Source organism: Luteimonas sp. MC1828 (assembly GCF_016461615.1).
Lineage (GTDB): Bacteria > Pseudomonadota > Gammaproteobacteria > Xanthomonadales > Xanthomonadaceae > Luteimonas.
The window spans coordinates 55,260-167,093 of sequence record NZ_JAEMNY010000002.1 but is presented as its reverse complement, the minus strand read 5'-3'; the positions used below and the strand labels follow the sequence as shown (position 1 = coordinate 167,093).

General features: G+C 71.5%; 105 protein-coding genes, 1 tRNA gene, 1 pseudogene and 1 riboswitch. Of the genes and pseudogenes, 50 read left to right on the top strand and 57 right to left on the bottom strand.

The window, feature by feature from the left end; all coding sequences use genetic code 11:
* Window positions 1–4: 4 nt before the first annotated feature.
* From JHB91_RS10625 to JHB91_RS10605, 5 genes are all read right to left on the bottom strand, one after another.
* Window positions 5–646, bottom strand: coding sequence for a hypothetical protein (locus tag JHB91_RS10625; protein WP_199472843.1), 642 nt, complete (start codon window positions 644–646; stop codon window positions 5–7).
* Window positions 647–712: 66 nt separating this feature from the next.
* Window positions 713–1,084: a hypothetical protein gene (locus JHB91_RS10620; RefSeq protein WP_199373977.1), complete on the bottom strand. Its 372-nt coding sequence runs from the start codon at window positions 1,082–1,084 to the stop codon at window positions 713–715.
* 64 nt (window positions 1,085–1,148) lie between these two features.
* A complete protein-coding gene (locus tag JHB91_RS10615; RefSeq protein WP_199373979.1) occupies window positions 1,149–1,739 on the bottom strand; it encodes a hypothetical protein in 591 nt (196 codons plus the stop codon).
* Window positions 1,740–1,862: 123 nt separating this feature from the next.
* Window positions 1,863–2,162 (bottom strand): hypothetical protein, encoded by a 300-nt coding sequence (locus tag JHB91_RS10610; RefSeq protein ID WP_199472842.1) that lies wholly within the window; start codon window positions 2,160–2,162, stop codon window positions 1,863–1,865.
* A gap of 3 nt (window positions 2,163–2,165) precedes the next feature.
* Window positions 2,166–2,384 (bottom strand): hypothetical protein, encoded by a 219-nt coding sequence (locus JHB91_RS10605; RefSeq protein ID WP_199373983.1) that lies wholly within the window; start codon window positions 2,382–2,384, stop codon window positions 2,166–2,168.
* A 158-nt stretch (window positions 2,385–2,542) separates the two neighbouring features.
* Between JHB91_RS10605 and JHB91_RS10600 the strand changes: the two genes are divergently transcribed.
* Entirely contained in the window at window positions 2,543–3,103 is a 561-nt protein-coding gene (locus JHB91_RS10600) for a GNAT family N-acetyltransferase (protein ID WP_199373985.1), read from the top strand.
* A 42-nt stretch (window positions 3,104–3,145) separates the two neighbouring features.
* Here JHB91_RS10600 and JHB91_RS10595 read toward each other — a convergent pair whose 3' ends face one another.
* The 13 genes from JHB91_RS10595 to JHB91_RS10535 all read right to left on the bottom strand — a co-directional run bounded on the left by JHB91_RS10595 (window position 3,146) and on the right by JHB91_RS10535 (window position 15,418).
* The gene (locus JHB91_RS10595) at window positions 3,146–4,087 is read right to left on the bottom strand and encodes a hypothetical protein (RefSeq protein WP_199373987.1); all 942 of its coding nucleotides are present in this window, start codon (window positions 4,085–4,087) and stop codon (window positions 3,146–3,148) included.
* A 210-nt stretch (window positions 4,088–4,297) separates the two neighbouring features.
* The gene (locus tag JHB91_RS10590; protein WP_199472841.1) at window positions 4,298–5,782 is read right to left on the bottom strand and encodes a M23 family metallopeptidase; all 1,485 of its coding nucleotides are present in this window, start codon (window positions 5,780–5,782) and stop codon (window positions 4,298–4,300) included.
* A gap of 133 nt (window positions 5,783–5,915) precedes the next feature.
* Window positions 5,916–6,584 (bottom strand): hypothetical protein, encoded by a 669-nt coding sequence (locus tag JHB91_RS10585; RefSeq protein WP_199472840.1) that lies wholly within the window; start codon window positions 6,582–6,584, stop codon window positions 5,916–5,918.
* An 18-nt stretch (window positions 6,585–6,602) separates the two neighbouring features.
* Window positions 6,603–7,085 carry a hypothetical protein gene (locus JHB91_RS10580; RefSeq protein ID WP_199373993.1) on the bottom strand — a complete coding sequence of 161 codons (483 nt, stop codon included), beginning with the start codon at window positions 7,083–7,085 and terminating at the stop codon, window positions 6,603–6,605.
* The gene (locus tag JHB91_RS10575; RefSeq protein ID WP_199472839.1) at window positions 7,082–8,446 is read right to left on the bottom strand and encodes a FliI/YscN family ATPase; all 1,365 of its coding nucleotides are present in this window, start codon (window positions 8,444–8,446) and stop codon (window positions 7,082–7,084) included. Before JHB91_RS10575 ends, JHB91_RS10580 begins: the two co-directional genes overlap by 4 nt.
* On the bottom strand, window positions 8,443–9,156 hold the full coding sequence (locus tag JHB91_RS10570; RefSeq protein ID WP_199472838.1) for a FliH/SctL family protein: 714 nt from the start codon (window positions 9,154–9,156) through the stop codon (window positions 8,443–8,445). Before JHB91_RS10570 ends, JHB91_RS10575 begins: the two co-directional genes overlap by 4 nt.
* A 21-nt stretch (window positions 9,157–9,177) precedes the next feature.
* Window positions 9,178–9,804, bottom strand: a complete 627-nt coding sequence (locus tag JHB91_RS10565) for a hypothetical protein (RefSeq protein ID WP_199472837.1) — start codon at window positions 9,802–9,804, stop codon at window positions 9,178–9,180.
* A gap of 3 nt (window positions 9,805–9,807) precedes the next feature.
* Window positions 9,808–10,581, bottom strand: a complete 774-nt coding sequence (locus tag JHB91_RS10560; RefSeq protein WP_199374000.1) for a hypothetical protein — start codon at window positions 10,579–10,581, stop codon at window positions 9,808–9,810.
* 15 nt (window positions 10,582–10,596) lie between these two features.
* Window positions 10,597–11,019 carry a hypothetical protein gene (locus JHB91_RS10555; RefSeq protein WP_199374002.1) on the bottom strand — a complete coding sequence of 141 codons (423 nt, stop codon included), beginning with the start codon at window positions 11,017–11,019 and terminating at the stop codon, window positions 10,597–10,599.
* Between the two features lie 80 nt (window positions 11,020–11,099).
* Complete coding sequence (locus JHB91_RS10550; RefSeq protein ID WP_199374003.1) at window positions 11,100–11,429, bottom strand: hypothetical protein; 330 nt, start codon at window positions 11,427–11,429, stop codon at window positions 11,100–11,102.
* A gap of 82 nt (window positions 11,430–11,511) precedes the next feature.
* Window positions 11,512–12,699: an FHA domain-containing protein gene (locus JHB91_RS10545; protein ID WP_199472836.1), complete on the bottom strand. Its 1,188-nt coding sequence runs from the start codon at window positions 12,697–12,699 to the stop codon at window positions 11,512–11,514.
* 61 nt (window positions 12,700–12,760) lie between these two features.
* Window positions 12,761–14,809 (bottom strand): type III secretion system export apparatus subunit SctV, encoded by a 2,049-nt coding sequence (gene sctV, locus JHB91_RS10540; protein WP_199472835.1) that lies wholly within the window; start codon window positions 14,807–14,809, stop codon window positions 12,761–12,763.
* A 264-nt stretch (window positions 14,810–15,073) separates the two neighbouring features.
* A complete protein-coding gene (locus JHB91_RS10535) occupies window positions 15,074–15,418 on the bottom strand; it encodes a flagellar biosynthetic protein FliO (protein WP_199472834.1) in 345 nt (114 codons plus the stop codon).
* A 153-nt stretch (window positions 15,419–15,571) separates the two neighbouring features.
* Between JHB91_RS10535 and JHB91_RS10530 the strand changes: the two genes are divergently transcribed.
* The 7 genes and pseudogenes from JHB91_RS10530 to sctT all read left to right on the top strand — a co-directional run bounded on the left by JHB91_RS10530 (window position 15,572) and on the right by sctT (window position 20,550).
* A complete protein-coding gene (locus tag JHB91_RS10530) occupies window positions 15,572–16,687 on the top strand; it encodes an ATP-binding protein (protein WP_199472833.1) in 1,116 nt (371 codons plus the stop codon).
* Between the two features lie 2 nt (window positions 16,688–16,689).
* Window positions 16,690–17,298 carry a response regulator gene (locus JHB91_RS10525; RefSeq protein WP_199472832.1) on the top strand — a complete coding sequence of 203 codons (609 nt, stop codon included), beginning with the start codon at window positions 16,690–16,692 and terminating at the stop codon, window positions 17,296–17,298.
* Window positions 17,285–18,424 carry a type III secretion system cytoplasmic ring protein SctQ gene (gene sctQ, locus JHB91_RS10520; protein WP_199472831.1) on the top strand — a complete coding sequence of 380 codons (1,140 nt, stop codon included), beginning with the start codon at window positions 17,285–17,287 and terminating at the stop codon, window positions 18,422–18,424. The genes JHB91_RS10525 and sctQ overlap by 14 nt, the downstream gene beginning before the upstream one ends.
* Before the next feature lie 6 nt (window positions 18,425–18,430).
* Window positions 18,431–18,676 (top strand): annotated as a pseudogene (locus tag JHB91_RS10515) (hypothetical protein); the annotation flags it as partial.
* Window positions 18,677–19,498: an EscR/YscR/HrcR family type III secretion system export apparatus protein gene (locus JHB91_RS14130; RefSeq protein ID WP_343225106.1), complete on the top strand. Its 822-nt coding sequence runs from the start codon at window positions 18,677–18,679 to the stop codon at window positions 19,496–19,498. It begins immediately after the preceding pseudogene.
* Window positions 19,498–19,764, top strand: coding sequence for a type III secretion system export apparatus subunit SctS (gene sctS / locus JHB91_RS10505; protein ID WP_199374031.1), 267 nt, complete (start codon window positions 19,498–19,500; stop codon window positions 19,762–19,764). The genes JHB91_RS14130 and sctS overlap by 1 nt, the downstream gene beginning before the upstream one ends.
* Before the next feature lie 3 nt (window positions 19,765–19,767).
* A complete protein-coding gene (gene sctT, locus JHB91_RS10500) occupies window positions 19,768–20,550 on the top strand; it encodes a type III secretion system export apparatus subunit SctT (protein ID WP_199374033.1) in 783 nt (260 codons plus the stop codon).
* 20 nt (window positions 20,551–20,570) lie between these two features.
* Here sctT and sctU read toward each other — a convergent pair whose 3' ends face one another.
* The gene (gene sctU, locus JHB91_RS10495; RefSeq protein ID WP_199472830.1) at window positions 20,571–21,629 is read right to left on the bottom strand and encodes a type III secretion system export apparatus subunit SctU; all 1,059 of its coding nucleotides are present in this window, start codon (window positions 21,627–21,629) and stop codon (window positions 20,571–20,573) included.
* Between the two features lie 202 nt (window positions 21,630–21,831).
* Here sctU and JHB91_RS10490 point away from each other — a divergent pair, with 202 nt between their 5' ends.
* From JHB91_RS10490 to JHB91_RS10470, 5 genes are all read left to right on the top strand, one after another.
* On the top strand, window positions 21,832–22,149 hold the full coding sequence (locus JHB91_RS10490; protein WP_199472829.1) for a hypothetical protein: 318 nt from the start codon (window positions 21,832–21,834) through the stop codon (window positions 22,147–22,149).
* Window positions 22,150–22,208: 59 nt separating this feature from the next.
* On the top strand, window positions 22,209–22,889 hold the full coding sequence (locus JHB91_RS10485; protein ID WP_199472828.1) for a hypothetical protein: 681 nt from the start codon (window positions 22,209–22,211) through the stop codon (window positions 22,887–22,889).
* Window positions 22,890–22,958: 69 nt separating this feature from the next.
* Complete coding sequence (locus tag JHB91_RS10480; protein WP_199472827.1) at window positions 22,959–23,903, top strand: hypothetical protein; 945 nt, start codon at window positions 22,959–22,961, stop codon at window positions 23,901–23,903.
* A gap of 47 nt (window positions 23,904–23,950) precedes the next feature.
* Window positions 23,951–26,713, top strand: coding sequence for a glycerol-3-phosphate 1-O-acyltransferase PlsB (plsB, locus tag JHB91_RS10475; RefSeq protein WP_199472826.1), 2,763 nt, complete (start codon window positions 23,951–23,953; stop codon window positions 26,711–26,713).
* A 151-nt stretch (window positions 26,714–26,864) separates the two neighbouring features.
* Window positions 26,865–27,431, top strand: coding sequence for a hypothetical protein (locus JHB91_RS10470; protein WP_199472825.1), 567 nt, complete (start codon window positions 26,865–26,867; stop codon window positions 27,429–27,431).
* A 40-nt stretch (window positions 27,432–27,471) separates the two neighbouring features.
* Here the strand turns inward: JHB91_RS10470 and JHB91_RS10465 are convergent, their stop codons facing one another.
* Window positions 27,472–29,637, bottom strand: a complete 2,166-nt coding sequence (locus tag JHB91_RS10465) for an Ig-like domain-containing protein (RefSeq protein ID WP_199472824.1) — start codon at window positions 29,635–29,637, stop codon at window positions 27,472–27,474.
* A 239-nt stretch (window positions 29,638–29,876) separates the two neighbouring features.
* On the opposite strand from JHB91_RS10465, the gene JHB91_RS10460 reads away from it, so the two are divergent.
* Window positions 29,877–31,796 (top strand): tetratricopeptide repeat protein, encoded by a 1,920-nt coding sequence (locus JHB91_RS10460; protein WP_199472823.1) that lies wholly within the window; start codon window positions 29,877–29,879, stop codon window positions 31,794–31,796.
* A 10-nt stretch (window positions 31,797–31,806) separates the two neighbouring features.
* Here the strand turns inward: JHB91_RS10460 and JHB91_RS10455 are convergent, their stop codons facing one another.
* Both JHB91_RS10455 and JHB91_RS10450 read right to left on the bottom strand, forming a co-directional pair.
* Window positions 31,807–32,022, bottom strand: a complete 216-nt coding sequence (locus tag JHB91_RS10455; RefSeq protein WP_199374047.1) for a YdcH family protein — start codon at window positions 32,020–32,022, stop codon at window positions 31,807–31,809.
* A gap of 84 nt (window positions 32,023–32,106) precedes the next feature.
* Complete coding sequence (locus JHB91_RS10450) at window positions 32,107–34,188, bottom strand: Ig-like domain-containing protein (RefSeq protein ID WP_199472822.1); 2,082 nt, start codon at window positions 34,186–34,188, stop codon at window positions 32,107–32,109.
* Between the two features lie 104 nt (window positions 34,189–34,292).
* Between JHB91_RS10450 and ttcA the strand changes: the two genes are divergently transcribed.
* From ttcA to JHB91_RS10435, 3 genes are all read left to right on the top strand, one after another.
* Entirely contained in the window at window positions 34,293–35,147 is an 855-nt protein-coding gene (ttcA, locus tag JHB91_RS10445) for a tRNA 2-thiocytidine(32) synthetase TtcA (protein ID WP_199472821.1), read from the top strand.
* Window positions 35,148–35,231: 84 nt separating this feature from the next.
* On the top strand, window positions 35,232–36,137 hold the full coding sequence (locus JHB91_RS10440; protein ID WP_199374055.1) for a recombination-associated protein RdgC: 906 nt from the start codon (window positions 35,232–35,234) through the stop codon (window positions 36,135–36,137).
* 80 nt (window positions 36,138–36,217) lie between these two features.
* Window positions 36,218–37,030: a SprT family zinc-dependent metalloprotease gene (locus JHB91_RS10435; protein ID WP_199374057.1), complete on the top strand. Its 813-nt coding sequence runs from the start codon at window positions 36,218–36,220 to the stop codon at window positions 37,028–37,030.
* A 21-nt stretch (window positions 37,031–37,051) separates the two neighbouring features.
* Here JHB91_RS10435 and JHB91_RS10430 read toward each other — a convergent pair whose 3' ends face one another.
* Window positions 37,052–37,894 carry an alpha/beta hydrolase gene (locus JHB91_RS10430; protein WP_199472820.1) on the bottom strand — a complete coding sequence of 281 codons (843 nt, stop codon included), beginning with the start codon at window positions 37,892–37,894 and terminating at the stop codon, window positions 37,052–37,054.
* Window positions 37,894–38,865 (bottom strand): ferrochelatase, encoded by a 972-nt coding sequence (hemH, locus tag JHB91_RS10425; protein ID WP_199472819.1) that lies wholly within the window; start codon window positions 38,863–38,865, stop codon window positions 37,894–37,896. Before hemH ends, JHB91_RS10430 begins: the two co-directional genes overlap by 1 nt.
* A 214-nt stretch (window positions 38,866–39,079) precedes the next feature.
* On the opposite strand from hemH, the gene JHB91_RS10420 reads away from it, so the two are divergent.
* From JHB91_RS10420 to JHB91_RS10400, 5 genes are all read left to right on the top strand, one after another.
* Window positions 39,080–39,958, top strand: coding sequence for a lipid-binding SYLF domain-containing protein (locus tag JHB91_RS10420; protein WP_199374379.1), 879 nt, complete (start codon window positions 39,080–39,082; stop codon window positions 39,956–39,958).
* Window positions 39,959–40,038: 80 nt separating this feature from the next.
* Window positions 40,039–40,281: a Sec-independent protein translocase subunit TatA gene (gene tatA, locus JHB91_RS10415; RefSeq protein WP_199472818.1), complete on the top strand. Its 243-nt coding sequence runs from the start codon at window positions 40,039–40,041 to the stop codon at window positions 40,279–40,281.
* Between the two features lie 31 nt (window positions 40,282–40,312).
* Entirely contained in the window at window positions 40,313–40,753 is a 441-nt protein-coding gene (tatB, locus tag JHB91_RS10410; RefSeq protein ID WP_199472817.1) for a Sec-independent protein translocase protein TatB, read from the top strand.
* Complete coding sequence (gene tatC / locus JHB91_RS10405) at window positions 40,734–41,489, top strand: twin-arginine translocase subunit TatC (protein ID WP_199374067.1); 756 nt, start codon at window positions 40,734–40,736, stop codon at window positions 41,487–41,489. Before tatB ends, tatC begins: the two co-directional genes overlap by 20 nt.
* Window positions 41,489–42,178 carry an RDD family protein gene (locus JHB91_RS10400; protein ID WP_199472816.1) on the top strand — a complete coding sequence of 230 codons (690 nt, stop codon included), beginning with the start codon at window positions 41,489–41,491 and terminating at the stop codon, window positions 42,176–42,178. Before tatC ends, JHB91_RS10400 begins: the two co-directional genes overlap by 1 nt.
* An 8-nt stretch (window positions 42,179–42,186) precedes the next feature.
* Here the strand turns inward: JHB91_RS10400 and JHB91_RS10395 are convergent, their stop codons facing one another.
* The 3 genes from JHB91_RS10395 to JHB91_RS10385 all read right to left on the bottom strand — a co-directional run bounded on the left by JHB91_RS10395 (window position 42,187) and on the right by JHB91_RS10385 (window position 45,744).
* Entirely contained in the window at window positions 42,187–43,101 is a 915-nt protein-coding gene (locus JHB91_RS10395) for a hypothetical protein (protein WP_199374071.1), read from the bottom strand.
* 66 nt (window positions 43,102–43,167) lie between these two features.
* Window positions 43,168–43,905, bottom strand: a complete 738-nt coding sequence (locus JHB91_RS10390; protein ID WP_199472815.1) for a glutamine amidotransferase — start codon at window positions 43,903–43,905, stop codon at window positions 43,168–43,170.
* A 24-nt stretch (window positions 43,906–43,929) separates the two neighbouring features.
* Window positions 43,930–45,744, bottom strand: a complete 1,815-nt coding sequence (locus JHB91_RS10385) for a GspE/PulE family protein (RefSeq protein WP_199472814.1) — start codon at window positions 45,742–45,744, stop codon at window positions 43,930–43,932.
* An 87-nt stretch (window positions 45,745–45,831) separates the two neighbouring features.
* On the opposite strand from JHB91_RS10385, the gene glyQ reads away from it, so the two are divergent.
* From glyQ to JHB91_RS10365, 4 genes are all read left to right on the top strand, one after another.
* A complete protein-coding gene (gene glyQ, locus JHB91_RS10380) occupies window positions 45,832–46,743 on the top strand; it encodes a glycine--tRNA ligase subunit alpha (protein ID WP_199374077.1) in 912 nt (303 codons plus the stop codon).
* Window positions 46,744–46,760: 17 nt separating this feature from the next.
* A complete protein-coding gene (gene glyS, locus JHB91_RS10375; protein ID WP_199472813.1) occupies window positions 46,761–48,947 on the top strand; it encodes a glycine--tRNA ligase subunit beta in 2,187 nt (728 codons plus the stop codon).
* A 90-nt stretch (window positions 48,948–49,037) separates the two neighbouring features.
* Window positions 49,038–50,933, top strand: coding sequence for an autotransporter assembly complex family protein (locus JHB91_RS10370; RefSeq protein WP_199472812.1), 1,896 nt, complete (start codon window positions 49,038–49,040; stop codon window positions 50,931–50,933).
* Window positions 50,933–54,856 carry a translocation/assembly module TamB domain-containing protein gene (locus JHB91_RS10365; RefSeq protein ID WP_199472811.1) on the top strand — a complete coding sequence of 1,308 codons (3,924 nt, stop codon included), beginning with the start codon at window positions 50,933–50,935 and terminating at the stop codon, window positions 54,854–54,856. The genes JHB91_RS10370 and JHB91_RS10365 overlap by 1 nt, the downstream gene beginning before the upstream one ends.
* 33 nt (window positions 54,857–54,889) lie before the next feature.
* Here the strand turns inward: JHB91_RS10365 and JHB91_RS10360 are convergent, their stop codons facing one another.
* Window positions 54,890–56,221, bottom strand: a complete 1,332-nt coding sequence (locus JHB91_RS10360) for an exo-alpha-sialidase (protein WP_199472810.1) — start codon at window positions 56,219–56,221, stop codon at window positions 54,890–54,892.
* Between the two features lie 26 nt (window positions 56,222–56,247).
* Between JHB91_RS10360 and JHB91_RS10355 the strand changes: the two genes are divergently transcribed.
* The 4 genes from JHB91_RS10355 (at window position 56,248) to JHB91_RS10340 (ending at window position 60,783) form a co-directional block, all read left to right on the top strand.
* On the top strand, window positions 56,248–56,655 hold the full coding sequence (locus tag JHB91_RS10355) for a DUF2007 domain-containing protein (protein WP_199374086.1): 408 nt from the start codon (window positions 56,248–56,250) through the stop codon (window positions 56,653–56,655).
* Window positions 56,656–56,757: 102 nt separating this feature from the next.
* Entirely contained in the window at window positions 56,758–59,130 is a 2,373-nt protein-coding gene (locus tag JHB91_RS10350) for a Tex family protein (protein WP_199473236.1), read from the top strand.
* Window positions 59,131–59,261: 131 nt separating this feature from the next.
* The gene (locus JHB91_RS10345; RefSeq protein ID WP_199472809.1) at window positions 59,262–59,444 is read left to right on the top strand and encodes an oxidoreductase-like domain-containing protein; all 183 of its coding nucleotides are present in this window, start codon (window positions 59,262–59,264) and stop codon (window positions 59,442–59,444) included.
* Window positions 59,445–59,610: 166 nt separating this feature from the next.
* Window positions 59,611–60,783 (top strand): porin, encoded by a 1,173-nt coding sequence (locus JHB91_RS10340; protein WP_199472808.1) that lies wholly within the window; start codon window positions 59,611–59,613, stop codon window positions 60,781–60,783.
* Window positions 60,784–60,867: 84 nt separating this feature from the next.
* On the opposite strand, the gene JHB91_RS10335 is transcribed toward JHB91_RS10340, so the two are convergent.
* From JHB91_RS10335 to JHB91_RS10325, 3 genes are all read right to left on the bottom strand, one after another.
* Window positions 60,868–61,353: an Hsp20/alpha crystallin family protein gene (locus JHB91_RS10335; RefSeq protein WP_199374092.1), complete on the bottom strand. Its 486-nt coding sequence runs from the start codon at window positions 61,351–61,353 to the stop codon at window positions 60,868–60,870.
* Between the two features lie 117 nt (window positions 61,354–61,470).
* Complete coding sequence (gene mnmG / locus JHB91_RS10330) at window positions 61,471–63,354, bottom strand: tRNA uridine-5-carboxymethylaminomethyl(34) synthesis enzyme MnmG (protein ID WP_199472807.1); 1,884 nt, start codon at window positions 63,352–63,354, stop codon at window positions 61,471–61,473.
* A gap of 407 nt (window positions 63,355–63,761) precedes the next feature.
* Window positions 63,762–64,577 (bottom strand): hypothetical protein, encoded by an 816-nt coding sequence (locus JHB91_RS10325; protein ID WP_199472806.1) that lies wholly within the window; start codon window positions 64,575–64,577, stop codon window positions 63,762–63,764.
* A gap of 122 nt (window positions 64,578–64,699) precedes the next feature.
* On the opposite strand from JHB91_RS10325, the gene JHB91_RS10320 reads away from it, so the two are divergent.
* Together JHB91_RS10320 and JHB91_RS10315 are read left to right on the top strand one after the other, a co-directional pair.
* Window positions 64,700–65,656, top strand: a complete 957-nt coding sequence (locus JHB91_RS10320) for a pyridoxal-phosphate dependent enzyme (RefSeq protein ID WP_199472805.1) — start codon at window positions 64,700–64,702, stop codon at window positions 65,654–65,656.
* Entirely contained in the window at window positions 65,653–66,276 is a 624-nt protein-coding gene (locus JHB91_RS10315; protein WP_199472804.1) for a YdcF family protein, read from the top strand. Before JHB91_RS10320 ends, JHB91_RS10315 begins: the two co-directional genes overlap by 4 nt.
* 17 nt (window positions 66,277–66,293) lie before the next feature.
* Here the strand turns inward: JHB91_RS10315 and JHB91_RS10310 are convergent, their stop codons facing one another.
* From JHB91_RS10310 to bioB, 6 genes are read right to left on the bottom strand one after another with little or no spacing between them, the layout of a single operon-like run.
* Window positions 66,294–66,983, bottom strand: a complete 690-nt coding sequence (locus tag JHB91_RS10310; RefSeq protein WP_199472803.1) for a hypothetical protein — start codon at window positions 66,981–66,983, stop codon at window positions 66,294–66,296.
* Window positions 66,984–67,029: 46 nt separating this feature from the next.
* Window positions 67,030–67,923: a malonyl-ACP O-methyltransferase BioC gene (bioC, locus tag JHB91_RS10305; RefSeq protein ID WP_199472802.1), complete on the bottom strand. Its 894-nt coding sequence runs from the start codon at window positions 67,921–67,923 to the stop codon at window positions 67,030–67,032.
* A complete protein-coding gene (bioH, locus tag JHB91_RS10300) occupies window positions 67,920–68,708 on the bottom strand; it encodes a pimeloyl-ACP methyl ester esterase BioH (RefSeq protein ID WP_199473235.1) in 789 nt (262 codons plus the stop codon). Before bioH ends, bioC begins: the two co-directional genes overlap by 4 nt.
* A gap of 8 nt (window positions 68,709–68,716) precedes the next feature.
* Window positions 68,717–69,721 carry a multidrug resistance efflux transporter family protein gene (locus JHB91_RS10295; RefSeq protein ID WP_199472801.1) on the bottom strand — a complete coding sequence of 335 codons (1,005 nt, stop codon included), beginning with the start codon at window positions 69,719–69,721 and terminating at the stop codon, window positions 68,717–68,719.
* 5 nt (window positions 69,722–69,726) lie between these two features.
* A complete protein-coding gene (gene bioF, locus JHB91_RS10290) occupies window positions 69,727–70,926 on the bottom strand; it encodes an 8-amino-7-oxononanoate synthase (RefSeq protein ID WP_233398688.1) in 1,200 nt (399 codons plus the stop codon).
* Window positions 70,919–71,986, bottom strand: a complete 1,068-nt coding sequence (bioB, locus tag JHB91_RS10285; RefSeq protein WP_199472799.1) for a biotin synthase BioB — start codon at window positions 71,984–71,986, stop codon at window positions 70,919–70,921. The genes bioF and bioB overlap by 8 nt, the downstream gene beginning before the upstream one ends.
* Before the next feature lie 49 nt (window positions 71,987–72,035).
* Here bioB and JHB91_RS10280 point away from each other — a divergent pair, with 49 nt between their 5' ends.
* Entirely contained in the window at window positions 72,036–72,764 is a 729-nt protein-coding gene (locus JHB91_RS10280; RefSeq protein WP_233398687.1) for a ComF family protein, read from the top strand.
* On the opposite strand, the gene JHB91_RS10275 is transcribed toward JHB91_RS10280, so the two are convergent.
* The gene (locus tag JHB91_RS10275) at window positions 72,761–74,446 is read right to left on the bottom strand and encodes an MFS transporter (protein WP_199472798.1); all 1,686 of its coding nucleotides are present in this window, start codon (window positions 74,444–74,446) and stop codon (window positions 72,761–72,763) included. The two genes, JHB91_RS10280 and JHB91_RS10275, sit on opposite strands and share 4 nt — an antisense overlap.
* Window positions 74,447–74,461: 15 nt before the next feature.
* On the bottom strand, window positions 74,462–75,373 hold the full coding sequence (ubiA, locus tag JHB91_RS10270) for a 4-hydroxybenzoate octaprenyltransferase (protein ID WP_233398686.1): 912 nt from the start codon (window positions 75,371–75,373) through the stop codon (window positions 74,462–74,464).
* A gap of 113 nt (window positions 75,374–75,486) precedes the next feature.
* On the opposite strand from ubiA, the gene JHB91_RS10265 reads away from it, so the two are divergent.
* Together JHB91_RS10265 and JHB91_RS10260 are read left to right on the top strand one after the other, a co-directional pair.
* Window positions 75,487–75,563, top strand: a tRNA-Arg gene (locus tag JHB91_RS10265).
* Between the two features lie 119 nt (window positions 75,564–75,682).
* Window positions 75,683–75,883 (top strand): carboxymuconolactone decarboxylase family protein, encoded by a 201-nt coding sequence (locus JHB91_RS10260; RefSeq protein WP_343225091.1) that lies wholly within the window; start codon window positions 75,683–75,685, stop codon window positions 75,881–75,883.
* Window positions 75,884–75,926: 43 nt separating this feature from the next.
* Here the strand turns inward: JHB91_RS10260 and JHB91_RS10255 are convergent, their stop codons facing one another.
* From JHB91_RS10255 to JHB91_RS10180, 16 genes are all read right to left on the bottom strand, one after another.
* Window positions 75,927–77,462, bottom strand: a complete 1,536-nt coding sequence (locus JHB91_RS10255; protein ID WP_199472795.1) for an alginate export family protein — start codon at window positions 77,460–77,462, stop codon at window positions 75,927–75,929.
* 122 nt (window positions 77,463–77,584) lie between these two features.
* Window positions 77,585–78,664, bottom strand: coding sequence for a 4-hydroxy-2-oxovalerate aldolase (gene dmpG / locus JHB91_RS10250; protein WP_199472794.1), 1,080 nt, complete (start codon window positions 78,662–78,664; stop codon window positions 77,585–77,587).
* Window positions 78,661–79,623 (bottom strand): acetaldehyde dehydrogenase (acetylating), encoded by a 963-nt coding sequence (locus tag JHB91_RS10245; RefSeq protein WP_199472793.1) that lies wholly within the window; start codon window positions 79,621–79,623, stop codon window positions 78,661–78,663. The genes dmpG and JHB91_RS10245 overlap by 4 nt, the downstream gene beginning before the upstream one ends.
* A 10-nt stretch (window positions 79,624–79,633) precedes the next feature.
* Window positions 79,634–80,425: a fumarylacetoacetate hydrolase family protein gene (locus JHB91_RS10240; protein ID WP_199472792.1), complete on the bottom strand. Its 792-nt coding sequence runs from the start codon at window positions 80,423–80,425 to the stop codon at window positions 79,634–79,636.
* Entirely contained in the window at window positions 80,422–81,291 is an 870-nt protein-coding gene (locus tag JHB91_RS10235; RefSeq protein ID WP_199472791.1) for an alpha/beta fold hydrolase, read from the bottom strand. The genes JHB91_RS10240 and JHB91_RS10235 overlap by 4 nt, the downstream gene beginning before the upstream one ends.
* A gap of 103 nt (window positions 81,292–81,394) precedes the next feature.
* Complete coding sequence (locus JHB91_RS10230; protein WP_199472790.1) at window positions 81,395–82,066, bottom strand: TetR/AcrR family transcriptional regulator; 672 nt, start codon at window positions 82,064–82,066, stop codon at window positions 81,395–81,397.
* A gap of 114 nt (window positions 82,067–82,180) precedes the next feature.
* Window positions 82,181–82,912 carry a class II aldolase/adducin family protein gene (locus JHB91_RS10225; protein WP_199472789.1) on the bottom strand — a complete coding sequence of 244 codons (732 nt, stop codon included), beginning with the start codon at window positions 82,910–82,912 and terminating at the stop codon, window positions 82,181–82,183.
* Complete coding sequence (locus JHB91_RS10220; protein ID WP_199472788.1) at window positions 82,909–83,286, bottom strand: non-heme iron oxygenase ferredoxin subunit; 378 nt, start codon at window positions 83,284–83,286, stop codon at window positions 82,909–82,911. The genes JHB91_RS10225 and JHB91_RS10220 overlap by 4 nt, the downstream gene beginning before the upstream one ends.
* Before the next feature lie 10 nt (window positions 83,287–83,296).
* Window positions 83,297–84,073: an SDR family oxidoreductase gene (locus JHB91_RS10215; protein ID WP_233398706.1), complete on the bottom strand. Its 777-nt coding sequence runs from the start codon at window positions 84,071–84,073 to the stop codon at window positions 83,297–83,299.
* Window positions 84,074–84,078: 5 nt separating this feature from the next.
* Complete coding sequence (locus JHB91_RS10210; RefSeq protein WP_199472786.1) at window positions 84,079–85,026, bottom strand: VOC family protein; 948 nt, start codon at window positions 85,024–85,026, stop codon at window positions 84,079–84,081.
* Window positions 85,027–85,053: 27 nt separating this feature from the next.
* Window positions 85,054–85,569 carry an aromatic-ring-hydroxylating dioxygenase subunit beta gene (locus JHB91_RS10205; RefSeq protein ID WP_199472785.1) on the bottom strand — a complete coding sequence of 172 codons (516 nt, stop codon included), beginning with the start codon at window positions 85,567–85,569 and terminating at the stop codon, window positions 85,054–85,056.
* An 11-nt stretch (window positions 85,570–85,580) separates the two neighbouring features.
* The gene (locus JHB91_RS10200) at window positions 85,581–86,897 is read right to left on the bottom strand and encodes an aromatic ring-hydroxylating dioxygenase subunit alpha (protein ID WP_199472784.1); all 1,317 of its coding nucleotides are present in this window, start codon (window positions 86,895–86,897) and stop codon (window positions 85,581–85,583) included.
* A gap of 28 nt (window positions 86,898–86,925) precedes the next feature.
* Window positions 86,926–88,131 carry an FAD-dependent oxidoreductase gene (locus JHB91_RS10195; RefSeq protein WP_233398705.1) on the bottom strand — a complete coding sequence of 402 codons (1,206 nt, stop codon included), beginning with the start codon at window positions 88,129–88,131 and terminating at the stop codon, window positions 86,926–86,928.
* Between the two features lie 96 nt (window positions 88,132–88,227).
* Window positions 88,228–89,928: an FAD-dependent monooxygenase gene (locus JHB91_RS10190; protein WP_199472782.1), complete on the bottom strand. Its 1,701-nt coding sequence runs from the start codon at window positions 89,926–89,928 to the stop codon at window positions 88,228–88,230.
* Entirely contained in the window at window positions 89,925–91,151 is a 1,227-nt protein-coding gene (locus JHB91_RS10185) for an FAD-dependent monooxygenase (protein WP_199472781.1), read from the bottom strand. Before JHB91_RS10185 ends, JHB91_RS10190 begins: the two co-directional genes overlap by 4 nt.
* A gap of 82 nt (window positions 91,152–91,233) precedes the next feature.
* Window positions 91,234–92,607 (bottom strand): MFS transporter, encoded by a 1,374-nt coding sequence (locus JHB91_RS10180; RefSeq protein ID WP_199374164.1) that lies wholly within the window; start codon window positions 92,605–92,607, stop codon window positions 91,234–91,236.
* A 317-nt stretch (window positions 92,608–92,924) separates the two neighbouring features.
* Here JHB91_RS10180 and JHB91_RS10175 point away from each other — a divergent pair, with 317 nt between their 5' ends.
* The 14 genes from JHB91_RS10175 (at window position 92,925) to JHB91_RS10110 (ending at window position 107,863) form a co-directional block, all read left to right on the top strand.
* Complete coding sequence (locus tag JHB91_RS10175) at window positions 92,925–93,893, top strand: AEC family transporter (protein WP_199472780.1); 969 nt, start codon at window positions 92,925–92,927, stop codon at window positions 93,891–93,893.
* Between the two features lie 86 nt (window positions 93,894–93,979).
* Complete coding sequence (locus JHB91_RS10170; protein ID WP_199374168.1) at window positions 93,980–94,495, top strand: c-type cytochrome; 516 nt, start codon at window positions 93,980–93,982, stop codon at window positions 94,493–94,495.
* Between the two features lie 90 nt (window positions 94,496–94,585).
* On the top strand, window positions 94,586–96,019 hold the full coding sequence (locus tag JHB91_RS10165) for an ExeM/NucH family extracellular endonuclease (protein WP_199472779.1): 1,434 nt from the start codon (window positions 94,586–94,588) through the stop codon (window positions 96,017–96,019).
* A 23-nt stretch (window positions 96,020–96,042) separates the two neighbouring features.
* Window positions 96,043–96,720 (top strand): alpha/beta fold hydrolase, encoded by a 678-nt coding sequence (locus tag JHB91_RS10160; RefSeq protein ID WP_199472778.1) that lies wholly within the window; start codon window positions 96,043–96,045, stop codon window positions 96,718–96,720.
* 13 nt (window positions 96,721–96,733) lie between these two features.
* Window positions 96,734–97,849 (top strand): cell division protein ZapE, encoded by a 1,116-nt coding sequence (gene zapE / locus JHB91_RS10155; RefSeq protein WP_199473233.1) that lies wholly within the window; start codon window positions 96,734–96,736, stop codon window positions 97,847–97,849.
* Window positions 97,850–97,885: 36 nt separating this feature from the next.
* Window positions 97,886–98,122, top strand: a riboswitch (cobalamin riboswitch).
* A gap of 185 nt (window positions 98,123–98,307) precedes the next feature.
* Window positions 98,308–100,752, top strand: a complete 2,445-nt coding sequence (locus JHB91_RS10150) for a ribonucleoside-diphosphate reductase subunit alpha (RefSeq protein ID WP_199472777.1) — start codon at window positions 98,308–98,310, stop codon at window positions 100,750–100,752.
* A gap of 51 nt (window positions 100,753–100,803) precedes the next feature.
* Entirely contained in the window at window positions 100,804–101,823 is a 1,020-nt protein-coding gene (locus tag JHB91_RS10145; protein WP_199472776.1) for a ribonucleotide-diphosphate reductase subunit beta, read from the top strand.
* A 51-nt stretch (window positions 101,824–101,874) separates the two neighbouring features.
* On the top strand, window positions 101,875–103,209 hold the full coding sequence (locus JHB91_RS10140) for an amidohydrolase (RefSeq protein ID WP_199472775.1): 1,335 nt from the start codon (window positions 101,875–101,877) through the stop codon (window positions 103,207–103,209).
* A gap of 22 nt (window positions 103,210–103,231) precedes the next feature.
* On the top strand, window positions 103,232–104,047 hold the full coding sequence (gene queF / locus JHB91_RS10135) for an NADPH-dependent 7-cyano-7-deazaguanine reductase QueF (RefSeq protein WP_199472774.1): 816 nt from the start codon (window positions 103,232–103,234) through the stop codon (window positions 104,045–104,047).
* 110 nt (window positions 104,048–104,157) lie between these two features.
* The gene (locus JHB91_RS10130; RefSeq protein WP_199472773.1) at window positions 104,158–104,535 is read left to right on the top strand and encodes a LysM peptidoglycan-binding domain-containing protein; all 378 of its coding nucleotides are present in this window, start codon (window positions 104,158–104,160) and stop codon (window positions 104,533–104,535) included.
* A 47-nt stretch (window positions 104,536–104,582) separates the two neighbouring features.
* Window positions 104,583–105,071 (top strand): hypothetical protein, encoded by a 489-nt coding sequence (locus JHB91_RS10125; RefSeq protein ID WP_199472772.1) that lies wholly within the window; start codon window positions 104,583–104,585, stop codon window positions 105,069–105,071.
* 145 nt (window positions 105,072–105,216) lie between these two features.
* Window positions 105,217–106,074: a class I SAM-dependent methyltransferase gene (locus JHB91_RS10120; protein WP_199472771.1), complete on the top strand. Its 858-nt coding sequence runs from the start codon at window positions 105,217–105,219 to the stop codon at window positions 106,072–106,074.
* Window positions 106,074–106,631: a pseudouridine synthase gene (locus JHB91_RS10115; RefSeq protein ID WP_199472770.1), complete on the top strand. Its 558-nt coding sequence runs from the start codon at window positions 106,074–106,076 to the stop codon at window positions 106,629–106,631. Before JHB91_RS10120 ends, JHB91_RS10115 begins: the two co-directional genes overlap by 1 nt.
* Window positions 106,632–106,762: 131 nt before the next feature.
* Window positions 106,763–107,863: a hybrid sensor histidine kinase/response regulator gene (locus JHB91_RS10110; protein WP_199472769.1), complete on the top strand. Its 1,101-nt coding sequence runs from the start codon at window positions 106,763–106,765 to the stop codon at window positions 107,861–107,863.
* Window positions 107,864–107,878: 15 nt separating this feature from the next.
* Here JHB91_RS10110 and JHB91_RS10105 read toward each other — a convergent pair whose 3' ends face one another.
* Entirely contained in the window at window positions 107,879–108,256 is a 378-nt protein-coding gene (locus JHB91_RS10105) for a hypothetical protein (protein ID WP_199374193.1), read from the bottom strand.
* A 106-nt stretch (window positions 108,257–108,362) separates the two neighbouring features.
* The gene (gene hrpB / locus JHB91_RS10100; protein WP_199472768.1) at window positions 108,363–110,918 is read right to left on the bottom strand and encodes an ATP-dependent helicase HrpB; all 2,556 of its coding nucleotides are present in this window, start codon (window positions 110,916–110,918) and stop codon (window positions 108,363–108,365) included.
* A gap of 30 nt (window positions 110,919–110,948) precedes the next feature.
* Between hrpB and JHB91_RS10095 the strand changes: the two genes are divergently transcribed.
* Window positions 110,949–111,746 (top strand): TatD family hydrolase, encoded by a 798-nt coding sequence (locus JHB91_RS10095; protein WP_199472767.1) that lies wholly within the window; start codon window positions 110,949–110,951, stop codon window positions 111,744–111,746.
* The last annotated feature ends 88 nt before the right edge of the window (window positions 111,747–111,834 follow it).

Sequence of the window (111,834 nt, the reverse complement as noted above, 5' to 3'; positions counted from 1 at the left end):
GCGCTCAATCCAGGCAGTGCGGGACCTGGGTCATCACCATGCCGCCGCCGGGCGCGGCGACGTTGCGCGTCTTCCAGACACGGCGCTTGCACGCGCCCTTGCCTTCGTCCCGCCGGCCCTCGGGAACCGCGACCGCGCGCCCGCTGGCGACGGGCCGCGAGGCGGCAGCCTGTGCGAGCCGGTACTCGAACACGATCCGCTCACCCGGCGGCGCGAGCTGGCGGGTTTCGACCGTGAGATGCATGCGGCCGGCGTCGACCTGGCCGGCGAAGCTGATCCGGTGCCCCTTTTCGATGCCGCCGCCGCTGATGCGGCCATCGCCATCGACCGTCAGGTCGAGCGGCCCGCCGCGGCCTTGCCACACGTCGCCCCTGGCGCGACCGTTCACGACAAAGCCCGAGTCACCCTGGCGGCGGATATTGGCCTTGACCTCGAGCCGTTCCCCCTTGGCAGTGGGAACGAATACCGCGCTGGCGCTACCGGATTCCGGCGCGGGCGCATGGGCGGTGCCTGGTGCATGGATCCGGGCGCTGACGGTACCGGTGTAGGCACCGTGGAGCTTTACCGGCTCCCGTTCGGCCGAGTTGCCGCAGCCGGCGACGCAGGCCAGGGCCAGGGCGAATGCGGTGCGCATCAACATGTCCATTCGACTCTCCGCGAAAAGACGAACGCCCCCGGCAATGCCGGGGGCGTGCGCTCAGCCTGCGAAGCCTTACTGCTTGCGGGCGAGATCCTTGTTGCCTTCACCGATGGTCTTCACGATGGTGGAGAGCATCTGCAGCATCTGGCCGAGCTGCTGGCCGAGCACCTGCAGCTGGGCATTGAGCTCGGTCAGGCCGTCGCCGCTTTCCGCGTCCACGGCCTTCGGGTCGTCCGCCTGCTTGGCCTGCAGGGTGTCGATCTTCTCGGCCAGGGTGAGCATGCGCTCGCCCATCGAGTCCGCGATCTTGCCGATGGTCAGGGCGATGGCGAGCAGCCATCCGCCACCGTTGCTGCCGCCGGCGCGGGCGCTCTGTGCCTCCGAGGCGCGATCGTTCTGGGCAGTGGCGTTGAAAGAAAAGTTGAAATTGCCTTCGATGCTCATGGTGTTCTCCGTGGATTGATCGGGTGGAAGGTCAAGCCGGCCGAGGGGCCGTCACGCCTTCCGCCTACGGAGGACCACGGAGCCGCCGCGATCGCGAATTCACGACATCGCCGCGGAGGATGGGCGACACGGTCGCGAGCGGCGGAGCGGACGCGGGGGCGGACTCACCGTCCTCGGCCCGGCTCTTTGCGGTCTCGGTGCGGAACCAGGCCAGCGCCTTCTCTTCACCCTCGGTGCTCAGCCGGCGGCTGAACTCGAGCGCGAGGCGCGTGTCGCGACGCTGCAGCGGCTGCAACGCCTGGTTGACCTGGCGGATGAGCTCGTCGACTTCGTCGGTGGCGACCGCCCCGCTGGCCTGGAGCGCCTGGAGCGCATCCATCCACATGGCCCGGTCCGGAATCTCGACCGCCGTGTCGCTGCCGTGCTTCATGTCACGCATGGCCTGCGTGAACTGGTCGCGCAGCATGGTGCGGGTGGCGAGATCCATCGACGGATCGTTTTCCAGCTCGTGCAGCGCCTCCTCGAACTGGCGCAGCAGCTCCTCCATCCCCGGGTCCAGCGCGGCCGCCGGTGCGGGCGACGATTCCAGCGCGACGCCGGCGACAAACGCCGCTGGCTGCTGGAAGGTCGGACGCTGGGGCGGACGTTGGGCCATCGGGTCGTCTCGGAGTGAGTGGGTGACGGTGCTGCTTGTGGTGTCGGGATCGAGTGTAGGTACTTCCAACAGCGCAACAATCTGGGGCCAACCCTAAGGGGGTGGGACGCTCCCGCGCGCCGCTCAGCCGGTAACGACGCGCAACTGGTCGGTGATCACGCGGGTGGCTTCACCGTGCCGGCGACCCAGGTCCTGTGCCGCTTCGCGCAGCCAGGCGTTGGCAGGGTCGAGCCCGTCCTCGCGGACGCGCCGGTTGTATTCCGGCTCGAGCCGCGCCTTTTCCTCGTTCACGTCGCGCAGCATCTCGTCGTAGTGCCGCAGGAGGCGCTCTTCCTCCGCGGTATCGACGATGCCCTGCTGGCGAAGATCGCCGAGACGTTCGACGAGTTCCTCGCGCGTCCTGGGTGCGCCGTCGTCCTGCATCGCTCAGCCGCCGCCCGCGCCGAAGCCGAAGTCGAAGCCGCCCGAATAGGCGTTGCCGAACATCGAGCCGAAGTCGAGGCCACCGCCTTCACCGCCGCCACTCTCGCCACCGATCATGCCGCCGAGCCAGGAGCCGAGCTGCTGGCCGATGGCCGCGCCTGCGGGACCACCAAAGAACGTGCCGACGAGACCGCCGACGAGGGAACCGATTTGACTGCCCATGTCATGTCCTCACTAGGTTGGGAAATGCCCGGCAAACGCCCTTCCGGACAGCTGGCAGATTTCCGCATCACCCGGCGCGCGCCAAGCTAGTGCGCACCCCACCTAGGGCGCGCCCTTGCAGCGCTCACGCTCCCGCAGGCGCGGGGCATACTCGGTGCATGTCGACCAACGACCATCCGGGCGAGCCATTCCTGCAGACGCGGCGGATGGCGCTGCGCGGGCTGCGCCATGGCGACGTGTTCGACCTGCAGCGCCTTGGCCGCGACGCGCGGGTCACGCACGCATTGCTCGATGCGCCGGTGGACGACATCGCCAGCGCCTGCGCCCTGGTCGACACCGCCAACCGCATCTACCGCGAGCGCCCGGGGCTCGGCATCTGGCGTGCCGACGACGCACGCGGCTTCCTTGGCTTCTTCTCGCTGATGGCGGAGCTCGCACCGGGCGAAGTCGAGATCGGCACCCGGCTGCTGCCGCGTGCCTGGGGACGCGGCTACGCGCTGGAAGGCGGCGCCGCGCTGTGCGAACACGCGTTCGCCACGCTTGGCCTGCCGGCGCTCGTCGGCCTCTGCGATCCCGCCAACCGCTCGGTGCCACCGCTGCTGATGCGCCTGGGTTTCATGCCGGCCGGCGAAGTGGAGCAGCGCGGGCGACGGGCACTGCGGCTGCGCCTGGCGCGCGAGGACTGGCGCGGCGTGCGCCGACGCATCGAGGTGGCCTGAGCGCGTGCGGCGCGCGTGTGCGGCGGCATCCGCACGCCGTGATCAGGGCGTATGCAACCGCCGCAGCTCGCCGTCACTGAACTCCCAGCGCTGCGGCGCCTGGCCGGCATGCACTCCGCTCGCAGGTGCACCGGGCAGCGTGACCAGCAGCGCCGCGCCGCGCGCTTCCAGCTCCGGGTCGGCACCGCCGCAGTAGTCGATCGCCGTGGAGCGCACAGGCGCGCCGCCCCGCCGCAGCCCCAGGATCCACAGCGGTCCACCGCTGCAGGCGTTGCCGTACATGTGCTGCTGGAACACCAGCACCTCGTCGAATGGCGCCAGGGCGCCGAAGCGGGCGAGCAGGCGTGGCAACGGGAAGTCGGCGAATGCCCCGCCGGCGCCTGTGCGCAGCAGTTCGCGACCATCGAGCCGCACCACGTGCGCATCGCCTGGCGTTGTGCCTTCGACCGGCGCGATTTCGAGCCGCCCCGCCACCGTCTGCACGTCCATCGGGCCACCTCCTGTCGGCGCGGCAAAGCGCGCGGCCGCGAGCGTCGGACCGCCGCCGGCATTCGCCCCGGTCCGGGGCTGCTCCGGAAACACATACGCCCCGCCCTGGTAGGTGGCCCGCACGTCGCCGCCGTCGCGGTGGAGCACCACGTCGCGGAAGCCGTTGGCGCGCGTCGCCTGCAGTTCGAGTACGCGTGCCCGGCCCGCGGCCAGCAGCAGCCGGCGCTGCGAGCCGTCGTCGGCGTAAAGCCACCAGTCCGCGGCACCGTCGGTCGCCAGACAGCGATGGCGGCCCTGGACCACCCAGTCATCGCGGCCGTCGTCATCGAGATCGACGCGCCGCGCGATGACCCAATCGGGCGCGAACCTCGACGCGCCCTGGTAGGTGCCCTCCTGGCAATCGAGGACGCGCGCGTCGCTCGAAAGTGCCCGCACGATGTCTGCAGGAAGGACGGCGCCGGCGTGCGTATCGGTGGCCTCGAAGCGCGCCGGCACGTTCGCATTCGCGGGATTCGCCGGCGCGATGCGAGCTGCCGGGGGGGGCGGGCTGTCAGTCGCTGCGCGGTCGCAGCCGGCCGAAAGCGCCATCGCGCACGCCACGACAAGCGCGGCGGCCTGCAGACGCCGGCGCGGCGGACATGTGCGCAACCCGATCATGTCACCAGCATCGCACGTGGTCGCGGTGCTGCGCGGCGCCGCCCGCCGCTACTGGCGACGACCGTCGAAGCGCCCGTCGAGGAGGTCGTTGACCCAGCGGTCGATCGTCGCGCTGGACGCTTCGATGTGCACGTGCGGGCCGGTCGAGTTGCCGGTGGCCCCCTGGTTGCCGAGGTCCTGCCCGTAAGCGACCTGTTGCCCGGCGCGCACGTCGACGCTCGACATGTGGAAGATGTAGACCAGCTGCCCCTCGTCGCCGCGCACCACCACGGCATTGCCGGCGTTGCCCATCGGGCCGGCCGACACCACGGTGCCGGCGATCGGCGACGGGATGGCCTGCTGCGTCTGCGACTGGCCGTTGCGGTGCAGCACCAGGTCGCGCACTTCCAGCGTCTGGCCGCCGCGCTGCGCGGTCTGGTAGTCGTGGTGCGGCTGCATCTGGCCGGGACCCTGTACCGCGATCGCCGGCGCGTTTCCGGTGCTGTACACGGTGTAGGGCGCGTAGGTCGGCACGTTGCCGGCAGGCGGCGCCTGCGGGGTCGGGGCGTCCGCGCCACCGCCCGGGGCCGACGCTCCGCCGCCGGGGATGCGCACAAGCTGCCCGGGATGGATCAGGTCGGGGTTGCGGATCTGCGGGTTGGCGGCGAGCACCGCGTCCAGCGACACGCCGTTGCGCGCGGCGATCCCGGACAGCGTGTCGCCGCTGCGCACGGTGACCTCACTGCCGCTTCCCCCGCCGCCCGGCAGGTGCACGGTCTGGCCGGGATAGATCAGTCCGGGGTTGCGAATTTGCGGGTTGGCGGCGATCACGGCATCCAGCGATACACCGTTGCGCGCTGCGATCCCCGACAGGGTGTCGCCGCTGCGCACCGTGACACTCCCGCCCGGACCAGACGGCGAAGGCGCCGGTGCGGGCGCCTCGCCGCCGGGTGCGGGGGCTGGGCCGGTGTCGCGCGGCGGAGGCGTGTCGCCGTCGATGCGTGCGCGCACGAACGAGGTCGCCTCGCCGGCGGTGATGCGGCCGTCGCGATTGGTGTCCAGCGGGGAGTTCATGCGGTAGGCCGCGGTGCCCTCGCTGAAGAGCGTCGCGCCGGGATCCGGACGCGGGCTGCCGTACAGCACCGTGGTGTAGACCCCCTCGAGGGTGTTGAGCTCACCGGGGTCGGAGCGGTTGTTGAAGTAGCGCTCCACGTACTGCAGCTGCTCGGTGGCGCTCATCCGCGCCAGCGCGTCGGTGGATGTGCCCAGTTCGCGCGCGGTGTTGGGCATGAACTGGATCAGGCCGGTGGCACCGCTGCCCGCGCCGTTGCGCACGCCCGGGCTGAAGCTGCCCCCGGTCTCGAAGCTCATCACCGCCATCAGGTATTCCGGCTGCGTGCCAAGGCGCTGCGCCATCGCCTCGACCTGGCCGATGAACTCCGGCGTGACGTGGCGGTTGCCTTCGACGCCGCTGATGCGGTTGTAGTCGAAGCCGCCGGGGCTGGTGCGATCGCCGACGACGTTCTGGGTGTTCGCGGATACCGGGCCGACCATGCGGGTGCTCCTGTCTTCCGGGGCGCGTTGCCGCGCATGCGGTGATTACAGGCGCCGGCGGTCGTGCATGCCAGCTAGGTCGGACCCTATGACCGGCCGCACGCGGCATCTGCTGCGTGACAGGCCACACGGATCAGCCCTGGTAGTGCGACTCCACGTGCAGCGTGCCCAGGTTGCGTTCGGCAAAGCGCCGCGCGAGCTCGGGGCCGGCCTCGCGGATCGCGTCGTAACTGGCGCGCGAGCGCACGTCGGCGCGCAGCACCCAGCCATCGTTGACGCGGGTCAGCAGCAGGTCGGTGCCGGGCAGCGTGGCGTCGGACATGCGCAGCAGGACCTGGCCATCGCCCGCCGCGTCGCGCGTGCCGTCGCCGATCGCAAGCTGGCGCACGTGGCGCTCGATCATGTCCATCACCGCGTTGCTGGCGCCCACCGGCGCCGGCATCGCCTGCGGCGCGTCACCGCGCAGCGCATTCTGCGCCTGCCACAGCAACGCGGGGTCGAGGATGGTGGTGTCGGCCTGGTCGCCGCGGCCGGTGTCCTGGCGCTGCTCGTGGCCATGGCCTTCGCGACCGCCGATGCGCAGGCCTTCGTCGACGCGTGCACCTTCTTCGGCGGATTCCGCGGTGGCGGTCGCCTCGGACTGCCCGCCCTTGCCGTTGTCGCGCACCTGGTCGAGGGCGTGGCGGAAGCGCTCGATGTGCTCCGGCTGCGCCGGCGGGCGCACGTCGCGGGTGGCCTCGCTGCCTTCGCGGCTGCGTGCGGCATCCGAAGCCGAGGTCGAGCTGCTGCGTTCAATCGTCATGCCGTTCTCCTGTTCGCCTCAGGCGCCCGCCAGATGGCGTGCCTGCAGCAGGTCCTCGGTGGCGCTCTCTTCCTGGCGCGACTCGAACGCGGATTGTTCGCCGCGCCATACATCGCGACGCTTCTCCAGCGCGTCCACCCGTGCCTTGGCGCGGAAGAACGCGGTGCGCGCGTCGGCCAGCGCGACTTCGGCCGCGCGCAGGATGTCCTGGGCCTTGAACAGGCGCTGGCGCGCGGCTTCGGCCTGCTCGCCGAGCAGGTCGATGTGCGCCTCGCGCTGCGCGAGTGCCGCGGGCCACGGCACCCCGGCCGGCGGCGCGTCGAGCATCCGCCCGCGCTGCTGGCGCTGCTCGAAGTCGAGCGCGATAATCTCGCCCTCCACGCTCAGGCAGGCGTCGCGACAGGCCTGCGCCTCGCGCTGGCGCTCCAGCACCAGCTGGCGCGCGGCCTCGGTGCGGTGTTCGCGCAGGCGGATCAGCGTCTGCAGCGGATAACGCTTCATGCGAACAGCTTCCGCAACGCATCCGCGGACTGCGCGAACGGCACCAGCTCGGTGGACGACTGCTGCAGCAGCTTGCGGATCGCGCCGATCTTCTCGATGGCGGCGTCGGCATCGGGGTCGGTGCCGCGCTTGTATTCGCCCAGCTGGATCAGCAGCTCGATGTCCTGGTACTTCGCCAGCAGCTTGCGCAGCTGGCCGGCCGCGCGCTGGTGCGCGCCGTCGACCACGCGCGGCATGGTGCGGCTGAGGCTGGTGAGCACGTCGATCGCCGGGTAGTGGTAGGCGGCGGCGAGCTTGCGCGACAGCACGATGTGGCCGTCGAGGATCGAGCGCACCTCTTCGACGATCGGGTCGCCGCCGTCCTCGTCCTCCGCCAGCACGGTGTAGAACGCGGTGATCGAGCCGATGTGGTTGTTGCCGGCGCGCTCGAACAGCCGCGGCAGCGCGCTGAACACCGACGGTGGAAACCCGCGCCGCGCCGGCGGCTCGCCCACCGCCAGGCCGACGTCGCGCAGCGCGCGCGCGAAGCGGGTGACCGAATCGACGAGCAGCAGCACGCGCTTGCCCTGGTCGCGGAAGTGCTCGGCGATCGCGGTGCCCACCCAGGCCGCGCGGCTGCGCTCCAGCGCCGGCCGGTCGGAGGTGGCGACCACGACCACCGACTTCGCCAGGCCTTCGGGGCCGAGGTTGTCGTGGATGAACTCGTTGACCTCGCGGCCGCGCTCGCCGACCAGCACGATGATGTTGACGTCGGCATCGCCGCCGCGCGCCAGCATGCCGAGCAGCGTGCTCTTGCCGCCGCCGGCGACCGCGAAGATGCCGATGCGCTGGCCCTCGCCCGCGGTCATCGTGGTGTCGATGGCGCGCACGCCGGTGGAGAACGGGCGTTCGATCAAATTGCGCGCCAGCGGATTGGGCGAGGCGGCGTAGATCGGCACGTCGTGGCTGGCCCCGGTGGGGCCGAGGTCGTCGATGGCCTCGCCGTGGGCGTCGAGGATGCGGCCCAGCAGGCCGTCGCCGACCAGCACCGAAGCCTGGCGGCCGCTGGCATAGACCTCGGTGGTCGCGGACACGCCGTCGAGCGCGCCGAGCGGGGTGAGCAGGGTGTGCGACTTGGACACGCCGACGACTTCGGCCGCGAGGCGAAACGATGGATCGCCGTCGCCGCGCGCATTGCGCAGTTCGCACAGCTCGCCGATGGCGGCCTTGAGCCCGGTGGCGCGGATGAGCGTGCCATAGGCCTCGGCGACGCGGCCGACGCGTTCGATCGACTGCACCTGCGCCAGGGCATGCAGCAAGGGATCATGTTCGCCGTTTGCCGCCAGGCCAGCCAGCGACTTTGCGGACCTGGCGGAATTCATGGCGCCGACCTCGCCGTGTGCGCGGCGCTGCCGGCGAGCGCGGCGCGGATCGCCTCGATCTGCTGCGCCACGCCGGCGCGGACCTCGCCGGCCTCGGACACCACCACGCAGCTGGTCGGCTCGAGGCTTGGATCGTCAACGAGTTCGATCACGCCGACCGCCGGGTGCGCCTGGCGCACCGCGCCCAGCCCGGCCGCGACGTCTTCGCGCACCGAAGGATGCACGCGGATCAGCAGGAACTGCTCGGCCTGCGCGGCTTCCACCGCCTGCAGCACGAGCGGCGGCACGACGCTGCGGGCGTCAAAGCCCGGCGCGATGCGGTCGACGATCGCGCAGGCGAGCTCGGAAATGCGCCCCGAGGCCTCGCCGAGCACGCGGGCGCGGCGCTCGTTGAGCGCGGCGAGCTGTTCGGTCATCTGTGATTCGGCCGCGGCAACGCCTGCCGCGTAGCCGGCGGCGTGACCCTGCTCACGGGCGGCCTCGATCTCGGCGCCGGCTTCGTCGTAAAGCGCGTTCACGCGTGCCAGCAGGGTGTCGAGCTCCTCCAGCCGCGCCCAGGCCTGGGCGGGCACCACGGTGGCACCCAGCGAACGCTCGAACTGGCGGCGTTCGAACACCCCCACGCCGGCGCCGGCACGCGCCCGTGGCGCAGCGTGTGCGGTCGTGGCATGGGCCGTGTTCGTGGCGGTGGCTGAAGCGTCTGCGCTCATCCGGGATCCTGTGGGCCGCGGTCAGGCGGCACGTGTGTCGTGGTGCGTGTAGACACGCAGCACCGGCTTTTCAGGCAAGTGCGCCGCGGGCGCCGGGCCGGGGGGATGCAGCAGCAGGCACCAGTCGGCGAGCGCGGGATCGCGGCGCCGCGCCCAGGCGACCAGTTCGGCGCGGCCCTGGGCGTCGAACAGCGCATGCATCGGTTGCGGATCGTCCGCGGCGGTGGACTTGGCCAGGGCGCGCGCAAAGCCGGCTGCAAGCACCGCCTGCTGCGCACGTTCGATGTGTCCGTCCCACACGGTGCGGTCCAGCGCGAGCAGGTAGCCGTTGCCGAGCGCCGCCTTCAGCCGCCGCACCGGGTCGCGACCGGTTTCCGCGCGGATTGCCGGTGCGTGCGCCAGCACACCGATGTCGCGGACCAGCGCGGCCAGGCGCTGGCGCGGCCAGCGCGTGCGGGTCGTGTCCGGATGGCGCCCGGGATCCGGCGCGAACAGCGCCGCAGCCTGTCCCTGCGCCAGCCAGGCGGCCAGCATGCGGCGCCCCAGCGCACTGTCGCGCGCGTGCGCGGCAAGCTCCACATCAAGCACCGCGTCGCCGTCGGTGAGCCAGCCCGGCTCGATGTCCGCCAGCAGCGCACTGGAGGCCATGCCTCAGCCGTTCCAGACCTGGTCGGACGGCTTGGTGGGCTGCGTCGAGGCGCGGAGCCGCCCCCAGAACGCGACCAGCAGACCGAGCAGCACCACCACGGCGGCGGCGATGCCCAGCGTCAGCGGGTTGATCCCCGAGAGCGCGACCGCACCCTGGGCGGGACGCGCGGGCAGCGGCGGCGCGGACGCGAACTTCACCGTGACCTTGTTGATGTCGGTCAGGCCGGGTACCGCGTCCTTGATCAGCAGCTTGATGTCGGCTTCGCGGTCGCGGACGCTGGCGCCCGCCTGCTCGAAGATCGCCACCGACGCCGACGAATCCAGGCTGGACCCGCCCAGCGGATCGCGTTCGGCCAGGGTGACGTGCACGCGCGCGTCGACCACGCCCGGGAAGCGCGTCAGCGTGTCCGACAGTTCCTGTTGCAGGCTGCAGACCTCGCGTCCGCGTTCCTCGGTGGACGACGAGGCAAACCCTTCCTTCTTGAACACGTCGCAGGTGGTCGCGAACTGCGCGCGCGGCAGCCCGTGCGCGCCGAGGATCTGCATCGCATACGGGAAGTCCGACGCGGCGACGCGCACCTCCCACCCGGTCTTCGACGGCGACGGATTCTTGTCGGCATCGATGCCCGCGCCGATCAGCACGCCCATGATCTGGTTGGCCTGGCCCTCGTCGAGCTGGCTGTACAGCGGCTTGCCGCCACAGGCGGCGAGCAGCACGCCTGCCGCGATTGCGAACAGGGCCGCGCGCAGCGCGCGCGGCCGGTCGTGGAACTTCATGCCATGCCCCCTGGGTCAGCCCTGCTGCCGGAACAGCTGCTGGATGCCGTCCGAGGTGCGGTTGGCGACGTTCGACGTCATCTCCGCCTGGAACAGGAACTGATGGCACTTCATGGTCATTTCCATCATCTGCCCGGGCGTGAGCTCGGCGATGTTGCCGCTCATGGTCTGCGAGAGCGCGTTGATGTTGGCGGCGCCGGTGTTGAGGTTGTCGATGGCGGCGATCAGCGCGCGCGTGCCTTCGGACGCCTGTGTCGGCGGCAGTTCCACCGGCGTTGCCTGCTGCTGCGGCTGCACGCCGCCGGTGCGCTCGAGCGACGCGGCGAAATCGCGCACGTCGTAGGGCGTGGCCGTGGCCTGGCCACCGCCCGCGGACGCGCCGGCATTGCCGGCCGCCTGCATCGGGTCCATGGCCGCCACCTGGATGGCTTCGATCATTTCCGTCTCCTGTTGGGCTGCACTCCCGGGAACCGGCCGCGGTGGCGGAGCCACCGGCGGCGCGAGCCCGGATGCCACGGTTACTGGCGTTTGCCCAGCGTTTCCAGCGCCTGGCCGACGCTGTTCTGCGAGGTCGCGGCGTTGTTGGACATGAACTGCATCTTCAGGCTGGCCGCGGTCAGCTGCACCATCGAGGACGGCTGGTCATCGCCACCGCTGATGTTGGCCGACATGTCGGTGATCACGGATGCCTGCGAGTCCAGGGTCTGGCCCCAGGCACGCGACATCGCCTCGTACCAGCTGCCGCGATCGCCTGCCGAAGCTCCACCACGGATGCCGCCTGCGCCGCCGGTGACGGCCGCGCCTGCGATGAACTGCCCGATTCCTGCATTTCCGGTGACGTTGGTCATGGTTCTCTCTCCTCTCTCTTGATCTGTGCTGCGTTGGATTGCGGATGGATCGGGCCGGCCTTCCCAGGGGCCGTCCCGTGATTCACATGCGGAGTGGCGTTACCTCGCCGCGCACGTTCGAGAAATCCTGCGGCTCGGCCGCGTCGTCTTCCGGCCGCGGCGCCGCCTCGACCGCGAGCTTTTCCAGCCCGCCGTCGGCGCGCAGCGCATGCGCGCTGTTTTCGGTGATCGACACCAGCGTGCCGATGCCGGGCAGTTCCGCGCCGACCGGATACTTGTCGCCCTTGCCGGACAGCACGTGCGGATCGGCACCGCGGACGATGGCGGCGACGCGGATGCGCACCGGCTTCGCCGCCGCGGCCGGCGCGCGCGCGGTCGCGCTGCTTTCGGCCATGTTCACCGGGATCACGCGGGTGACGCCCTTGACCTCGCGCATGGCGCGCGAGAACGACGCGGCACGCAGCGCGGCCTCGTCCTCGAAGCGGCCGCTCACTTCGACATCGCCGTTGCCCAGGTAGCGCGTGCGCGCGGTGATGCCCTGGCCGCGGAGGATTTCGCTGACGTCGCCGGCGATGTCGTCGCCGGTGCGCAGCTCGAGCTTGGCATCGATGTTGTCGTCGGCGATGCGCCGCGCGATGCGCTCGCGCGTGGCGGCGTCGGGCACGGTGCCTGTGAGCACCAGCCCGCCCTGGAAGTCGACGTTGGCGCGGCCGTCGTCGATGCCGTACTCGGGCACCAGGCGCTGCAGCTGCTCGCGAGGATCCGGTGCCGCCGGCTTGGATGGCATGACGGCGGCGAAGATGGCCAGCGAAACCAGCGACAGCACGGCCACCGCGGCGACGGCGGGCAGGCGCCGCAGGTACGGGGTGACCGCCGGCGTGGGCGCCACGCGCGGACCCGGGCCGCCGGGCACCAGCAGCTCCCAGGCGGGATCGTCTTCCGCGCCGAATGCGATCGCCGCGTCGCCCAGGCCGACGCGCTGCACGCGGTCGAGTTCGACCGGATCACCCGGGTGGACCATGGTGGTGCCGACGTGCAGCGGCGCGTCCAGCGCGCGCAGCGAGAACACGCCATCGACCAGGCTGAGCAACGCGTGGTGGCTGGCGACACCGGCATCGGCAAGCACCATGTCGCAATCGTCGCCACTGCCGACGAGGATCATCTCGCGCAGCCCGAGTGGACGCACCGCGCCTGCATGCAGGCCCGAGACCACGCGCAGCACGTTGCCCGCTGGGCTTGTCTCCGACTGGTTGTCCCTTGCCACGCTCATGGATCCTCCCTTTGCCCCATCCTGCAATTGCATCGTTACCCGGCGGTGAAGTGCCCCGGGGTCATGCGTTGATCTGGCCGGCCTGCACGATGCGCAGGTCGGGTGCGAGTTCCTGGTACGACAGCACCGGCAGTTCGAAGAAATCGACTTCCATCAGCTTGCGCAGGTGGCGGCGCACATCGAGCGAGCACAGCAGCACCGGCTGCACGCCCGCCGCCTGCCGCGCGAGGTGTGCGCGCACTTCGTTGCCGAGCCGCGCCGCGAGTTCGGGCGAAATGGCCAGCTGGCTCGCACCACCGGCCACGCGCACCGACTGGCGCAGCTTGTCCTCGAGTTCCGGATGGATCAGCAGCACGTGCAGCGTGCGTTCGGCGTCGGCATGGCGCTCGGCGATCTCGCGCTTCAGGGCGACCCGCACGTACTCGGTGAGCAGCACCACGTCCTTCTCGCGGCCACCGACATCGGTGATCGCCTCGAACACGTCACGCAGGTTGCGCACCGGCACGCCCTCTTCGGCCAGCCGGCGCAGCACGTCGGCGACGCGCTGCGGAGCGACCACGCGCAGCATCTCCTTGACCAGGTCGGGGTAGTCGCGCTGCATGCGCGCGAACAGGTTGGCCGTCTCCTGGATCCCGATGAAGCCACCCAGCCGACGCTGCAGCGCGGCACGGCAGTGCGTGGCCAGCACCTCCTCGGGTGCCACGGCGCCCGCCTCGCCGCGCACGACCCAGTCGCCGGCGAGTGCCGGGAAGAAGCCGGGCTGGCGGTTGCCGTCGGTGGCCACGGCCGTCTGGCGGAAATCCTGGTCGACGCGCAGCTGGCCCACGGCCAGGCGCGCGCCGAACGCGGTCAGGCGGTACTCGCCATGTTCAAGCGCTTCCGAGATGCGCAGCTGCGGCACCGGTACGGGCACGCCGTATTCCTCGCGCATGCGCTGCGCAACGCTCGCGACCCGCGCCAACAGCGCGTCCTTGCCGGTCGCCGCAAGCAGCGCCGGCGACAGCTCGAGCTGCAGCGGCGCGGGCGGCGCGAGGTCATCGACAGGCGGCAGGCGGTCGGCTTCGGCGACCTCGTCCTCCGGCACGCGGAACGCGCGGCGCAGGACCACGAAACCGTGGCGGTAGCGCCATGCGCTGATGCCGAGCAGCGACACGCCGAGCGCCGCGAACACCATCTTCGGGAAGCCCGGCACCAGGGTCATGAGCAGTGCGAGCAGGCCGGTGATCAGCAGCACGCGCGGCTGGCCGCTGACCTGGCGGGTGATGGCGTCGCCGAGATGGCGGTCGTCGACCTCGCCGGTGGTGCGCGTGACCACCAGCCCCGCCGCAATGGTGGCGAGGATGGCCGGGATCTGCGAGACCAGGCCGTCGCCGATGGTCAGGATGCTGTAGGTCCGCGTGGCATCGGCCAGCGACATGTCACGCTGCATGACGCCGATCGCCAGGCCGCCGAGCAGGTTGATGATGATGATGACGATGCCGGCGATCGCGTCGCCCTTGACGAATTTCATGGCGCCGTCGAGCGCGCCGTGCAGCTGGCTCTCGGACTCGAGCAGGCGCCGGCGGCGCTTAGCCTCGTCCTTGTCCATCAGTCCCGAGCGCAGGTCGGAGTCGATCGACAGCTGCTTGCCGGGCATGGCGTCGAGGGTGAAGCGCGCGGCGACTTCGGCCACGCGTTCGGCACCCTTTGCGATGACGATGAACTGCACCACCGTGATGATCATGAAGACCACCAGCCCGACCACGAGGTTGCCGCCGGCCACCAGGCTGCCGAAGGTCTCGACGATGTGGCCGCCCTCGGCGTCGAGCAGGATCGAACGGGTGATGGCGATCGACAGCGCGAGGCGGAACAGCGTGGTCAGCAGCAGCACGCTCGGGAAGCTCGAGAACGCGACCGGCGTGGGGATGTAGATGGCCAGCAGCAGCAGGCCGAAGCCGATGGAGATGTTGACCGCGACCAGCGCATCGATCACCACCAGCGGCAGGGGCAGGATCATCACGCTGATGATCATCACCGCCGCGAACGCCAGGATGATGTCGCTGTAGCCGAGCTTGACCCGCGGGCCTGCATTGCCCGGCGTGGCGAACAGCGTGCCGATCAGCGCACGCATGTGGTGGCGCCCTTCGCGCAGCGCGCAGCCGGCGTGCAAATGACGCGCCGCTGTCCGCTGTTATCGATGCCTCGCGCTCGCCACATCACCCTGACCCCACGCGTCACTTTGTGGCAAATTACGATAGTCTCGCCACAAGAGCAACGCAGGAAATATTGCAGGGCGCAAGTGCGAACTGCGCATTGCGGATTCAGGGATGTGAGCGCAAGTGGCTGTAATTCAGGCGTAATTTTGCCTTCACGGAAATTTCGCCGCGGCAATGCATCACTTGAACGGCGTGTGCGTTCCGGACGCAGGCGTAGCCGGCGCGACATCGTCGGCATGCAGTTCGGTGACGAAGTTCACGCTTTGCGCACTCACGCCAATCGTGAATACGCGACCGGAGCGCAGCTTCACCAGCACCAGGCGTTCACGCGGCCCGAGCGGCAGGATTTGCAGGATCGACAAGGGGGCATCGGGACCGGTGAGGCCATAGCGCCGACGGAGCAGGCGCAGCACCACCAGCAGGCCCACGATGATGAAGGCCAGGGGCAGCAGGATGGCCATCAACTCGGCGCCGAAGGACGAGGCGGCGGGCGCGGCATCGGCAACCACGGGCTCGGCCGACATGGCACGGCCACAGGCGAGGGACAGGATGGCGGGTATGGCAGTCAGCGATCGCTTGGACATGGCGGAATGGATGAGCCTGGGGGTTCGCGCGGGCCGCGCGGCGCCAGCCTACAACAGCGCGCATGCCTGCCAGCGCCGCGGGATGCGCAGGCGATGACGGCGGCGCGCGTCCGCGGCCGCGTCGCCGCTGACGCCTTGCCCGTCGACAGCGATGGCGCGACCGTCGCGGTGGCTGCGCTGCTCGAGGCGATCCCGGTGCCGTGCGCCGCCTTCGCGCGCGGCGACGGGCGGCTGGTCGCCAGCAACCGCCGCTACCGTGACGCGTTCAGCGAACTGCCGGGCCATGTCGATCGCGCGCGCCTGCTGGCGACACTGGGCGATGGCGGCGGCGACGCCGGCGACCCGGACGCGCCCCGCGAAGTCCACGCCACGCACAGCAACCGCTGGTACGCGCTGCACTGGGGCGAGTCGGATGCCGGCGGCCAGCCGCTGTCGCTGCTGACCGCGGTCGACATCAGCGCGCGCATCGAGGCGCTCGACTCGCACAAGAGCCGCCAGGAGAAGCTGCTCTTCACTTCGCGGCTGATGTCGGTGGGCGAGATGGCGGCGATGCTCGCGCACGAGCTCAACCAGCCGCTGGCCGCGATCGTGAACTACTTGAACGGCAGCCTGCGCCTGGTCGACCAGGCCGGCGGGCCGGTGCAGGTCGAACGCGCCCTGCTCGCCGCGCGCACCCAGGCCGAGCACGCCGCCGCTGTGATCTCGCGCGTGCGCGAGTTCATCCGCGCCCGCGAGCCGCGGCGCGATGCACGTGACATGGCGCAGATCACCAACACCGTGCTCGAACTGCTGCGCCTGGAGGCCGAACGCCAGCAGCTGCGGATCGAGCTGGCGCTGGCCCACGACCTGCCGGCGGTCTACGCGGACCGGGTGATGGTCGAACAGGTGCTGCTGAACCTGGTCAAGAACGCGATCGAGGCGATGCGCGAGGTGCCGGCGGCGAAGCGTGGACTGCGCATCGAAGGCCGCGTGAACCTAGACGGCGAAGTGGAAGTGCGGGTCTGCGACCGTGGCGAAGGCCTCAGCGCGGAGCAGGGCCAGCAGCTGTTCTCGCCGTTCTTCACCACCAAGAGCGATGGCCTGGGCATCGGCCTGGCCATCTGCCGCTCGATCATCGAATACCACGAGGGGCGGCTGTTCTTCGAGCCGCGGGATGGCGGTGGCAGCGTGTTCGGCTTCACGCTGCCGACCGCGGACGGAAGGGGATAGGGATGCCGGCTACGCGCGTTTACCTGGTCGACGACAACGACGGCTTCCGCGATTCCACCGCCTGGCTGCTCGAGACCTCGGGCTTCGAAGTGCTGCCGTTCGCGTCCGGCGCCGCATTCCTGGCGGCCTATGCCGGCAATCGCCACGGCGATGTCGCCGAATGCCTGGTCTCCGACATCCGCATGCCGGAAATGAGCGGCCTGCAGCTGCAGGACGAACTCATCCGCCGCGGCATCCACCTGCCGCTGGTGTTCGTGACCGCGCATGGCGACGTGCCGCTGGCGGTGGAGGCGATGCGCAAGGGCGCGTCGAACTTCCTCGAGAAGCCGTTCAGCGAGGAGGCGCTGGTGGATGCGCTGCGCACCGCGCTTGCGAGGGCACGCAGCCGCGCCAACGGCGGCGGCGCGATGGCCGGCGAACTGCTCGCCCGCCTCAGCCCGCGCGAACGCCAGGTGCTCGACCTGGTGGTGGCCAGCAAGCCCAACAAGATCATTGCCGACATCCTCGGCATCAGCATCAAGACCGTTGAACTGCACAGGGCGAACATGATGGGAAAGCTGGGCGTGCGCTCCGTGCCGGAGCTGATGAAGGTGGCGCTTGGCCACGGTTGAGCGCGACGCGCGCAAGGGCCGCGCGCGCAGCGACAAGGACAAGGTCGCCTCCGCGCCGCCGGCCGCAGTGGAGGCGCGGTCAGCGCGCGGCGTGCTGCCCGCCCTGGAAGCGCCGGTGGCCGAGGCGCTGCGCGGCTTCTTCGCCGAGCCGCGCTGGTGGATGCTGGCCGACCGCAGCGCGGTGCAGGTGGCCTGCGCGCGCGCGCCGAGTGCCGCGTTCGAGATCGACGCCGAAGGCACGCGACTGGCGCTGCACGTGGATGGCGCCGCGGGCGATCCCGATGACGGACGGCTGCGCTGGAGCGACCGCAGCGGCCGCGCGCGCGTGCTGGCCTGGAGCCTGGCGCACGAATCGCTGCTGATGCGCTTGAGCGAATGGCTGGGCGTGTCCCTGCTGCCGGTGGTCGACGCGGCCGAGGGTGGCGACGCCTCCGCGGCACTGGCCACGCCCGGTCTCTGGCTCGACGTCGCCATCGAGGACGACGTTCCCCTGCCGGATGGCGACGTACCCGCACCGCCGCCAGCACGCGCCAGCACGCGCCTCTGGCTGCCGGCGGACTGGCTGCATCGCCTGGCCGCGCGCGCCGAACCGGCGCACGCCGAGGATCCGCCGAAAGGTGCCGGCCGCTGGCGCGCGCTGCCGGTCGCCGTGTCGCTGCTGCTCGCAGCGCCGCCACTCGCCGCCGGCGACTGGCGCGCGTTGCGCCCGGGCGACGTGATCGTCGCCGGCCGCAGCAGCCTGCCCAACCTCATCGCGCGCGCCGCCGGCCAGGACTGGCCGCTGGCGTCCGCCGCGGGCGGCTGGTCCGTGCGCGGCGCACCCACCCCGACTTCCATCTTCCACGAGGACAGCACCATGACCGACCACGAGGCCAGCCCGACGGCTCCCGACGCCGCGCCCGCCGACCCCGCGCGTCGCCTGCCGGTGCGCCTGGAATTCGAACTCGGCCGCACCGAACTGAGCGTGGGCGAACTCGCCGACCTGCAGCCCGGCTACGTCTTCCCGCTCGCCACCGCGCTCGAAGGCGCCAACGTCGCGATCCGCGCCAACGGCCGCGACGTGGGCCGCGGCGAACTGGTCGCCGTCGGCGACACCCTCGGCGTGCGCCTGGTGTCCTGGAGCTGACCCGGCATGGACTTCACCACGTTCTCCCCCGCTGTCGTCCTCGTCACCGTGGTGTTCATCGGCCTGGCGCCGTTCGTCGCGGTGATGGTGACGTCGTTCACCAAGATCGTGGTGGTGCTGAGCCTGCTGCGCAACGCGCTGGGCCTGCAGCAGGTGCCGCCCAACGTGGTCATCAACGGCCTGGCGATCGTGCTGTCGATCTATGTGATGCATCCGGTGCTGCTCGAGACGCATGCGTCGGTGACCGCCTACATGGAAGGCAAGCCGCCGCCGGCATCGGTGCAGGCGCAGCTGGAGGCGCGCGCCGCGGGGCGGGCGCAGCGCGCCGCCAACCGCGAGCTCGCTCGCGTCCGCGCCGAACGTGCAGCGGGTGGTCCAGCGGCGACGCCTGCGACCACCGCCACCCCGGTGGAGCCGCCGCCCAGCAGCCCCGCCGCGGCGGATGCGCTGCGCGCCGAGGCAGAGGCGATGGCTGCAGGCACCGCGGCCCAGGGCCCTGCGGATCCTGCCAGCGAGGCGCCGCAGGGACCATCGCGCGGTCCGCTGTTCGCAAACGTGCAGAACGGCACCGAGGACCCCGACGCCGGCGAAGCGGCGGCCGGCGACGGCGGCCCCGTGGTGGTGACCGCGGTCGGCACGCCACCGGCGAAGCCCGCCACCGACGGTCCGATGGACGCGGCGCGCATGCTGGGCATCCTGGATGCCGGCAAGGAGCCGCTGCGCGGCTTCCTGATCAACCATTCCAACGATGCCGAGCGCGCGTTCTTCCTGCGCAGTGCGCAGCGCCTGATGCCCGCCGACCGCCGCGACGAACTGGACGTCGACGACTTCATCGTGGTCGTGCCGGCGTTCACCGTGAGCGAGCTCGCGGCGGCGTTCCAGATCGGCTTCCTGATCTTCCTGCCGTTCCTGGTGATCGACCTGGTGGTGGCCAACATCCTGCTGGCGCTGGGCATGATGATGCTGTCGCCCACCACCATCTCGCTGCCGTTCAAGCTGCTGCTGTTCGTGCTGATCGACGGCTGGGCCAAGCTGGTGCACGGCCTGGTGCTGACCTACGGGAGCGCCTGGTAGTGAACGAGGTCCTGGAACTCACCAAGGAGGCGCTGTTCCTGACGATGCTGCTGTCGGGGCCACCGATCGGCGCCGCGGCGCTGGTCGGCCTGGTGATCGCGTTCCTGCAGGCCGCCACCCAGCTGCAGGAGCAGACGTTCGCCTACGCCTGCAAGTTCCTGGCGATCGTGCTGATGCTGTTCGTGACCGCGGCGCTGATCGGCGGTTCGCTGTACAGCTACGCGGACCGCATCTTCCGTGATTTCCCGGGACTGGTGCGGCAGTAGCGCGTGTTCGACTTCCTCGGCAATCCCCTGCTGGCGCTCGCGCTGACGCTGCCGCGCGTGGTGGGCGCGTTCGTCGTGCTGCCGCTGATGACCCAGCAGACCGTGCCGTCGATGGTGCGCAACAGCTTCATGGTCAGCCTGGCGATCATCGCGCTCCCAGTGGCGCTGGCCGGCATGCCGATGGAGTCGCTGGGCGCCGCGGAATGGCCGGTGATCGTGCTCAAGGAGCTGTTCATCGGCGTCGCCATCGGCTTCTGCTTCGGGATCGTGTTCTGGGCGATCGGCGCGGTCGGCAACGTGGTCGACACCCAGGTGGGCATGTCGATGGCATCGGTGTTCGATCCCATCCAGGGCCACACCGTCACCCTGCACGGCGAGTTCCTGTCGCAGCTGGCGGCGTGGCTGTTCATGGCCAGCGGCGCGTTCCTGGTGTTCCTCGACCTGCTGATGTCCAGCTATCTGCTGTGGCCGGTGACCTCGTATTTCCCGAACCTGCCGGCAGCCGGCATGAACCTGTTCGTCGGCCAGTTCAGTTACATGATGACGGCGATCCTGGTGATGGCGGCGCCCATCATGGTGATCCTGCTGATCATCGACCTGTCGTTCGGGCTGGTGAACCGCTACGCGCCGCAGCTCAACGTGTTCGCACTCACCCTGCCGATCAAGGCCTGGTTGGCAACGGCGCTGATCCTGATGCTGCTGGGCGTGTACATCGAGATCGTGCTCGAGCGCCTGGGCAGCAACCGCTACCTGCTGGGCGTGCTGCAGCAGGCGTTCGGCACCTGACCTGACCCGCGCCGCCGGGCTCAGTCGCCGCGACGGATGCCCTCGGCCCAGTGCAGGACCTCGGCCACGGCGTCGAAGAACTCGCCGCCGATGTACTCGTCCAGCTCGACCTTCTCGTTGAGCCCGCGCGCGAGCGGGATGTTCTGCAGGATCGGCACGCCGGCCTCTTCGGCGGCGCGCTTGATCTCCTCGGCCTGGTGCCCCTCGCCCTTGGCAACCACCACCGGCAGGTCGTTGACCCCCGGCTCGAACTGCAGGGCGACGGCGATGTGGGTGGGATTGGTCACGACCACGTTTGCTCCGCGCACGGCATTGAGCATGGTCTGCTGCGACCATTCCTGGTGCAACTGCTTGCGGCGCTGCTTGATGTAGGGGTCGCCCTCGTTTTCCTTGACCTCCTGGCGGATGTCGCGCCGGCTCATGCGCAGCTGCTTGAGGTAGGAGAACTTCTGGTACCAGGCGTCGAGCACGGACACGAAGAAGAACACGAAGATCGTCCAGATCCCGATGCGCAGCAGCCCGTGCCAGATCGCGGTGGCCATTGCCTCGGGCGGCGCATGCGGCAGCAGCAGCAGGCTGTGGCGCATGCCGTACAGCACGAAGCCGCCAATGAAGATCAGTCCCGCGCTCTTGAAGAACGCCTTCACCAGCTCGACCAGGTTGTCCATCGAGAACATCTTCTTGATGCCCTCGACCGGGTTCAGCTTGGCCAGGTCCGGGGTGAGCTTTTTCATGCTCGCCACCGGCCCCGTCTGCAGGAACTCGGTCACCAGGCCCAGGAACACCGCCAGCAGCAGCAGCGGCAGGCACAGCCACATCAGGGTCCAGAACGCGAGCATGCCGACGTCGGGAAGCGCCTCGGCGAACGGGCGGCCGATCGACGCCACGCTGGCCTCGAACAGCTGGCGCATGCGGTCCCACATGAAGCCCAGCATCATCCAAGCGCCCACCAGCCAGCCCAGCACCAGCACGGTGCTGGTCAGCTCCTTGCTCTTGGCGACGTTGGCGTCCTTGCGCGCGTCGCGCAGCTTCTTCGAGGTGGGCTGCTCGGTCTTGTCGGCGCCCTGGTCCTTCGCCATCCCGTTCCCTGCCTGCTGTGCCGGTGCACGCTAGCATGCGCGTGATGGCAGGCCCGATGCCCCGTCTTCATGCCACCGTGGCGGAATTGAACGCCAGCCCGCCAAGCCGGCGCCATCTAGGGTTCCCCCGAGCTGGCAGGGCGGGAGCGGCGGCGTAGAGTTCCGCCATCGCCCCTCGTCCGTCCAGGATCCACGCAGCGAAATGAGCATCACCGGCCCCGATTCCCGCCTCAACGTCGCGTCCAGCCTGCACCGGATCGACAGCCCGCTCGACGACCTCCGTCGCCAGCAGGGCGGAGACGCGCACGAGGTCCAGGGCACCGTACCGTCGGCCGAAGCCGACGTCGCACGGGCACCGCTCGCCGACGCGGGCGAATACATGCTCAACGCTCCGGCGTGGGAGTCCGGCGACGACCGCATGCTGGCCGGCGACCTCGCGCTGGAGTCCAGCCTGGGCGGCATGCCGCTGGCGCAGGCCGCGGAACACGCCGTCGACGCCGTGCTCGACGCCTTCGCCTGAATCCCGTGCGCGGCAGCGACTGGCTGCCCGCAGCGCCAGGCCGTGATAATGCCGGCGACATGATCGACCCACTCCCCACGCCTGCCGCCCTGCGGACCGCCGCCGATCGCCTCGTCTCGGCGCTGGCCGCGCATTCCGATGCGGAATACCGGCTGGCCGTGCTCAAGCGCCTGGTGCGCCGGCTGGGCGAAGAGCAGTACCCGCTGTTCCTGCGCCTGGTGGGCGTGGTGGCCGAAAGCGACGACGAACGCGCGCAGCGCATCCTTGCCGAGACCTTCGGCACCGCGCTGCGGCGGATGGACCTGCCCGGCGGCGCGCTGAGCTCATGGGGCGCGACCAGCCTCCCCGACCCGGGCGCGCCGGTCGCGGCCAGCGCGCTGTCCGGGCATTTCTTCGGTGCCACCCCGCGACGGATGCTCGGACCGGTGGAGTACCTCACGGTCTGGCACCTGCAGCGCACCCAGCGCACGGCGCTGTCCGCGGACACGTTCCGCAGCAGCCTGGCGCGCATGATCGCCATGCTCAACCGCAGCGACGAGGCGCGTGCGCTCTACCCGCAGAAGCTTGCCGCCGACGCACAGAACGAGCTCGAGGGCGCCTACACGCGCGCCACGCGCGAGCGCCTGGCGGCGATTGCCGCGGCGTGGGCGGCCGGGGAACCGCCCGACAGGGTGGCCGAGGCGGCCATCGACAGCGGCGCCAGCGCCAACCCCCATGGCTGGGTCGTGCGCGACCTCTGAGCCCTTCGCGCTTGCCGCCGGCGTCGGCCGGCGGCCAAGATGGCTCCAGCCTCCGGGGAGGGAAGCCGAGTGCCGCATCCACGAATCACCCTGCTGCCGCTGCTCGCAGCCGCCGCGCTGGCCTGTGCGGTTGCCGCCTGCAAGCCCGCGCCGCAGGCGCCGGCCACGGCGCCGGTCCGCGGCGACACCAGCCGCCCGGTGCTGGCCGTGCAGCTGCTGAGCCGGCACCTGCGCGACAACGACTTCGCCGCCTTCGCCCGTGACGCGGTACCGCCCGCGGTGCACACCCGCCTCGAACAGGCCTGGCGCGATGGCCGCAGCCGCTGGCCGCTGGACGAACTGCCCTTCAACGACCGCATCCCGGCGGTGCTGGCCGCGCTCGCCGCCCCGGACGCGGAAGCCACCCTGCGCAAGGACTTCGACCGTCAGTTCGCCGGCGCCGGCGCCGAGATCCGCGCCGCCGCGACCACGCTGGGCCTGTTTGGCGTGCAGTACGTGGACCACCAGGGTGACTTCAGCCCGGCCGAACGCGCCCACTACGCGCAGCTCGTCACCGCCGTGGCGCGCTGGGCGCAGCGTGCGCCGCTGGCCGAGCGCGAACGCGCGCACGTGGCGATCGCGCGCCTGGCCACCGCGGCGCGTGCCGTGGAGCTCGCCGACGCCGACGCGGAGGCCTGGTCGGCCGCCGGCATGGATGCCTCGCTGCGCCGCATCGGCACCTTCAGCGGCGAAGCCAAGGCGGTGCTGGCCGGCTACGGGCTGGCCGTCGACGACAGCCTGGACGCACTGGAGGCCAGCCTGCACATGCAGGCCGGCGACTATGCCGAAGTCCGCCTGCGCTACCTGCTCGCCGGCGAGCAGATCGACGCCCTGGTCCCGGTCGAACGCCTTGGCGGCCAGTGGTACATCAGTGACTTCCTGCGCCACGCCGAGTCCGCCGCGGGCGTGCCCGCCCGCCCTGCCACCCCGCAGCCGACGGCGCCGCTGCCCGATGGCCCGGCGGCGGCTCCCTGAAGGCCTGCGCGACCGGGCAACCGGCGCGCTTGGGCATAATGCCGACGATGCCTGACCAACCTTCCCTGTTCGACAGCAGCCCCGAGGCCGCGAGGCCCGGCGGCGCGGATGCCCCGGGCGCTGCCGCGCCCGAGGATCTTTCGCCGGGTGCTGCCGCGCCGGCCGACCGGCACGACACCCGCCCGCATCCGCCGGGCCCCGCGGATGCGGACGTCCTGCGCGCGCCCGCCCGCCCGCGTGCGGCGCCGCGCGCGCAGCGCCCGCTGTGGGCGCGCCTGCTCGGCGGCATGCTGGCGCCCTGGATCGGACTGAAGATCGAGCCGTCGGCCCCCGGCCCCACGATCGATGGGCGGCTGGTCTGCTACGTGCTCGAGGATTACGGGCTTTCCAACGCCCTGATCCTGGAACGCGCCTGCCGCGAAGCAGGCCTGCCGTCCCCGCTGCGGCCGCTCCCGGGTGACCCGCTGGGCCGCAAGCGCGCCTACGTGGCGCTGTCGCGGCGCAACGCCGGCAACGCGCTCGCCCTGGCGACGCAGATCGCCACCCAGCAGCGCAAGCCGCCGAAGAAGAGCCACTCCGACTCGCTGGCCCGCCTGCTCGAGGCGCATCGGCACGACCCGGGCCTCGACGTGCAGCTGGTGCCGGTCTCGATCTTCGTCGGCCGCTCGCCGGACAAGAACAGCGGCTGGTTCTCGGTGCTGTTCTCGGAGAACTGGACGATCGTCGGGCGTTTCCGGCGCCTGCTGGCGATCCTGCTCAATGGCCGCGACACCCTGGTGCGGTTCTCCCCGGCGATCGACCTGCAGGGCGTGATCACCGAGGGCCTCGAGCCGGAACGCGAGGTGCGCAAGCTGTCGCGCGTGCTGCGCACGCACTTCAACCGCATCCGCGCGGCGGTGATCGGCCCCGACCTGTCCACCCGCCGCCTGCTGGTCGACAAGGTGCTGTCCGCGCAGCCGGTGCGCGACGCCATTGCCGACCAGGCGCGACGCGAAGGCGCGGTCGGCGACAAGGCGCAGGCCGAAGCCTGGAAGAAGGCGCACGGCTACGCCTACGAGATCGCGGCCGACTACGCGCATCCGGTGGTGCGCTCGGCCAGCTTCCTGCTGTCCACGGTCTGGAACCGGATCTTCCGCGGCGTGCTGGTGCACCACCTAGACAACCTCAAGGCCGCGGCGCCGGGCCATGAAGTGGTCTACGTGCCCTGCCACCGCAGCCACATGGACTACCTGCTGCTGAGCTACCTGCTGTACACGCGCGGCATCGTGCCGCCGCACATCGCCGCGGGCATCAACCTCAACCTGCCGGTGATCGGCACCATCCTGCGCAAGGGTGGCGCGTTCTTCATCCGGCGCAGCTTCCGCGGCAACGCGCTGTACTCGGCGGTGTTCACCGAATACGTGGCGCAACTGGTATCGGGCGGCTATTCCATCGAGTACTTCATCGAAGGCGGGCGTTCGCGCACCGGCCGCCTGCTGCAGCCCAAGGGCGGCATGGTGGCGATGACGGTGCGTGCGTTCCTGCGCCAGCCGACGCGGCCGGTGCTGTTCCAGCCGGTGTACATCGGCTACGAGAAGCTGATGGAGGGCAACAGCTACCTCGACGAGCTCTCCGGCAAGCCCAAGGAAGGCGAGTCGATCTGGGCGCTGCTGTGGGGCATCCCGAAGGTGCTGCGCCAGAACTACGGCCAGGTGGTGGTGAACTTCGGCCAGCCGATCGCGCTGGCCGACATGCTCGCCGAGCACGCCGGCGAGTGGGACGGCACGCCGCTGCCGGACGAGGAAAAACCCGGCTGGCTGTCGACCACGGTCGACGCCACCGCGCAGCGCATCCAGGAGCGCGTCAACAGCGCCGCCGACGTCAACCCGATCAACCTGCTGGCGCTCGCCCTGCTGTCCACGCCCAAGCACGCGATGGGCGAGGGCGACCTGACCGCGCAGATCGTGCTGTCGAAGAAGCTGCTGGACGAAGTGCCCTACAGCCCGCTGGTCACCGTGACCCCGCATTCTCCGGAACAGATCATCGCCCACGGCGAAGAGATCGGCGTGCTGCACCGCGTGGCGCATCCGCTCGGCGACGTGCTGCGCGTCGACGGCAACACCGCGGTGCTGCTGTCGTACTTCCGCAACAACGTGGTGCACCTGTTCACCGCCTCGGCGTGGATCGCGTGCTGCTTCCTGCACAACCGGCGCATGGCGCGCGACAGCCTGCTGCGCATCGGCCGTGCGATGTACCCGTTCCTGCAGGGCGAGCTGTTCCTGCCCTGGGACGAGGACGGGTTTGCCGGACGCATCGACCAGACCATCGCGCTGTTCATCCGCGAGGGCCTGCTCGAGCGCGTCGGCGACGACGACGGCGGCATCCTCGCCCGCCACGCAGGCCAGTCGGACGAGGTGTTCCGCCTGCGCGCGCTCGGGCATCCGCTGCAGCAGGCGTTCGAGCGCTACTACATCGCGATATCGGTGCTGGCCAAGAACGGTTCCGGCGCGCTCGGCACCGGCGAACTGGAAACCCTGTGCCAGCTGGCGGCACAGCGCCTGAGCCTGCTGTACGCCCCGGCGGCACCGGAGTTCTTCGACAAGACCCTGTTCCGCGGCTTCATCCAGAAGCTGCGCGAGCTCGGCCTGGTGAAGCTGGACCACAACAGCAAGCTCGCGTTCGACCAGCGCCTGGACACCTGGGCCAAGGACGCCAAGCTGATCCTCGGCCGCGAGCTGCGCCACACCATCGAGAAGATCAGCCCCGAGGCGGCCAAGCGGCAGCCCGAGCCCGCGGCAACGGACCAGGCCGCGGACGCGTCCGGGGGCTGAGCGTCCGCGGGCTATGCCGGACGCCGCCGGCGGCGGCACAATGCCCGCGGCGTCGGTGGACGCGACGCCCGGGGGGGACACCTGCATGCCTCTTGCGAACCGCATTGAACGCGGCGCGTCCGGCCGCGCATCGACGACAGGGAGTTGTGCCATGCGATTCAACCGGACCTTGCTTGCACTCGCCGCCTTCGCGGCCGCCACCGTGGCCCACGCCGCCGACAAGCCCGAGGGCTACCTGTGCTGCAACATGCGCAGCTACGGCAGCGAGATGAGCGACATCAACTACGATGAAGAAGGCATGTCGATCGTGCCGTTCGGCACGCCGGTGAAGGTCGCCGGCCAGGGCCCGAAGAAGCTGCGGCTCCTGATCGGCGGCAAACGCCACGTGCTCGCCAACGACTACAGCCGCGACCTCGGCAGCGCGCGCTTCACGCAACGCTACGTGGTGGCGGAGGATCCGCGGATCGCCGCGGCGGCATTCCCGGACAAGATCCGCGACGCCATCGCCAGCGCGCGCCTGACCGCCGGCATGACCCGCGAACAGGTGCTGATGTCGCTGGGCTATCCGATCAGCAGCGAAAACCCCGATCTCGCCGCCAATGTCTGGCGCTACTGGCGCAGGAGCTTCGACGAGATCCAGGTGGCATTCGACGCCGGCGGCCGGGTGTCCGAGATCAGTGCCGACGTGCTGACGCGACAGCAGGTCTGGGTGCCCTGAGCATCCGCGGCGGGGCCTGCATGGCCCCGCCGCGAGGCACTCAGCGGCCGGACCTGGCCCCGACCTTCGCCACCGGCTTGACCTGCACCGGGGCCGCCGCGGGCACGCGCGGCGGCGCGACCGAGAACGGCGGAACGGCACCTTGGGTGTCGTAGAAGTTGCCGCGCTGGCTGGTGACGTCCAGGTCGCCATCGCCGTCTGTGTCCCAGAGGAACTCTTCGATCACGTAGACGCGACCCGCATCCGCTCCGACCGGACGCCAGCGTCGCGCAAGGAAGACATAGCAGCCGTTGACGCCGACCTGGCACCAATGCACCGGGGCGTGGCTGCCGTTGCGGTACAGCGTGAAGTCCATCACCCCGCCCTGCACCGACCAGCCGCCGGGTGTCGGCGTGGCGTAGCCCTCGCCCGTGCTCAGCGTCCAGCCGAGTCCGGCGCCGCGCAACAGGATGTAGAAGCCGGTGTTGTTGGCCATGTAAGCCGTCCGGCTGATGTTCTGGCCGGACAGCCAGTCGGCCTGCGCAGACGCCGGCGTGAACGCGAACCCGTCGGCGATGGCGGAGATCTGCAGCGTCGCGCTGCGCCGGCCGATGGGTGACGTCCAGTCCACCGCCAGCCCTTCCGCGCCACGCCCGTCGCTGCTCACGCGTGCGTATGTCGCACTGGAGCCTGCGGCGTCGGCCACCTGGAGCCGGCCCAGTGGGTCGATCTGCCAGGTGAAGGCCAGCCCGTCCGCGCGCACGCCGCTGCCGTTGGCGGCAAACGTGAACAGCTCGGCGCCGGTGTTGTTGGCCGTGGCATAAGGCGTGTCGGAAATCGCCATGCTGCGCGAGGAGCCGGCGATTTCGCCGCTGCTGAAGGCGAGGGTGCCCTGGCCATCGCGCACGCCGACATTGCTGGCGGTGCCGCTGGTGGAGCCGGAGGGGATGCCCGGGTTCTCGGGATACCAGTAATCGACGGTGCTGGTGACCGCGAGCGTGTCGCGGCCGTTGCCCTCGAACAGCCTGGCGACCTCGTAACGCGAGGTGACGGAATCGCGCCGCACCTGGACGTTGTTGACGATCTCGAAGCCCACGACGACGACCGGGCTGACCGGTACCACCACCGCGCGGCCGGTGACGCTGTCGAAGCTCCAGGTCACCGCCGGGTTGGCGTTGGGTGCGGCGAGGAGCATTTCGCCGCCACCGTCCGCGTCCAGCGTGAGCCGCGCGCCCTGGATATAGCCGGTGTTGACCGTGCCCGGCACGCCGAGGTCGTAGACCAGGGTGTAGGTACCGACCATGTCCTCTTCGTCCGAAGGCACGGTCAGGTCCGGGTCGCTGGCAATGGCCACGATCGCCTCCGCCAGGGCGCCGGGCGCCTGTTCCTCGACATCTTCGAGGAAGGCCTGCAACGCGCCCGGCGCGCTGAGCAACGCCAGGGTGTCGGTCGTGCCGTCAGGCAGTGCGAATCCGCCGTCCACGGCGAGCTTGATGGCCGCCGAAGCTGTCAGCAGCTGGCCGTTGTCGATCGCTTCGCGGGCGACTTCCAGCGCGGCATCGTTGTTGATCGGCAGGCCGCCGCTGGCGAGCTGCATCAGGTAGGCCTGCGCGGTGCTGACATTGGTCACCTGCACCTGGTTGTTCTCGTCGCGGGTCAGCTGGCCGTCCGCGCCCGCCTCCGCCAGCAGGCGATCGAAGCCGCCGGCGACGCTCAGGAAATTGGCGATCGCCTGGTCGCCGGTGCCCTGCGCGCCGAGGGTCACCATGCCGCCGTCGAGACCGATGATCTCGAGGCTGTAGTCGCCGTTGGCGTCGGCCTGGGCGCTGAAGCTGTTGCCGTCCACGGACGCCTGCACGCTGGCGTTGACGATCGGGCTGTCGGTCACCTTGCCGCGCAGCACCAGCGGCTTGCCGACATCGACCGTGACCGTCGCCGTGCCCAGGCTGCGCGTGCCCTTGATCAGGTAGGAAAAGCTGTCGCGGCCGGTGAATCCCGGAGCCGGGGTGTATTCGAACTGGCCGCCGACCACCCGGACGCTTCCGTGGGCCGGCGGCACGTGCACCCGCAGCGTGCTCGCGGGACCTGCGCCGGCGTCGTTGGCCCGCGCGTCGATCATCACCGACCGCCCGGTGGCCACCAGCGCCTGGTCCGGCTCGGCCTGGATCACGGTCACTGCCATGACCGGCGCCACGGCCAGCAATCCCAGCGGCGCAATCCTGCGCACAAACCATCCCGTCTTCGTCCTTCGTCCTGCTTTCATGGATTTCCCCCTGTTGCCGCCACGTCCGGACGGACACGGCTGCGCGATTCTCCGCTGGCGACCACCCCCGAGGTCTTTGTCCGCCCGGGAAGAGTTCGGAAATGTTCGGAACGCCGCCGCAGGCGCCGGACGCCGGGGCATTGCGGCGCACCGGCGAAGTTGACAAGCTCGGCTCCCGCACGGAAGGGGCCGGGGCGACAGGCATGACCGGATCGAACGACCATCCCGCACCCGCCGACGTGTGGCGCTTCGGCGCCGCCATGCTCGACGAGCGCGTGGCGTGCCTGCGCGTGGATGGCCGGGCCGTCGAGCTGGACCGCAGCAGCTATGACGTGCTGCTGGAACTGCTGCGCCATGCGGGCACGGTGGTGACCAAGGATGCGTTGCTCAACGCCGGCTGGCCGGGCCGCGTGGTGTCCGAGAACTCGCTGTCGAAGGCGATCGGCCGCCTGCGCCAGGCGCTGGGCGAAGATGGCCACGCACTGCGTGCCGTGCATGGCTACGGCTACCGGCTCGCCATCGAAGTCGACAGGCGGCCGACGATCGCCGTCAGGGCGGAGGCACCTGCCGAGACCCCGCGCCTGCGGTCGGGGGACCGCAGGTTGCGGCAGGAGGCGCAGCGCGCGCAGCGCCGCGTGCGCGCCGAGGCCGAGGCGACCGTGCGCGAGGCGGTGCGCCGGCATGCGCTCGCCTCCGGGCGCCAGCGCCGCCGCCTCGGGATGGTGGTGTCCATGGCGCTGCTGCTGGGGCTGGTATCGACGTCTGCGATGTACGTCTCGGCCGACCGTGCACGCCGGCTGGCGGTGGACAACGCCGCACGGCACCAGGCCGTCCTCGATTTCGTCACCCGCGACATCCTCGGCCAGGCCGACCCCTACAGCGGGGGTGGCAAGCCGGAAATGGGCCTGCAGGACGCGATCGACAACGCCTCGCGCAAGGCCGCGCACGCACTCGCCGATGATCCGGCAGCCAACGCCGCGGTGCAGCACATGCTCGGCACCATCCATTTCGGGCACGACCGCCATGCCGAGGCCGCTGCCGCATTCTCGCGGGCGCGTGCGCTGTATGCGCCGCTGGCGCCGCGCCACGCCGAGGCGCTGGTCCGCGCGGGGGCCGCACTGTGCGACGTGCACCGCATCGGCAACCGCCTCGAAGAAGCGGCGTCGGCATGCGAGACCGCAGCGGCCGACGCGCGCGCCAACGGCGCCGGCCTGGACCTCGCGGCGCTCAAGCTGGGACAGCTGCGCAGCGAGCAGGGGAACGACCGCGAAGCACTGGCGATCCTGCAGCCGTTGCTGGACGGTGGCGCGTTCGACCACGAGCGCCGGACGCTGGGCGAGCTGCACTGGGCGCTCGGCCTGGCCGCGCGCGCGCTCGGCCGGTATGCCGAAGCAGAGCGTCATTTCACCGCGTTCCTGGCCATTGCCCGCGAAGACGGCGAGCGCACCAGCTGGACGGCATGGGCCTACAACTCGCTGGGCAGCGTGCTGGTCGAAATGGGCGACTACCAGCGCGCCGAGCCCATGCTGCTGGCCGCGCGGGCGATCTTCACCGAGGTGCAGGGCCGTGAGCAGATCGAGGCGCAGATGCCGGATGCCTGGCGCGCCGACATCCGCCTGCGCCGCGGCGAGTGGAGCCAGGCCATCGGGATCCTCGACACCCAGCTGCGCGCCTGGCACCCGCGGCTGGGCCCGGGCCACCCGCTGCGCCTGCGCGCCGAATCGGGCCTGGCCTGGGCCGAAGCCATGTCCGGGAACCGCGACGCGGCCTCCGCCCGGTTGCGTGCGGCAACCGACGCGAACGGATCAATGGCCGATGGCGGAGACCGCACGGCCGGCCTGCGGACGCTGCGTTGGGCGCGCACCGCAGTTGCACTCGGCGACGATGCGCGCGCGGCCGGGATCCTGGCGCACTTCGACGCGACCCTGCGCGCGACATTCCCGGCACCGCACCCGCTGCCCGCCGAAGCCGACTGCGTGCGCGCCCAGCTGGCGCGCGCGCGCGGCGAGCACGGCGAAGCGCGCCGCAGCGCGCGACGCTGCGAAACCGGCCTGGCGCTGTTCTACGCGCCGTCGCACCCGCTGCGGCTCGAGGCCGCTTCGCTGGTGACCGCAGCGAAGTGAGCGGCGTGGCTCAGGCGGGTTCGTCGGGGATCAGCGCCGATTCCAGGCGCTCGATGCAATCCTTCAGCTGCAGCTTGCGCTTCTTGAGGCGCTTCACCTCGAGCTCGTCCGCCGCGATGGATGCCTGCAGGCCGGCGATCGCGGCGTCGAGGTCGCGATGCTCGGCCTTCAGCTCGACCAGCCGCCGTACGAGTCGAGCCTGCTCTGAAGTGTCGGAGAAGTGCATGGCGGTCCGAGGTTACACGCTGTGCGCGCAGCCGGCACCCGGCCCGCAGCGGGTGCGAATGGCCGCGCCGCGGCACCGTGGCATTCAGCCGGCGTCGTAGAAGTTTCCGCGCTGGCTGTACATCTCCAGGCCACCGCCCGCCGGGCCGATCATCCACAGTTCTTCGTGGACGTAGATGCGCCCGCCGCTGGCGGACATGGGGGTCCAACGCCGCTCCAGGTAGACCACGCAGCCGTCCACGCCCACCGTGCACTCGACCTGCCAGCCCCGGTTGTCGCGATAGCGGCGCGCGACCATGGCGCCGCCTTCGATCTCCCAGCGCAGGGGGCTGCTGGTGGATACGCCGTCGCCGACATTGAGCTGGTAGCCGGTCTGGCCCGGACCGTCGAGCACGATGTGGAAGTCGAAGCGATATTCGTCGTGGATCGCCTGGCCGATGGCGAAGCCCGAACGCCACGCCCGCGCCACGCCCGCCGCATCGAAAGCCAGGCTGCCATCGCGTACCGCGGACAGCGCGAAGTCGGATCTCAGCAGCCCGCCCGGCAGCACGAAGCTGGCCAGCACGCCCTCGCCCTTGCGCCCGTCGCGCATCAGACGGCGCACACGCATGTGCTCGCCATCGGCATACGCCAGGCTGAGGTTGCCGTCCGCCTCGAGTGACCAGGTGAATGCCTGGCCGTCGTCGAGCACGATGCCGGTGCCGCCCGGCTGGAAGCGGTGCGGCGCATGGCCCTGGGTCGCATCGCCGCCACCCGACAGGGTGAACGCTTCCGGGCGGTGCAGCGGCAGGGTGCGCACCCCGGGGATTTCCGCTGCCACGAACGGGATGCCGGTGACACCGTCGCGGTAGGACAGCCGCAGCAGGTCGGCCGTGTACAGCTCGTCGGGCGCTCCCGGGTTGTCCGGGTAGCGCAGGCGCGTATGCACCGTCACGGCGACCAGGTCGCGCCCGCTGCCCAGGCCCTCCACCAGCAGGCGATGGTCGAGGCGCTCCACGCTGCGCAGGCGGCGCGTCGCGATGCCATCGAGCCAGCCGTCTTCCTCGGTGACCGCCGGCGCGTGCGGAACCACGCGCATGCTGCCCGCGCCGAACGTCCACCCCGCGCTGGGGTCCGCGGTGGGGTGGGTCGCATGGAACTGCCCGGCTCCGCCCGCCTGCAGGTCGAGGCGCTCACCCTCGATCAGGCCGACCCGGACATGGCCCCTCGCAGCCGGCGATGCCAGCGAGCGGGCGCCGAGAAAGTCCTCGGGCGTGGCGATCGGCAGCACCGCATCGTCGAACATCGTCGCCAGGGCTGCCACCCGCAGCGCCAGCGCGTCATCGGCGTCGACCGCGGCGATGAAGGCGCGGTACGCATCCGCGTCGCTGATCAGCGCCAGGGTGTCCGTGATCCCGGCGGGCAGCGGATAGTCCCCGTCGGCCACCAGCTTGATGGCCGCGGCCATCTCCAGCAGCGCCGCGGCGTCGTACGCGCCCAGCGCCGCGTGCAGCCCGGCCTCGGACGCGACCGGGGCTCCGCCGTTGGCCAGCTGCAGCAGGTAGGCGAGTGCGGAGCTGAGACGGCTGAGCTGCACCTGGCTGTTCTCGTCGCGGGTCAGCACGCCGTCGGCCCCGGCTTCGCCGCGCAGCCGCCCGACGGTGCCCGGCACGGCCAGCAGGGCCACGTCGCCCGATGACGCCGACAGGGTCACCATGTCGCCGGGCAGGCCGATCACCTCGAGCCGGTAGCGGCCGTCCGCTCCGGCCCGCGCCTGGAACACGTGGCCGCCAACGCCAGCTGCGACATGCGCGTTGCCGCCAGCGTCGGTCACGGCGCCATCGAGCACCACTGCGTCGCCCACGAGGATCTCCACGCTGGCAATGCCGAAGCTGCGCCCGGTCTTGACCGAGTACTGGATGCGGTCACGCCCTGCGAAGCCCGGCGCCGGCGTGTACACCACCCTGCGACCCACCACGGAGGCGCTGCCGTGTGCCGGATGCCGGTACAGGCGCAGGTCGGTGCTGGCCGTCACGCCGGGATCGTTGGCCAGCACGTCGATGGTGACGGGACGATCGCGGCCGGTGAGCGTGCTGTCGTCGGCCGGCGCGTGGTTGAGGCCGGCGGCTACCGCGGCGCCAACGGAAAGGGTCGCGACGGCAAGCAGCGCGCTGGATCTGGTGGTCATGTGCAAGGCCCGATGAGGCGCGGCCAGCCACGACGGCACCGCGCAATCCAGACACATACGTACTGCGGTGTCGAAAACCGCCACCCCGGTAGAATGGCCCGCTGATGAGCACCGTCCTGCCCCTCGCCGAACCGACCCCGCGCAAGCCGCGCGCCGACACCCCGGCACCGCAGCTGGCCAAGCGCCTGCGCCACCAGGTCGGTCGCGCGATCGCCGACTTCGGCATGATCGAAGACGGCGACAAGGTGATGGTGTGCCTGTCCGGCGGCAAGGACAGCTACACCCTGCTGGACATCCTGCTGCAGCTGCAGAAGAAGGCGCCGGTGTCGTTCTCGCTCACCGCGGTCAACCTCGACCAGAAGCAGCCGGGATTTCCGGCGCACGTGCTGCCCGACTACCTGCGCGCGCTCGGCGTGGACTTCCACGTCATCGAACAGGACACCTATTCAGTGGTCGCGCGCGTCGTGCCGGAAGGCAAGACCATGTGCTCGCTGTGCTCGCGCCTGCGCCGCGGCGCGCTGTACGCGCACGCCGCCGAGCACGGCTTCACGCGCATCGCGCTGGGCCACCACCGCGACGACATGGTGGCGACGTTCTTCCTCAACATGTTCTTCCACGCGAAGCTCGCCGGCATGCCGCCGAAGCTGCTGAGCGACGACGGCCGCCACGTGGTGATCCGCCCGCTGGCCTACGTGGCGGAGGCGGATATCGCCGCCTATGCCGATGCCATGCGCTTCCCGATCATCCCCTGCAACCTGTGCGGCTCGCAGGAGAACCTGCAGCGCAGGCAGGTGCAGCGGATGATGGCGGACTGGGAGCGCGAGACGCCCGGCCGCATCGACCAGATCGCGCGCGCGCTCGGCGACGTGCGCCCGTCGCAACTGGGCGACCCGGCGCTGTTCGACTTCGCCGGCCTCGGCCGCGGCGACGCCGGACCCGCCCCCCGTACCGAGCACTGACCCCCACGCCCGATGGCCGGCTTCCCGCATCCGCGGGAACGACGCGCCATTGCCCCCGACACACCGATCCTGGATTGCCCCCGCATGTTCTTTCGCAACCTCACGCTGTTCCGCTTCCCCACCTCGCTCGACCTCGCCGCACTCGAAGACGCGCTTGCCGCGCAGCCGCTGAAGCCGGTCGGCCCGCTGGAACTCTCCTCGCGCGGTTTCGTCGCGCCGCTCGGCCGTGACACCGAAGCCTTCGCCCACCGCGTGCCCGACGCCATCTGGGTGGCCGTGGGCGGCGAGGACCGCCTGCTGCCGTCGGCGGTGGTCAACGACATGCTCGCGCGCAAGCTCGACGAGCTGGAAGAGCGCGAAGGCCGCCGCCCCGGCGGGCGCGCGCGCAAGCGCCTCAAGGACGACCTGGTGCACGAGCTGCTGCCGCGTGCGTTCGTGCGCCCGACGCGCACCGACGCCATGATCGACCTGAAGAACGGGCTGTGCATCGTCGACTCCTCGTCGCGCAAGAGCGCCGAGGCGGTGGTGTCGCAGCTGCGCGAGGCGCTGGGCAGCTTCCCGGCCCTGCCGCTGAACGCCGAAGTCGCGCCGCGCAGCGTGCTGACCGGCTGGATCGCCGGCGAGAAGCTTCCCGACGGCCTGACGCTTGGCGAGGAATGCGAGATGAAGGACGCCAACGACAAGGGCGCGGTGGTGAAGTGCCAGCGCCAGGACCTCGGCAGCGACGAGATCACCCACCACCTCGAGGCCGGCAAGCAGGTCACCCGCCTGGCGCTCAACCTCGACGACCACGTGTCGTTCGTGCTCGGCGAAGACCTGGTGGTGCGCAAGCTGAAGTTCCTCGACGGCGTGGTCGACCAGCTCGACAGCGGCGACCGCGCCGACCAGCGCGCGGAGCTCGACGCGCAGTTCGCGCTGATGTCGGCCGAAGTGCGGCGCCTGTTCGAAGTGCTCGAGCCCGCGCTCAAGCTGTCGCGCGTCGACGCCTGAACGCGGTGCATCGCAACGTCGTCGCACGCGCGCATGCATCACGCATGCGCGTTGCGTGCGCGCACCGGTAGAATGCGCGCATGTCGTCCCTGCTCCGCCTGCTGCTTCCGAAGTCCATTGCACCGGGCACCCGCAACGTCCAGCGCGACACCGTCGCGCTCGCGATGGACGATGGCAGCTCCATCGATGTGCTGCGCGTGCGCGACCCGCGCGCGCGGCGCGTGCGCCTGTCGGTCGATGAACGCGGCGCGCGCCTGACGCTGCCGCCGCGCGCCAGCCTGGATGCGGGCGAGCGTTTCCTGCGCGAACACAGCGACTGGCTGCAGGCGCAGCTGCGCGCGCATGCCATCGACCACATCACGCCGCTGCAGCGTGGCGTCACCGACGCGCTGCCGCTGCGGGGCGAACTGCTGCCGCTGCGCTGGGAGCGCGGGCGCTTCGCCTGCGTGGTGCGCGATGCCGACGGCCTCGTGTTCCGCGACACCGCGCGTGGCGGCGGCACCGCGCTGCGCCGCGCACTGCGCGAGTTCTACGAGAGCGAAGCGCGCGCCGACGTCGGCCGCTGGCTGCCCGGCTACCTGCCCGGCCTGCCGCGGGCGCCCGCGCGCATGCGCCTGAAGCCGATGTCCTCGCAGTGGGGTTCGCTGGCGCCGGACGGCACGCTCGCGCTCGACCTGGCGCTGGTGCTCGGCCGGCCGTCGGCGTTCGAATACGTGCTGGTGCACGAGCTCTGCCACCTGCTGCGGCCCGATCATTCGCCGGCGTTCTGGCACGAGGTGGAGGCGCGCTGCCCGGACTGGCGCGCCGAGCGCGACTATTTCCGCAGCGAAGGGCGCCAGCTCAAGGCCGCGCTGCGCGTGCTGCTGTCCGGGGACACCGCCTCCCCGCCTTGACGGGCGCCCGCGGCGCTGCGCTCAGCGGACGAGGAAATCGCCGATCGCGTCGGCAACCGCCTGCGGATCTTCCATGTGCAGGTGGTGGCTGCCGGCGATGATGGTCATGTCGCCATCGGGCAGCCGCGCGGCGCGAGCGCGGCGCAGCGCATCCGGCAGGTAGACCTGCGCGGGGTCGGCGAACACCACCCGTGTCGGGCAGGTGATGCCGGCCACCAGGTCGTCGACCTGCGCCTCGGTCATGCGCACCATGGTCGGCAGGGTCAGGCGCGGATCGCTGCTCCAGCTCCAGCCACCTTCCACCGCCACCACGCCGCGCTCCACCAGCAGCCGCGCCACCGGTTCGGTCAGCCCGTTGGCCTTCATGCGCGCGCGCACCGCGATCTCGAGGTCGGGGAACACGCGCAGGCGCTTGCCGGGCAGCGCGCGGGTCGCGGCCACGGCATCGCGCAGCCGCGAGACGGTGTTCTCCGGCGTTTCCGCCAGCGCGCCCAGCGCCTCGATCGCCACCAGCCGCGTCACCCGCTCGGGGCACGCGGCGGCCACCAGGCTGGCGATGCCGGCGCCCATCGAATGGCCGAGCAGCGCGAAGCGCTCCCAGCCGAGCGCGTCGGCGATGTCGAGCACCGAATGCACGGCGCCGGCGAACGAATAGTCGGCGCCCGCGGCGAGGTGGTCGCTGGCGCCGTGCCCGGGCAGGTCGACCGCGCGCAGGTCGACGCCCGCGAGGTGCGGTGCCAGCGGAATGAAGCTCGCGGCGTTGTCGAGCCAGCCATGCAACGCCAGCACCGACGTCGCACCCGCCGTTCCGGCGCGCAGGCCGCGCACCTTGCCCAGCGGCACGTCTAGTTCGAAGGCGTCCATCAGCGCCACGCCGCAAGTTCGCGCATGGCGATGGCCGCGATCGCGTCGGCGTGCGCCGGCGCGTCGTTGAGGCAGGGGATGTAGGCGAGTGTCTCGCCGCCGTGTTCGCGGAACAGCTCCGCGTTCTGGATCGCGATCTCCTCGAGCGTCTCCAGGCAGTCGGCCGAGAAGCCCGGGCAGACCACGTCGACGCGGCGCGTGCCGGCTCCTGCCAGCGCGCGCAACGTGGCGTCGGTCGCGGGCTTCAGCCAGGCACCCGCACCGAAGCGCGACTGGAACGCGGTCTGCCATTCGCCGTCCTCGAGTCCAAGCGCGGCGACGATCGCCTGCGCTCCGGCATGGCACTGGCGCTCGTAGGGATCACCCGCATCCACCAGCCGCTGCGGGATGCCATGGAACGAGAACAGCAGCAGTTCCCCACGGCCGTTGGCCTGCCAGTGCGCGCGGATCGAACCGGCCACCGCATCCACCCAGCCGGGATCCACCGAATACTCGTCGACCACGCGCACCTGTGCGGCCGGCATCACCCGGCGCACCACGTCGACCACCGACGCGGTGGTGGTGGTGGAGTACTGCGGGTACAGCGGCAGCACCAGCACGCGTCCGTCGCGGTCGCGTGCGGCGACGAGCTCTGCTTCCAGCACCGGCGCGCCGTAGCGCATCGCATGCACCACGCGCACGCCGGGCATGCGCGCCTGCACTGCTTCGGCCAGCCTGCGCGTGTGCACCGCCAGCGGCGAGCCGCCGTCCATCCACACCTGTTCGTACTTGTGCGCGACCGCCTTCGAGCGCCGCGGCAGCACCGCCAGGCGCAGGATCGGCTGCCACAGCCAGCGCGGCAGCGCGACCACGCGCGGATCGGACAGGAATTCGGCGAGGTAGGTGCGGATGGCCTCGGGCGTCGGCGCCGCGGGCGTACCGAGGTTGACCAGCAACAGCGTGTCGCCGGGGGCGGGATGGAGTTCGGTCATGGGCGATGGCTTCGCGGGATGCGCGTGGCGTTCGGCAACAGGCGCCAGTCTAAGGGTTCGCCGCCTCATCGCCGATTCATCGCGCTGCGCATAGCCTGACGGCCTTCGCGCCGCGGTCGACATCGTGCCCGCTCGACAGCACGCGCCACCCGCCGCATCCTCGTGCCATCCCTTTCCGGAGTCCGCCATGTCCGCCACGCGTAACCAGCTCCGCATGCCCGCGCTTGCCGCCGCGCTCGCGCTCGCCCTCGTCGCCGCGCCCGCCGTTGCCGGCCCGGACCAGGATGCGCGCGCGCTGAATGCCGTGCGCGTGCTCACCGACATCCAGCAGATCCCGGAGTCCGGGATTCCGGACAAGCTGTTCGACGAAGCGCGCGCGATCGTGGTGGTGCCCGACACCATCAAGGCCGGCCTGGTGCTCGGCGGCCGCCGCGGCCGCGGGCTGATGTCGGTCAAGAATCCCGATGGCACCTGGTCCAATCCGAGCTTCGTCACCCTCACCGGCGGCAGCATCGGCTTCCAGGCGGGCGTGCAGTCGGCCGACGTGGTGCTGGTGTTCCGCAGTGACCGCGGCCTCGAGTCGATCGTCAACGGCAAGTTCACCCTCGGCGCCGATGCCGCGGTGGCCGCTGGCCCGCTCGGCCGCAACGCCTCCACTGCGACCGACGGCGAGCTGAAGGCCGAGATCTGGTCGTGGTCGCGCGCACGCGGCCTGTTCGCCGGCGTGGCGCTCGACGGCGCGGTGCTGTCGATCGACGACTCCGCCAACGAGTCCGTCTACGGCCGCGACACCACGCCGAGGATGATCTTCGAGGGCCGCGCCAGGGGCCAGCCGTCGGCCGCGGTGGTGGATTTCCGCGACCGCCTGGAAGAAGCCACCGCGCTGGCGCGCAGCAACCGGGGCACGACCGCAGCCCAAGGCCGCACGGGCTACAGCGCGCCTGCGGCGCCTGCGACTGCGGTCGTCGACACCCGGCCGATCGCCGCGGGCAGCGCGGCGCCTTCGGCCTTCGAACCGGTCGAGGACAGCCCGGTGTTCGCCGAGCCGCTGCCTGAATCGCTGCCCGAGCCGCTCCCGGAACCGCGTTGGTAATTGCACGCGCGTCCCGCCGGCACGCGCCGCGCGGGGCGTCTTGTTATCCTGAGCACCCGACGGAATCCAGGTAGAGCAGCATGGGCAGTTTCAGCATCTGGCATTGGCTCATCGTGCTGGTGGTCGTGCTGCTGATCTTCGGCACCAAGCGCCTGCGCGGCGCCGGCCGTGACCTGGGCGAAGCGGTGAAGGGCTTCAAGAAGGGCATGTCCGACGACGACGACAAGCCGGCCGGCCAGCTCGGCGACCAGTCGCGCCAGGGCGACCAGTCGCGCGAAAGCGACAAGGCCTCCGAACACCACGACGACAACGTCAAGCGCTGAGCCTCCGGGCCGGCGCTTCGCGAACGCACGCATGTTCGACCTCGGCTTTGGCGAGCTGCTGCTGATCGCAGTGGTCGCCCTGGTGGTCCTCGGCCCCGAACGCCTGCCCAAGGCGGCGCGCTTCGCCGGGCTGTGGGTGCGCCGCGCGCGCGCGCAGTGGTATTCGGTGAAGTCCGAACTCGAGCGCGAACTCGCCGCCGAGGAGCTCAAGCGCAGCATCGACGAGACCCGCGAAGCCGCCGGCGACCTGCGCGACCGCGTGCGCGCCAGCGGCGACGAGGTGCGGCGCGACTTCGAGCGCATGCGCGGCGAGGTCAGCGACGCGATCGAGCCCTGGGCGCCAGCCGCATCGCCCGCGCCCGCGCCAGCCGTTGACGCACCGGCGCCCGCCGATGCCGCAGCGGAGCCCGGTGCCACCAGCGACGACGCGCCGTCCGGCCCGGGAGACACGCATGTCCGCGGAGACCGATAGCGGCGAAAGCCAGCTGTTCGACCACCTGCTGGAGCTGCGCGCGCGCATCATCCGCGGGCTGATGGGGCTGGGCGTGGCGCTGCTGGCCATGCTGCCGTTCGCCAACCGCCTGTACGCGTGGCTTGCGCAACCGCTGATCGACAAGCTGCCCGAAGGCGCGCACCTGATCGCGGTCGAAGTCGCTTCGCCGTTCTTCGCGCCGCTCAAGCTCGCGTTCTTCGCGGCCTTGGTGGTGAGCATGCCGTGGCTGCTGTACCAGGCCTGGGCGTTCGTGGCGCCGGGCCTGTACCGGCGCGAGAAGCGCCTGGCGCTGCCGCTGCTCGCAACGTCGCTGATCCTGTTCTACACAGGCTGCGCGTTCGCGTTCTTCGTGGTGCTGCCGTCGGTGTTCACCTTCCTCACCGCGGTGACGCCGGAGGGCGTGGCGATGATGACCGACATCAACGCCTACCTGGATTTCGTGCTGGTGATCTTCCTGGCGTTCGGCATCAGCTTCGAGCTGCCGGTGGCACTGGTGATCCTGGTGCTGCTGGGCTGGGTGACGCCCGCGCAGCTGCGCGAATCGCGCGGCTACGCGATCGTCGGCATCTTCGTGCTGGCGGCGGTGATCACCCCTCCGGACGTGATCTCGCAGCTGATGCTGGCGATCCCGATGTGCCTGCTGTACGAGGCCGGGATCCTGGCGGCGCGCGCGCTGTCGCGGCGCGAGCCCGCGGCGGGCGACGGCGCCGACTGATGCGACCCGCCGGCTTCTGGCGGCGCGCCGCGGCGTGGAGCCTGGATGCCGTGCTGGTTGCGCTGCCGGTGGTGGGGTTGGGTTGGACACACCTGCAGCGTTCGGCCGGCGTGCTCGGGGCCGCAGCCCATACGCTCTTCGAGGCTGCCGCCGTGCGCATGGCCGACGCACTGCAGACCCTGCAGTCGCCGCTCGCCCTCGCCAATGGCTGGTTGCGTGACCCGGTGTTGCTGGCAGCGGCGGGCGATGTGCAGTCGGCCATGTCCGCGATGCTGCTGCCGCCGCTGGCGGCGTTCGTGGTCGCGTGGATGGCGTGGTGCGTCGGCTTCGAGCGCTCGCGCTGGCAGGCGACGCCGGGCAAGCGCGCGCTCGGCCTGCGCGTGGTGGATGCCGCGGGCCAGCCGCCGCGCATCGCGTCCCTGCTGGTGCGCTTCCTCGCCGGTGGCCTGTCCTGGCTCACGCTCAATGTCGGCCACCTGCTGGCCGCGGTGCCGCCACGCCACGCCGCGCTGCACGACCGCATCAGCGGTACGCGCGTGTGCCTGGCCGACGACGCGACGGCGCGCATGCCCGGCTGGGCACGCGCATGGCTGCGGTTGCTCGCGGCCGCGACGCTCGCGGCGAACGCCTGGATGATGTCCGCGGCCGGCGGCGTGCTGCGGGCCGCGCTGGAACGCGCGCTGGGCTGAGCGGCGGCTCAGGCCGCGACTTCGTGTCCGTTGCTGCTGTCCGCGTCGGCCGCGCCGCCGCAGACGTCGCGCCACATGGCGTAGATCACGCCGAACATCACCACGTACACCGCGACCATCGCCGCGAAGTACAGCGGCGCCGCCAGCACCATGCCCAGCGCCGGGTTGATGAACGAGCCCAGCGCCATCAGCAGCGCGACGGCGAGCGCGAGCACGAACACCGCGACCAGTCCGACCACCAGCACCGCGACGGTCAGGACCAGCAGCGGCAACAGGTTCTTCAGCGCACCCAGCAGGCCGTCGGCCAGCGACTGGCCCACGCTCGCGCGACCCAGCGCGGCCTGGCCCAGGGCGAGCGAATACACCCCGTTGAAGAACACGCCGACGATGAACAGCAGCGCGAACAGCGTACCGGTGCCGCTCGGCAACGCCGGGATCACCGGCGTCTCGCCGGGCTCCGCCGACTCCAGCGCCTCCATCACCACCGCCATCTCGGCGAAGAAGTCGCCGCCGAACGCCAGCGCGATGGCACCGAACAGCAGCAGCCCGACCACGATCACCACCAGCAGGACCGCGATCACCCGGCCCGCGCCCTGGCCGGCCTGGAACACCTGGAAGATCGAGGTGGCATGCACCGGCGCGCCGGACTCGTTGGCGTGCAGCAGGCGCAGGTAGCCGGCGAACAGCGGGCCCATCACCACCAGCGAGTACAGCACCGAGAAACCCAGCAGCGCCATGGTCGCCTGCGCGCTGACCGCGCCCATGCCGCCCTGCACCACGATCTGCACCAGGGTGGGCACCAGCGCCACCAGCATCAGCAGCGCGGCGCCGCCAAACACGGCCTTCGGGTTGCCGCCCCCCTGGTTGATCGCCTGTTTCAGCCAGCTGAAACCCGCAACCGGGCCCATCGCGCGCGTGGTCATGCCGTTCCCCGTCATAAGCGTGTCCGTGGCGGTCGCCACGCAGGCGACATTCTACTGGACGGCCGCCTACCCGACGGCCCCGCCGCGACGCGCGTGGCGCACGAAGCGGCGCAGCACATCGCGGGCCCGCGGCGCGGCACGCACGGCGTCGCGCACCGCGACCGGATCGTGGCCCTCGCCGGCCAGCGCATCGCGGCGCGCTTCGATGTAGCCGCGCATGTGGGTGCCGCTGAACTCGGGGTGGAACTGCACGCCCCAGGCCGCGTGGCCCCAGCGGAACGCGTGGCAGTCGTCGAGCGCGGACGCAGCCAGCACGGTCGCGCCTTCCGGCGGCGCCAGCACGCTCTGCAGGTGCGTGGCCTGGGCGCAGATCCGCGGCGGGAGGCCGGCGAACAGCGGGTCGTGGGCAGCATCCGGGTGCAGGTCGAGCGCGACGGTGCCCATCTCGCGGCCGCGCGGGTTGTCGCCGACCTCGCCGCCCAGCGCATGCGCGAGCAGCTGGTGGCCATAGCAGATGCCGAACACCGGGGCGCCGTCGCGCGCCGCCTCGCCCAGCCATGCGGCGCTGCGTTCGCTCCAGTCTTCGCGATGGCTGACCATCGCGCCGGATCCGGTGACCAGGACCCCGGCATAGCCGCGGTGCGACGGCGGCCTGGCGCCGGCCTGCACGTCGACCACCCTCACCTCGTCGCGTTCGAGGCCGGCCGCGGTGCGGATCCAGTGCGCGAAACTGCCGTGGCGGCGCATCGACGCGACCGGGCGGCCGGTTTCGAGGACCAGGAAGGGGGCGTGGCGGCGACTCATCGGCAATGATCCATGGACACGCCGCTATTCGCGCGGCGGCAGCACCGAGACGACCTCGGCAATCGTGGTGAGGCCCTGCGCAACCTTCTCCGCGCCGGCCATGCGCAGCGTGCGCAGGCCCTCCGCGGCACCGGCGCGGGCGAAGCCGGCGAGGTCCATGTCGGCGCTGATCTTCGCGCGCAGCGCGGGCGACACCGGCATCAGCTCGTACAGCCCGACGCGTCCGTAGTAGCCGGTGTTGCGGCACTCAAGGCAACCGACCGGCCCGAAGGGCGTGCCCTCGGGGATGCGCGCGCCCTCGCCGAGCAGCGCGCGCCAGTCGTCGGCGGGCACTTCCGCCGGCGCCTTGCAGTGCGGGCACAGCGTGCGCACCAGGCGCTGCGCCAGCACGCCGTTGAGCGTGGACGCGATCAGGTAATGCGGCAGCCCCAGGTCGAGCAGGCGCGTAACCGCCGACGGCGCGTCGTTGGTGTGCAGCGTGGACAGCACCAGGTGGCCGGTGAGCGAGGCCTGCACCGCCATCTGCGCGGTGTCGAGGTCGCGGATCTCGCCGATCATGATGATGTCCGGGTCCTGGCGCAGCAGCGTGCGCACGCCCTGCGCGAAGCCGAGGTCGATCGCGTTGTGCACCTGCATCTGGTTGAGCTCGGGCGCGATCATCTCGATCGGGTCCTCGACGGTGCACACGTTGAGGTCCGGCGTGGCCAGGCGCTTGAGCGTGGAATACAGCGTGGTGGTCTTGCCCGAGCCGGTCGGGCCGGTGACCAGCACGATGCCGTGCGGACGCGTGGTGAGGTCGTTCCAGGCCGCGGCCTCGCCGGCATCGAAGCCCAGCGCCTCGAGCGGCTTGAACGCGGTGTCCGGGTCGAAGATGCGCAGCACGCACTTCTCGCCAAACGCGGTGGGCATGGTCGACAGGCGCATCTCGACTTCGCGCCCGCCCGGCGAGCGCGTCTTGATGCGCCCGTCCTGCGGGCGCCGGCGCTCGGCCAGGTCCATGCGCCCGAGCACCTTGACCCGGCTCACCACGCCCACCATCACCGGCGGCGGCAGTTCGAACACCTTGTGCAGCACGCCGTCGATGCGGAACCGCACCTGGCTGGCCTCGCGCCGCGGCTCGAGGTGGATGTCGCTGGCGCGCTGCTCGTAGGCGTACTGCAGCAGCCAGTCGACGATGTGCACCACGTGCTGGTCGTCGGCGTTGACGTCGCCGGCACGGCCCAGCTCGACCAGCTGCTCGAAGCTCGGCAGGCCGGCATCACCGCCCTCGCGCGTGTCGCGTGCGCCGCGCACCGAACGCGTGACGCCGTGGAATTCCATGGCGTAGCGGCCGATATCCAGCGGATTGGCCACCACCAGCGAGACTTCGCGGCGCAGCAGGCGCTGCAGGTCCGGCAGCCAGGCGGTGTCCAGCGGCTCGCTGGTCGCGAGCACCGCGTGGGTCGGGGTGACTTCGACGGCCAGGATGCGATGGCGGCGCGCGTACGCCTGCGACACCAGCGCCGTGGTCACGGCCACGTCGACCCGGGTCGGATCGATGCGCAGGTAGGGCAGCCCGCAGGCACCGGCGAGCCACTGCGACAGGCGCTCCAGGCTGAGGTCGGTGCCCACCGGCACGCGCGCGGGCAGCTTGAGGTTGGCGAGCAGCACCAGCGGATGGATGCCGTCCAGCGCGCGGGCCTGGCGCGATGCGATGCGTGCGCGCCCGGCATCGTCCTCGGCGAGCAGGCCGTCGGCGACCAGCGCGGCAAGCACCGGTTCCAGCGCCAGGCGGCCGCGCGGCAGGCGCGTGGGCGAAGGCGTGGCGTGGTCGCGTATTGGAGTAGGCGGCTGCAACATCGCTCCGGCATCCGCATGGGGGCGTGCGGGGGCGCCGCTATACTAGCGCGCCCCGCCACGCGGCCTTTCCACGGGCACCGAACGCGCATGACCGCACCGACCTTCCAGCAGCTGATCCAGCGGCTCAACGAATTCTGGGCCGCGCAGGGCTGCGTGCTGATCCAGCCGCTCGACCTGGAGGTGGGTGCCGGCACCTTCCATCCCGCGACCTTCCTGCGCTCGCTGGGCCCCGAGCCGTGGAACGCCGCCTACGTGCAGCCCTGCCGCCGCCCGACCGACGGCCGCTACGGCGAGAACCCCAACCGCCTGCAGCGCTACTACCAGTACCAGGTGGCGATGAAGCCCAGCCCCGACAACATCGTCGAGCTGTACTTCGATTCGTTGAAGAGCCTGGGCGTGGATCCGCTGGTGCACGACCTGCGCCTGGTCGAGGACAACTGGGAGTCGCCGACACTCGGCGCCTGGGGCCTCGGCTGGGAAGTCTGGCTCAACGGCATGGAGGTCACCCAGTTCACCTGGTTCCAGCAGGCCGGTGGCATGGAGTGCCGTCCGGTGCTCGGCGAGATCACCTACGGCCTCGAACGCCTGTGCATGTACCTGCAGAACGTCGACAACGTGTTCGACATCGTGTGGACGCACGGCCCCGACGGCACGCCGGTGACCTACCGCGACGTCTACCACCAGAACGAAGTCGAGCAGAGCACCTACAACTTCGAGCACGCCGACGTCGCCGAGCTGTTCCACCGCTTCGACGCCTGCGAGGCCGAGGCGCTGAAGCTCGTCGCGCTCGACCTGCCGTTGCCGGCCTATGAGCAGGCGATGAAGGCCAGCCACAGCTTCAACATGCTCGACGCGCGCCGCGCGATCAGCGTCACCGAGCGCCAGCGCTACATCCTGCGCGTGCGCCGGCTGTCGCAGGCGGTGGCCGAGAGCTACCACGCACAGCGCGAGAAGCTCGGCTTCCCGGGCCTCAAGCAGGCCCCGGCTTCGGCCGCCTGACGCACCAAGGCACAGCAATGACCGATACCGCCCCGCTGCTCATCGAACTCGGCACCGACGAACTCCCGGTCGCCGCGCTGCCCGGCCTGGCCCAGGCGTTCCTCGCCGGCGTGCAGGACGCGCTGGCGCGCCGCGGCATCGCCTTCGCCGCCGACGCGCGACCGCTGTACTCGCCGCGGCGCATCGCCGCGCTGCTCGACGGCGTGGCCGTGCTGCAGCCCGAGCAGGCCAGCGAGGTGCTGGGGCCATACGTCAACATCGCGCTCGACGCCGACGGCCAGCCGACGCGCGCGCTGCAGGGCTTCGCGCAGAAGGCCGGCGTGGACTGGACCGCGCTCGAGCGCACCAGCGACCAGAAGGGCGAGCGGTTCGTGCACCGCGCGGTCACGCCGGGCGCTGCCACCCGCGACCTGCTGCCCGCGGTGCTCGCCGACGCCATCGCCGCGATGCCGATCCCCAAGCCCATGCGCTGGGGCGCGCACGGCCACGCCTTCGCGCGACCGGTGCATTGGCTGGTGGTGCTGCTCGGCGACCAGGTCGTGCCCGCCGCGGCCTTCGGCGCCAGCGCCGACCGCATGAGCCGCGGCCACCGCTTCATGCACGACAAGCCGGTGTGGATCGGCCAGCCCGGCGACTACGTCGACGCCATGCGCGCCGCCAAGGTGCTGGTGGATCCGGTGGAGCGCCGCGCGCGCATCGTCGCCGAGGTCGAGGCCGCGGCCGCCGCGGCCGGCGGCCGCGCGCGCATCGAGCCGGGCAACCTGGCCCAGGTGGAATGCCTGGTGGAGTGGCCGAAGGCGGTCGCGTGTTCGTTCGACGCCGGCTTCCTGGCAGTGCCGCATGAAGCGCTGATCGCGACCATGGAAGCCAACCAGAAGTTCTTCCCGGTGCTCGACGCCGACGGCCGCCTCGGCGAACACTTCATCGGCATCGCCAACATCGAATCGAAGGACGAGGCCGAGATCCGCAAGGGCTACGAGCGCGTGATCCGCCCGCGCTTCGCCGACGCGCGCTTCTTCTTCGTCGAAGACATGAAGCAGGGCCTGGCATCGATGAATGCCGGCCTCGCGGGCGTGACCTACCAGGCGCGTCTCGGCAGCGTGGCCGACAAGGCCGCGCGCGTGGCGGCGCTGGCGCGCGACATCGCGGCGCCGGTCGGCGTCGATCCGGAACTCGCGGCGCGCGCGGCGCTCCTGTCCAAGGCCGACCTGCAGTCGCGCATGGTCAACGAGTTCCCCGAGCTGCAGGGCATCGCCGGTCGCTATTACGCGATGCAGGACGCGTCGCTCGAAGACCTCGCGCACGACGACCGCCTCGCGCTGGCCCACGCCATCGACGAGGCCTGGCAGCCGCGCCACGCCGGTGACGCCATCGCGCCGTCGCCGGCGGGCCGGGTGCTGGCGATCGCCGAGCGCCTCGACACCCTGGCCGGCGGCTTTGCCGCGGGCCAGAAGCCGACCGGCAACAAGGATCCGTTCGCGCTGCGCCGCGCCGCGCTCGGCCTGGCGCGGACCGTGATCGAAAGCGGGCTGGAGCTCGACCTGCCGGCGCTGGCCGCGATCGCGGCGCGCCACGTGGTCGCCGGCATCGCCGCGGTCGACGCCGCACAGCTGGCTGCCAGGGCCGACGCGGGCGGCGACACGGCCAAGGCCGGCAAGCCCGCCGCGCCTCCGCCGGCGCCGGACGCGTTGGCCACGGAGCTCTACGACTTCATCCTCGACCGCCTTCGCGGCTACTACGCCGACCGCGGCGTGCCGCCGCAGCACTTCGCCGCGGTGGCCGAGTTGCGCCCGGCGTCGCTGCGCGACTTCGACCGCCGCGTCGCTGCCATCGGCACGTTCGCGGCGCTGCCCGAGGCCGAGGCGCTGGCCGCCGCCAACAAGCGCATCGGCAATATCCTGAAGAAGGCCGAGGGCACCCGCCCCGACCATGTCGATGTGGCGCTGCTCGCCGAGCCCGCCGAGCGCGCGCTGGCCGAAGCGGTCACCGCCGCCGAAGCCGATACCGCGCCGGCGCTGGCCAACGGCGACTACGTCACGGCACTGGCGCGCCTGGCACGCCTGCGCCCGCAGGTGGACGCGTTCTTCGACGAGGTGATGGTGAACGTCGACGACGCCGCGCTGCGCGCCAATCGCCTCGCGCTGCTTGGCCGGCTGTCGGCCCGCCTGGGCGCCGTGGCGGCGATCGAGCATCTGTCGTCCTGATGCAGGCAGCACCGCGGTGCCGCCGGGCACTGCGGTTGCGGCGCATGCGCCGTTAATCGCGGCTTGACGCCGGACCGGTATCCTCGCGCGATGCATCCAGCCTCCCGCGCCGCCATCGCCGTCGTCCTGTTGTCGATCGGCGGCCTTGCTCATGCGGTGAAGGTGTCGTCGGTCGAGATCCGCGGCCTGGACGACGAGCTCGAGGACAACGTGCGCACTTCGCTGTCGCTGAGCGGCGCGATCGGCAGCGAGGTCACGCCACGGCGCCTCGGCTACATGCTGCGCGCCGCCGGCGACGAGGCGCGCGAGGCGCTGGAACCGTTCGGCTACTACTCGCCGCGGATCGTGGTGGAGCGCGAGCGCGACGGTGCCCGCCGGGTCGTGCTGGATACCGCCGCCGCGCCCGAAGACGATGCCGAGCGCGCGGCCGCGGTGACGCGCGAGGTGCGCGCCCCGGGCGCGGGCGGCGCCGACAGCCGCGGACCGGTCGCGGTGGTGATCACCATCGAGCCCGGCGAACTGGTGCGCGTGCGCCGCGCCGACATCGCCATCCTCGGCGACGGCCACGACGACCGGTACCTGGAAGAGGAGATCGACGCCTTCCTGCCGCGCGAAGGCTCGGTCTTCCACCACCCGACCTATGAATCCAGCAAGACGCGCATCAGCCGCCGCCTCGCCGAGCGCGGCTACTTCGACGCCGATTTCTCCGCGCGCCGGGTGGCGGTGACCCGCGCCGAGCACGCCGCCGACATCGAGCTGGTGTGGACCAGCGGCGCGCGCTACGACATGGGCGCGACGCGCTTCCTGCAGGAGCCCAAGGCGGTCGTGCGCAACGACCTGCTCGAGCGCCTGGTGTACTGGGACGAGGGCGACTATTACCACCAGGGCCGCCTGGACCGGCTGCGCACCTCGCTGGCGCGGCTGGACTATTTCAGCCGCATCGACATCCAGCCGCGCATCGAGGAGGCGGTGGACGGCGAGGTGCCGGTGGACGTGACGCTCACGCCCGCCAAGCGCGACGTCTACACCGCCGGCCTGTCGTACGGCACCGACAGCGGGCCGGGCGTGCGCCTCGGGCTGGAGCGCCGCTACGTCAACGACCGCGGCCACAAGGCGCTGGCGCAGCTCGACTACGCACGCAAGCGCAAGACGCTCACCATGCAGTACCGCATCCCGGCGTTCCTGTGGCTCGACGGCTGGTATACCGCCAGCCTGCAGGCGGCCGACGAGCAGACCGACTACATCGACACCCGCCGCATCGAATTCGTCGCCAGCCGCAGCGGCCAGTACAACCGCAACCTCAACCTGGTCGCCTCGATGCACGCGCTGCGCGAGCGCTGGGCCTACCAGTACGAGGACGACAACGACCCCGACACGCCGGCGCTGTACCGCTACGCCACCTTCACCTATCCCTCGCTGCGCGCCAGCTACGTGGACCTCGACGACACGCTGTTCCCGCGCAGCGGCTACAGCGGCCACCTGTTGTTGCGCGGCGGCGCCGAAGGGCTGGGCTCGGAGGCGAGCTTCGCCCAGGTGCACGCCCGCGCGCACTGGTACCTGGGCTTCGGCGAGCTCGACCGGCTGATCCTGCGCGGCGAGTTCGGCCGCACGTCCACCAGCGCGCTGGTCGACATGCCGCCCAGCCTGCGTTTCTACGCCGGCGGCGACAACAGCATCCGCGGCTACGAATGGCGCGAGGTCGGTCCGCGCGTGGTGGATGCCGATGACGACAGCTTCGCGCTCGGCGCGCGCCACGTGTTCACCGCCAGCGCCGAGTACGAGCATTACTTCGACGGCAGCTGGGGCGTGGCCGCGTTCGTCGACACCGGCAGCGCCTACGACGGTTCACCCGACATCCGCACCGGCGTCGGCATCGGCCTGCGCTGGCGTTCGCCGGTCGGGCCGCTGAGGTTCGACGTCGCGCGCGGCCTGGACGATCCGGACTCGCCGTTCACCCTGCACCTCAACATCGGCGCCGACCTGTGATGGCGCACGCGCAGCAGCCGGGCGAGGACGAGCGCGAGGCGCGCATCGCCGAACTGCGCGCGCGCCGCCGCGCGCGGATGCGCGTGCTGGCGCGGCGCAGCGCGATCGGCACCGCCGCGCTGGTCGCGCTGCTGCTGGTGGCGGGCTACTGGCTGCTGTCGACGCTCGGCGGCCGTGATTTCCTGCTCGCCCAGGTGGTGGCGCGGCTGCCGGCCGGCACCACGCTCACCTGGCGCGCCGCCGAAGGCCCGGCGTCCGGGCCGCTGACCATGCAAGACGTGGTGTTCGAGCAGCTGGTGTGCCCGGACGTCGACGGCGAGCAGGCGCCCTACGGCAGCTGCGCCACGCCGCGTGCGCTGCGCTTCGCCGCGCGCCGGGTGACCCTGGACCCCGACATCCGCCCGCTGCTCGGCCGCCTGCTGCGCCTCGACCGCCTGGAGGTCGAAGACGCGGTGCTCGAGCTGCCGCCCGCCGACGACGAGCCGTTCTCGCTGCCGCAGTGGCCCGAGGTGCTGCCGCAGGTCAATCCGCCGCTCGGCCTGCAGGCGGACGCGATCGCGGTCGACGGCTTCCGCGTGCTGCGCGGCGGCGAGCCGCTGATCGACATCGCCTCGCTGCGCGGCGGCCTGGATGCACGGCGCGGCACGCTCCAGCTCGTCGACGTGGTGGTGGAGAGCGATCGCGGGCGCTTCACCGCCGGCGGCGAGTACGCGCCGGGCGACGACTACCGCATGGACCTGACCGCGTCCGCGCTGCTGCCGGCGCCCGTCGGCCGCACCCGGCCGCGCTTCGGGCTGGTGGCGCGCGGCGACGTGGCGGCGCTCGACATCGCGCTGACCGGCCACGCCCCGGCGCCGCTGCGCGCGCGGCTCACGCTGCGCGGGGCCGGCGCGCCGCGCTGGTCGTTCAGCGCGGCCAGCGAACAACTCGACCTGGCGCTGCTGGCCGGCACCGGCACCGGCACCCGCGACGCGCCGCTGTCGTTCGACGTGCGCGCCGACGGCACCGGCGGTGCCGCGACGCTGCAGGGGCGGCTGGCACAGGGCACGCTGCGCGCGGTGCTGCAGCCATCGCAGCTGCGCCTGGAAGAACAGGTACTGGCATTCGAGCCGCTGGTGCTGGACGTGTTCGACGGCCGCGTGACCGTCACCGGACGCGGCGACTTCAAGGATCCGCAGGCGGCGACATTCCGCTACGCGGTGATCGCCCGCGGGCTGTCGTGGGCGCCGACACCCGAAGACGGCGCCAGCGCCGACCCCGCGGCCACCGTGCGCGGCGATGCCGACTTCGGCATCGCCGGGCGCACCGACGCCTGGGCGTTGGTGGGTACGGCGGCACTCGAGCGCGGCGCGCAGTCCGCGGAACTGGAGCTCAAGGGCCGCGGCGACCACGCCCGCATGCAGCTGCAGACACTGCGCGCGACCATGCCCGGCGGACGCCTCGACGGCAGCGGCGACGTGACCTGGGCGCCAGCGCTGGGCTGGACGCTGGACGCCACCCTGGCCGGCTTCGACCCCGGCTACTTCGTGCCGGATTTCGACGGCGCCATCGACGGCCGCATCGCCAGCACCGGCACCACCCGCGACGACGGCGGCCTGGACATCAGCGTCGACGCCCGCGACCTCGGCGGCCAGCTGCGCGGCCGGCGCCTGGCGGGCAGCGCGCGCTTCGCGATGCAGGGCGCCGCGACCGCGGCCGATGTCGCGCGCTTTGAAGGCGAGGCCGCGCTGACCGTCGGCGCCAGCCGCATCGACGCCAGCGGCCGCCTCACCGACACCATCACCGTCGATGGCGCGCTCAGCCCGCTGCGGCTCGACGACCTGCTGCCCGGCGCGTCCGGCCAGCTGCGCGGCACGTTCGCGGTCAGCGGCCCGCGCGCCGCGCCCGACATCCGCGCCGACCTCACCGGCGAGGGCCTGCGCCATGGCGATTACCGCGCCGACCGCCTGCGCCTGCAGGGCCACCTGCCCTGGCGTGGCCGCGGCGGCGAGCTCGCCATCGATGCCGGCGGGCTGCAGGCCGGCATCGCCTTCGACACCCTGGCGGTGCGCGCGCGCGGCGCGGTCGAAGACCTCGAGTTCGGCGCCGACGCGCAGGGCGAGATCGGTCGGCTCGCGCTCGCCGGCAGCGCGCAGCGTGGCGGCAATGGCCTGTGGCGCGGCGCGCTTGCATCGCTGGATGCCGCGCCGGCGCGTGGTGCCAGCTGGCGCCTGCAGGCACCGGCCACCTTCGCCCAGCAGGCCGGCAGCCGCTGGACGCTGTCGCGCACCTGCCTGGCGTCCACGGCCGGCGGCAACCTCTGCGCCAGCGCCGACTGGCCGCGCCAGGGGCTGGCGGTCAGCGGCGAGGGCCTGCCGCTGGCGCTGGCGCTGCCCTATCTGCCGGAGCAGGACAACGGCCGCCCCTGGGCGCTGGACGGCAGCATCGACCTCGATGGCCGGCTGCGGCCGGCAGGCCGCGCCTGGCAGGGCCATGTCGACCTCACCTCGGCGAGTGGCGCGCTGCGCACGCGGCCCGGCGCGCGGCGCAGCGTGCTGTCGTACGAAGGCCTGGCGCTCGCGGCGCGATTCGACGCCAACCGCATCGACGCCACGCTCGGCAGCGCGTTCAACGGCGACGGCCGGATCGACGCGCGCATGCGCACCGGCTGGGATGCCTACGCGCCGCTCGACGGCGAGATCGCGCTGGCCACCAGTGAACTCACCTGGATGGAAGTTTTCTCGCCGGACATCGTCTCGCCCACCGGCAAGCTGGACGCCGACATCCGCCTTGGTGGCACGCGCGCGCAGCCGTCGCTCGGCGGCCAGGCCGCGCTGAGCGGATTCAACGCCGAGCTGCCGGCGCTCGCCATCGCGATCGTCGACGGCAGCGCGCGCCTGGACGCGCTGCCCGACGGCACGGCACGCATCACCGGCACGCTCGGCACCGGTGGCACGGGGCGCCTGGCGATCGACGGCAGCCTCGGCTGGCAGAGTGCGGACGCGCCGCTGGTGCTGCGCGTGCGCGGCAACGACGTGCTGGTCTCCGACACCCGCGACCTGCGCGCCGTGGCCAGCCCCGACATCGAGGTGCGCTATGCCGCGCGCCAGCCGCTGCGCGTCACCGGCACGGTCGGCGTGCCCAGTGCGCACATGGACCTGGAGCGCCTGAGCGACGGCGCGTCGGTCTCGCCCGACGTGGTCGTCCTCGACCCGGTGGACCCCGAGAAGGGACCGCCGATGGCGATGGAGCTCGACCTGTCGCTGGTGATGGGCGACGCCGTGACGCTCAACGGCTTCGGCCTGGAGGGCACGCTGGGCGGGCGCCTGCGCGTGCGCTCGCGTGCCGGCCGCGAGATGACCGGCGACGGCATGCTCGAGGTCGGTGGCAGCTACGAGGCCTACGGCCAGGAGCTCGACATCACCCGCGGGCGGCTGGAGTGGTCGAACACGCCGGTCGCCGACCCGGTGCTCGACATCCGCGCCGAGCGCCGCGTGGGCGACGTGACGGCGGGCATCGACGTCGACGGCCGCGCCTCGGCGCCGCGCGCGCGCGTCTGGACCGATCCCGCCAGCGACGAAGCCGAAGCCCTCGCCTACCTTGCGCTGGGCCGGCCGCTGTCGAGCCTCAGCGGCAGCCAGGCGCGCGACCTCGATGCCGCATCCGCCGCGCTCAATGCCGGCGGCAGCCTGCTGGCCGGCCAGCTGGGCAAGCAGATCGGCCTGGACGACGCCGGGGTGATGGAATCGCGCGCGCTGGGCGGCAGCGTGCTCGGCGTGGGCAAGCAGCTGTCGCCGCGCCTGTATGTCGGATTTGGCGTGTCGCTGCTCGGCACCGGCCAGGTACTGACGCTGAAGTACCTGCTGCGCCGCGGCTTCGACATCGAGATCGAATCGAGCACGCTGGAAAGCCGCGGCTCGATCAACTACCGCCACGAGCGCTGAAGCGGCGCCGCCGCGCGCGGCGAGGCCGCTGCGTCAGCGCGCGAGGACGCGTGCGCCGCGCAGCTGCGCCACGCCGTCGACGACGTCGGTCCACACCACATGCGCCACGCCGTTGGCGACCTGCAGCTGCGGGAAGCCCGTGCCGCGCCCGCGGCCAGCGACCTTCGCTACCTGCAGGCGCTGGTATTCGGTGGCGAGATCCGGCGAGCGGCGCGACAGCCACAGCGACTGCCCGTCGCCGTCCTCGCGCAGCCACAGCAGCCAGGCCTGGCCATCGCCGAGCGCGACATCGACGCGGCCCTGCACCGCTTCGCCGCGGTCGAGATCAACCGGCGCCGCGAACGTGGTGCCCGCATCATCGCTGTACGCGGCGCGCACCTGCGCCTCGCCGTCGGGCGCGGTGTACCAGGCCACCACCGCCGCATCGCCTTCGGCGGCCACGGCCGGGCCGTTGACCGGGCAGGCCGGCATGGTCCAGTTGTCGGCATGCACGCGCACGGGCGTCGTCCACGCATCACCGATCAGGCGCGTGGTCATGATGTCGCGCACTTCGCCGGCGGTGCGGCCGCGGTACACCAGCAGCGCGCCGCGCCCGGTCACTGCCACCGAGGTCTGGCAGCAATCGCAGACGCTGGCGTCGATCTCCGTGTCCAGCGTGCGACGCAGCGTGGGGCCATAAACGGCGGCGCGCAGGGTCATCGCACCGCCAGCTTCGGCGCCGTGGGCATGACCGGCGTCGCCACCAGCGGAGGCTTCCGCTGCAGCGGCGTCGGTCGCGGCCATCGCCGCGCCCGTCTTGCGGCCATCCAGCCAGGCGACGCCGACGCTGTCCTGCGCCTGCGGCCACAACGACACGAACCCGTGCTCGCTGGCGGTGCCGTCGTCGTGCGGGCTGAACGGCGTGCTCCAGCGCATGCCGCCGTCGCGCGAGTTGCTGAGGGCCACGTCGTAGGCGTGCGGCGCCGCGCCGTTCTTCTGCAGCCAGTGCGCCCACAGCGTGCCGTCGGCGGTGGCGGTGATGTGCGGCGTGTCGGCCCAGTTCACGACCATGCTCTGGCCGATGGCGATGGTGACCGGCGCGGTCTGCCAGCGCAGGTCGCCCGGGTGGTAGCTGGAGAACTGCAGGATGTGGCGGCGGCCGGGCTGCGAATTGGTCCACGCCAGCAGCAGGCGGCCATCGGCCGCGCGAGCGAGGTCCGGCAGCGCCGAGCCGGGCTGCGTCGCCGGCAGCGGCCAGTCCTCGACGACGTGCTCCACGGCGGGATCGACGCCGGCGGCGGGCGCGGCGGGCGCGGGGGTCTCGGCCCTGTCGCCACATCCGGCGGCAAGGCCCAGCACGGCAAGGGCGAGGATGGCGGTGCGCATGGCTGCAGCGTACCGTGGGCCACGCCATGTTCACCACCGTCGCCAGCTACAGCGATCCGCTCGAGGCGCACCTCGCCTGCGGGCTGCTGCAGGCCGAGGGCCTCGACGCACGCCTGGACGACACCGGCACCGCGATCGCCAACTGGGAGTGGCGGCTGGCGATCGGCGGCATGCGCCTGCGGGTGCCCGACGCCCAGGCGATCCATGCGCGCCGCGTGCTCGCCGAGCTCGATGCCGGCGCGTACGCGCTCGACACCGCCGAAGACGATGCCGCCGACGCGGCCGAAGCCGCAGCGGATGACGCGCGCCTGCTGCCACCCGACCGCGAATCCGTCTCCAGCCGCATCGCCTGGGCGGCGCTGATGCTGCTCGGCCTGCCGCTGCCATGGCGCCGGCGCCGCGGCGGTTCCGACGAGGTGGTGCGCAAGGCCTGAGCGGCCGGCGCTGTCAACGGGTTACGCGCTTCGGCGACGCGGGGGACAATCACCGGTCCGCGGCGATTTGCTGCCGCCTGCCTGCAGGACACGACGCTGGACATCACGCCCGCGCTCGCGCGCAAGATCGCCGCCACCATCGCCGACGAGATCGGTGCCCGCCCCGCCCAGGTCGACGCCGCCACCGCGCTGCTCGACGGCGGCGCGACCGTGCCGTTCATCGCGCGCTACCGCAAGGAGGCCACCGAGGGCCTCGACGACACCCAGCTGCGCGACCTCGAGGTCCGCCTGGCCTACCTGCGCGAGCTCGAGGAGCGGCGCGCGGCGATCCTGGCCAGCATCGACGAGCAGGGCAAGCTGAGCGACGAACTGCGCGCCGACATCGACGCCGCCGACAGCAAGGCGCGCCTGGAAGACCTGTACCTGCCCTACAAGCCCAAGCGCCGCACCCGCGCGCAGATCGCGCGCGAAGCCGGGCTGGAGCCGCTGGCCGACGGCCTGCTCGCCGACCCGACACAGGTGCCGGACGAGTTCGCACTCGGCTTCGTCGATGCCGACAAGGGCGTCGCCGATGCCAAGGCCGCGCTGGAAGGCGCGCGCGCGATCCTGATCGAGCGCTGGGGCGAGGACGCGGCGCTGATCGGCGAGCTGCGCGAATGGCTGTCCGCGCAGGGCGTGATCCGGTCGAAGGTGGCCGAGGGCAAGGAAGCCGCCGGCGAGAAGTTCCGCGACTACTTCGACCACGCCGAGCCGCTGGCGAAGATCCCCTCGCACCGGCTGCTGGCGCTGTTCCGCGGCCGCCGCGAGGAATTCCTGCAGATCGAGCTGGAACCCGGCAGCGATGTCGACGCCGGCAACGCCTACGCCGAGGGCCGCGTCGCGCTGCGCGCCGGCATCCGCGCGGCGGGACGTGCCGCCGACGCCTGGCTGCTCAACGCCTGCCGCCTGGCATGGCGCGCCAAGCTGCAGCTGCACCTGATGCTCGACCTGTTCGCGCAGGCGCGCGAGAAGGCCGAGGCCGAAGCGATCACGGTGTTCGGCGACAACCTCAAGGACCTGCTGCTGGCGGCGCCGGCCGGGCCGAAGGCGGTGCTCGGCATCGACCCGGGCATCCGCACCGGCTGCAAGATCGCGGTGGTCGACGCCACCGGCAAGCTGGTCGCCACCGACACCATCTATCCGCACGAGCCGCGCAAGCAGTGGGACCAGTCGGTGCACGTGCTGCGCAAGCTATGCGCCGAGCATGGCGTGCAGCTGGTCGCGATCGGCAACGGCACCGCCTCGCGCGAGACCGACCGGCTCGCCGCCGACGTCATGAAGGCCGCGCCGGAACTGAAGCTGCAGAAGATCGTGGTCAGCGAGGCCGGCGCGTCGGTGTATTCGGCATCGGAGACCGCGGCCCGTGAGTTCCCCGGCCTGGACGTGTCGATCCGCGGCGCGGTGTCGATCGCACGGCGGCTGCAGGATCCGCTCGCCGAACTGGTCAAGATCGAGCCCAAGGCGATCGGTGTCGGCCAGTACCAGCACGACGTCGACCAGTACCGGCTTGCGCGCGCGCTGGATGCGCGCGTCGAGGACTGCGTCAACGCGGTCGGCGTGCACGTCAACACCGCGTCCGGCGCACTGCTCGCGCGCGTCGCGGGGCTGTCGACCACGGTGGCCGACAACATCGTCGCGCACCGCGACGCCAACGGACCGTTCAAGCGCCGCAAGGACCTCTTGAAGGTGCCGCGCCTGGGCGAGAAGACCTTCGAGCAGTGCGCCGGCTTCCTGCGCATCGCCGACGGCGACGAACCGCTCGATGCCTCCGCCGTGCATCCCGAGGCGTATCCGGTGGTCGAGCGCATGGTGCAGGCCTGCGGCCGCGAGGTGAAAGCGCTGATCGGCGATGCCGCCTTCGTGCGCACGCTCAAGCCCGCACAGTTCACCGACGCGCGCTTCGGCGAGCCGACCGTGCGCGACATCCTCGGCGAGCTGGAAAAGCCGGGCCGCGACCCGCGTCCGGAGTTCAAGGCGGCGACCTTCGCCGACGGCGTCGAGGACATCAGGGACCTGCGCGTGGGGATGATCCTCGAGGGCGTGGTGAGCAACGTCGCCGCGTTCGGTGCCTTCGTCGACATCGGCGTGCACCAGGACGGGCTGGTGCACATCTCCGCGCTGGCGGACCGCTACGTGAAGGACCCGCGGGAGGTGGTCAAGGCCGGCGACATCGTGAAAGTGAAGGTGCTGGAGGTCGACGTGGCCCGCAAGCGCATCGCGCTGACGCGGCGGCTGGATGATGCGCCGGCGCCGCGCGAGGAACGGCAGGACGCGCGCCGCGATGGCGGTGCCCGCGATCCGCGCTCGCGCACGGGTGGTGGCCCGCGCGGCGCTGGCGGACCCGGGAATGGTCCACGCAGCGGCGCCCCGCGCGCGGACGCCCCGCCCGCGAACAGCGCACTGGCCGACGCCTTTTCCCGCGCGAAGCGCAGCTGAGGATTTCGGCCTCCGGCCGCGTCGGCCCGCCACGCCGGACGTGGCGGGGCGCGACGCGTGCACGCTGCTGGCACGCCATGTTCAGCGCGGCGGAACCTTCGCCCGGGCGCTGCGTGGGACAATGGCGGGCGATGAAAACGCTCCATCCCGTCCCAGACTGCGACCCGCGCCCGGTGCCGCCCGAGCCGCCGCTCCCCAGCGACTGCTGCGACAGCGGCTGCGACCCGTGCGTGAATGACAGCTACAGCGAAGAGCTGCAGTTCTACCGCGAGCAGCTTGCACGCTGGCTCGAGCGCCACCCCGACGCCGGCTGACGGCGGCGTATCAGCGCCTGATGGCGCGGCGCCGCGCCATGCGCGACCTGCGCCTGATTGATCCGGGTCAAGGCCCCGCGGCCAGCGGGTATCCATACTTCTCCACGATCCGGCGCAGCCTGTTTCCGCCCTGCCCCGGCACCCGCATGGCCTGGAGATCGACAACGTGCACGCGATTCAAGGCCGGCTCACCCGGCGAACCCCGTCGCGCCACGCCGGACGCACTGCGCTGGCGCTCGCCCTGGCGCTCGCCGCGGGCGGCGCGCAGGCCAGCGACGCGTGGCAAACCAGCGGCGACGTCCGCTTCGGCTACGTCGGCTCCGAAACGCGCGCCCGCAGCGGCGCCACCACCGACGCCGACAGCGTCCGCGCCAGGGTGCGCTTCCGCGTGCGCGGCGACCTCGGCGGCGACTGGCACGCCAGCGGCCGCGTGGCCGCGCGCCTCGACAGCGAACAGGACGACGCGGAGTTCTGGATGCGGGCCTACGCGCCCGGCCCCGCCGGGCTCGAGGACGGCCAGGCGACCATCGACGAGGCCTACCTGGAATACCGCCCCGCGGAATCTCCCTGGAGCCTGCGTCTGGGCCGCTTCCAGGCCGCGTTCGCCATCGACGACATCATGAAGAAGTCGCTGGACCAGAACGACAGCACCAACTTCGACATCACCTGGACCGATGGCGCCTGGTGGCAGTGGCGGGGCCAGGACTGGACCACGCACGTGATCGCGCGGCACAACGACCGTCGCGGCCCCACCGGCGCGCTGCGCCGCCCGCTGGACTTCGCCGACGGCGGTTCGCGCGCCGGCCTGTTCGTAGCGGCGGAATCCAAGACGGCCGTCGGCCCCGTGGTGCAGCGCATGGTCACGCTGACCTGGCTGCCGTCCGCGCTGCGCACCAACGGCCTCGCCGACCCGGCGCTCGAGGACTACCTGGCGGTGACCGCCAAGGCCGCCGCCGAATGGCCGCTGGGCGACGGCGGCACCAGGTTCCGGCTCGGCGGCGAGATCGGCTGGGCGCCCGACACGCCGCGCCGCGAAGCGGTGAACTCCGGCACCGGCGAAGCCGACGCGCTGTCCTGGCAGGCCTCCTTCAGCTTCATGGACGTCCTGCCCGACCACGACTTCGGCCTCGTCTACGGGCGCGTGGCCGACGGCTGGCTGCTGTCGAGCGACTTCCGCCCCAACGACGAGCTGCTCGAGGCGCGCTGGGTGTGGCAGGCCTCGAAGGCCTGGCAGCTCGACGCGCGCATCCGCCGCCGCGAGGAGATCGACCTGCCGGCCAGCGCCGCCGGCCCGCGACGGGACGACGACGTGTATCTGCGGGCGACCTGGAAGTTCTGAGCGGCGCACACAACCTGCGTCGCGTGGACTGGTCGGCCGGCACCCGCAGCCGCGGATGCCGGCCGACCCTGGCAATGCGCGGCGTTATCCGCCGTTCTGCTGCGTGGTGGTGCGTGAACCCACCTGGATCCGGCGCGGGGTGGTTTCCGGCCGCTTCGGGATGACGATCTCGAGCACGCCGTGCTCGCCGCTCGCCGAGATGCGGTCCGGATCGGCGCTGTCGGGCAGTGCGAACCGGCGATGGAAAATGCCGTGGCTGCGCTCGATGCGCGAGAACTGCTCGCCTTCCTCGCGGGTCACGCTGCTGCGCTCGCCCTTCAGGGTGAGCAGCCCCTTGTCCATCTGGATCTCGATGTCCTTGGGGTCGACGCCGGGGATGTCGGCATAGAGCACGAAGCGGTCGTGTTCTTCCTTGATGTCGACGCGTGGCGCCCACTGGCTGGTGACCACCGACGATTCGTCGTTGCCGGTGTCGCCCATCAGGTTGCCGCCGAAGAGGCGGTCGAAGAGCTGGCCCATCGGGTCCTGGGCGCGAGGCCACTGGTCGCGCTGGCGGCTGATCTGGTTCATATGTCCTCCTCCGTTGTTGCAGGGCAGGCGCACCGGCCCACCACTGGCGGAGATAGGAACGGCGGAACCGTGATCAAGGTGGCGGCGGCCGCATCGCGCGTCCACCGTTGCCTGCCGTTAAGCCACGCGCCGGCGACGCTCCAGGTGCACCAGCAACAGCGAGATCGCCGCCGGAGTCATGCCCGGGATGCGCTGCGCCTGGCCGATGGTGCCAGGCCGCACCTGCTCCAGTTTCTGGCGCAGTTCCGACGACAGGCCGCGGACCACGGCGTAGTCGAACGCGTGGTCGATCGCGGTGTCCTCGCTGCGCCGCTGGCGCGCGATCTCCTCGCGCTGGCGCTCGAGGTAGCCGGAATACTTGGTCTCTATCTCGACCTGCTCGGCCACGGCCGGATCGGCCACTGCCGGTCCGAATGCCGGCACCGTGACCAGCCGCGCGTAGTCAAGCTCGGGCCTGCGCAGCAGGTCGAGCGCGCTGGACTCGCGGCTCAGTTCGATGCCGAGCGTGGCCACCGCCTCGCGCCCGGTCGCGTTGTTGGGCGACGCACGCAGCGTGCCCAGTCGCGCGGTCTCGGCCGCCACCGCATCGCGCTTGCGTGCGAACGCATCCCAGCGCGCGTCGTCAACCAGGCCCAGGTCGCGGCCGATCGCGGTGAGCCGCAGGTCGGCGTTGTCCTCGCGCAGCTGCAGGCGGTATTCGGCGCGCGAGGTGAACATGCGGTACGGCTCGACCGTGCCGTGGGTGATGAGATCGTCGACCAGCACGCCGATGTAGGCCTGGTCGCGGCGCGGCGACCAGCCTTCATGGCCCTGCACCAGGCGCGCGGCGTTGGCGCCGGCCAGCAGGCCCTGCGCGGCGGCTTCTTCGTAGCCGGTGGTGCCGTTGATCTGGCCGGCGAAGAACAGCCCTGCCACGGCCTTGGTTTCCAGCGTGGCCTTGAGCCCGCGCGGATCGAAGAAGTCGTATTCGATCGCGTAGCCCGGGCGGGTGATGTGCGCGCGCTCGAAGCCCTGCACCGAACGCACCAGCGCAAGCTGCACGTCGAACGGCAGCGAGGTGGAGATGCCGTTGGGGTAGATCTCGGCGACATCCAGCCCTTCCGGCTCGACGAACACCTGGTGGCTCGCCTTTTCCGCGAAGCGCACCACCTTGTCCTCGATCGACGGGCAGTAGCGCGGGCCGGTGCCTTCGATCTGCCCCGAGTACAGGGGAGAACGGTGCAGCGCGCCGCGGATGATGTCGTGCGTGCGCTCGGTGGTCTGGGTGATCCAGCACGAGACCTGGCGCGGCTGGTCGGCGTGCGTGCCCATGAACGAAAACACCGGGCGCGGGTCGTCGCCGGGCTGCTCCACCATCACCGAGTAGTCGAGGCTGCGGCCATCGATGCGCGGCGGCGTGCCCGTCTTCAGCCGATCGACCACGAACGGGCCGTCGCGCAGGCGCGCGGCCAGCGTGGTCGCCGGCGGGTCGCCCATGCGGCCGGCGGAGTACTGGGTTTCGCCGACATGGATGCGCCCGGCGAGGAAGGTGCCCGCGGTCAGCACCACCGCCGGCGCATCGAAGCGCAGACCGGTGTTGGTCACCGCGCCGCGCACGCTGCCGGCGTCGATCACCAGGTCATCGACCGCGGCCTGGAACACGGTGAGGTTGGCCTGCGCTTCCACTGCGCGACGGATGAAGGCGCGATACAGCGCGCGATCAGCCTGGCAACGCGTTGCGCGCACCGCCGGCCCCTTGGATGCGTTGAGCCGGCGCCACTGGATGCCGGCGGCATCGGCGGCGCGCGCCATCACGCCGCCGAGCGCGTCGATCTCGCGCACCAGGTGGCCCTTGCCGATACCGCCGATGGCCGGATTGCAGCTCATCGCACCGACCGTCTCGATGTTGTGCGTCAGCAGCAACGTGCGCGCACCGGCGCGCGCGGCGGCCATCGCGGCTTCGGTGCCGGCGTGGCCACCGCCGATGACGATGACGTCGTAGCGATGGAAGTCGTGATGCATGTCGCGATTATCGCGTTAGCTGTTGGCGGAGTGCGCGCGCGCGGAAAGTTGGCACGCTACCTGCATTCTGTTCTGGCGCACCCGGAATGGCCAACGACCCAGGGGGACGGGGCCGGAGATTGGAACAGGGCTGGCCAGGCGCATTCCGGGGAAGCGAAGGGGCCGAACGTCGGGGGACGTTCGGCCCCGTTTTTTTTGGCCGCGGGAATGGGCCGGTGGCGCCTTGAAAGGCGCCGACGCCCGGCGGGAGCGGAACAGGGGGGATCCGGGATCCCCCGCCGGGTGTCGACAATCGTCAGACCCAATTACGTCCTAAAGCGACGCAACCGGTCAGTTGGCCTAGCTTGCGACCACTGCGAGCCCCTTTGCAAGCGGCAATATGTTTCAAGTTCGCGACACAGGTCGCGTTACGGCGTCTCCGTCAGGACCTCGCGCGTGCTGCGCCGCTCCGTCGCGCTGCGCACTGGCGCCCGGACCGCAGGCCGCGACGCGGGGACGGCGGCGCTGCGCTCGACCCTGGCTGGCGACTGCAGGCGCCCGCCCTGGGCCGCCGCAGGCACGGGGCGTTGCTGCCGTGCCTGCAACGGCGCGGCGCGCTCGACTGGCTGCATGCGCGCACCCGGCCGCTCCTGCTGCACGACGGGCGTCCGCAGCCTGGCGTCTGGAGCCATCATCGACGTGGGTCGCGGATCCCGCTGCAGCGGGCGCTCGCGGGTGCGCGGAGGCGCCCGGTCTGCGGGAGCCGGTGCCCGCAGGCGACCGTCAGACGGCGTGATCGTGCGTCCGGGCCGTGATTCCCAGCCGTCGCGGATATGCGGGCGCGCCTGCGACTGGCTCGGCCGCGACGGAATGCCCGTGGACGGCGGATCCGGCCTGTCCGGACGGCCCTGGTACGGCGGGCGGTATGGCGGGCGATACGGCGGGTAATAGCCGTAACCGGGCCAGCCGTACCATGAGGAACCGCCGTACCACGGCGAGCCGTAACCACCGTAGTAGCGGCCATAGCCGCCGTAATAGCCGATGCCGACACCGAGCCCGTACGGCGCGCCATACCCGTATCCGCCATAGCCGTCATAGGCGCCATAACCACCACGGCCGTAGCCGCCACCGTGGTAGTAGTCGCCGTAGGCGTCGTATCCGCCACGGCCGCTGTAGCCGTAACCGGTGGCGCAACCGCCCAGCACCAGCGCTGCGGCGGCGGCGATAAGGAACTTGCGGATCATGGCGATTCCCCTGGAGGTGTACTGGGCCAGAGTCGGCCCAAGCCCTTGAATTGGCGCTTAACCCACCGCCGATTGCAAGAAGCGCGGCTGAACCCCTCAGCCATCTCGGATAATGTGCGGACATGCCCGACGCCCTGCCCAGCTCCGACGACGTGCTTGCCGCTGCCGCCCGCATCGCGCCACACGCGCTGGTCACGCCGGTGCTCCGGTCGCGCGGCCTGGATGCGTTGGCCGGGTGCACGCTCGCCTTCAAGGGCGAGCACCTGCAGCGCGCGGGTGCGTTCAAGTTCCGCGGGGCATGCAATGCGGTGTGGGCGCTGCCCGACGCCGTGGCCGCATGCGGCGTGGTGACCCATTCTTCCGGCAACCATGGCGGTGCGCTGGCCCTGGCCGCGGCGACGCGCGGCATGTCCTGCCACGTGGTGGTCCCGGCGGACGCGGTGCGGGCCAAACTGGCGGCCATTGCCGCGTACGGTGCGGTACTGCACCGCTGCGCGCCCGGCATCGCCGCCCGCGAGGCGGCCTGCGCGGAGATCCAGACGGCCAGCGGCGCAACGCTGGTCCATCCCTATGCCGATCCGCTGGTGATCGCCGGGCAAGGAACGGCAGCACTGGAGCTGCTCGCCGAGGCGGGTGACCTGGATGCCCTGGTGGTGCCGGTGGGCGGCGGCGGCCTGGCCGCCGGCACGGCGCTCACGCTGGCCGCGCGCGCACCGGGCTGCCGCCTGTTCCTCGCCGAGCCGCGCGGCGCCGCGGACACGCAGGCTTCGCTGGCATGTGGCGAACGGGTCACCGACCTGGTGCCCGACACCATCTGCGACGGCCTGCGCGGCACGCTCGGCGCGCCCGGCTTTTCCCTGCTCCGCGAGCACGGTGCCGAAGTCATCCTGGTCGACGACGCCGACACGGTCGCCGCGATGCGCCTGCTATGGCAGCGGCTGAAACAGGTCGTCGAGCCGTCGTCGGCGATCGCGCTCGCCGCGGTGCTTGGGCAGCGCGAGCGCTTTGCCGGCCAGCGTGTCGGCGTGGTGCTCTCGGGCGGCAACGTCGATCTCGACGCACTGCCGTGGCGCGCATGAGCCGGCGCCGCGCCCAACGCCGCCGGCAGCCGCGCCTGCGCAGCTTGCGCTGGCTGCCGCGCCTCGTGCTGTTGTGCCTGCTGTGGCTGGCGGGCGTGGCCGCGTGGATCGTCTACGTGGGCGGCCGCGACCAGGCCGGGCCGGCCGATGCCATCGTGGTGCTGGGTGCCGCCGCCTACGACACGCGGCCGTCGCCGGTGTTCACCGAACGCATCCGCCATGGCATCGCGCTCTACGAACGCGGCTTTGCGCCGACCCTGGTGTTCACCGGCGGCTATGGCAGCGGCGCGCGTTTCTCCGAATCGCAGGTGGCGCGCACCTATGCGCTGCGCCAGGGCGTTCCGGACGACGCCATCCTGTTCGAAACCCTGTCGCGCACCACCTTCCAGAACCTGGCGCAGGCGCGCGACGTGCTGTCCGAAAACGGCCTGCAGCGCGTGATCGTGGTCAGTGATCCGCTGCACATGGCGCGCGCGCTGCGGCTGTGCCGCCGGCTCGGCATCGACGCGCTCGGCTCGCCCACGCCGAGCAGCCGGTTCCGCAGCTTCCGCACGCAATGGCGGTTCCTCGCGCGCGAGGTGTACTTCTTCCACCGCGACCTGGTGGTCAAACCCGAGTAAGCGGCGGGGATGCCCGCTCAGGGCGTGGCGGACACCAGGGTCAGGCCTTCGCGCAGCAGCCAGCGCGTCGCGGCGGCACGGTCGGCCAGCGGCACGTCGACCAGCACGCCCACCAGCCAGCGGAAGGACCGGCAGCGCGCGTCGCGACTGGCGGCATCGCGCCCCTCCGACATCAGCCCGGCCATGAAGCCGTCATGCAGGAAGGTCGCGCTGACGGCTGCGGACTTCAGCACCTGGCGCGCCTGGACCGGATCGTAAGGCTGCGGCTGGCCCTGCAGGCCGGCGAGTGCGACATCGGTAAAGGCGAGTGCGAAACGCTCGCGGCTGGCGCTGCCGAGGCGGTCGACCGTGCGCTGGAACGCGGCGACATCGCGTGCCGCGTCGGGTTCGAACAGCGCGCACAGCGCCAGCGATTCGTCCGGCAGGCGCGAGCTGGCGTGCACCGCCTGGAACAGCCTGTCGATGGTCGCGTCGGGCGCGCGCAGCAGCACGTCATCGCCCATCGCCAGCACCTGGCTCGCATCGATCCGCGACAGGTCGATCCCGTAGCCCTGCGCGCTGGCGGTGGAGGCGGCGCCAGCCAGCACCACGGCCATCAAGGTGCCGCCGGCAAAACGGCGCAGCGCCGGACGCGGTGCGAGGGCGATGGCGTCCGTGGCGACGGGCGCGCTGCGGACGGTGATGGCGTGCCGGATGTGGTTGCTCATCCGCGGAGTGTAGGCAGCGCCGGTGTGCGTTCGCTGAACCCGCGGCTCAGGCGTTGCGGCGGCGCACCGGAATGCCGCTCGCCGGGAAGCGCGCGACCTCGCCGCCGGCCTCGCGGATCGGCGCGCCGTGCGCGGGCGACCAGGCCATCGCGGTGATCGTTTCCCACGTGGCCGGGAGCAGGTTGTCGGCGCCGCGCCAGTCTTCGTAGGCGGCCTGCGCCGCGGCAAAGCGCCCACGCCCGGTGAGCGCGCGCCGCCTGCCGGCCAGCGCGTTGGTCGCGCCCAGCGCGCGCAGTTCGCGCATGAGTGCCGGCATGTCGCGATGGCCGTGCACCTCGACCTCGCGGTCGAGCACCGGGTCGCGAAAGCCGGCCCGCATCAGCGCATCCCCGAAGCCGGCGATGGGCACGAACGGCGACACGTGTGCCTCGTCGTCGGCCGCCGCGAACGCCGCGCGCAGCTCGTGCAGGGTGTCGGGGCCGAAGGTCGAGCACAGCAGCATGCCGCCCGGGCGCAGCACGCGGCGGAAGCCGGCGAACAGCGCATCGAGGTCGTCCACCCACTGCACGCAGAGGTTGCTGAAGAGCAGGTCGACGCTGTTGTCGGCCAGCGGCAGCAGGCGCGCGTCGGCGCAGACGCGGTCGATGCGCCGCTGCAGCGGGTTCCAGCCGCGGCGCGGCGCCAGCTGGTGGAGCATCGGCAGCGCCAGGTCGATGGCCAGCACGCGCGCCTTCGGCCAGCGCGCGCGCAGCGCCAGCGCGGCACTGCCCGGACCGCTGCCGACATCGACCACGATGTCGGGCACGCGCTCGCCGAGGTATTCCAGCGATTCCATCAGCCGCGCTTCCACGTCGCGCTGCAGCGCCGCCGCGGCGCCGTAGCCGGCGGCGGCGCGCGAGAAGGCGCGGCGCACCTGGCGGGTGTCGAAGGTGTCGGTCATGGCGATGCGTCTGCGGCAAGGAAGCCGCTGATCGCGGCCGCGACCTCGTCGGCATGGGTGAGGAACGGCGCGTGGCCGGCGTGTTCGACCTGGACGAAGCGCGAGCCGGGCGTGCGCGCCGCGGCGGCGCGCATCGCGCGCGGATCCACCACGCGATCGCGGCGCCCGGCCAGCCACAGGCTGGGCACGCGCAGCGCGGGCAGCAGCGGCCGCTGGTCGACGCTGCCGAGCAGGTCGAGGCCGTCGGCCAGCGCCGATGCCGGCGGCTCGCCACGCGCGAAGATCTCGGCGCGCAGGGCGCGAAGCTCGCCCTTCGGATCGTCGGAACCGAAGGCTTCCAGCGCGATGAAGCGCTCCAGCGTGCCGTGGTAGTCCTCGCGCAGCCCGCGTGCGAAGCCGGCGAAGATCTCCGCCGACATGCCGAAGCGGCCGTCGTCGTCGTCCGCGGCCGCCGGGTCGCGCACGAAGCGCGGCGCCGAGCACACCATCGCCAGCGCCGGCACGCGCTCCGGGCGCGTGGCCGCGGCGTGCAGCGCCACCATGCCGCCCAGCGACCAGCCCAGCCACGGCGCCACAGGCACACGCGCGGCGATTGCGGCGGCGCAGGCTTCGGGCGCGAGCGGGACATCGCTGTCGCGGCTGCGGCCGTGCCCCGGCAGGTCCACAACGTACAGGGTGAAGCGGTCCTCGAGGCGTGCCACCAGCGGCGCGAACACGCCGCCGTGCATCGCCCAACCGTGCAGCAGTACCAGCGGCGCGCCTTGGCCCACGACCTGGATGTGCAACTCGCCGCTCATGCGCCCTTGTCTCCGCGCAGTGCCTGCTCGCGGCGCGGACTGCCGGCCTGCGGCCGCGCCACCACCCAGGCGAAGGCGACGATGCCGGCCACGATCAGCGCGGCGCCCCAGAGACCAAGCGCGCCCGGCAGCGGCTCACCCAGCAGCCACGCACCGATGCCGATCGCGAACAGCAGCTCGGCGGCCTGCATCGCCTCGACCGCGCCGAGCGCGGTCGGGTTGTTGCGCACCATGCCGGTGGCCTGGAAGAAGAGGATGGTGGCGATCACGCCGGCGCTGAGCGCCACGCCGGCGGCCAACCAGACCTGGTCCATCGGCGGCGCGCCGCTGCGCGTCCAGGCCCAGGCCGCCACCAGCCACCACAGCGGCTGGCTGGCAAGCGTCATGCCGAACACGCGCTGCGCCGCGTTGAGCGTTTCGCCACTGCGCTCGAGGTGCAGCAGCAACAGACGATTGCCAAGCGGATAGGCGAACGCCGCGCCCAGCACGCAGGCGAGCGCGATCCAGCCGGCGCGGTCGATGGCGCCGCCGCCATAGCCGACCTGCAGCAGCAGCACGCCGGCGAAGATCAGCGCAGCCACCAGCAGCGCCGCCCGCGGGATGCGCCGCCGCGCATCGCTGTAGAGAAAGGGCGCGCACAGCATTCCGGCGATCACGGTGAACTGGAAGGTGCCGGCGACCAGCCATGACGGCCCGCTGGACGCCGCGAACGTCAGCAGCACGCAGAAGGCCACGAATCCGATCGCGCTGCAGCGCAGCCAGGCCCAGGGATGCGCGCGCAGCGCGCGGCCCACCGGCCGCATGCCACCCATCCACGGCATCAACGGCATCAACAGCGGCAACGTAATGAGGTAGCGCAGCGCCGCGGTCCACGTCCAGTCACCGCCGCCACCCACGGCGGCGCGGTTGAGCACGTAGGTCATGGTGAAGAACAGCGCCGACGCCAGGCCGATGCCGACGGCGGCCAGCGCGCGGCCGGGAGCGGGCGCATCGGCGGACACTGCGCTCAGCCCAGGTGCAGCGCGTCGACGCGGTCGCGCGCGCGCGCCAGCGCCTCGACCAGCGCATCCACCTGCTCGTCGCCGTGGACCGCGCTCAGCGTGACCCGCAGCCGCGCGCGGCCTTCGGGCACCGTCGGCGGGCGGATCGCGGCCACCCAGAAGCCGTCCGCCTCGAGGTGTGCGGCCATGTCCAGCGCGCGGGCGTTGCCGCCGCACAGCACCGGCTGGATCGGGGTGTCGGACGGCAGCAGCTGCAGGCCCACGCGGCGGGCTCCGTCGCGGAAGCGCTGCACGTGCGCGACGAGCTTGTCGCGACGCCAGTGTTCGCGGCGCGCCAGCTTGACCGCGGCCAGCGACGCCGCGGCCTGCGCCGGCGGGAGCGCGGTGGTGTACAGGTACGGGCGTGCGGTGCCGGCGAGGTGTTCGATCAGGTCGGTATCACCGGCGACCACGGCACCGTAGCCGCCGAGCGCCTTGCCGAGCGTGGCCAGCTGCAGCGGCACTTCCTCGACGCCGAGCTTGGCCTCGGCGACGCTGCCGCGGCCGCCCGGGCCGAGCACGCCGACGCCATGCGCATCGTCGACGTACAGCAGCGCCGACTGCATGCGCGCGGCCAGCGCCAGCTGGCGCAGCGGCGCGACATCGCCGTCCATGCTGAAGACGCCGTCGGTGGCGAGCATCGCCGCTCCGGTCGGCACGGTCTTCAGCTGGCGCAGCGCGCCTTCGGCGTCGGCGTGCGGGTAGCGGCGCAGGCGGCAGCCGGCCAGGCGCGAGGCATCGATCAGGCTGGCGTGGTTGAGGCGGTCCTGCACGCAGGCGTCGTCATCGCCGAGCAGCGCCTGCTGCACGGCGAGGTTGGCGAGATAGCCGCTGCCGAACAGCAGCGCGCGCGGCGTGCCGAGCCAGTCGGCGACCTCGCGCTCGAGCGCTTCATGGGCCACGTGGTGTCCGCAGACCAGGTGCGAGGCGACGCCACCGGCGCCGTCGCGTGAGGCGGCGTTCTGCAGCGCATCCACCACCTGGAACTGCTGGGCCAGGCCCAGGTAATCGTTGCCGCAGAAGTTCTGCAGCCAACGGCCGTCGACCTCCAGCCGCACGCCGTCGCGGCGGCCGACCACGCGCCGGCGGCGCACCAGGTCGTCCGCAAGTGCGCTCGAGCGCGCCGACTGCACGCGCCGGCGCAGGTCGGGGCGCTGCTCAGCCAACGGCCTGCCTCCGCGGCTGGCAGGCGACGATGTCGGCGTGCACGGTGCCGCCGTGGTCGTGGTCGGGGGCATCCACGGTGACCGCCATCGCGCGCAGGCCGAGGCGCGCGAACAGCGCCTCGTCGTGCGCGGTATCGGGGTTGCCGGTGGTCAGCAGCTTGTCGCCATGGAAGATCGAATTGGCGCCGGCGGCGAAGCACAGCGCCTGCAGCTCGTCGCTCATCTGCTCGCGGCCGGCGGACAGCCGCACCATCGACTTCGGCATCAGGATGCGCGCCGCGGCGATCGTGCGCACGAACTCGAACGGATCGAGCTCGGTGGTGCCGTGCAGCGGCGTGCCTTCCACCTGCACCAGGCGGTTGATCGGCACCGAATCCGGGTGCGCCGGCATGGTCGCCAGCGTCTGCAGCAGGCCGGCGCGCTGGCGGCGCGACTCGCCCATGCCGACGATTCCGCCGCAGCAGGTCTTCAGCCCGGCATCGCGCACATGTCCGAGCGTATCGAAGCGGTCCTGCAGCTCACGGGTGTGGATGATGTTGCCGTAGTGCTCGGGGTCGGTATCGATGTTGTGGTTGTAGTAGTCCAACCCGGCCATCTTCAGTGCCTGCGCCTGGGTACCGGTGAGCATGCCCAGCGTGGCGCAGGTCTCGAGGCCGAGCGCCTTCACGCCGGCGATCATCTCGGCGACCTTGGGGATGTCGCGGTCCTTCGGCGAGCGCCAGGCGGCGCCCATGCAGAAGCGCGAGGCACCCGCCGCCTTGGCCTGGCGCGCCTTCTCGAGGACGTCATCGGTGGCCATCAGCTTCTGCGCGTCGACGCCGGTGTCGTAGCGCTGCGCCTGCGGGCAGTAGGCGCAGTCCTCGGGACAGCCGCCGGTCTTCACCGACAGCAGGGTGCTCACCTGGACCTCGGCGGGATCGAAATGCAGCCGATGCACGCTGGACGCGCGGTGCAGCAGCTCGGTGAACGGCAGGTCCAGCAGGGCCTCGACTTCGCTCCGCGACCAGTCGTGGCGCGGAATGGCGGCGTCGCTGGCGCGGAAGTCGCTGACGTCGGGCATGGCGGAGTCCTGAGGGCGCACGTATTGCGGACCCGGCAGTCTGGAAACCATGCCTGCGCCTGTCAACCGCAGCCGGGCCCGCGCGGTTGACGGCTGGCTCGCGCGCATGGGCCGCAGCCTGTGGGCGCCGCGCTGCCTGGTCTGCGGAGAGCTGGCCGCCGGCCGGCGCGACCTGTGCCTGCCCTGCGCCGCGGCGCTGCCATGGAACCGCCTGGCCTGCCCGCGCTGCGCGGCGCCGGGCGCGGGGGCCCTGCCCTGCGCGACCTGCGTCCGTGAGCCGCCGCCGCTCGATGCCGCGCACGCCGCGTTCGTCTACGCCTTCCCGCTGGACCGGCTGCTGCCGCGCTTCAAGTTCCACCGCGACCTGGCCGCCGGCCGCCTGCTGTCGGCGGCGATGGCGAGCGCGTTCGCGTCGCTGCCGCGGCCCGACGCGCTGCTGCCGATCCCGCTGCACCGCGCACGCCTGCGCGAACGCGGCTACGACCAGGCGCTGGAGCTCGCGCGACCGCTGGCGCGCGCCCTGTCGTTGCCGCTGTGCGACGGCCTGCTGCTGCGCGCGCGCGCCACCACGCCGCAGTCGCGCCTGCATGCCGATGACCGCCGGCGCAACCTGCGCGGCGCGTTCGCGACCCACCATGCCCCGGCCTGCGTGCCGCGGCACGTGGCCCTGGTCGATGACGTCATGACCACCGGCGCCACCCTGCATGCCGCCGCAACGGCGCTGCGGCGCGCCGGGGTGGCGCGGGTCGACGCATGGGTGGCGGCGCGGGTGCCCTAGGCCGAGCGGTTCGGATCGATCAGGGGTTCGCTGAGCGTCGACGACCCGGCAACCGCGACCGTGTGCAGCGCGGAGGTCTGACGTTCGATCATCCGCCGGACGCGGGGCGCACCGGGCCCCTGGTGCAGGGCACGCAGGTGCTCGGGAATGGTCGCGTCGTCGTGGGTCAGGCGGTTGTTGTGGCGGATGTACTCCAGCCAGGTCGACGTCTCGTAGCGCTCGATCCAGATCTGCGGATCGGCGAGGTCGCGCAGCACCCGCCAGTTGCGCGCGCCGTCGCGGCGGCGGATGCGTCGCCGCTCCGCCATCGCGCCGAGGAACTCCAGCACGTCCTCTTCGCGGATCACGTACTCGATGGTGATCACCACCGGCCCCGTGCGCGGCTGCACCGGCACCGCGGTGGCGGGTTCCTGCCAGCGCCGCAGCGGATCGAGGTTGAGTTCCGTGAGTTTCGCCAGTGGCAACCAGCGGCCCAGCGCCGCGCAGGCGATCATCACCGCGGCCGCCGCCAGCAGCGCCGTGCGCACGTCATCGTGCTCGGCGATGAAGCCCCACAGCCAGCTGCCGAGCGCCATGCCGCCGAACGCCGCCATCTGGTAGAGCGACAGCGCGCGTGCCACGACCCAGCGCGGCGTCGACAGCTGCACCGTGACGTTGAAGGTCGACAGCACCAGCACCCACGCGGCGCCGCCGAGCAGCAGCGCCGCCATCGTCAGCGGCAGCCGGGTGCTCAGCGCGGCGCCGGCCGCGGCGACCGCGAAGGCGACGCAGCCGTAGCGGACCAGTCCCTCCGTGGACAGCAGCCGCCGCAGGTGCGCGCTGCCCATCGCACCGGCGACCGCGCCGACGCCGAAGGCACCGAGCAGCAGGCCATAGGTCAGCGGACCGCCCGCGATCAGGTCCCTGGCCACCAGCGGCATGAGCGCCATGATCGCGCTCGCGCCGACGCCGAACACGGCGCTGCGGACCAGGATGGTGCGGATGGCGGGTGACATCAGGACATAGCGGATGCCCGCGGAGATCGCGACGCCCAGGGTTTCCCGCGGCAGCGCCCGTGGCTCCGACGGCGGCCGCCAGCGCGCCAGCACCACGATCAGGGCGATGTAGCTGACGGCATTCACCGCGAATGCCGCCGCGGCACCGGCCGCGGCGACGATCGCGCCGCCGATCGCTGGCCCGACGCTGCGCGCGATGTTGAAGCCCATGCTGTTGATGGCCACCGCACCGGGCAGTTCCGCGCGCGGCACCATGTCGCCCACCGACGCCTGCCAGGCCGGGGCGTTGAACGCCGCGCCGCAGCCGATGAGGAACGTGAACAGCAGCAGCAGCCACGGCGTGATCAGTCCCGACCAGGTGCACACGGCCAGCGCCACCGACACGAGCAGCATGAACAGCTGGGCGCCGAGCATCATCCTGCGGCGGTCGAAACTGTCCGCCATCGCGCCGGCCACCAGCGAGAACAGCATCACCGGCAGCGCGATGGACGCCTGCACCAGCGCGACCATGTCGGCCGACTGCGCGATCGAGATCATCAGCCACGACGCGCCGACCGACTGGATCATGCCGCCGAAGTTGGAGGACGCACTCGCGAACCAGACCTTGCGGAAGATCGGATAGCGCATGGCCGACAGCGCCGACGGGCGCTGGGCGGGATCTGGCGAAGTCGGGGGAATCTGCGCCATCAGGGAACTGGCCGCTCAGCCCGCGCCACGCATCGCCAGGTCCACCGCGATCCCCGCGAACACCGCCATCCCCACCCAGTGGTTGTGCAGGAACGCACGGAAACAGGGATCACGCTGGCGATGGCGGGCGATCCAGAACTCGTACGCCACCAGCAGCACGCCGACGCCCAGGCCCGCCCAATAGAAGTTGCCCAGGCCAGCCTGCCGCCCGACCAGTGCCAGCGCCGAGAACGCCAGCGCGTACAGCACGCCCTGCGCCACCAGGTCGAGTTCGCCGAACAGGATCGCGGTCGACTTCGAGCCCACCTTGATGTCGTCGTCGCGGTCGACCATCGCGTACCAGGTGTCGTACGCCGTGGACCAGAAGATGTTGGCGACGTACAGCACCCAGGCCACCGCCGGCACTTCGCCCTGCACCGCGGCGAACGCCATCGGGATGCCCCAGCCAAAGGCCATGCCCAGGTACACCTGCGGCAGGTGGGTGTGGCGCTTGAGATACGGATAGGTGGCGGCGAGGAACAACCCGACCCCGCTGAGCAGGATGGTCAGGCGGTTCATCGTCAGCACCAGCGCGAACGCGATGAGCATCAGCACCACGAACAGCGCCAGGGCCTCGCGCCCGGACACCGCGCCCGTCGCCATCGGCCGCTCGCGCGTGCGCTCGACGTGCGGGTCCAGCCAGCGGTCGGCATAGTCGTTGACCACGCAGCCGGCCGCGCGCGTCAGCCACACGCCGGCGCTGAACACGAACAGGGTCCACAGCGGCGGCACGCCTTCGGCGGCGATCCACAGCGCCCACCAGGTCGGCCACAGCAGCAACAGCCAGCCGATCGGCCGGTCGGCGCGCATCAGGCGCCAGTACAGACCCAGGCGCGCGCGCCAGTCCGGCGTGGTGGCGGGTGGCGACTCGAAACGTTCGTAGGACATGGCGAGCATGGTACCGCCGGGCTGCTGCAGCCACCGCGCAGGCGTCGGCAACAGCGCATCCCGCGGCGCGGCGCTCGCTTCACGCGGCGGGATAGTGGAAAATGCCGCCCTGCGCGCCTGTAGCTCAGCCGGATAGAGTAGTGGCTTCCGAAGCCATTGGTCGGGGGTTCGAATCCCTCCAGGCGCACCAATCGCACCGATCGCACCGACTGGCGGCCCTCGCGTCGCCGTCGATCGTCTGTCCGGCGACAGCGTGCCGATCTCGGAGATCCCCTTCGCCAGGTCGGTCCGGTACCCGTTCCAGTCACGGTGCGCGGCTACGCCACCCTGAGCAACGCCGGAGCGCAGACCAACCAACTGGGCATCACGGTACACGTGGATGCCGCGCTCAAGCACGGTGCAAGCCGCGAGGAGATCGCGGAGGCGCTGGGCGTGGCGGTCGCACTGAACGCCGGGGCCGCGCTGGTGTACCCGGCGCGCGTCATGGACGCCGTCGACGCACACGGCTGAGGCGGTCCGCGCGCCGGGCATGGCCGGCGCGCGGGGACGCGCGTCAGAAGCGGTACTGCGCCCACATGCCGTAGTACTGGCCGCTTTCGCCGCCCGCGGCCTCGAGCGCACGCCCGGCCTCGATGTGCGACAGGAACACGTTGAGGTTGAGGTTGCGGTTGACCTGCCAGTTGGCCTGCGCCTCGTAGCTGGTCGCCACATGGCGGTCACGGGTGGGCACCGCGGCCAGCGGCCGGCCGGTGCCGCCGTAGTAGATGTCGTCGTTGGTGTTCTCGCGCCACATCGCGTTGAAGCCGAGGCTTGCGCGCACGCGGTCGGTGAACGCCCAGGTCACCGTGGGATGCACGTTGACCAGGTTCATGAACACGAACAGGCCGGCATCGGTATGCAGCGCGGTGCGCGGGAACGGCGCCTCGAAGGTGCCGAGGTCGCCCTGGCCGCGGTCGTCGTCGCCGCTGAAGGCGTTGACGCGCACGCCCAGGCGCGGCGCGAAGCGCGCATCCGTGAACGTGTAGCCGCCGTTGGAGATGAAGCCCCAGGCGCGGATGTCCTCGCCGGCGAAGCTGCCGGCCTGCAGCACGCCTTCGACGTCGTAGTCCCAGCGGCCGGGGCGTCCGAAGGCGCGCACGCCGACGCTGTGCCGGCGCTGCGGGCCCACCAGGCCGCCCGGGAACGCGACCCGTTCGTGGCCGACGTTGTACCAGTAGGCGTCCACGCCGCTGCCTTTGCCGGTCGGGTGGCTGAAGTACACGCCGCTGAAGCTGCGGCCGTTGTCCGGGCCGTTGTCGAAGCTGCCGCGCGCGATCGCCACCGGGCGGGTCGCGAACACGTCGAGCTTGTTGCCCGCCTTGGTGGCCAGCATCACGCGCAGGCCGTCATAGGTGTAGCGCAGCGCGGTGCCGTCGCGGGTGCCGACCATGATCCCGTTGCCCAGCGGCATCTGGAAGCGGCCCGGGCGGAAGGTGATGCGGTGGCCGTCGCCGATGCCGAAGCTGGCATCGACGAACGCCTGCTGGATGTCCAGGCCGTCGAAGTTGTTCGGCGTCGGGAACTCGGCGTCGTGCTCCCAGCTCTCGCCGAGCTCGAGGAAGGCGCGGAAGTCCGGCCCCAGGTGCAGGTCGCCGTAGATGCGCGTGCGGCGCTGGTGCGAGTCGTTCTTGTCGTTGGGCGCGATGCCGTTGGTGACGTGCTCCCAGTACTGCCCGTAGTAGCGGAACTCGCCGCCAATGGTGAGGAACTTCTGCGGGTCGCGTTCGCTGACCGGGATGTACGACAGCTTTTCCCAGGCGGCGCCGGTGCGCTTGGCCGGGTCGGCCAGGAACGCGTAGTTGTTGGCCCACGAAATCATGTGCACGTTCGGCGCACGGAACGGCGCGGGGGGTGCGGCCGGCGCCGGGGGCGGCGGCTCGGGGGCCACGGCCTGCGCTTCGACCTGGTCGGCTTCGACCGGCGCATCCGCGACCGGTTCGGAGGCGATCACCGGCGCGGCGAACAGCGCCAGCAGCAGTGCTGCGGCGAGCGGATGGCGGGCGGCACGCGTCCGTGCGTGGAAGTGCTTCGTTTGCGGATCACTGGACATGGCGAACCCCTCGGGCCCCTGGGCGGGGTCCGTTGTTGTGGTGGGTGGAAGGGCGCACCGCGCGTGGGGGAGGCGGCGTTCGGGTGGAGCCGGGTGGTCGGTTTGCGGCGGGCCCGTGTCGGTCAGGCCTCCGCGGGCGCGGCATCGCGTGCGCGCACCAGGTCGAGCGCCACGTCGACGATCATGTCTTCCTGGCCACCGACCATGCGCCGCTTGCCGAGCTCGACCAGGATGTCGAACGCGTCCAGGCCGTAGCGCGCGGCGGCGGTTTCGGCATGGCGCAGGAAGCTCGAATACACGCCGGCATAGCCGAGCGCGAGGGTCTCGCGATCCACGCGCACCGGACGCTCCTGCAGCGGGCGCACGATGTCCTCGGCGGCATCGATCAGCGCGCGCACGTCGCAGCCGTGGTCCAGGCCGAGGCGATCCGCCGCGGCGATGAACACCTCCAGCGGCGCATTGCCGGCGCCGGCGCCCATGCCGGTGAGGCTGGCGTCGACCCGGTCGCAGCCATGCTCCAGCGCGACCAGCGAGTTGGCCACGCCCAGCGACAGGTTGTGGTGGGCGTGCATGCCGGTCTGGGTGGCCGGATCGAGCACGTCCTTGAACGCCTTGAAGCGGTCGGCAATGTCGTACATGTTCATCGCGCCGCCGGAATCGACCACGTACACGCACTGCGCGCCGTAGGACTCCATCAGCTTCGCCTGCGCGGCCAGCGCCGCGGGCGTCGACATGTGGCTCATCATCAAAAAGCCGACGGTGTCCATGCCCAGTTTGCGCGCGTGCTCGATGTGCTGGCGCGAGACATCGGCCTCGGTGCAGTGGGTGGCCACGCGCACCACGCTGGCGCCGGCGCCATGCGCGGCCTCGAGGTCGTGCACGGTGCCGATGCCGGGCAGCAGCAGGGTGGCGATGCGCGCGCGCTTGACCACCGATGCCGCGCGTTCGATCCAGGCGAGGTCGGTGTGCGCGCCGAAGCCGTAGTTGAAGCTGGAGCCGCGCAGGCCGTCGCCGTGCGCCACCTCGATGCTGTCGACGCCGGCGCCATCCAGCGCGCGCGCGATGAGCGCGACGTCATCCAGGCTGTACTGGTGGCGGATGGCATGCATGCCGTCACGCAGGGTGACGTCGGAGACGTGGATGGCGCGTGCGGCGTCGAACGGGCGCGGCGTGATGCCGGTGGCGGCGGTCTGGTCGCTCATGCGGGCTCTCCTTCGGCGACGCGCGCGGCCGCGGCGATGCGCTCGGCCGTGGCCAGCGCGGCGCTGGTCATGATGTCGAGGTTGCCGGCGTAGCTCGGCAGGTAGTGGCCGGCGCCCTCGACCTCGAGGAACACCGAGACCTTGAGGCGCGGCGCGATGTCGGCCGTGGCGTCTTCTTCCGGCATGCGGCCATCGAAGGCGTCGAACTGCACCTCCTGCTTGAGGCGGTAGCCGGGCACGTAGCGCTGCACTTCGTCGGCCATCGCCGCCACCGAGGCCGCGATCGCGGCGCGGTCGGCATCACCTGCGACCAGGCAGTAGACGGTGTCGCGCATGATCAGCGGCGGCTCGGCCGGATTGAGCACGATGATCGCCTTGCCACGCGTCGCGCCGCCGACCTCGACGATCGCGCGCGAGGTGGTCTCGGTGAACTCGTCGATGTTGGCGCGCGTGCCGGGCCCGGCCGAGCGGCTGGAGATCGAGGCGACGATCTCGGCGTAGGCCACCGGCGCGACGCGCGCCACCGAATGCACCATCGGGATGGTCGCCTGGCCGCCGCAGGTGACCATGTTGAGGTTCGGTGCGTCGAGGTGCTGGTCGAGGTTGACCGGCGGGACCACGAACGGGCCGATCGCCGCCGGCGTGAGGTCGATCACGCGCACCCCGTGCGGGCGCAGCAGCGCGTCATGGCGCGCATGCGCGCCGGCGCTGGTGGCGTCGAACACGAAGCGGATGTCGGCGAAGCGCGGATGCGCGAGCAGGCCGTCGATGCCATCTGCCACGGTGTCCACGCCCATGCCCGCGGCGCGCTTGAGGCCGTCCGACGCGGGGTCGATGCCGACCATCACGCCCATGCGCAGGTGCCGTGCGTTGCGCAGGATCTTGACCATCAGGTCGGTGCCGATGTTGCCCGAGCCGATGATTGCGACCGCGGCGCGGTCGTCGTGGATGTCGCCCATTTCGGAATCCTCAGGAAAAAATTGCGCGCACCGGCGCGAAGCCGTCGATGTGCGCGGACAGCGTGTCGCCGGGCTGCACGGACACCATCGGCCCGAGCGCGCCGGTGAGCACCACGTCGCCGGCGCGCAGCGGCGTGCCGGTGCGCACCAGGGTGTCGGCCAGCCAGCGCGCGGCGTTGAGCGGGTTGCCCAGGCAGGCCGCGCCGACGCCTTCGGAGACGACATCGGCGCCGCGCTGCATGCGCATCGCCGCGCCGGCGAGATCCAGCTTGCGCAGCGGCACCGGCTGGGTGCCGAGCACGAACAGGCCGGACGAAGCGTTGTCGGCCACGGTGTCCTCGAAACGGATGTCCCAGCCGGCGATGCGGCTGGCCACCACCTCGATCGCCGCCAGCGCGTAGCCGGTGGCGCCGATGATGTCGGCCACGGTGTGGCGTTCGTGCACCAGGTCGCGTTCCAGCACCAGGGCGATCTCGGCCTCGGCCTTCGGCTGCAGCAGCGTGGCGGTGTCGATCGCTTCGCCGTCCACCACCGCCATGTCGTCGAGCAGGGTGCCGAAGTCGGGGCGGTCGACGCCGAGCTGGCGCTGCACCGCCGGCGAGGTCAGGCCGATCTTGCGACCGACCACGCGCCGGCCGGCCGCCAGCTGGCGCGCGATGTTGACCTGCTGCACGGCGTAGGCGCCGGCAGCGACCGCCGCCGCGTCGCCTTCGAACTGGTCGCGCACCGGCGCGCACGGCGTGCGTGCCTGCTGCGCCTGCCAGAGGCGGTCGGCAATCGCCTGGACGCGGGCGTCGCTCATCCTTCGACGCGCCCGGTCTTGAAGAAGTTGGTGGCCAGCGTGTTGAACTCGTCGATGGCTTCGTACTGCGGCCAGTGCGCGGCGTCGCCCCGCATCATGTACAGGGTGCTGCCCGGCACCCGTGCCTGCGCGGCCTCGACCGACGGCGTGTCGTGGATCGGGTTGTCGCGGGTCCACAGGAACAGCGTGCCCTCGGGCAGCTTGTCCAGCGGGATCAGGTAATCGTCGTGGTTCTCGATGATGCGGTTGAGCAGCGGCAGCACATTGCGGCTCTCGGGGCGCAGGTAGATGCCCAGGCGCAGGTCGACCAGCTCGTCGTCGACGAGATGCCGGTTGTTCTCGTGCATCAGCCAGTGCATGCGCGCCTGCACCGACTCGTAGCTCGGCGTGTTGTCGATGTTGCGCTTGTTGAGGCCGATGAAGGTCGCCAGGTCCTGGCGGCCCTTGTCGGTGACGATCGGAATGCCGCCGGCGGTGTTGAGCATCAGCCGGCCGACGCGCTCGGGGTGGTTGGCGGCGAAGTGCCCGGACACCCAGCCGCCCAGCGATTCGCCGGACAGGTGCGCCTTGTCGATGCCCATCGCATCCATCAGCTCGCCGAGCTGCTCGGCCAGCATCATCGGCGTGTACTCGCGCTCGGGCTTGCTCGAGAGGCCGTGGCCGACGTAATCGAAGGCGACCACGTGGAAGTCCTTCGACAGCGGGATGATGTTCTTGGCGTATGCCTCCAGATGGCCGTTCAGGCCGTGCTGGAAGATGATCGTGTCGCCGTTGCCCTTGCCGGCTTCGGCGACGCGGATGGTGCCGAAGTTCTTCGTGGTGACGTAGCGGATTTCAGTACCGAGCAGATCGAGCCAGAGACTCATGGGGTTCTCCAATGGGGAATGACGGGCAGGCGCCGCCCGCCCGCGCGGAAGCGCAGGGGCGTGGCGTTGCGGGAACGGGTGGGCGCCGTGCCGGCGCCGCGGCTCAGGCCGGGATGGCGGTCTTGCCGAGCTGTGCTTCGATCAGGCCGCGGGCGAGCTTCGCCCAGGCGCTGGTCGAATAGCGGGAGTACTGCGGCTCGTTGCGCATCAGGCGCCGGATCACGATGCCGCGGTAGATGTTCTGGGTGAGGTAGAGCACGGTGCGCGCGGTGTCCTCGGGCAGGCCCGATTCGCACAGCACCCGGAACCATTCGCCTTCGATCGGCAGGCGGAACTTGCGCGAGATCAGCTGCACCTGCTTGCGCAGCTCCGGCTCGTGGTCGCCGAGCCCCATCATGGTGATCGAGATGGCGAAGTTCGCGCCGAAGTAGAACTTCTCCGAGTCCTTGATCAGCGCCGCGAACACGTCGCTGCCCGGCTTGACCGAAGCGATCAACCGCGTGCTGGTGGCATGCGACTCTTCGTACGCGCGTCGCACCGCCGCGATCACCAGGCTCTGCTTGGTCGGGAAGTGATGCGTCTGCGCGCCTTTCGAGACCTGGGCCGCGGTCGCGACCTCGTTGACCCGGAAGCCGGCATAGCCCTTGGTGGTCAGCTCGCTCACCGCCGCCGCCAGAATGCGGTTTCGGGTTTCCTCGCGCCGTTCCGCCTGCGTCCTGCGCGGCGGCGCCTTGATCCTGGGCTTGGCGCCATCCGGCACCGTTGTCTTGGGCATTGCGTCCTGCCTGCACACGAAAGAGCGTGATCGCCGCAACCGTACCGCGCGCCGGGTCGCGGCGGCAATGACGGGGCGACGCGGAGCGCGCGGCGTTCGCGGCCGGGGCCTGGCTCACGCCGTGCCCCAGGCCGGCGCGGGAAACTGCGCCTCGGCCTCGATGGCCTCCGGATCGGAGCCGCACATATGGTCCCAGAGCCGCTCGAACACGCGGCCCGAGCTGACCTGGCGCAGGCCGATCTCGTCGGGCGTGAGCCGGCAGGCGTCGACCTCGGCGCTGGCGCCGATCGCGCGCACGTCGTGCTCGATGCGCGCCGCGTCCTCCAGGCACCAGGCAAAGCCGGCGGCCATTTCGATGCTGCCGCCCACGGTGACCGCGCCATTGGCGCGCATCACCAGCGCCGGCGCGTCACCCAGATGTGCGACCAGTTCCGCCGCCAGGCCGTCGTCACGCAGCAGGCGCGGGTCCTGCCAGAAGCGGCAGGCGGCGTTGAAGGCGCCAACGCCGTGGCGCGGAGACGGCACGATGCCCAGCGTCGACAGCGCGACCAGCTTCGGCGGCATGACCCGGCACACGCCGCCGACGTCGGGGCGCTGGCGGTAGACCTGCTGGTGGATGCGCACCTCGCCGAGTACGCCGTCCGGAAGCGGCTGCGCGACATGCACCACGGTGCCGGCCTCGCCGACCGCGATGCGGCCCATCGGCCGCGGCGCGCACACCAGGAAATGTTCGTCGTCGATGCGCGCGCTGCAGTGGCCCCAGGCCTGGACCAGGCCATGGTGCGACAGCGCGCGGGCGGCGACGCGGACGCGCCGCTCCAGTGCCGGCGACGGGACCGGCGTCATGCCGCGTGCGCCTTCGGACAGCCGCCGCCAGCGGCGGAGATCACCGCGGCGTCGCCGGCATCGACCAGCACGCGGCCGTTCTCGATGCGCACCGGCCAGGTGCGCAGCGCCGTTTCGCACGGCATCGCGCAGGCTTCGCCGGTGCGCACGTCGAAGCGGCCGAAGTGCCAGCTGCACTCGACCTGGTGGCCTTCAAGCATGCCGTCCTCGGACAGCGAGGCTTCGCCGTGCGAACAGATGTCGTCGGTGACGTAGTAGGTGCCGTCGACGTTGTAGACGGCCACGGCGTGGCCATCGGGGAGTTCGGCGCGGCGGATGCCACCGGCCTCGACCTCGGCCATGGCGCACAGGTCGACAAGCGAGCTGACTGTCATCGTGGTGTCCTCACAGCATCGTGCTGCCGCCGTTGACGCTGATCACCTGGCCGGTGACGAACGCCGATTCCGGCAGGGCGAGATGGGCGACCATGGATGCGACCTCGTCGATCGCGCCGGCACGGCCGACCGGGATGGGGTCGATGAAGCGCTGCGCCTTGGCCGGATCGGCGTCGATGAAGCGCTGCAGCGCCGCGGTGTGGATGGTGCTCGGCGCCACCGTGTTGACGGTGATGCCGCTGCGCGCGAACTCGCGCGCGAGCCCGGTGGTCAGGCCGTGCATGCCGCCCTTGGCGGCGTTGTAGCCGGCATGGTCGAGCAGGCCGTTGCGCACCGAGTCGGCGCCGATGTTGATGATCCGGCCCCAGCCCGCCGCGATCATGTCTGGCAGGAACGCACGGCAGCACCACAGCGTGGTCCACAGGTTGCGGTCGATGGTGGCCTTGAGCGTTTCCGGGGTGTGCTCCAGGAACGGCAGGATCACGCCGCCACCGGCGTTGTTGACCAGGATGCCGATGCTGTCGCCGAGCTCGCGGCGCGCGGCCTCGTGCAGCGCGATGGCCTCCGCCTCGAGCGACAGGTCGCCACCGCGGCTCGACACGCGCGCGCCCGGGTAGTCGGCGCGCAGCGCATCCGCTGCCGTGGCGGCGGCGGTGGCGTCGAGATCGGTGACCATCACCGCCGCGCCCTCGCGCAGCAGCCGCGATGCGATCGCCAGGCCGATGCCGTGCGCGGCGCCGGTGACCACCGCGGCATGGCCGTGCAGGCCGCCGTGCGGGGGCGCCATCGCGCTCAAACAGCCACTCCTGCAGCGCTCCGCGGCGCGGGCTCTTCCGCGTTGCACAGCGCACCCTCGAGCGGGCCGCTGCGGCCGAATAGCGGATCCGGCACCGCGCCCCACGTATCCAGCGATTCGGGCACCGGCTCCAGCCAGCGCGGCTGGCGCGCGTCGTCCTCGGGGAACTCCTCCATGCCGAAGCTGTATTCGACCGTCATGCCGTCCGGATCGAGGAAGTAGAAGAACACGCTGTTGGACGGCGGATGGCGGCCCGGGCCGTACACCACCTTGATGTCGTGCTTCCTGATGCGGTACAGCGCACGACCGATGTCGTCGATGTCGGTGACCATGAAGTTGACGTGGTGGAAGTTGCTGCCCGCCGCCGGCCCGACCGCGAACGTGTGGTGGAACGGGTTCGGATGGCAGCGCAGGAAGGCGATGCGGTCCTCGATGTGGTCCGAGACGCGGAAGCCGAAGTCGCGCACCAGCGCATCGAGGCTCGACGGGAAATCCGCGCTGCCGATGACCACGTGGCCGATGCGCGCGATGTCGGCCTGGGTAGGCACGAAGGGCCTGGCCAGCTGGAGCGCGCCGGCGAACAGCTCGATCAGCAGCCCGCTGTGGCGTTCGCGCACGCGGAAGCCGTCCTGCTGGCGGAGCTGCGCGCTTTCGGCATCGGTGATGCGCTCCGGCGCCATGCCCAATGCGGCGAAGTGCGCGAACGCGGCCTCGACGTCGTGGCTGGACTCGAGTTCGAACGCCACGCGCTTCAGGCCGCGGGCCGGCGACTGGTAGAGCACGATATTGTGGTGGTCGCGGCTGCAGCGCAGGAACGCCACGCCGCCGGCTTCCTCGATCAGGTCGAGGCCGACGATGTCGCGGTAGAACGCCACCGAACGCGTGAGGTCGGTGACGTTGAGCGCGGCGTAGGCGAGCTTGCTGTAGCGGAATGGAACAGTCATGGCGATGTCCTGGGTGGCGGCCGCGGGTCAGAGCAGGATGCTGATGCGGCCGTGCGGGCGCAGGTTCTCGAGGTCGAGCGTGATGCGCTTTTCCGCGATGCGCAGTTCGCCGTCGATCCGCCGCAGGCGGTAGCGGAGCGAGCCGATGAACTGGTCGTTGCTGCCGTTCTTCATGCGCGCGGTGATGAACGCGGCACCGGCCACGACCTCGTCGCCGTCATCGGCGAGGATGCGGACGTTTGCCACCAGGTGGCGGGTGCGCGAACGCGGCCACTCGGAGTGCGCGGTCTTCTTCATCAACCGCACCACCCGCTCTTTCAGGCGCGTGGCGTCGTCGGCGATGTAGAACAGGCTGCGGTCGGGGTTCGCATCCTTCGGCAGGTCGGTGGACGGCACCAGGTACGTGCAGTCCTCGGTGTAGAGCGCCAGCCATTCGTTGAGCTGCCAGGTGTCGAGCAGCTCGGCCTCGGTGAACAGCAGGTCCTCGACTTCGGCGCGGGTGGTGGCGGCCGCGGCGCGGCCTTCGGGCAGTGCAGCATTCATGTGCGGTCTCCTCAGGCGACGACGCGTTCGGTGGCTGGTGCGGCTTCGGCGCCGCGCGTGGCGGGCTCCGGCAACAGGCCGTTGATGTGCTGGTTCCAGCGCGACCAGAACGCGCGCATCTGCAGCTCGTCGTCGTAGCTCGGCACGTCCTTCGACATGCCCTTGGAGATGTCGCTCCACGGCACCTGGCGATGGTTCTTGAAGCCGTTCTGGCACGACTCCAGCGCTTCCACGTCGTCGGGCGTGGCGAAGCCGCCGGGGCCGAGGAACTCGAGGAAGTTGCTCAGGCGGTACTTGCGCGCCCACTCCGATTCTTCGTTCGGCGCCAGCGACCAGCCGTTGATCAGCATGTAGTCGGGCGACTGCGGATAGAACGTGCGCACCGTGATCGCCATGATGTCGTTGATCACGAGGTTCGGGAAAATCAGGATGTTGCGGTTCTTGAACGCCATCCGGTCGGCCATTTCCTGGCCGTGCAGTTCCACCAGGCGCGCATGGATCGCCTCGATTTCGCCCTTGCCGTCCTCGCCGAACAGCGGCACCCAGGACGCGATCGGGCGGCCCCACGGCGCGGCGTACTCGAGCACGGCGTGGCCGTTGCCGAGGTCGCGGCTGATGCCTTCCAGCTTGGTGCTGCTCAGGCTGCCATTGGTGTTCTTCAGGTAGTCGAGGTAGGTCGCGTGGGTGCTGACCGCGTGGTAGCCGTCGATGCTGTTCTCGACCAGCAGCTTCCAGTTGGCACGGATGGCGTATTCCTGCATGCCCTCGTTGACGCCCATGCCGGCCTCGGAATACTTCGACACCAGGTCGAGGTACTCGCGGGCACCGGCGAGGTAGTCCTCGAGCGGCACGATGTCGGGGTCGTAGCTGACGAAGCAGAAGCCGGCATAGATCGCGAAGCGCGGCACCGGCATCAGGTTGCCGCGGCCCTCCGCGTTGAAGTCCTCGCAGTAGCTTTCCTTGCCCGGCTGGCTCTTGAGCTTGCCGTCGCAGCCGAACACCCAGCCGTGGTAGAAGCACTGGAAATTCTTGGCGTTGCCGCGCGGCTCGCGGCAGACGGTGGCGCCGCGATGCGGACAGGTGTTGAAGAACGCGCCGATCTCGCCTTCGTTGTTCTTGGTGACCAGCAGATTGCGGCGCGCCACGGTGCGGGCGACGAAGTCGCCGGGCTTCTTGAACTCGGACTCGTGGCCGACGTACAGCCAGCACTTGTCGAAGATGCGCGCGTATTCCGCGTCCATCACGTCTTCGCGCACGAAGGCCTCGCGCGACACCCGGAAGTGCTCGTCGCCGCGGTCGATCAGCTTGATGTCCAGCTTGTCGCTCATGTCGCTTCCTCTTTCTTGCTGGTCCGTATCAGGACTGGCAGTCGCTCAGGTTGGTGGCCGGGTCCGCGAGCTTCGAAGGCTCCAGCCGGGTGGCCTGGCGCATCCAGCGACGCGCCATGGCCATGTCTTTCGGGTTGTTCAAGGTCGTGCAGCCGCTGATCCGTCCCGCGTCGTCGAGGCGGAACACGCTGAAGCGGTCGCTGCCCTCGTCGCCGCGCACCACGCGCGTGCCCTGCGTGGCGTCGCCGAGCACCTGCAGGTTGGTGCCGCCCTGGTCGGACCAGAACCACGTCGGCGCCGTGTACGCGACCGGCTCTCCGATGAGGTTGCGGGCCACGGCGACGGCGTGGTCCTGCGCATTGGCCCAGGTCTCGATGCGGCCATGGCCGGCGGCGAGCGGCTGCGAGGCGACGTCGCCGGCGGCGTAGATGCCCTCGATCGCGGTACGCCCGCAGGCGTCGACGCGGATGCCGAGCGCATCGCTGATGCCGAGGCCGGCGAAGGCTTCGATGTTCGGCTCCACGCCGATGCCGACCAGCACGCGCGCACCGGGCACGCGGCTGCCGTCGGACAGCTCCACGCTGCCGTCGTCGTGTAGCGCGACGGCCTGGCAGCCCAGGCGGATGTCGACCCCGCGCGCGGCATGGATGCGCGCCAGCGCCGCGGAAACCGGCGCATCGATGCTGCGCGGCATCAGCCGGTCGGCGGCCTCGACCAGGGTCACCGCGATGCCCCGGGCTGCGGCCGCCGCGGCGACCTCGAGGCCGATCACGCCACCGCCGACGATCGCCAGTGCATGGCCTTCGTCGAAGTCGCGCGCGAGGTGCGCGGCGTCTTCCAGCGAGCGCAGGTAGCGCACGCGACCGGGCACGTCCATGGCGCCGGGCAGGCGACGCGGACGCACGCCGGTGGCGATCAACAGGCGCGACCAGGGGAGGGTGGAGCCGTCGTCGAGCTCGACATGGCGCGCCGCCGCGTCGACCGCCTGCACGCGGCGACCGAGGCGCAGTTCGATGCCGTCGGCGGCGAAGGCCGCGACGTCGCGGATGTGGCGCGCAGGCGCGGCGCCGGGCTTGAGCATCGCCTTGGACAGCTGCGGGCGCTCGTACGGCGCGTGCGCCTCGTCGCCGACGATGACGATCGCGCCGGCGTGGCCGGCACGGCGCAGCTCGGCGGCTGCCGTCGCCGCGGCCTGGCCTGCGCCTGCGATCACCACGTTGTTGTCGAGCTGCATGTCCACGCGTTCAATCCCCGGATCCGGCGGTCAGTAACAAACCGACCAGACTGTCTGTAAGTCATGGGACATCGTTGCCGCCCTTGCACCGTGATGTCAACCTTCGCTGGAGGCGGTTTCCAACGCGGGTGCGGCGGCTTCGATGATCAATTCGCGAATGCCCGCGCATTCATCTTTTGCGGACACCGGCTGGCTGTCCGTGCCATGCCCGGTGACACGCGCGACCAGCGCCTCGACATCCGCCGGCAGGTGTTCGCCGCGCCATGCGACGTGCAGGTCCGGGCGCAGCAGCAGCAGCGGCGCTCCGTACACGCGTGCCAGCGCCGGCTCATCGAGCACCAGCGCCTGCAGCGGCGCGACGCGAGCGGCGAACGCGTCGACGAGCGCTTCGATATCCGGCGCGCCGGGGAGCGCGAGCAGCGTGTAGCCATCGCCCACGAGGTCGAACAGCGCACGGCCGTCGCGCAGCCACATGTGCGGCAGGCGCGCGCCGGGCTGCGCACTGGGCACGTAGGTGTTGAGCTCCCAGGCGGGCTCCGGGCCCGGCTCGGTGGCGATCACCGGCGAGCCCGCGTAGTGGTAGCCAAGCTCGGCGCCGGCCATCTCGTGCACGCGTCGTTGTTCGACGTCGGCGAGGGGCGCCAGCGCGGCTCGCGCGGCGACACCTTCGTCGCCCGCTGCATGGATCGCCGGCGTCACCGCGGCGCGCCAGCGCTGCGGCCCCTGCGATGCCCAGCCCGAGGCATCGCGATTGAACAGGCCGACGCGCCGGCGCTCGTGTTCGTAGGAATCGAGCAGCGCCGGCCCGACCCAACCCTGCACTGCGCCTGCAAGCTTCCAGCCCAGGTCGATGGCGTCGCCCACGGCGGTATTCATGCCGAGGCCGCCGGTCGGGATCACCAGGTGCACCGCGTCGCCGGCAAGGAACACGCGGCGTTCGCGGTAGCGCTCTGCGACCAGCAGGTGCAGGTCCCATTCGTTGACGCGCAACACTTCCAGGTCGTAGTCGCCGGGGATGTAGCCGCGGATCACCGGCACGAAGTCGCTGTCCGCGGGCAGCGAGGTATGCAGGGTGAAGTCGGTGCGGTTGCCCTGAACCACCACGATCGCGCCATCGGCGAGGTAGTAGTGGCGCCCCTTGCCGATCGGAATGCGGTCGTACAGCTGCTCGGAGCGGAACTGCACCTGTGCCATGTGCGCCAGCCGGCCGCGGCCCTCGAGCGCGATGCCGAGCGTCTTGCGGATGAAGCTGGCGCCGCCGTCGCAGGCCACCAGGTACTGGCCGCGCACGCGCTGCATGTCGTCACCCGGGCCGCGCACCTGCACGCAGACGCCGCCATCATCCTGCTCGAAGCCCACGGTCTCGTGGCCGAAGCGCACGTCGACCGAAGGCAAGGCCTCGGCGGCCGCCTTGAGCAGCGGCTCCAGTGCGTACTGCGACACCAGCTGGTACGGCTCGAGCGGCGCGCTGCCGTCGTTGGTGGCGGCGATCCACTCGCGCTGCTCGCGCACCGTCTGGTAGCGCAGGCGCGCGATCGGCGTGGCCAGGTCGACCGCGGTGAACACGTCCATCGACGTGTCCGGCCCGTAACCGACCTCGCGGATGGCGTCGGCAAGCCCGAGCCGGCGGTAGATCTCCATGGAGCGCGCGTTGGTGCGCTCCATCTTCGGCCACGGGCCCGGCTCGGCGTTGCGCTCCAGCAGCAGCGTGCGCACGCCGCGGCGCCCCAGGTCGATCGCCAGCGTCAGGCCTGCAGGGCCGGCCCCGGAAATCACCACCTCGTACGCCTGGTTCACGCCGGCACGGCCTCCGCCGACGCCGGCTGGCGCTGGATCGCATCGAGCACCGACGGCGTCTGCAGGCGATGGCCGACGTGGAACTGCGCACGGCGCAACTCCTTGTCCTGGGCGAGCTTGCGCAGCCGTTCCAGGTCGCGCTCCAGGCGCTCGGGATCGTCGGAGTGGAACACCAGGCGCTTGGTCTCCACCGACGTCGGCGAGGCGGTCTCGGCGAACACCCGGCGCCGCTCTTCGGCATAGCGGTCGAGCACCGACTCCGGCGCGCGTCCCTGCACCACGGCGGCCAGCGCCTCGGACAGCACCTGCGAATCCAGCATGCCCGACACCAGGCCGAAGCCGTTGGTGGGGTTGGTGACATGCGCCGCATCGCCGGCCAGCAGCACGCGGCCGACGCGCATGCGGTCGACGATGCGCTGGTGCATGTTGTAGGCCGAGTACAGCTTCAGCTCGTACGGCATGTCCCTGGGGAGCACGCGCGCGTAGTAGGCGTGGATGCGGTCCTCGAGGTCTTCCAGCGGTAGGCTGGTGTCTTCGGAGAAGGTGACGCGCCAGATGCCGGAGCGCGTGACCTTGGCGATCACCGCGCCGTCGGCGGGATCAACCAGGTAGTTGCAGGCGTCCCAGCCATGCGCCTCGAGGTCGCAGACGACGTTCGTGGCCACGAACCGCTGCGGCCAGGTCATGCCGTCGAAGGTCGCGCCGATCGCCTTGCGCACGCCGCTGCCGCCGCCGTCGGCGCCAATCACCCAGTCGGCGCGATAGCGCACCGTATTGCCGTCGCGCTCGGCCTCCACGTCGACGCCGTTGCCATCCTGCGCCAGCGCGGTCATGCGCGTGTTCCAGTCGATGCGCACGTTGGGGTGCGCGGCCAGCTGGCGCAGCGCGATCTGCTCGAGCTGGTCCTGGCCCAGCACCACCGCGTACGGGTGCGCGGTGTCGTCGGCCACGGCATCGATGTCGAGCCGGATGACCTCGCCGCTGGCGAGGATGCGGTAGCACATCTCGTGCAGCTTGAAGCCCTCGGCGACCATGTCGTCCAGCAGCCCCAGGCGCTGCATGCCGGCCAGCACCGTCCAGTGGTAGGTCATGGCACGCGGCTCCGGCACGATGCCGGCGTTGCGTTCGATGACGGTGACGTCGACGCCGGCGCGCGCCAGGCCGAGGGCGTTGATCATGCCGACCGGGCCGGCTCCGACGATGAGGACGCTGGTCTTGCTCATTGCGTGGGGTGTTCCTGTGTTGCCCGGCGCGCGGCACCCTTGCGGATGCCGCGGTCCGGTGTACGGGTGGGAAGTGGTGGCGTCAGGCGCGTTCGGCGGCGAACGAAGCCGCCGACTCGACCGACCGCGCGTCGCCCGCCTTGTAGCCCGCGGTGTGCAGCGAGGTGCCGACGGTTTCGCGCATCAGCAGGATCGAGACGGTGGCGATGGCGGCGATCAGCGCCATCATCAGGCCGATGCCGATGCTGCCGTACGCGGCCAGCAGCGGCGCCGCGAGGATCGGCGGGATTGCGCCACCGATGACGCTGCCGAGGTTGAACGACACGCCGGTGGCGGTGGAGCGGTACGCGGTGCGGAAGGTCTCCGGGATCAGCGCCGCGGTCGGGCCGTTGGCCAGGCCGACCAGGGTCAGCGTCACCGACATCGCGATGCCGACCAGCAGCAGGTTGCCGGTATTGACCATCGGGAACAGGCAGAACGCCCAGATCACGGCCAGGCCGTTGGCCCAGCCCATCACCGTGCGCCGGCCGATCCGGTCTGCCAGGCGCGCGCCGATCACCGTGGCGATGATGTTGACCACCACCGCGATCAGGTTCACGCCCAGCATCTCGTTGCGGCTGAAGCCGAGCACGCTGGTGCCGTAGTTGGTCAGGTAGACCGCGCCGAGATAGAAGAACGCCAGCCACATCGACACCGAGCCGGCGGCCAGCAGCACTTCGCGCCACTGGTGGCGGAACAGTTCGACCACCGGCGCGCGCGCGGCGGCGATCTTGTCGGCGCGCGCGGCGGCGGCGCGGAACACCGGCGTTTCGGCGATGCCAACGCGCACGTACAGGCCCACGGCGACCAGCAGCACGCTGAGCAGGAACGGAATGCGCCAGCCCCAGGCCTCGAACGTCTCCTGCGACATGAAGTAGCCCGAGACGAGGAAGGTCAGCGTGGCCAGCAGCAGGCCCGAGCAGGTTCCGAGGGTCGGCGACAACGCGTACCAGGCGCGCTTGTCGGCCGGCGCGTATTCGCCCACGAACAAGGCCGCGCTCGACCATTCGCCACCGACCGCGAGGCCCTGCGCGAAGCGCAGGATCACCAGCAGGATCGGCGCCCAGATGCCGATCATCGAACCCGGCGGCAGCAGGCCGATGGCCACGGTGGCCGCGCCCATCAGCACCAGCGTTGCGACCAGGGTGGTCTTGCGACCGAGCTTGTCACCGAGATAGCCGAACAGCACGCCGCCCACCGGACGCGCCACGAACGCCACGCCGAACGTCGCGAACGAAGCGGCCACGCCGGCCGCGGCACCGAGCTCCGGGAAGAAGATCTTCGGGAACACCAGCGCGGCGGCCATGCCGTAGATGAAGAAGTCGTAGTACTCGACGGTGGTTCCGAGCCAGCCGGCGATCAGCACCTTGCGGATGCTCTGCGGCGCGGCGGTATCCGCGGTTGGTTGCGCTGACATCTGCGTTCGTCCCCTTTGGGTGGCCGCCGGTCGGGCGGTCCAGGTTGCGTTCGTGGTTGAAGTAACAAACCGACCAATCTGTCTGTAACTTGGCGGCCACCGGATGCTCATCGGCGTCGCGGAAGGCTGTCAACAAAGGTTGCTGTTGCAACTGTGTCGCATCGCAACATAGCCGGCGGCCGTGCGCGCCATGACCCCTTGCGGCAAGGCGTCCGGCGCGTTGCTGCAGCGCGGCAACAGCGCCTGCGCAGGCGACGTTCCGTACCCATGCGCATGCCGGCCCCACCGCGTTCGCTGCGCAGATTGAGAGGAAGCAGATGTCCACGATCACCGCCGCCCTGCCTGTTTTCCTCCTGGTCGCGCTGGGCGTGCTGTTGCGCCGCATTGGCGTGCTGGATGCGGTCGCGGCCGCCGGCCTCAACCGCTTCGTGGTGTCGCTGGCGCTGCCGGCAATGCTGTTCGCGGTAATGGCGGGCGCCGACCGCGCGTCGCTGGCGCAGCCGCGGCTGCTCGCGGCGTTCGTGTTGACCGCCCTGGCGCTGTACCTGCCGGTGCTGTGGTGGTCCCGGCGCCGCGGCGCCACGCTCACCGGAGCCAGCCTCGATGGCCTGTGCGCGTCCTACGCCAACACCGGCTTCATCGGCATCCCGCTGGCGCAGGTTGCGCTCGGCGATGCCGCGCTGCCCGGCGCCGGCCTGTCGGTGGTGGTGACGGCGTGCGTGCTGTTCGCGCTGGCGCTCGCGGTGATCGAGTTCGACCGCCAGCGCGGCGCCGGGATCATCGCCACGCTGCGGCGCACCTTGCCGATGCTCGCGCGCAACCCGCTGCTGTGGGCGCCGGCGGCGGGCGCCGCGATGACGTGGGCGCAGTGGCGGCTGCCGGCCGTGCTGGCGGCCCCGGTGGACCTGCTGGCCGCCTGCGCCAGCCCCTGCGCGCTGGTGGCGATCGGGCTGTTCCTGACACAGGGCCGACGCGAAGCCGCTGCGCTGCCGGTCGCCGCGCACATTCGCGCCGGCGCCGGGCGCGGCGCGGTGCTCGGCCTGTCGGTGGCCAAGCTGCTGGTGCAGCCCGCGGTGGCCTGGTTGATTGCGGTCCCGTTGCTGCGCTTGCCGCCGATGCACGCGCAGCTGGTGGTGCTGATGGCCATGCTGCCCACGGGCACGGGGCCGTCTATGCTCGCCGAACATCTCGGCACGCGCGTGCTCCTGAGCTCGCGGGTGACGGCGGTGACCACCGTGCTCTCGGTGGCGACCATCTCGGCATGGCTGGCGCTCGCGAACGGATGAGGCGTGGCCGAGGCGGGCCAATGCCGCGGGCTCTGTTCTATAATCCGGCCCAGCTGTGGCCGCCCGCCACGCGCGAAAGGTGCTCCGTGCGCAATTACGACCTCGATTTCCTCAAGAAATTTTCCCTGGTGCTGGTCTTCCTGACCCTGGTCACCTTCGGCCTGATGGTGGGCGCGTACTTCCTGCACCACAGCCTCGAAGTGGACGTCGACCCGAGCATTTCAAAGCGCACCGCGGATCGCATCGCGCCGATCAGCGCCGTCTATGCGGGCTCCACCGGTGCCGCCGCGCAGGCCGCGGCCTCGGCTGCCGCGGCCGCCGCTGCGACCGCGCAGGTCGCGTACGGCGGCACGCTCGACGGTGCGGTGATCCACCAGAACCTGTGTGCCGGCTGCCACGTCTCCGGCGCCGGCGGCGCTCCCAAGCTGGAGCGCGCGGCATGGGCGGCGCGCATCGCCCAGGGCGCCGACACCCTGCACCGCCACGCCATCGAAGGCTTCACCGGCAGCGCCGGCATGATGCCGGCCAAGGGTGGCAACCCGGCGCTGACCGACGAACAGGTCATCGCCACCGTGGACTGGATGGTCGCGAACCTCGAGTAAGCGGCCACCCGCCTGCCAACGACGCCGCCTTCGGGCGGCGTTGTCATTTCCGCCCCCCGCTTGCCGTTCGCCCACCCCGCCGGAGTCGCCATGCGCAGCTTGTCCAAGCCCTTTCCTGGCGTGCTGTTCGCCGCCACCCTGCTGGCGATCACGGCGGGCTGCGGCAGCATCGCGACATCGCGCCCCGCGGACGCGGACTCGGTCGCCGTGCTCGGCGCACCGCCCGCGGACTGGCGGGTGCACGAAGGCCAACGGATCCGCATCGCCGCTCCGCTGGTCGTGAGCGGCAACCAGCGCCTGGCGCGCAACGGCGAGGTCGTGCTGTCCTTCGACGGCCGCCTGTTCGCGCCGACCGAAGTCGCCGCACCCGGCCCCGACGCGATAGCGCTGGCCGCCCACAACCGGCGGCGCAGCCTGGTGCTGGCGCTGGGCGAGGACGCGCAGGTGGCGGCCGCCGACTGGCGCGCCGGCGGAATCGTCGATGGCGCCGAAGGCATCCTGCGCCTGGGCGAATACGGCGCGCGGCTGGAGGTCACGGCCCCGCCGGCGCTGCGCCCCGCGCCACGGCCTGCACCGCCACCGCGGGCCGGCGAGCTGCGGCTGGCCAGCCTCAACCTTGAAAACCTCTTCAACGGTGACGGCGCCGGCGCCGGCTTCCCCACCGAGCGCGGCGCGCGCACCCCGGGCGGATACGTGGCGCAGCAGGCGCGCCTGGTGGCCGCGCTGGCGGCGCTGGAGGCGGACATCGTCGCGGTACTGGAAGTCGAGAACGACGGCTACGACGCGCGCTCGAGCATTGCGCAACTGGTCGCCGCCCTGGACCCCGCAGGCGCGCGCTGGCGCTTCGTCGATGCCGGCACGGGCCCCGGCAGCGACCCGATCCGCGTCGGCCTGCTGTACCGCAGCGACCGGGTGCACCCCGTGGGCGCGCCGGCCACCCTTGCCGACGGCCCCTTTGCGACGCTCAGCCGCGCGCCGCTGGCGCAGGCCTTCCGCTCCGGCGACGGCCCCGCGTTCGTGGTGGTGGCCAACCATTTCAAGTCCAAGGGCTGCCGCGACGCCAGCGCCGGCGATGCCGACCAGGGCGATGGCCAGTCCTGCTGGAACCCGACGCGCCGCGCATCCGGCGCGCTGCTCCGCGACTGGCTGTCCGGCGATCCCACCGCAAGCGGCAGCACGCTGGTCGCGGTGCTCGGCGACCTCAATGCCTACGCGATGGAGGAGCCGGTGCGCGACTTCATCACCGCGGGTTGGCAGGACGCCTTCGCCGCCAGCAGCCACGCGGCGCCAGCCAGCCCGCCGTACACCTATGTCTATGACGCCCAGGCCGGCCGCCTCGACCACGCCCTGCTGAGCCCGGCGCTGGCAGCGCGCCTGCAGGCGGCCTCCGCCTGGCACAGCAACGCGGACGAGGCATCGAACGTCGCCGATCAGGCAGGCAATGGCGGCGAACATGCCGTCAAGCCATGGCGCAGCTCCGACCACGACCCGGTCGTCGTGGACCTGCGCCTGCGCACGCCCTGAACACCAGGACCTATCATTCCCCCATGACCACCCCCCTGCCCGTGTTCCCCGACGCCTCCGGCGCGCTGCTCTTGCCGGGCCCGGCGGGTGCGCTCGAAGTGGCGGTCGACGTTCCCGATGACGACGTCGCGCGGGTTCCGGTGGTGGCCGTGATCTGCCATCCGCTGCCCACCGAGGGCGGCACCATGCACAACAAGGTGGTGACCATGGCGGCGCGCGCCCTGCGCGAGCTGGGCGTGACCACGGTGCGCTTCAACTTCCGCGGCACCGGCCAGTCGGCCGGGTCGTTCGACCAGGGCGATGGCGAGCGCGACGACCTGCGCGCAGTCGCCGGCTGGGTGCGCGCGCAGCGCCCGTCCGACGAGCTGTGGCTGGCCGGCTTCAGCTTCGGCGCCTACGTGAGCCTGGCAATGGCGAGCGAACTGCAGCCGGCGATGCTGGTGTCGATCGCGCCGCCGGCGGGCCGCGGCTGGGACTTCGATGCCATCACCCTGCCGACCATGCCGTGGCTGGTGGTGCAGGGCGAGGCCGACGAGATCGTCGACCCGCAGGCGGTCTATGACTGGCTGGCCAAGCGCAAGGCCAAGGCCGAACTGGTGCGCATGCCCGACACTTCGCACTTCTTCCATCGCAAGCTGATCGACCTGCGCGGCGCCATCAAGAGTGGCGTGCGACGCCACCTGCCGGGCGGCAATGACTGACGACGGCGGCGGGATGTCGCCGTCGCAGGCCTACCGCGCAGGCGTTGAACGCGGCGACTGGGGCCATGACCCGGCCCAGCAGCCGGCACTCGCGGCGCTCGACCGCGTGCATGCGGCGCTGATCGCGCGGCGGCGCGGCACCCTGCTCACGCGCCTGCTCGGCGCCGGCGAGCGCGCGCCCCAGGGCCTCTACCTCTGGGGCGGCGTGGGCCGCGGCAAGACCTTCCTGGTCGACCAGTTCTACGAGCACCTGCCGCTGCCGGTCGCCAAGCTCGACGCCGGCGCCCGCGGCGGCAACGGCAAGCGCCGCACCCATTTCCACCGCTTCATGCGCGTGGTCCACCAGCGCCTGCGCGAGCACGCCGGCGAACGCGACCCGTTGGCCACGATCGTGGCCGAATGGCGGCGCTCGCTGCGCGTGCTGGTGCTGGACGAGTTCTTCGTCAGCGACATCGGCGACGCGATGCTGCTGGCGCGCGTGCTGGAGCGGATGTTCGCCGAAGGCATCGTGCTGGTGACCACGTCGAATTCGCCGCCCTCCGCGCTGTACGCCGACGGCCTGCAGCGCGCGCGGTTCCTGCCGGCGATCGCACTGCTCGAACAGCACTGCGACGTGCTGGAGCTGGTCAGCGACACCGACTACCGCCTGCGCGAGCTGACCCGCTCGCCGGTGTATCGCGCGCCGCTCGACGACGGCGGCGACGCCTGGCTGGAGACGCGCTGGCATGCGCTCGGCGGCGACGATGCCCACCGCGACGGTTCGATCGAACTCGAGGGCCGCAAGATCGCGACCCGCGCACGCTGCAAGGGCATGGCCTGGTTCGACTTCGCCGCGCTGTGCGAAGGCCCGCGCGCCGCAGCCGACTACATCGAGATCGCGCGCGAGTTCCACACCGTGCTGCTCGGCGGCATCCCGCTCATGGACGCCACGCGCGACGACGCCGCACGGCGCTTCGTCACCCTGGTCGACGAGCTCTACGACCGCAACGTCAACCTGGTGTGCACCGCCGCGGACGCGCCGCACGCGCTGTACTCCGGCGAGCGCCTGCGCGGTGCCTTCGAGCGCACCGCATCGCGGCTGGTGGAGATGCGCAGCGCCGAATACCTGGCGCGCGAGCACCGCGACTAGGCCACGACATATTGTATTGACCTCCCTCATCGACCCCACTATGTTGTGCCGGTCGGTTCCCGCGGCCTGCGCCACGGGATGAAAAGGGAAGCCGGTGCGGCGCGCGTTTTTCGAACGTGTGCCAAGGCCGGCACTGCCCCGCAGCGGTAGGTGGAAACGAAGTCGCGACATGCACTGGGGCACGCGCCCCGGGAAGCAGCGGCAAGTAGGTGGCGACAGACTCCGTCGCCGTATCCACGAGTCCGAAGACCTGCCGACAGCCGCGCGAAGCACGCCGCGCGGTGCCGGCCGTGGAATCTCCGGGGGGAGATGGCCGGTGACGCAGCTCCGCCCATCCGCTCGCGCGGGTGCGTCGCGGCCGTTGCGACACCGACACCAGACCCTTGGCGACGCCAGGCCTCCGGCCGCCGCCCGAGGGAGCGATGGCCAGGTGCGCCACCCTGTACAAGGCGAACGCCATGACCGAACACGACCACTCCGGCGCCGCGCCCGCGGCACCGGCCGGCAGCCCCGACGGCTTCCTGCTCACCCCGCCGCCCACCGCCACCACGATGCGCGTGCTCAAGCGCAACGGCTGCGACGAGGCCGTCGACCTCAACAAGATCGTCCGCGCCGTGCAGCGCTGCGCCGAGGGCCTGCACGCCGTCGACCCGATGCGCGTCGCCACGCGCACCATCTCCGGCCTGTACGACGGCGCCAGCACCCGCGAACTCGACGAACTGTCGATCCGCACCGCGGCCATGCTGACCGCGGAAGAGCCCGAGTACAGCCGCCTCGCCGCGCGCCTGCTGGCCGGCGTGATCGCCAAGGAGGTCGCCGGCCAGGAGATCCACGCGTTCTCGCAGTCGGTCGCACGCGGCCACGAACTCGGCCTGATCAACGCGCGCCTGCTCGGCTTCGTGCAGGCCAACGCGCGCAAGCTCAACGACGCGATCGATGCGTCGCTGGACCTGCGCTTCGACTACTTCGGCCTGCGCACGCTGTACGACCGCTACCTGCTGCGCCACCCGCACACGCGCAAGGTGGTCGAATCGCCGCAGCAGTTCTTCCTGCGCATCGCCTGCGCGCTCAGCGAGGACGTGCCCGAGGCACTGGCGCTGTACCGGCGCATGGGCCGCCTGGACTACCTGCCGTCGTCGCCCACGCTGTTCAACGCCGGCACCACCCACGAGCAGCTGTCGTCGTGCTTCCTGCTCGACTCGCCACGGGATTCGCTGGAGTCCATCTACCGCAGGTACGGCGAGATCGCGCAGCTCTCCAAGTTCAGCGGCGGCATCGGCGTGAGCTTCACGCGCGTGCGCTCGCGCGGTTCGCTGATCACGTCCACCAATGGCCATTCCAACGGCATCGTGCCGTGGCTGAAGACCCTGGATTCCTCGGTGGCGGCGGTCAACCAGGGCGGCAAGCGCAAGGGCGCGGCCTGCGTGTACCTGGAGCCGTGGCATGCCGACGTCGAGGAGTTCCTGGAACTGCGCGACAACACCGGCGACGACGCGCGGCGCACCCACAACCTCAACCTGGCGAACTGGATCCCGGACCTGTTCATGCGCCGCGTGGAGGCGGATGCCGACTGGTCACTGTTCGATCCGCGCGTGGTGCCCGACTTCACCGACCTCCATGGCGACGCGTTCGATCGCGCCTACGCGCAGGCCGAGGCCGACGGCAAGGCGGTGCGCACGCTGAAGGCGCGCGAGCTGTACGCGCGGATGATGCGCACGCTGGCGCAGACCGGCAACGGCTGGATGACGTTCAAGGACGCGTGCAACCGCGCCAGCAACCAGACCGCGCGGGCCGGCAACGTCATCCATCTGTCCAACCTGTGCACCGAGATCCTCGAGGTCACATCCGACAGCGAGACCGCGGTCTGCAACCTGGGTTCGATCAACCTTGCACACCACCTGGAGGCCGATGCCGGGCACGGCACGCGCTTCGATTTCGACAAGCTCGGCGAGACCGTTCGCCTCGCGGTGCGCCAGCTCGACCGGGTGATCGACCTCAACTTCTATCCGATCGACTCCGCGCGCAGCGGCAACCTGCGCTGGCGGCCGGTCGGGCTGGGCGTGATGGGCCTGCAGGACGTGTTCTTCCAGCTGCGCCTGCCGTTCGACGGCGACGAGGCGCGCACGCTGTCGGCGCGCATCGCCGAAGCGATCTATTTCCACGCGCTTGAAGCGTCCTGCGAGCTGGCGACCGAACGCGGCCGCCACCCGGCGTTCGCCGACACCCGCGCCGCTGCCGGCGAGCTGCAATTCGACGCCTGGGGCGTGACCCCGGCCGACACCGCGCGCTGGGACGCGCTGCGCGCGCGCATCCGCGAGCACGGCCTGCGCAACTCGCTGCTGATCGCCATCGCGCCCACCGCCACCATCGCCTCGATCGCCGGCTGCTACGAATGCGTGGAGCCGCAGGTGTCCAACCTGTTCAAGCGCGAGACGCTGTCCGGCGACTTCCTGCAGGTCAACCGCCACCTGGTGCTGGAACTCAAGAAGCTCGGCCTGTGGACGCCGGAGGTGCGCGACGCGATCAAGCGCGCCGAGGGTTCGGTGCAGGGCCTGGCGCAGGTACCGGAGGCGCTGCGCGCGATCTACCGCACCGCCTGGGAAGTGCCGATGCGCTCGCTGATCGACATGGCCGCCGACCGCGGCGCGTTCATCGACCAGTCCGCGTCGCTCAACCTGTTCATGGAAAGCCCGTCGATCGGCGCGATGTCGTCGATGTACATGCATGCCTGGAAGCGCGGCATCAAGACCACGTACTACCTGCGCTCGCGGCCGGCCACGAAGATCGCCAAGGCGACGCTGGCTGGCATGGACGCGGAGGCGCCGGCCCCGCGGGAGTACGCACCGGCCGAGGCGGTGGCCTGCTCGCTGGAGAACCCGGAGAGCTGCGAGGCCTGCCAGTAGGCCGTGCAGACGCGACTCCGCAAGCCCGCCCGTATCCCGAGGAACACCATGATGTCCACGCACCACCCCCGGCTGCTGCTCGACCCCGGCTTCGAACTTACCCTGCGGCCGATGCGCTACCCGCGCTTCTACGAGATGTACCGCGACGCGATCCGCAACACCTGGACGGTGGAGGAGGTCGACTTCTCGCTCGACACCACCGACCTCAAGACCAGGGTCGGCCCCGCCGAGCGCCATCTGATCGAGCGCCTGATCGCGTTCTTCGCGACCGGCGATTCCATCGTGTCCAACAACCTGGTGCTCAACCTCTACCAGCACATCAACGCGCCGGAAGCGCGGATGTACCTGTCCCGGCAGCTGTACGAAGAGGCGCTGCACGTGCAGTTCTACCTCACCCTGCTCGACACCTACCTGCCCGATCCCGCCGACCGCACGCGTGCCTTCGCCGCGGTCGAGCACATCCCCTCGATCCGCCGCAAGGCCGGATTCTGCTTCAAGTGGATCGACTCGCTGCAGGGCGTCACCCGCATCGAGACCCGCGCGCAGCGCCGCCAGTTCCTGCTCAACCTGGTGTGTTTCGCCGGCTGCATCGAGGGCCTGTTCTTCTTCGGCGCGTTCGCCTACGTGTACTACCTGCGCTCGCGCGGGCTGCTGCACGGCCTGGCCAGCGGAACCAACTGGGTATTCCGCGACGAGAGCTGCCACATGGCATTCGCGTTCGAGGTCATCCGCACCGCGCGCGAGGAGGAGCCGGACCTGGTCGACGACGCGTTCCGCGCGCAGGTGGTGGAAATGATGACCGAGGCGGTGGAGTGCGAGTACGCGTTCGCCGAGGACACGCTGTCGGGCGGCGTGGCCGGGCTGTCGCTGAAGGACATGCGCCAGTACCTGGAGTACTGCGCCGACCAGCGCATGGTCCAGCTGGGCATGCCGCGGCATTTCGGCGCGCGCAACCCGTTCGCGTTCATGGAGCTGCAGGACGTACAGGAACTGACCAACTTCTTCGAGCGGCGGGTCTCGGCCTACCAGGTAGGCGTGGAGGGCGAAGTGGCCTTCGACGAGGCGTTCTGACGGCTGCCGTCCGCCGGTTACCATCGGCGCACTGTCCGGGGAGAACGCGCCATGTCACGCAACGCCTGCATCCTGCTGTCGTCGTTCGTCCTCGCCGGCCTGGCGCTGCCGCTGCATGCCCGGGACGGGCAGCGCCCGGAAGTGGCCGCGGCCGCGTCGGAACTCGGCGCCAAGGTCGTGGCCTGGCGCCGCGACCTGCACCAGTACCCGGAGCTCGGCAACCGCGAGACGCGCACCGCGGCGCTGGTCGCCGAGCACCTGCGCGCACTCGGCCTGGAGCCTGTGACCGGCATCGCCACCACCGGCGTTACCGCCGTGCTCAAGGGCGGCAAGCCGGGGCCGCGCATCGCGCTGCGCGCCGACATGGACGCGCTGCCGGTGACCGAGACCAGCGGCCTGCCGTTCGCATCCAAGGCCACCTCGACCTACCGCGGCGAGACCGTCGGCGTGATGCACGCCTGCGGCCACGACGCCCACACCTCGGTGCTGATGGGCGTCGCCGAGGCGCTGGTGGCGATGCGCGACGACCTGCCGGGCGAGGTGCTGTTCGTGTTCCAGCCCGCCGAGGAAGGCCCGCCGGACGACGAGAAGGGCGGCGCGAAGGAGATGCTGGCGCAGGGTGTGTTCCGCGACTTCAAGCCGGATGCGGTATTCGGCCTGCATGTGTTCTCGACGCTGCAGGCCGGCAAGCTCGGCGTGCGCAGCGGGCCGACGATGGCCGCGTCCGACCGCTTCAACATCGTGGTCAAGGGCCGCCAGACGCACGGCTCCCGGCCGTGGGGCGGCGTGGACCCGATCGTCGCCGCGGCGGACATCATCGGCACCGCGCAGACCATCGTCAGCCGCCGCCAGGACATCTCCAGCCAGCCGTTGGTGGTCAGCTTCGGCGCCATCAAGGGCGGGATCCGCTACAACATCATTCCCGAGCAGGTGGAGCTGGTCGGCACCATCCGCACGTTCGACGACGGCATGCGCGCCGCGGTGTTCGCCGACCTGAAGAACGTCGCGGAAAAGGTGGCCGCCGCGCACGGCGCGACCGTCGAGGCCAACGTGCCCGACCAGGACGGCAACCCGGTGACCGCCAACGACGCGGCGCTGACCGCGCGCATGCGCCCGAGCCTCGCGAAGGTGGCCGGCCCGGGCAACCTGCTGGACATGCCGCTCAACATGGGCGCCGAGGATTTCTCGTTCTTCGCCCGCGAGGTGCCAGGCCTGCTCTTTTTCGTCGGCGCCACGCCCGTCGGGCAGGACCCGGCGACCGCGCCCAGCAACCACTCGCCGGCGTTCTTCCTCGACGAGTCCGCGCTCGACCTGGGAATGCGCGCGATGCTGCAGCTGACGCTGGACTACCTGCACGGCGACGGCGCGCCCACAAGCGGCGGCTGAGCGCAGGCGCGATAATGCGCCCATGACCACCGAACTCCCCCTCGGCCGCGAAGTCGCCTACCCGCGCGCCTACGACGCCTCGCTGCTGTTCCCGATCGCGCGCGACGCCGGCCGCGACACGCTCGGCATCGGCGCCGCCCTGCCGTTCGACGGCCACGACCGCTGGCAGGCCTACGAGCTCTCCTGGCTGGACGCGCGCGGCAAGCCGGCGGTGGCCACCGCGACCTTCCTGGTGCCGGCCGCGTCGCCGCGGCTGATCGAATCGAAGTCGCTCAAGCTGTACCTGAACTCCTTCAACGGCACGCGTTTCGCGGATGCCGCGGACGTGCGGGCGCGCATCGCCGCCGACCTCTCGGGCGCGGCCGGCGCCACGGTGGCGGTCGACTTCGGCCTGCCGCCGATGGCCGGCGTCGACGACGATGCAGGCAGCATCGACATCGACGGCGTGGACGTGGCCATCGACGCCTACGACCACCCGGCGCCCGAACTGCTCGCCTGCGACCCGGCGGCGGAAGTGGAGGAAACCCTGCGCTCGCAGCTGCTGAAGTCCAACTGCCCGGTCACCGGCCAGCCGGACTGGGCCAGCGTGCGCATCGCCTACCGCGGCCCGCGCATCGACCGCGCCGCGCTGCTGCACTACCTGGTGTCGTTCCGCGAGCACGCCGGGTTCCACGAGCAGTGCGTGGAGCAGGTGTTCGTGGACCTGATGGCGCAGTGCCGCCCGGAGTGGCTGTCGGTCGAAGCCCGCTACACGCGCCGCGGCGGCCTGGACATCAATCCCTGGCGGGCCACGCCGGGCCTGCCGCCGCCCGCGGCGCGGCGCGACGCACGCCAATAGCCGCGCGGTGCCGCGCGTCACTTGGCGCGCGCCTGGTCGCTCACGGTGACGCGATGTTTCCTTAACAAGGGCCGTGTGAACCTCCGCGCTGCAAGGCACAGGAGGCCAGCATGAGCAATCCGCAGAATCCCAACGATCCGGCATCGCTGTCGCTGCAATCCGACCGCAAGGCGGAAACCGGCAACAAGCCGGGCAAGGCCGACTTCTCCAATGTCCGCAGCGCGGTCGACAGCACCGAGGCGGCGGCGCCGCGCGGCGTCGATTTCGGCAATGTGCAGTCCTCGGTGTCCTCCACCGAGGACATGGCGGGCGCGACCAGCTACACGGTGCAGAAGGGCGACACGCTCTCGCACATCGCCAAGGCGCAATACGGCAAGGCCAGCCAGTGGCGGCGCATCTTCGATGCCAACCGCGACCAGCTCGACGATCCCGACCGCATCCAGCCGGGCCAGGTGCTGAAGATCCCCCCGGCCGAAGCCGACAGCTGACCCGCTCGACGTTCGCCCCCGCCCTGAACCCCATGGAGAACCACCACATGATGCGCACCCCGATCCATGCCGCACTGGCCGCGGCGCTGCTGGGCACCCTGGCCCTGGCCGGCTGCAAGAAGGACGAGCCCGCCGTCGTCACCCCGCCTCCGGCCGCGCCGGCCCCGACCCCCATGCCGGCTCCCGCCCCCGCAGCCGCGGTCAGCGTGACGTCGGTCGACCTCGGCACCGCGGTCGACGCCAACAACCGCGTCACAGCGCCGGCCACCACGTTCGCAAGAGGCGACACGATCCATGCCTCGGTGGCCACCACGTCGTCGGACCCGGCCATGCCACAGCGCGGCCAGCTGACTGCGCGCTGGTCGTTCGAGGATGGCCAGCTGGTCGACGAACTGAGCCGCGACTTCGACTTCACCGGCACCGGCAACACCGCGTTCCAGGTCAGCAAGCCGGATGGCTGGCCGGTGGGCCGCTACAAGGTGGAGATCCTGCTCAACGGTGCGGTCGTTCAGACGCGCGAGTACGAAGTGCGTTGATCGATACACCCGCGTGAAACAAGGCCCGGCCCTGCGCCGGGCCTTTTCGTTGGCGGGGCGGGAACAAACCGCGATCCAGCGTGGCGTGCAAGGGAGGCGCATGGTTTCCGGTTAGGCTTGCGACACCATCCCCTGGAGCACGCCGATGTCCATCCTCCGCAAGAGCAGCGCCCTGCTGCCGCTGCTGCTGCTCGCCGCCTGCGCCTCGGCCCAGCCCGCCGGCACCAGCCCCGGCGCACGGTCGGCCGGGGTGGGCGAACACGCGCCCGACCCGTTGCTCGATGCGGCGCTCGGCGGCAGCTGGCGTTCGCCCGCGAACGTCGCCCGCGACCAGTACCGCCACCCGCGCGAAACCCTCACCTTCTTCGGCATCGAAACCGGGCAGACCGTCATCGAGATCACGCCCGGCGCGGGCTGGTATGCCGAGATCCTCGCGCCCTGGCTCGCGGACGGCTACATCGCCGCGGTGGTCGATCCCGCCGCCCTGCCGGCGGGCTCCGGACGCACGTACCAGGACACCGCGCGTGGCCGGCTCGAGGCGCGCTTCGCGGCCGCGCCCGCACAGTTCTCGCGTGCCCGCATCGTGGCCTACGATCCCGCCGCGCCGGTGCTGGGCGCCCCGGGTTCGGCCGACGCGGTGCTGACCTTCCGCAACGTGCACAACTGGCGCAGCGCGGGCCAGGCCGAAGGCATGTTCAAGGCCTTCCATGCGGTGCTGAAGCCGGGCGGCGTGCTGGGCGTGGTCGAGCACCGCGCGCGCGCCGACGTCCCCGCCGACGACAAGTCCGGTTATGTCGGGCAGGCGCAGGTGATCGCGATGGCCGAAGCCGCCGGGTTCCGCCTCGACGCCTCCAGCGAGATCAACGCCAATCCGCGCGACGACCGCGATCATCCCAACGGCGTCTGGACGCTGCCGCCGACCAACCGCCACGACGCCGAGGACCGCCAGGAGTACCAGGCGATCGGCGAAAGCGACCGGATGACCCTGCGCTTCGTGAAGTAGTGCTGGTCGCGTTCAACAAGCCGCACGGCGTGCTGTGCCAGTTCACCGACCGCAGCGCGCCGCCGCGGCCGACGCTGGCCGGCTTCGGGCTGCCGGCGGCGGTGTACCCCGCCGGCCGACTCGACCATGACAGCGAAGGCCTGCTGCTGCTGACCGATGACGGCGCGCTCGCGCACCGCATCACCGACCCGCGGCACAAGCTTGCCAAGACCTACCTGGTGCAGGTCGAGGGCGCGCCGTCGCCCGCGCAGCTGGATGCCCTGCGTACAGGCGTGACCCTCAACGACGGACCGACGCGCCCGGCGCGCGCGCGCCTGCTCGACACGCCCCCGGCGCTCTGGCCGCGCGACCCGCCGGTGCGCGTGCGCAAGACCGTGCCGGATGCGTGGCTGGAACTGGAGATCCGCGAAGGCCGCAATCGCCAGGTGCGGCGCATGACCGCAGCGGTCGGGCTGCCCACCTTGCGCCTGGTGCGGATCGCGATTGGCGGGTGTGCGCTGGATGGCATCGCGCCTGGCGCCTGGCGCGAGATCCCGATGGCGACGCCGTTCGGCTGAACGGTTCAGGGCGCGCATCGGCGACGCCATGCCATGCACCGTGGTGCTTGCAGCGCCCCCCGGTGATTCTGCTACCTTCACCATCCGCAGCGTATTCACGCCGCCGGATGGCAACCCAGGCACGGAAGGTCATGGCATCAGGCATCACCGCACAGGGCCGCGTGCTGGTCGTGGACGACCAGCAGGCCAACCTCCGCGTCGTCAGTGCGCTGCTGGCACGCCACGGCTACGACGTCGCCGTGGCCGACAACGGGCCGGCCGCGCTGGCCATGGTCGAGGCGCAGGTGCCCGACCTGATCCTGCTGGACATGATGATGCCGGGCATGGACGGGTTCGGGGTGATGGCCGAGATCCGCGAGCGCGCGATGCTGCGCGTGCCCGTCGTGTTCCTGACCGCCGCCCAGGACCGTGAGCTGCTGCTGCGCGCATTCGGCGCCGGCGCGGTGGACTACGTGACCAAGCCGTTCATTCCCGAGGAGCTGATGGCGCGCGTCAACGCGCACGTCGGCCTGAAGCTGGCCCGCGACCGCCTCGAACGCGTGGCACGCGAACGACAGGAGCTGGTCAACCTGGTCGCGCATGACCTGAAGAACCCGCTGTCCAGCGTCGTGTTCGCCAGCGACATGCTGCTCGCCGACAGCGTGCGCGCCGAGCGCGTGCCGCGTTACCTGCAGATGATCCGCGACAGCGCGGAAGACGGGCTGGGCTATATCCGCCGCTACCTGGAAACGCAGGCGCAGGCGCGCCGGCAGGACTCGCAGGTGGACGCGCGCGCGTCTCTCGGCGAGGTGGTGGACTGGATCATGGGCCGCTACAGCCTGCAGTTCGAAGACCGTGGCTGCCGGCTGCAGGCGGCGCCCGTCGGACCGGCGGTGGTGGCGATGGACGCCGTGGTGCTGCGCCAGGTCGCCGAGAACCTGATCAGCAACGCGATGAAGTATGCGCCGGGCAGTGACGTGGAACTCTCCGCGCCGGCCAGCGCGCCGGGCTACTGGCAGCTGCGCGTGGAGGACCGCGGCCCGGGTATTCCGGGCCATCGCCAGCGCGAGCTGTTCCGGCCATTCGTGCGCCTGGCCAACGACGACCCGGCGATCGCCGGCGCCTCGAGCGGGCTTGGCCTGTCGCTGGCGCAGCAGATCGTCAGTGGCGCCGGCGGGCAACTCTGGTACGAAGACCGCGAGGGTGGCGGCGCGTGCTTCGTGATCGAACTGCCGGAAGCCGCCGCCCTCTGATCGTGCGGTGAGGCCTCAGTCGCCGTCGGCACCGCTGGCGGCGACCACCCCATCCTGGGCGGACGCGCGCTTGCGCGGCACACCACGGCGGGCTTCGATACGCCGCGACTTGCCTTCGATGGCGGCCTCGGCTTCTGCCTTCCTGCGGTGCCTGCGCACCGCGTACAGCACCAGGCCGATGCCTGCGGCTGCGGCGGCGACCGCCACCGGGTTGCGACGCACGACCTGGCCCACCACGCGGGTGCCGGTCCGTGCGACGCCGATCGCGGCGCCGGTCTGCAGCCACTTGCCGGCACCGGCCGGCACGACGTTGCGGAGCCCGTCGCCGAGCTGGCCGACCAGCTCCATGGCCTTGTCGGGGAAGGTGTCGCGGAGATGCTGGCGCTTGCGCATGCGGGGGCCTCTTGGCGTAGTTCGCCGGAGTGGTCCGGCGGCGTGACAGGATGCAACAAGTCTGTTGCCGCGCGCGTCGCGCCGGCGTGATCGGAACAACGTTGATTCAGCCTTGTCGGGGCCGCGCGCGGTGGGTGGGCGTGGCGTTCCACGGATCCTCGGGCCACGGATGCCGCGGGTAACGGCCCTTCATTTCGCGACGCACTTCCGGCCAGGTGCGATCCCAGAAGCCGCGCAGGTCGCCGGTCACCTGCAGCGGGCGTCCGGCCGGCGACAACAGGTGCAGCAGCAGCGGCACGCGGCCGTCGACGATGCGCGGCGTATCCGCCAGCCCGAACAGTTCCTGCAGCTTCACTGCCAGCACCGGTGCCTGCGGCGTGCCGTCGTCGTCGACCGCGTACTCGATCGCGCGCGCCTGTCCCGACGGCACCACGATGCGCGTCGGGGCGAGCGCCTCGAGGCGCTGCTGCGCGGGCCAGTCGAGCAGGCTGCGCAGCGCGCCCGCGAACTCCTCCGTGCCGAGCGCATCGAGCCTGGACTTGCCGGCGAACGCCGGCCGCAGCCAGGTATCCAGGCTCGCGAGCAGTGCTTCATCGCGGAGATCGGGCAGGCCGGAACCGGGCAGTTCGAATTGGCGCTGCCAGGCGCCGAGCGCGCGCACCCGCGCTCGCCACTGTTGCAACCCGGGGCTCCAGGGCAGGGCGTCGAGGCCGAGCGCGCGCACCGCATCGGTCAGCGCCTGCGCGGCGGCCGCGGGATCGACGCGACCGGTCACGCGGCTGTCGAGCACGATGCCGTCGAAGCGGCGCACGCGCTCGCCGACCAGCGCCAGGCGCGCCGGATCCCAGCGGGTTTCGTCGCGGTCGCTGAAGCGCGCGGCGAAATCGCGCCGCAGCAGCGCCTCGTCGACCGGGGCAGCCAGCAGCAGCAGCGCATCGCGCGCCTCGAAGCGCAGCTCGCTGGCGACCAGCCACGGCTCGCCGACCAGCGCGCTGTCGTCGGCAAGCCGCGCCATGCGCCCGTTGGCCAGCTGGTAGCGGCGCAGGTCAGTGCCGTGGCGCGCCGCGACGCGATCGGGAAACGCGTGTGCGAGCAGGTCGCCGAGCGCGTGCGCGGGCACGTCGCGCGGGGCTGCGGCATCGCAGCGCAGGCGCCGGCGCCACTGCTTGGCCGCGGCATCGATCGCGGCCAGCGCGCCGCGGTTGGCGTCGGCCGGCACGCGGCGCTCGCGGAACGCGGCCAGTGCACGCCAGCGCGCCGCGATCGCATCGCTGCGCGCGCGCAGCGGGTCGCGCGCCTCGACCAGCGCCGCCAGGTCGCAGGCCAGCGCGCGCGCCGCCGGGTCGGGCGCGGCCAGCAGCATTGCCGCCAGCCGCGGATGCGTGCCGAGGGCGATCATGCGCCGCCCGGCGGACGTGATCGCATCGCCCTCCAGCGCACCGAGCCGGCGCAGCAGGTCGCGCGCCGCCGCCATCGCGCCGCTCGGCGGCGGGTCGACGAAGCGCAGCGCGTCGCTGCCCCAGGCGGCCAGCTCCAGCGCCAGCGCGGCCAGTTCGACCTGCGCGATCTCCGGGCGGCGCTGCCCTTCCAGGCGCAGCGATTCCGGCCACAGCCGGTACGCCCAGCCCTCGGCCACGCGCCCCGCGCGGCCCGCGCGCTGGTCGGCCGAGGCCTGCGCGATGCGCACCACGTCGAGCCGGCTGAAGCCGCTGTTGGGGTCGTAGCGCGGCTCGCGCGCCTGCCCGCTGTCCACCACCACGCGCACGCCGGGCAGGGTGACGCTGGACTCGGCGATGTTGGTCGCCAGCACCACCCGGCGCCGGCCGTCGGTCGACGGGCGCAGCAGCCGCGCCTGCTCCTCGACCGCGAGTTCGCCGTGCAGCGCCAGCACCTCGGCACCGGCCGCCGCGACCGCGGTGCCTGATTCCAGCGCCGCCGCACAGCGCGCGATCTCGCGGCGCCCGGGCAGGAACGCCAGCACGTCGCCGGGGTGGCGCTCGAGTGCGTGCTCGATGGCGCGCCGCGCGTGGTGTTCGAGCACCTCGTCGCGCCGCGCCGGGAAATGCGCGATGTCCACGCGGTAGCTGCGCCCGGCACTGGACAGTCGCGGCGCGTCGAGGAACGCCGCCAGCCGCTCGCCGTCGAGCGTCGCCGACATCACCACGATGCGCAGGTCCTCGCGCAGCCCCGCCTGCACGTCGAGCGCCAGCGCCAGGCCGAGATCGGCGGCGAGGTGGCGCTCGTGGAATTCGTCGAACAGCAGCGCGCCGACGCCGGCCAGCATCGGATCGTCCTGCAGCATCCGCGTGAGGATGCCCTCGGTGACCACTTCGACCCGCGTCGCCGCCGACACCCGGTTCTCGAAGCGGATGCGATAGCCGACGGTCTGCCCGACCTCCTCGCCCAGCGACGCCGCCATGAACGTCGCCGCCGCGCGCGCCGCGACACGCCGCGGCTCCAGCATCACGATGCGCTGCCCGGCGAGCCACGGCGCATCGAGCAGCGCCAACGGCACGCGCGTGGTCTTGCCCGCGCCCGGCGGCGCCTCGAGCACCAGCCGCGCATGCTCCGCCAGGCTTGTGCGTATCGCCGGCAGCAGCTCATCGATGGGAAACGAAGCCTTGTCCACCCGCAAAGGATAGGGCCTGCCGCGCTCGGCCATCACGCAATTCGCCTCGCCTACAATGCCGTCATGCAACTGATCGACATCGGCGCCAACCTCACCCACGACAGCTTCGACCACGATCGCGACCAGGTCATGGCGCGCGCCCGCGCCGCCGGCGTCGTGCAGATGATCGTCACCGGCGCCAGCCGCGAACACTCGCCGATGGCGCTCGAACTCGCCCGCGCCCACCCCGGCGAACTGTTCGCCACCGCCGGCGTGCATCCGCACCACGCCAGCGACTACACCGCCGAGTGCGACGCCGAGATGCGCGCGCTCATCGCGCATCCCGAAGTGGTGGCCGTGGGCGAAACCGGCCTCGACTATTTCCGCGACTTCTCGCCGCGCCCCGCCCAGCGCAAGGCCTTCGAGCGCCAGCTGGAGATCGCGGTGGACACCGGCAAGCCGCTGTTCCTGCACCAGCGCGACGCGCACGCCGATTTCGTCGCGATCATGAAAGAGTTCGAGGGCCGCATCGGTCCCGCGGTCGTGCACTGCTTCACCGGCACGCGCGCGGAGCTCTTCGACTGCATCGACCGCGACTGGCACATCGGCATCACCGGCTGGCTGTGCGACGAACGCCGCGGCCAGCACCTGCGCGAGATCGTCGCCAACATCCCCGCAAACCGGCTGATGGTCGAGACCGACGCGCCGTACCTGCTGCCGCGCTCGCTCAAGCCGATGCCGAAGGACCGCCGCAACGAGCCGATGCACCTGCCGCATATCGTCGAGGAACTCGCGCGCGACCGCGGCGAGGACGTGGCATCGGCCGCGGCCAACGCCACCGCGACCACGCGCGCGTTCTTCCGGCTGCCCACGTCCGGCTGAACCAAGGCGGCTGCGTATTGGCCGCATGTCCGCACTTCATGCGTCGCGGCCGTCGCGATCCGCACTGGCTGGCGTGGGCCGCCTTTCG

What these genes read in the sequence shown, in the direction of transcription:
- JHB91_RS10460 (WP_199472823.1), top strand. Translation starts at nt 29,877, where the DNA reads ATGACCGGATCGAACGACCATCCCGCACCCGCCGACGTGTGGCGCTTC.
- JHB91_RS10610 (WP_199472842.1), bottom strand. Translation starts at nt 2,162, where the DNA reads ATGCAGGACGACGGCGCACCCAGGACGCGCGAGGAACTCGTCGAACGT.
- sctU (WP_199472830.1), bottom strand. Translation starts at nt 21,629, where the DNA reads ATGGCGAAGGACCAGGGCGCCGACAAGACCGAGCAGCCCACCTCGAAG.
- JHB91_RS10345 (WP_199472809.1), top strand. Translation starts at nt 59,262, where the DNA reads ATGAAAACGCTCCATCCCGTCCCAGACTGCGACCCGCGCCCGGTGCCG.
- glyS (WP_199472813.1), top strand. Translation starts at nt 46,761, where the DNA reads ATGACCGATACCGCCCCGCTGCTCATCGAACTCGGCACCGACGAACTC.
- queF (WP_199472774.1), top strand. Translation starts at nt 103,232, where the DNA reads ATGACCACCGAACTCCCCCTCGGCCGCGAAGTCGCCTACCCGCGCGCC.
- JHB91_RS10430 (WP_199472820.1), bottom strand. Translation starts at nt 37,894, where the DNA reads ATGGACGCCTTCGAACTAGACGTGCCGCTGGGCAAGGTGCGCGGCCTG.
- JHB91_RS10385 (WP_199472814.1), bottom strand. Translation starts at nt 45,744, where the DNA reads ATGTTGCAGCCGCCTACTCCAATACGCGACCACGCCACGCCTTCGCCC.
- JHB91_RS10550 (WP_199374003.1), bottom strand. Translation starts at nt 11,429, where the DNA reads ATGACCAACGTCACCGGAAATGCAGGAATCGGGCAGTTCATCGCAGGC.
- JHB91_RS10535 (WP_199472834.1), bottom strand. Translation starts at nt 15,418, where the DNA reads ATGTCGGCCGAGCCCGTGGTTGCCGATGCCGCGCCCGCCGCCTCGTCC.
- JHB91_RS10140 (WP_199472775.1), top strand. Translation starts at nt 101,875, where the DNA reads ATGTCACGCAACGCCTGCATCCTGCTGTCGTCGTTCGTCCTCGCCGGC.
- JHB91_RS10395 (WP_199374071.1), bottom strand. Translation starts at nt 43,101, where the DNA reads ATGACCACGCGCGCGATGGGCCCGGTTGCGGGTTTCAGCTGGCTGAAA.
- JHB91_RS10525 (WP_199472832.1), top strand. Translation starts at nt 16,690, where the DNA reads ATGCCGGCTACGCGCGTTTACCTGGTCGACGACAACGACGGCTTCCGC.
- JHB91_RS10575 (WP_199472839.1), bottom strand. Translation starts at nt 8,446, where the DNA reads ATGAATTCCGCCAGGTCCGCAAAGTCGCTGGCTGGCCTGGCGGCAAAC.
- JHB91_RS14130 (WP_343225106.1), top strand. Translation starts at nt 18,677, where the DNA reads ATGGAAGGCAAGCCGCCGCCGGCATCGGTGCAGGCGCAGCTGGAGGCG.
- JHB91_RS10365 (WP_199472811.1), top strand. Translation starts at nt 50,933, where the DNA reads ATGGCGCACGCGCAGCAGCCGGGCGAGGACGAGCGCGAGGCGCGCATC.
- JHB91_RS10620 (WP_199373977.1), bottom strand. Translation starts at nt 1,084, where the DNA reads ATGAGCATCGAAGGCAATTTCAACTTTTCTTTCAACGCCACTGCCCAG.
- JHB91_RS10210 (WP_199472786.1), bottom strand. Translation starts at nt 85,026, where the DNA reads ATGACTGTTCCATTCCGCTACAGCAAGCTCGCCTACGCCGCGCTCAAC.
- tatA (WP_199472818.1), top strand. Translation starts at nt 40,039, where the DNA reads ATGGGCAGTTTCAGCATCTGGCATTGGCTCATCGTGCTGGTGGTCGTG.
- JHB91_RS10200 (WP_199472784.1), bottom strand. Translation starts at nt 86,897, where the DNA reads ATGAGCGACAAGCTGGACATCAAGCTGATCGACCGCGGCGACGAGCAC.
- JHB91_RS10490 (WP_199472829.1), top strand. Translation starts at nt 21,832, where the DNA reads ATGAGCATCACCGGCCCCGATTCCCGCCTCAACGTCGCGTCCAGCCTG.
- JHB91_RS10160 (WP_199472778.1), top strand. Translation starts at nt 96,043, where the DNA reads ATGACCACCCCCCTGCCCGTGTTCCCCGACGCCTCCGGCGCGCTGCTC.
- mnmG (WP_199472807.1), bottom strand. Translation starts at nt 63,354, where the DNA reads ATGCATCACGACTTCCATCGCTACGACGTCATCGTCATCGGCGGTGGC.
- JHB91_RS10185 (WP_199472781.1), bottom strand. Translation starts at nt 91,151, where the DNA reads ATGAGCAAGACCAGCGTCCTCATCGTCGGAGCCGGCCCGGTCGGCATG.
- JHB91_RS10130 (WP_199472773.1), top strand. Translation starts at nt 104,158, where the DNA reads ATGAGCAATCCGCAGAATCCCAACGATCCGGCATCGCTGTCGCTGCAA.
- JHB91_RS10455 (WP_199374047.1), bottom strand. Translation starts at nt 32,022, where the DNA reads ATGCACTTCTCCGACACTTCAGAGCAGGCTCGACTCGTACGGCGGCTG.
- JHB91_RS10485 (WP_199472828.1), top strand. Translation starts at nt 22,209, where the DNA reads ATGATCGACCCACTCCCCACGCCTGCCGCCCTGCGGACCGCCGCCGAT.
- JHB91_RS10470 (WP_199472825.1), top strand. Translation starts at nt 26,865, where the DNA reads ATGCGATTCAACCGGACCTTGCTTGCACTCGCCGCCTTCGCGGCCGCC.
- JHB91_RS10325 (WP_199472806.1), bottom strand. Translation starts at nt 64,577, where the DNA reads ATGATCCGCAAGTTCCTTATCGCCGCCGCCGCAGCGCTGGTGCTGGGC.
- JHB91_RS10555 (WP_199374002.1), bottom strand. Translation starts at nt 11,019, where the DNA reads ATGATCGAAGCCATCCAGGTGGCGGCCATGGACCCGATGCAGGCGGCC.
- JHB91_RS10450 (WP_199472822.1), bottom strand. Translation starts at nt 34,188, where the DNA reads ATGACCACCAGATCCAGCGCGCTGCTTGCCGTCGCGACCCTTTCCGTT.
- JHB91_RS10590 (WP_199472841.1), bottom strand. Translation starts at nt 5,782, where the DNA reads ATGGTCGGCCCGGTATCCGCGAACACCCAGAACGTCGTCGGCGATCGC.
- JHB91_RS10150 (WP_199472777.1), top strand. Translation starts at nt 98,308, where the DNA reads ATGACCGAACACGACCACTCCGGCGCCGCGCCCGCGGCACCGGCCGGC.
- JHB91_RS10390 (WP_199472815.1), bottom strand. Translation starts at nt 43,905, where the DNA reads ATGAGTCGCCGCCACGCCCCCTTCCTGGTCCTCGAAACCGGCCGCCCG.
- JHB91_RS10360 (WP_199472810.1), bottom strand. Translation starts at nt 56,221, where the DNA reads ATGCGCACCGCCATCCTCGCCCTTGCCGTGCTGGGCCTTGCCGCCGGA.
- JHB91_RS10125 (WP_199472772.1), top strand. Translation starts at nt 104,583, where the DNA reads ATGATGCGCACCCCGATCCATGCCGCACTGGCCGCGGCGCTGCTGGGC.
- bioB (WP_199472799.1), bottom strand. Translation starts at nt 71,986, where the DNA reads ATGCCCGACGTCAGCGACTTCCGCGCCAGCGACGCCGCCATTCCGCGC.
- JHB91_RS10565 (WP_199472837.1), bottom strand. Translation starts at nt 9,804, where the DNA reads ATGGCCTCCAGTGCGCTGCTGGCGGACATCGAGCCGGGCTGGCTCACC.
- JHB91_RS10615 (WP_199373979.1), bottom strand. Translation starts at nt 1,739, where the DNA reads ATGGCCCAACGTCCGCCCCAGCGTCCGACCTTCCAGCAGCCAGCGGCG.
- JHB91_RS10225 (WP_199472789.1), bottom strand. Translation starts at nt 82,912, where the DNA reads ATGACGCCGGTCCCGTCGCCGGCACTGGAGCGGCGCGTCCGCGTCGCC.
- JHB91_RS10420 (WP_199374379.1), top strand. Translation starts at nt 39,080, where the DNA reads ATGCCCGCGCTTGCCGCCGCGCTCGCGCTCGCCCTCGTCGCCGCGCCC.
- JHB91_RS10315 (WP_199472804.1), top strand. Translation starts at nt 65,653, where the DNA reads ATGAGCCGGCGCCGCGCCCAACGCCGCCGGCAGCCGCGCCTGCGCAGC.
- bioC (WP_199472802.1), bottom strand. Translation starts at nt 67,923, where the DNA reads ATGACCGACACCTTCGACACCCGCCAGGTGCGCCGCGCCTTCTCGCGC.
- JHB91_RS10600 (WP_199373985.1), top strand. Translation starts at nt 2,543, where the DNA reads ATGTCGACCAACGACCATCCGGGCGAGCCATTCCTGCAGACGCGGCGG.
- JHB91_RS10580 (WP_199373993.1), bottom strand. Translation starts at nt 7,085, where the DNA reads ATGAAGCGTTATCCGCTGCAGACGCTGATCCGCCTGCGCGAACACCGC.
- JHB91_RS10440 (WP_199374055.1), top strand. Translation starts at nt 35,232, where the DNA reads ATGTTCTTTCGCAACCTCACGCTGTTCCGCTTCCCCACCTCGCTCGAC.
- JHB91_RS10275 (WP_199472798.1), bottom strand. Translation starts at nt 74,446, where the DNA reads ATGGCGCAGATTCCCCCGACTTCGCCAGATCCCGCCCAGCGCCCGTCG.
- JHB91_RS10255 (WP_199472795.1), bottom strand. Translation starts at nt 77,462, where the DNA reads ATGTCCAGTGATCCGCAAACGAAGCACTTCCACGCACGGACGCGTGCC.
- JHB91_RS10400 (WP_199472816.1), top strand. Translation starts at nt 41,489, where the DNA reads ATGCGACCCGCCGGCTTCTGGCGGCGCGCCGCGGCGTGGAGCCTGGAT.
- JHB91_RS10570 (WP_199472838.1), bottom strand. Translation starts at nt 9,156, where the DNA reads ATGAGCGCAGACGCTTCAGCCACCGCCACGAACACGGCCCATGCCACG.
- JHB91_RS10120 (WP_199472771.1), top strand. Translation starts at nt 105,217, where the DNA reads ATGTCCATCCTCCGCAAGAGCAGCGCCCTGCTGCCGCTGCTGCTGCTC.
- JHB91_RS10220 (WP_199472788.1), bottom strand. Translation starts at nt 83,286, where the DNA reads ATGACAGTCAGCTCGCTTGTCGACCTGTGCGCCATGGCCGAGGTCGAG.
- sctV (WP_199472835.1), bottom strand. Translation starts at nt 14,809, where the DNA reads ATGCGTGCGCTGATCGGCACGCTGTTCGCCACGCCGGGCAATGCAGGC.
- JHB91_RS10585 (WP_199472840.1), bottom strand. Translation starts at nt 6,584, where the DNA reads ATGACGATTGAACGCAGCAGCTCGACCTCGGCTTCGGATGCCGCACGC.
- ubiA (WP_233398686.1), bottom strand. Translation starts at nt 75,373, where the DNA reads ATGTCCTACGAACGTTTCGAGTCGCCACCCGCCACCACGCCGGACTGG.
- ttcA (WP_199472821.1), top strand. Translation starts at nt 34,293, where the DNA reads ATGAGCACCGTCCTGCCCCTCGCCGAACCGACCCCGCGCAAGCCGCGC.
- JHB91_RS10435 (WP_199374057.1), top strand. Translation starts at nt 36,218, where the DNA reads ATGTCGTCCCTGCTCCGCCTGCTGCTTCCGAAGTCCATTGCACCGGGC.
- JHB91_RS10145 (WP_199472776.1), top strand. Translation starts at nt 100,804, where the DNA reads ATGTCCACGCACCACCCCCGGCTGCTGCTCGACCCCGGCTTCGAACTT.
- JHB91_RS10370 (WP_199472812.1), top strand. Translation starts at nt 49,038, where the DNA reads ATGCATCCAGCCTCCCGCGCCGCCATCGCCGTCGTCCTGTTGTCGATC.
- JHB91_RS10230 (WP_199472790.1), bottom strand. Translation starts at nt 82,066, where the DNA reads ATGCCCAAGACAACGGTGCCGGATGGCGCCAAGCCCAGGATCAAGGCG.
- JHB91_RS10105 (WP_199374193.1), bottom strand. Translation starts at nt 108,256, where the DNA reads ATGCGCAAGCGCCAGCATCTCCGCGACACCTTCCCCGACAAGGCCATG.
- zapE (WP_199473233.1), top strand. Translation starts at nt 96,734, where the DNA reads ATGTCGCCGTCGCAGGCCTACCGCGCAGGCGTTGAACGCGGCGACTGG.
- JHB91_RS10310 (WP_199472803.1), bottom strand. Translation starts at nt 66,983, where the DNA reads ATGAGCAACCACATCCGGCACGCCATCACCGTCCGCAGCGCGCCCGTC.
- JHB91_RS10605 (WP_199373983.1), bottom strand. Translation starts at nt 2,384, where the DNA reads ATGGGCAGTCAAATCGGTTCCCTCGTCGGCGGTCTCGTCGGCACGTTC.
- JHB91_RS10235 (WP_199472791.1), bottom strand. Translation starts at nt 81,291, where the DNA reads ATGAGTCTCTGGCTCGATCTGCTCGGTACTGAAATCCGCTACGTCACC.
- JHB91_RS10320 (WP_199472805.1), top strand. Translation starts at nt 64,700, where the DNA reads ATGCCCGACGCCCTGCCCAGCTCCGACGACGTGCTTGCCGCTGCCGCC.
- JHB91_RS10205 (WP_199472785.1), bottom strand. Translation starts at nt 85,569, where the DNA reads ATGAATGCTGCACTGCCCGAAGGCCGCGCCGCGGCCGCCACCACCCGC.
- JHB91_RS10560 (WP_199374000.1), bottom strand. Translation starts at nt 10,581, where the DNA reads ATGAAGTTCCACGACCGGCCGCGCGCGCTGCGCGCGGCCCTGTTCGCA.
- glyQ (WP_199374077.1), top strand. Translation starts at nt 45,832, where the DNA reads ATGACCGCACCGACCTTCCAGCAGCTGATCCAGCGGCTCAACGAATTC.
- dmpG (WP_199472794.1), bottom strand. Translation starts at nt 78,664, where the DNA reads ATGAGCGACCAGACCGCCGCCACCGGCATCACGCCGCGCCCGTTCGAC.
- JHB91_RS10195 (WP_233398705.1), bottom strand. Translation starts at nt 88,131, where the DNA reads ATGCAGCTCGACAACAACGTGGTGATCGCAGGCGCAGGCCAGGCCGCG.
- JHB91_RS10355 (WP_199374086.1), top strand. Translation starts at nt 56,248, where the DNA reads ATGTTCACCACCGTCGCCAGCTACAGCGATCCGCTCGAGGCGCACCTC.
- JHB91_RS10245 (WP_199472793.1), bottom strand. Translation starts at nt 79,623, where the DNA reads ATGGGCGACATCCACGACGACCGCGCCGCGGTCGCAATCATCGGCTCG.
- JHB91_RS10180 (WP_199374164.1), bottom strand. Translation starts at nt 92,607, where the DNA reads ATGTCAGCGCAACCAACCGCGGATACCGCCGCGCCGCAGAGCATCCGC.
- JHB91_RS10280 (WP_233398687.1), top strand. Translation starts at nt 72,036, where the DNA reads ATGCCTGCGCCTGTCAACCGCAGCCGGGCCCGCGCGGTTGACGGCTGG.
- JHB91_RS10095 (WP_199472767.1), top strand. Translation starts at nt 110,949, where the DNA reads ATGCAACTGATCGACATCGGCGCCAACCTCACCCACGACAGCTTCGAC.
- JHB91_RS10215 (WP_233398706.1), bottom strand. Translation starts at nt 84,073, where the DNA reads ATGGCGCCCCCGCACGGCGGCCTGCACGGCCATGCCGCGGTGGTCACC.
- JHB91_RS10165 (WP_199472779.1), top strand. Translation starts at nt 94,586, where the DNA reads ATGCGCAGCTTGTCCAAGCCCTTTCCTGGCGTGCTGTTCGCCGCCACC.
- JHB91_RS10545 (WP_199472836.1), bottom strand. Translation starts at nt 12,699, where the DNA reads ATGAGCGTGGCAAGGGACAACCAGTCGGAGACAAGCCCAGCGGGCAAC.
- hrpB (WP_199472768.1), bottom strand. Translation starts at nt 110,918, where the DNA reads ATGGCCGAGCGCGGCAGGCCCTATCCTTTGCGGGTGGACAAGGCTTCG.
- tatB (WP_199472817.1), top strand. Translation starts at nt 40,313, where the DNA reads ATGTTCGACCTCGGCTTTGGCGAGCTGCTGCTGATCGCAGTGGTCGCC.
- JHB91_RS10240 (WP_199472792.1), bottom strand. Translation starts at nt 80,425, where the DNA reads ATGAGCGACGCCCGCGTCCAGGCGATTGCCGACCGCCTCTGGCAGGCG.
- JHB91_RS10110 (WP_199472769.1), top strand. Translation starts at nt 106,763, where the DNA reads ATGGCATCAGGCATCACCGCACAGGGCCGCGTGCTGGTCGTGGACGAC.
- JHB91_RS10530 (WP_199472833.1), top strand. Translation starts at nt 15,572, where the DNA reads ATGACGGCGGCGCGCGTCCGCGGCCGCGTCGCCGCTGACGCCTTGCCC.
- tatC (WP_199374067.1), top strand. Translation starts at nt 40,734, where the DNA reads ATGTCCGCGGAGACCGATAGCGGCGAAAGCCAGCTGTTCGACCACCTG.
- plsB (WP_199472826.1), top strand. Translation starts at nt 23,951, where the DNA reads ATGCCTGACCAACCTTCCCTGTTCGACAGCAGCCCCGAGGCCGCGAGG.
- JHB91_RS10175 (WP_199472780.1), top strand. Translation starts at nt 92,925, where the DNA reads ATGTCCACGATCACCGCCGCCCTGCCTGTTTTCCTCCTGGTCGCGCTG.
- JHB91_RS10625 (WP_199472843.1), bottom strand. Translation starts at nt 646, where the DNA reads ATGGACATGTTGATGCGCACCGCATTCGCCCTGGCCCTGGCCTGCGTC.
- JHB91_RS10335 (WP_199374092.1), bottom strand. Translation starts at nt 61,353, where the DNA reads ATGAACCAGATCAGCCGCCAGCGCGACCAGTGGCCTCGCGCCCAGGAC.
- hemH (WP_199472819.1), bottom strand. Translation starts at nt 38,865, where the DNA reads ATGACCGAACTCCATCCCGCCCCCGGCGACACGCTGTTGCTGGTCAAC.